This window comes from Okeania sp. SIO2C9 (genome assembly GCF_010672455.1).
GTDB lineage: Bacteria > Cyanobacteriota > Cyanobacteriia > Cyanobacteriales > Microcoleaceae > Okeania.
Map to the genome: position 1 here is coordinate 1 of NZ_JAAHGO010000040.1, position 85,489 is coordinate 85,489.

An 85,489-nucleotide genomic window follows, 5' to 3' on the forward strand; every position below is an offset into this window, starting at 1 on the left:
AACAGGGCGGATGGAATTTCACCACCAAGGTAATAAGAGTTATTCACAAGTCGAGGTGATCCTCCTGTATTGACTTGGAATGGCCATTTATACCCAGTTTCCTGGTTTAGTGGCCAACGAGTCGCACTATTCCCAAGTATCCCAAAAATGTGGGATAATACTAATGAATGCAAGTAGGAACAAGGTTTGTCCCATAGACTCAATGCTTGTAGGGGTGAAACTCCTGTCGGGAAGAAACTAGTAGGATAGTTCTACCAAGACGCTTGGCACAGACAAGCAGGCAGCAAGGATAGGGATTTATAGCTTACTCCTTGAGTAAAACCACTCTGAAAGTGAGACAAAAGTAAGGGCGATGTATGCGACATTCGGAGTCAGCACACTTTGAGTCTGTAGGTGGTTTTTGACTACCACCACTGGAAAAAATTTAATCAAGTCCAGTGACAGCTAGTAGCTTTTCAGAATCGTGTTTTTAAACCGATTCGGATGGGACTACTTAGAATCACCCGTACTTTAGTCGGGTGAGAAGTCAAATTTAGGAATTATCTCAACTATTGATTATTCAAACGACAATTATATTATGGCTAATTTGGCCTTAGTTTGACATTTCTCCTAACGTAATTTATCTTAATGTTGGCTTTTATACCCGCGCTCTCCTGTAAGGGAGCGTCCTATGGGAATGCCAATTAATATTGCGGTTTTACACATAATATGTTAAATATTAAAAGTCTTACAAGCAAGTATTAGATGGTCGAAAAAGCCTACAAATTTAGGTTTTACCCTACTCCGGAGCAGAAAAATTTGCTGCGGAGGACTTGAGGATGTGTACGACTGATATACAACAAAGCTTTAGCGACTAGAACTCAAGCCTGGTATGAACATAAGGAAAGAGTAAGCTACAAGCAAACTTCAGCTATGCTTACTAACTGGAAAAAAGAGGAGGACTTACATTTTCTGGTAGTCCTGCATGGTAATGGTGAAGATATATCTTTATTTAATTTCTCCCGCACTCCCCATCCCCCCATCTCCCCATCTCCCCATCTCCCGCACTCCCTATCTCCCCACAAACTCTCTACCATTACTATGCACCACCACCCATTTTCTTTCTGAAGTAAGGTGAAAAATTATTGAGCGATCGCGACAGACTTCTAGGGAAAGCCTCACACTAATCAGACCAAAAATAACTAGATTTGAACCATTTATGAACCGGATTAATCTGAAATAGTTATCATTGGTAAATTTGCTGGTAGTCCTGCATGGTAATGGTGAAGATATATCTTTTTTAATTTCTCCCGCACTCCCCATCCCCCCATCTCTCAATCTCCCCATCTCCCGCACTTCCAATCTCCCCACACACTCTCTACCATTACTATGCACCACCACCAATTTGCTTATTTTTAATAACAAAGCTTTGTAAATTTTGATTTCAATTGATATAAATATACAGGAAAAATTTGAAATTTCTGTTTTTAATAAAGCCTCCACTCTGAAAATCCAATCCTCCTATAGTTTCTAGGATATATATGGTGTTTGACGAGACTATTTATCAAGTCACCATCAGGGCGAAAAAGATTTACAGCGCTTTTCGCTCTTGATGAACCACATCTTCACAAGCAAAATCCTGTAGGGACGTTCCATGGAACGTCCTTACTGTGGTCTACCCAAATGAAAACCGCTGTAATGTATTAGTGGGAGTTACACAAAATAGGATTATAAAATAGTCTCAAATATATATAGGTAGAGAATTTGACGCAAAAAAGGTATAAATCTTTAACAAGCAAAGGTTACAGCCATTGTTAGGGCATTGACGTAATTCCCTGATCTAGACTGATATCATGTCCGGTAGCATCGTTTGTGTATAAAATCAAGGTGACAATTGTAGAAAAGCTTCTGCCTCCAGCCTCCAGCTCCCGCTGCCTTCCTTCCACCAAAGTCTAATTATTCAACCGGACATGATATGACTCTTCCTGAGGAATGCTAAGCAAACAGGCATTTTTCTACCATAAAATGTGTAAGTACCATTAGCAGCATTAAATGCCATAACTCATGAAGTTATTATAGTAACAAATGATACTTATATCACAGCGACATAAGTATGTGACTTTTTCAAAAAGTTAGCAGAATTGAAATTAAGTATTCCCGTAACTTTAATGTTAGATAATGTTCAATATCAGGCATTGTCAAGTAGTGAAAGAGTTAGCTAAAAATTTAGGTATTGAGTTATTATATCTACCACTGTATTTTCCTAACTTAAATTTAATAGAGAAACTTTGGAAGTGGGTGAAAAAGAAATGTTTATATGGTCAATATCATGAAAGTTTTTCTGATTTTCAAGAGTCTATCTCGACTGCTATATCTCACAAACATCTGAGTTATAAAAAATAAATACAATCCTTACTAACTCTGAAATTTCAGACTTTCAAAAAAACTCAGATTATGACCTTCTAAAGTATAAAATCAAGTAGGTAGACATAAATAAACCTTAAAATGAAGAATCTGAAAATGAAGTCAGAAGGCAGTTTTGAACCTTATTTTCAATATTTTGAATTGCCATCGCTATGTTACGGATAATTAAACCCACCGACTTACGACTTAAAAATTATTTGAGTATATTCCAATCACGAATTTTCCATTTTCCATCTTGACGAACCAAGTCGTAACGAACAAGCAAGTTATCATTTTGAGAATTGGTTAATCTGTCATTATCATAAAACTCTACCTTTTCTCTAACTTGAGCATCCACTTGAGCTTGGTTAGCATTTGTGTTGCTCATATTTAAATTTTTTATTTCTAAACTATGCTCATACTTTCGGTAAGATTTCTCTCGCTTCAAAGCATTAGCTGTAGGTAACCAACGTTCAAGTGCTGGATCTAGGAGAATATTTTGTAATTGCTCAGTTTGATGATTAGGACCTAGAGCTGTAGCCTTAGTATCTAACCAACTTTGAATAGCTATGCGTGCGATTTCTTCTGTAATTGGACCTGATCCTGTGAGACTGTCCTGATTAAGTTCTGGAATTTCCAATGGAGGTCTATCCAGTTGTACAATTGGTTGTTCCCTGCCTAAGCCCAAAGCATTTGCTAACCAGCCAATAGTTTTTATGGCCACAAACCCAATCAATCCTATTGCTAATAATCCCAAAACTGCTATTAATATTAAACGACCAATCTTAACAGGTTCTCTTCTAGTTGATGTTCTGCGTGGACTTTGCTCAGGCATTGATTGGGGTAATTCTTTACTACCCACTGACATATTTTCATTTAACTGAGGCAAACGACTTCTACCCTTTTCTCCAATTCTCCCTGAATAGCGACTATAGCTCAAGGAATTTCCTTGTTTTTGTATATCTATAGAAGATGATTTATATGTTTCTTGAGGTGACTGATAAGAACTAGTTTCTAGTTGATTTGAAGTTCCTGTGCTAGTTGAGGCCATAGTGGCAGTAGCAGCGTTACCCACACTAGAGATACGTTTTTGTTCCAAATCTAAGGCTGAAGATTGGTCTGTTTCTTTTTGATAGAATGTCTCTTCTGTATCACGACTACGACGGGGTTGAACAACTACCCATTGATTAGTTGCTTCTGCTTCGGCAGGCAAAGCTTCTAGATAAGCTTGAACGTGCTGATCGGCAAAATAGTCTTTCAAAGAAGCTGACTTGTCAGATAAGTCGCGGAAATGTGGAAAGACTTCCTCCGTCAACCAATGTTCAGCATAGAGACACAAACCTGGTAGTAAATCTGGAGATTCTTGAGAATTTTCTTTAATAAAGGATAAAGGTTCGTGTTCCTGGCTTAGTTCTAAGGATCTACTAGCCTCTTCAGTTTGTCCTAAAAGTAATGAACAGACAGCTTTCTCTAGATTGACATCTTGACTCCTACCCAATTGTATCAGCATAAACTTAGCTTTACGAATTAAGGCTGGTTGTTTTTGGGCAAACCCTTGAGCTAAAAAAGTATAAACTGCTAAATATGTACCAACGGCAGAAGGACGATGAGCTTCAGACTCAAATAATTTCTTTTGTTCTGCCATGGTTAAATAGTGACGTAGCTGCTGAACAAACTTCAGAAAATCTTCAACCCCTAATCCAGATTGATCATTACCTTGACCATCAATTCCTCCTCTTTCATTCAACATATCTTGAAGAATTTCTAACCCACGGCGACGGTCTAATGCTTTTTCTTCTGGTAGTTCGACTAATTCCATTATTCTATAAGGACGTAGCTTATAGAGGTCAGCTTGTATCTCTCCTCTAATTTGGACAAATAGGTTTTCTCGTAGCAATAATCCCTGACCTGCTTCTAAAGCTGTTGCCGCACTTTCATATTGTCCTTGTTGCCATTGCTCTCTACCTAATTCTAAATTTGCTAAAGCAACCGTTAGGGCAATATCTGGTAGAACTAATACTGGATCTCCAAAACGCCCATCTTTGACAGCAATACTATTATTGATTAGGTAGGGACGAGTCAGCTTTAAGATCAACTCATATTCTCCTAATTCCTGTAAAATTAAGAGAGCACCCACAAACTGTCTATCTTCTATTTCTATACTGGGAGTGTTAGGGTCAAACTCATGGGTAACTGGATTTTCTCTACCGTGAGAGCTTATCCCTCTTGTTAAACGCCTAGGAGCTACTTTTGGAGGGATTTCTTCTGTTTGTTGAAGTTTTGTTTCTTTTTCTTCTTCTTGTTGTACTTTTTCCAGATTTATCTCAGAACCTGGACTTACTTGTTCTAATTCCGGACCGTAGGTTTTACTCAGAAAACTACCATCGTATGTTTGCCGTTGTTCTAGGTCAGACAGAATAGCATAAGCTTCGTCTACAAGTTGTTTGCGGGCAACTATTGTCGCCTCCGAATACTCTCTTCTCGGAAACTGCTGAGTGCGATCACGATGTGCCTGTCGTAACTGTTCGACAGTAGCCTGAATTGGTAAACCCAAAATTCGGTAATAATCTAATGGAATCCGCACAGTGCACTTCCTCAAAGGCGAGTTAATATAATTTACTATAATTAGCTTATTATGTTAGCCGATAATATCCGATATTGCTAACTAAATTTAGAAAGATTTTCGTCACTTTACCAATCTTTTCGACCACCTCTTAGCTAAAGCACGAGGAATAGTTGGAACAATAACCATTTTGAAAATATTCAAACAGAAATATTCACAATTCCTGATTATCTTTATCTGTTTTATCTGTAATAAAGATAAACTATAATAATATGTAGGTTCAAAAACTTAGACCCCAGAGCCACAATCTTACATAAGTTTTGATTGTAATGTTTAAGTACGCCCCGTAGTTTGGAGTCGGCTAGAATACATGAGTTTTTTATAGTATCTTCACTACTTTATTTTTAATTCTAGCATCTTAAATTACTTAAGGAGCCAAATCCTACCCCTATATTTAGGTTTTATCAAGTCTTAATCATATCATATAGCGCTATTGTTAAGACAAACATATTATTTTTTATCTCTTCTTTAAAGCAAAGGGTCTTTCAAACTTTATGGCACTTTATCGGTAAAAAGCTAGTTACATTTGTTTGCTCTAATACGCAATTCTCCTATAAACTACTAAATATAAATTCATTGGAGCCTTTTATTAAACCTTTAACTTGTAATATAAGATTTATTACTAATAATACTAACTTAGGATAGATAAAATGATCCAAGAACGTACATTACCTACTTTTGATACCAATAGTATAAAAATTTCTAAAGAAGAAGGATTAGTACTATACGAAGATATGGTTTTAGGGCGCTTGTTTGAAGATAAGTGTGCTGAAATGTATTATCGAGGTAAAATGTTTGGCTTTGTTCATCTTTATAATGGGCAAGAAGCCGTTTCTTCTGGTGTGATTAAAGCTATGCGCCAAGATGAAGATTTTGTTTGCAGTACTTATAGAGACCATGTTCACGCCTTAAGTGCTGGTGTACCTGCACGGGAAGTTATGGCTGAATTATTTGGTAAAGCTACAGGTTGTTCTAAAGGTCGTGGTGGGTCAATGCATATGTTCTCTGCTGAACATAATTTATTGGGAGGTTATGCTTTTGTTGCTGAAGGCATTCCTGTAGCTACTGGGGCAGCTTTTCAGAGTAAATATCGTCGGGAAACCATGGGGAATGAAGCTGCTGACCAAGTGACGGCCTGTTTCTTTGGAGATGGAGCTTGTAATAATGGCCAGTTTTTTGAATGCCTTAATATGGCCACTTTGTGGAAACTACCAATTATTTATGTAGTGGAGAATAATAAGTGGGCAATTGGTATGGCTCACGAACGGGCTACTTCTGAACCTGAGATTTATAAGAAAGCTCATGCCTTTGGTATGGTAGGTGTGGAGGTTGATGGTATGGATGTATTGGCAGTACATTCTGCAGCTCAAGAGGCTGTTGCCAGAGCTCGTGCTGGTGAAGGACCTACTTTAATTGAAGCTTTGACTTATCGATTCCGAGGACATTCTTTGGCTGACCCTGATGAATTACGGGATAAGGAAGAAAAGGAATATTGGTTTTCTCGTGACCCGATCGAGCAATTTACAGCTTATCTGACAGAACATAATTTGGCGGATGTTGCAGAGTTAAAAGCAATTGATCAAAAGATTGAAAATTTGATTGCTGAAGCAGTTGAGTTTGGTACAGGTAGTCCAGAACCTGGAGCGGATGAACTCTATCGCTACATTTTTGCTGAAGATTAATTAACTGAATTATTGACTTAGTTTATCCTCAAGCTATACTGTCAAATTTTAGTTGTCGGGTTTCTCATAAATTTTGCAAAAAAACACTTGATTTATATGTGGAAACCCGAAATATTTAGATCGATTCAAGGCTTTTTTATTGGTAATTTAAAATTAAATTTATAGCAACTTTATTGTAGTAAACAAGTAGTTATTTTTACAGTTTATTTCTTGAGATTAAAAGGGTTAGATGGACTAATATTACTGTTTCTACAGGAATACTTGATAATCATTCAGATATTTCATAATTCAGAAGTCAGGAAAAAAAATTATTTTGAATAAAACTTTTTTGAATAAAATTTTGGCGTTAAATTTATATCTGGTCATCATTTTTTTTAATTAATAAGCAACCATTAAATAAATCATAGGTGTATGCAAAAATAATATGAAACGGATTTCTATAAAAACAACCGGATATTTTTTTGAGGGATAGTAAATATACGAAAGGTCAATAGAGAGATAATAGTAGATTAATTAATATGTAAATTAGTAAGTAGTCATGGAAAATTACTTGCATATTTAATGAGCGAGTTAAATAAGTAGACAAAATCATTTTGAGATTTTTATATCTATGACTCAAGTATATAACTATGTTGTTCTTACCGAATAATTAAGGTTTAAAGCCTCTCCTTTTAAGGAGAAAAGTGGTCGAGGGATGGCGATGTCTCGGAGCCATATCCAATCGACCAAGAGAAAAGAAAAATTTTTCCTTTTAGTCAATCCTCTTCTTTCCAAGAAGAGGTAATTATTAATTATTAATTGTTGAACTACTCCCTACTAACAAATATTAAATGTAATTTGGCACAAGTACTTGTGATAATTATTTGATAAAAATCGACTAATTGAAAGTTAAACCTTGAATTTTAATAACCTTATTTACGCTAACTTAGTTAGAGTTTAATATGTGTTTTAACTAGCTATCAGCTATTAGATATCAGCCTAAAAGTTTGTGCATGTAATTAGGCATCAGTTTGGGAAGTATTCCGTTATCAAACGTTGTTTTAAGTCTTAAATATAAAATTTTATCCCTCGCAGATATTGTAAGTATTTAACCTTTATTTCTCTTTTTCCTTATGTGTTGCTGAATCAAGCTATGAAATATAAATTTGGCAAAATCTAAAATCCTTTTCAGTTAATAGTTAGGCGTTCTTGATAGCAATGTGGAGCATTATCCCCATTAAAGAAAAATCAGCAAAGCCCTTAATCCAATTCAATCAAACATCTAAAATCATTCGTCACTGTGCAACGTCCAATAGACAGATAGGGTGCGGATATAAACTGATAATGATCCTTAGACAGGGAAATGTTTTTCCCACTGTTCCCTGTTCCATGTTCCTATTCCTATTCCCTATTATAGGTGTGGAATCAGTGACATCTCCCACACTAAGCTGACGCTATAGCGTGAGATTCTCGTTTCGTAGCCCTGCCATTGCATCAGGCTCCACGAGCTTTAAGAACGGAATGCCCTGCCGCCCTATTTTTGATATTTGCAACCCCATTCAAGTCGCGGTCCATTACAATACCGCAATGCGGACAAGAATAAGTTCTTTCTAACCTTAAATAACCGGATGTCATTTTCGATCAATGTTAAATTTAACATATCGCTATCTTATTTAAACATTCAGCAGTAAAAAATAAGTAATAAACCCCAGAGGTATTGTAGGAAAAATTAAAGAAAAATTATTCATCAGGAAGCTAAACCCCGATTATTCATTCTTAACAGACGAACCAATTACAAACATAAACAAATAACAATGAAAAGAACCACAGACAAAGTATTTTGGCAACAACCTTTAACCTATCTATTAATACTGGCAGGAGCTGGAGGAGCATTGTTGGGCCAACGCATCATATTCCCACAGACAACTAGCTCTTCGGAAAATTCAACACAGATCGTTCAATCATCTTCTAATAATTATGGTATTCCTAACTCAGAAAACTCTAATTGGTTACCAGTTAGAGCACCTATTTCCAATGGTAACTTTATTGTAGATGCAGTCCAAAAAGTTGGTCCGGCAGTAGTTAGGATTAATGCTTCTCGAACATTCAGTCAACGACCTAATATGTTTGGTCGAGGAATACCAGAAGATTTCTATGGTTATGAACCTCCCTCACGTTCTGGACCAGTTGAGCGAGGTACTGGTTCTGGTTTTATCATTAGTTCTGATGGTAATATCCTCACTAATGCTCATGTTGTAGAAGGTTCAACGACTGTGGAAGTTGTCCTTAAAGATGGCCGTCGTTTACAAGGTAGAGTTTTGGGCACAGACTCTATAACTGATGTAGCTGTGATTAAAATTGATGCTAATAACCTTCCTAGCGTAACTGTGGGAGATTCAAATAACCTGCAACCTGGAGAATGGGCGATCGCTATTGGCAACCCTCTAGGTCTAGATAATTCTGTAACAGTTGGTATTATTAGTGCTACGGGTCGTTCTAGTAGTGATGTGGGTGTCCCAGATAAGCGAGTAGGATTTATTCAGACAGATGCTGCGATTAATCCTGGTAATTCTGGTGGCCCTCTACTTAATCAAAATGGTGAGGTGGTTGGCATTAATACAGCTATTATTGATGGCGCTCAAGGCTTAGGATTTGCAATTCCTATTAATAATGCTCAACAAATTGCTCAACAATTAATTAAGGGGGGTAAAGCAGAACACGCTTATTTGGGTATTGCGATGCAAACTCTGACACCGGAACTTAGGCAAGAACTCAACCGAAACTTAAATACAAATATTCAGTTATTCAACGACCAAGGGGTATTAATTATGCAAGTTGTACCTGGATCTCCTGCGGATAAAAGTGGTTTACAACCAGGAGATATAATTCAAAGAATTGACAATCAAACTATTACTGAATCTGAAAATGTACAACAAATTGTTCAGAATAAAACGGTGGGTAGTTTGTTGGAATTGGAAGTTAATCGTAATGGTCAGAACTTAAGTTTTCAGTTGCGTACTGGTAACTTACCATCTCGATTAAGAGGATAGTTTAGAGGTTATTTGGGCTTTGTTGCGGTAGTTGTACATTTTAATAGACATCTCCAGAAACTAAATTTTAGTCTAGTAATTGCAAAGGTTTGAGATTGATTTTCCTAGATGTCTAATGTTAGTAGTCCATTGTAATTATTTTGGTAATAGGGCAAGGCAGTGGGAGCATTTTGCTCCCGTTCTAGGAATTGCTAGTTGTCACCCATCTACTAAGTAGAACATGGTAAATTTTGGGCGCTATGTATCAAATTGTAAATTAGCTCAAAAGTTTATATTCAATGGCTTTAGGGGTTTTTGGATTAAATACGCAACGTCTTTATTTTTAGCTTGCTCGACTTAATTATTTGGTAATCTTTACTCACCCAAAAGAAAATTGACACCAGAAATATTTTTGTGAAATGAAAGGAACAAACTTTTGGTAAAGGAGATTTTCGGGGTTTAGCTGCCCCAGAAGCAGCTAATAATGCAGCGGCGGGGGGAGCTTTTGTCCCCATACTGACTTTAGGAATTCCAGGTAGTGGTACTACTGCTATTTTACCGAAAAATTGTGGGTATGCGCCTCCCCTTTTAAGGGGATAATAAGCGGTCGAGGGATGGCGAGGAAACCTGCGCCATATCCAATCGACTCCTGTGAAAAAAAATTTTCATGAATTTGTCAATCCTCTTCAATTCATGGAGAGGTAATTATTCATTATTCATTATTCATTATTAATTGTTGAATGGGTGCATTATTATTCTATAATATTCAGCCCAGTCCAATGTTATTTACCCAACAGCCGGAAATTGCTGGAGGACTAATTGTTTCAATGTATATAGGGAACTTAATGTTGTCGTTCCTAAATCTTTATTTGGTAGGTTTGTTTGCTCGTATTTTGCTCTTGCCTAATTGACTGCTATTCCAGGTACTAGCAGTAATGGCATTTATTCAGGTTTTCTCTATCCACGGTAGTATTCTGTCTATTTTGTTAATGTTAGCCATCGGAGTCTTTGGTTATTTATTGCGCAAATTACAATATTCTTTGACACCTTTTCTCTTAAGTTTTGTCCTAGGTGAATTAATGGAAGAAAATTTGCGTCGGGCACTTGCTATTAGTGGTGGCTAAATCAGCATTATATTTCAGAATCAAATTTATCAAAGTCTTTGGATGCTTACTTTTAGTATGGTAATACTATTGTCAATTGTGAGACTTCTTCTTAAGCGAAGGAAATTATTTTCGGAGACTTCCAAGTAATAAGAGTAATTGCTTAAACAGTAATAATTCAGGTATTAGCTCGTCAGCTTTTCCTACGGAATACTACACAAAAAGCTTTTCGGTTGGTCATTTCAGTTATCAGTTATCAGTTATCAGTTATCAGTGAACCTCCGACTAAAGTCGGAGGCTTGAAATACTGAGTTAAATATTTTTTCATCCCCTTAAAAGGGGAGGCACATACCCTCATTTTTTGGTAAAAAAGCACCAAGTAATTAATCAGGAAGATTAGCTAATTTGCTTTGAAAGTAACTTTTAATTTTCGCTCAATTTTTCAACTCTGATTCTTCCTTCAAAGGTAATTTTTTGGTAGTCCTGCATAGTAATGGTAAATGTGGATGAACGACGCCTAGGAAGGGAGCAAGATGCTTCCATTTCCCTTCCCATTGACCAAAATAATTACAATAGACCATCATTACAATGCCCCACTACCAACTTTTTAATACCTGACGGCTGAATACTTACCTCAAACAGAAAAAGTGGCCTTTGAATTTATTTACCATTTTAACCCTATACCTATAGAAGCTTATATAATAAACATAGACTTGAATAAATTTTAAAACTATAACGTCTCAGATAAGTAGTTTGAAATACTCATAAATCTGTAAGTTGTGAAAAAGTAGGGAGTAGAGGAATCAATAAAAAATATTTATTCCCTTTTTTTTTGATGAAAATTAGTAGAGGAAAAAATTATGGAAGTATTACAAGTAGCTCAGTTAGGCAATGAAATATTACGACGTCAAGCTCAACCTGTTAATAATATTTGGGATAAAAATTTACAGCAAATAATTGATAATTTAATTGCCACAGTAATTGAAACAAATGGTGTGGGAATTGCTGCTCCACAAGTTTCAATTAGCGATCGCTTATTCATTGTTGCATCTCGACCCAATCTCAGATATCCAAATGCACCCAAAATGGAGCCAACAGCTATGATTAACCCTAGATTAATATCTCATTCAGAAGATAGAGTTAAGGGGTGGGAAGGTTGTTTAAGTGTGCCAGGAATTAGGGGTTTAGTACCAAGATATAGAGTCATAAATGTAGAATACACTAATCGAGAGGGAAAACTGCAAAGACAAGAATTAACGGATTTTGTTGCTAGAATTTTTCAACATGAATACGATCATCTAGAAGGTCTAGTATTTTTAGATCGTGTGGAAAGTACTACAGATTTAATGACAGAAGATGAATATCAGAGAAAAATCATTCAATCAAGGAATTAGGAGGTAGGAATTAAGGGGAGATTGGTGGAGTTTTCAGCAAAATATTTATAAGCGAAAAGAAGGAAAATAAATCATTATTTATATGGAATAAACTGTCAAGACCTAACCTATAATAAGAATGACAAAATTTCTATAGCAATCAGAAATCATATCTGATAATTTGACTATTCCTTAACTATCTAGTATTGAGCGCTTTTTCTTTTGATAGGATACAGTTTTTTTCTTTCTTCCCTATTCTCTGTTCTCTGTTCCTTAAAAATCTATAATTGATCACAATTAAAATAAGATTTATATCTATAATCATAGTTGAAAATAAATTATCATTGGTTCAATGTGCAATCCCAATTTTCCTTGATGGTCAAACCAATTTTTCCCTTTATAGCAGGCTTTTACTAGAAAAAATCAATGTAGGAATACTTCTTGAAAATGGTATAATTTATTCTAGGATTTGCTGAAAAAAATGTGAACGATAACTCTTAAAAAATTGACTAAGTGAAACTTGAGGTATTTCATAATCGCAAAACCAAGAAAATTTTTGAAGATCAAACAGTCCAGTAATAGGGTTGAACTAACGATAAAACTTTTCTCTGGTCCCGATCCTAATCAGAGAAATTTTTTGGCAGATACTATTTAGGTTTTCATGTCATTACCAAATAGTAAAGGTTGGTTTGAATCAGACTTTTGTCATAATTAGACATCTTAATTAAAATTTGGTTGTAATCGTTTTCCGTAATCATAGTTGTGCTAGTTGTAGTTAAAAATAGTAAATAAATCGAGGAAATATTTATGAGTATTAATCTTAGTAAAGGTGAAAGAGTTAGTCTGTCTAAAGAAGCACCTGGAATGAAAAAAGCTGCTGCAGGTTTAGGATGGGATGTAAATGTCTCAGATACAGGTTCAGATTTTGACCTTGATGTTTCTGTGTTTATGTTAGGAGCAAGTGGCAAAATTCCTCAAGAGAAATATTTTGTTTTTTATAATAACCTTAAATCTGCTGATGGTTCAGTAGAGTCTATGGGAGATAGTCGGACAGGAAAAGGAGAGGGAGATGATGAGACTGTAACTGTAGATTTATCAATGGTTGATTCGACAATTGAAGAAATTATTTTTGTTGTCACTATATATGAAGCAGACAAAAGAAGACAAAACTTCGGGCAAGTAAGAAATTCTTATATCAGAATTTATGATGGGGACACTCAAGAAGAGATAACTAAGTATGAACTAGAAGAAGATTTTTCTAGGGAAACAGCTATAGAGTTTGGGAAATTGTATAAAAAAAATGGTGAATGGAAATTTCAAGCAGTGGGAGAAGGTTATAACTCTGGTTTAGAAAGTTTTGTACAGAAATATACTTAATTGATTAAGTAACAAACTGTTTAAAAATTAACAATTACCTCTCCTTTCCTTAAAATGAAAAGGATTGATTAAAAAGATTTTTTCTTTTTTTCTCCTTGATAAGGAGAGGCTTTAAAACTGAATTATTCAGTAACAGTAAATGTTGAATTAGTATTTTGGATAAGAGAGTAATTTTGATGTAATCTCAAATATCCAATCTGTAATGAGTCAAAAAATATTCCGCTCCAATAGAAGTCGGTAAAATATGCTCAAAAAATTGAGAGGCAAATCAATAAATATTTCTCTAAGTTAACTCAAAAAATCATCAAATTAAAGACAGATACTAGGAGTCAGCAGTGAGAATAAATAAATGATATATCTTAAGCTTCTGTCACAGAGTTTAGAGCAACTAAATTAATTTATGAATCAAGGTCAGAATATCTTTTTACTATTTTACTATTTGATAATCCTAACGGCTATAAGACACAAACTAACATAAAAAAGGTGTCTTGCTCAAGGATTTAAATTGATTTATTTTGCCTTCCTAATTTTCATGTTATTTTCTCAACTGTACATCCATAAATTATTCCGATACTGAAAAATATCAATTATCACCTTAAAAAATTTTTGAAACTGTTTAGTCATAAAAGAGGGCAATAAATGTCTGTTAAACTTAGCAAAGGTCACAGAATTAATCTTTCTAAAGATGCACCAGGTCTAGCAAAAGTAGGTATTGGTTTAGGTTGGGATGTTAATCCTACTGATACAGGTGTAGAATTTGACTTAGATGCTTCTGTATTTATGTTAGGAGATAATGGTAAAATCCCTGAAGATGAATACTTTATTTTCTACAATAATTTAAAATCACCAGATAGTGCAGTAAAGCATTGGGGAGATAATAGAACTGGCGAAGGAGAAGGAGATGATGAAACAATAGAAGTAGATTTAACTAATGTTAATTTTAGTATTCAAGAACTACTTTTTGTTGTGACTATCCATGATGCAGAAAAAAGAAGACAAAACTTTGGGCAAGTTAAAAATTCGTTTATTAGAGTTTACAATTTGGAGACTCAAGAAGAAATAACTAAGTATGAATTAGAAGAAGACTTTTCGAGAGAAACTGCAATAGAATTTGGTCGTCTCTATAAAAAAAATGATGAATGGAGATTTCAAGCTGTGGGAACAGGATATAACGCAGGTTTACAAACTTTTGTAGAGAAATATGTTTACTAATAACTATAAATAGTACTTTCAATTTTGGTTTTGCTATAGGTAAAACCCAAAACTTGGAAAATTAAAGTTTAAATATTGGTAGTGGTAAACAAGTAATAATTTTTCTCGTCTACCTTCTGATAATTAAAGGGATTTAGCAACTAATATCTTTACATATTTAGGTAGTTATAAATATTTTGTTGTTAGGTGAAAAATAAAAAATAGTGGTTATTAAACTAGAAAAAACTGGAGAATTTCATAATATAAACTTAGGCAAATATGACAGTATTAACCCTGTTATAGTTCATGTTAATTTGAATTGGGAAGCTATTACAAATAATCAAAGTGGTTGGATAGGAGAAATCTATGGTATTGATTGAACTTGGGACAAATTACCTAATGATGTCAGCTGTTATTACCTCAGCTCCAATTAAAAGAAAGCGGTCGATCTTCGGAGCTTCCCGTAGGGTGGGATTACGTTAGCGTTTGCGATAGCATTCCGCTAGGAAAGCGGCTCTGTCAATCTTCGGGTCTCCTCGCCATATCCAATCGACCAAAAGAGAGGATGGATTTCGGTTTCTTTCCTACTCAGAGTTTTTTCCACTAGAAGTCTCCCCCTACCCCCTCTACCATTACTATGCACCACTAGATTATTTTTTTTGTTTCATATATGAAGCTGCTGAAGATTTTAAGTCAGTACGCGGAAGAATGTTCTTGAAAATCAGTAATGATAAAGAAGTCTATCTAGAATTGAATAATCCAAACAATAATTGTAGTTTTTGTGTAGCAGCTTAAACAATTTAATTTAACTATATTATAGTGTTTGAGATACAATAAATCCTCAAATCCAGATAGCAAAATAAACACTAGAAAGCTGACTTTTGACGGTTCATTGCTATAACCGAAAAACCAGATTAACTAAATTGAAAAATTTTAATACTTTATAAAGGGTACTAAATACATGACTATTAAACTCGAAAAAGGACAAAAAATTGTACTTAATAAAAGTGAATACGATCTATCACGACTGACAATGGGTCTAGGATGGGATGTTGCTAAATCTGCAAGTGGTTTAGCTGGTTTATTCGGTAATAGATCGGATTTTGACCTTGATGGTTATGCCATTTTATTAGAAGAAAATGATCAACTCAAAAACTATAAAGAAGATGTAATTTATTATGGTCATTTAGAATCTAAAGATAAGACAGTAATTCATTCAGGAGATAATCTGACTGGAGAAGGAGATGGAGATGACGAACAAATAATTTTGAAACTTAATTCTATTCCTGAAAAATACCAAAAAATCATCCTAGCGGTAAGCATTTATCAAGCTAAAGAAAGGAAGCAACAATTTGGGATGGTAGAAAATGCTTTTGTTAGAGCTGTTGATCATAAAGGAATTGAAATAGCAAAATATACATTATCTGGTAATGGTACTTATCAGGGCAAAATATCAATGTTAATGGGAGCTATTTATCGAGATAACACAGTGTGGAAATTTACTGCTTTGGGCGATCCTTTAGATAGTGATATGAATGGTGTAGTAGGTTCATTTCTGAAATAAGTTTAGTCATATAGCAGAAGGAGGAAGGAAAAATCTTGCGTTGTCTGAGTTTTAAGCTTTTGATCTGTCCTAACCTTTGCTTCGACTGCTATACTTACTCAATTTGACAATAAACTGTAAGCATTCAGCTATTAGCTGTCAGCTATCAGCAATAAGACCCCGCTTTTTTCAACAATTAATAATGAATAATGAATAATGAATAATTACCTCTCCATGAATTGAAGAGGATTGACAAATTCATGAAAAATTTTCTTCACAGGAGTCGATGGTCGGACAGCTCCGATACCTCGCCATCCCATCCTAGGTCATGCTGCGCAAACGACCGCTTATTATCCCCTATCCAAGGGGAGGCGCATACCCACAATTTTTCGGTAATAATTTAATTCTCGCTCAATTAGACTCTGCTCTTACAGAGGTTTTCATTTCGGTAGAACATAGTAGGGGGGAATGGCCATAAATCCCCTACAGGGTTTTGGTGATGACAATGTGGTTCATCAATCAGCAAAAGCACTGTAAGGAATGGATTTTAAATAAAGCTTTTATTTCAACAATTAATAATGAATAATGAATAATGAATAATTACCTCTCCATGAATTGAAGAGGATTGACAAATTCATGAAAATTTTTCTTTACAGGAGTCGATGGTCGGACAGCTCCGAGACCTCGCCATCCCATCCTAGGTCATGCTGCGCAAACGACCGCTTATTATCCCCTATCCAAGGGGAGGCGCATACCCACAATTTTTCGGTAAAACGAAAAGCAATAGCTGATGGCTGATTGCTGCCAGCTGAATGCTTACAATAAACTATTATAAAATTAAAAAAACCAGTATTTGTTAGAAGCTAAAATACTGGTTTTTTTCAATAGGATTTTAATATTCATCGGATTTCCGTAAATTATACTAAATCTGGTTATCAAAAATAAACATCTCCAGAAAAGAGGCAACAGGCAGCAGCGGTGCGACCCCGCGTCGGTGTCAGACACACCTGGTAGCGCACCAAGAGAGGCAACAGGCAACAGGGAGAAATAATTGATAATTTATGGATAAGAATTGATTTTATTTTTGATTTTTACTAGATGTCTAATACTTTATAGGATGTAATTATACCAAATTTAAAAAGCGTTTCGGTCCGGAATGCTCCGCAAACAGCGAGAGAGCGTTTAGCATTCAGCTTTTAAGAAGGGGATTTCAACCCCTCCTAAAATTAAACGACAAGCTAGAAGTCGGGGATTTCAAACCAAGCTTTTAGACGTCTTTTTTATGTGGACTATTCGCGCTGACTGCTAGTAGCTGATAACTGACAGCTAGTTAATGTATTTTGCTACATCTTCTTGGAAGTAGGGAGTAGGTCATTTCAGTTATCAGTTATCAGTTATCAGTTATCAGTGAACCTCCGACTGAAGTCGGAGGCTTGAAATACTGAACTAAATATTTTTTTCATCCCCTTAAAAGGGGAGGCACATACCCTCATTTTTTGGTAAATAACGAATAAGATATCTTTACTTCATATAAATAATTCTAAAAAAATCACTGAACCTGACTTATTACTTAATAACTGAAGTGTTCAATAACTATCACATTATTTTTAGGGATTGGTATTAAATACTCTCCCTATCTCTCTATCTCCCTATCTCCCTATCTCCCTATCTCCCCATCTACCCTACACCGATAAAAGGATACTAATTTAATATTATTTATGAGACTAGGGAATAGAGGACAGAGAATAGAATAGGGGTTTGTAATATAAAATCTAAATCTTTTGAACTGCATATCTGAAAAATTTTCAGATATATAGTCATTTAACTTTAGATTGAGACAAAGCTTTCTTGCTATGAGGGAGTTTCAGAGGAAAAAACGTTTCATTTTTAAGTTAAACTACTATATATTTTAATTAAATAATATTGAGTGGCAAATTAATTTTGGTAAAACTGCATCAAGTTTTAGCGATGGTATTGAAAATATGTTGTGTATTTTTACCAATTATACCAGTTTGAAAAAAGAATGCTTAAAAAGTGCATCTCGATCAGATATGCTTAACAATAGCTTATCCAGTTAATTTTAGATGCTTATCTCTATTGTTTTCCCTTTATTTTCAATATTTATCCCTTCTTCCTTCTTGCTTATTCCTTATTTATTACTTATAATTTTTGTAAAAAACGTTGATCAAATTGGTATTATAGAGCTTCATATTTTACGGAAGTACGCTGTATTTTCTCTATGTTCCTAATTCCAATTTTCTGCTCAAATCGAAATTAAGATGAGGTCAAAAAAAATTGTTTAATCTTTTTGCTCTATTCCATATTCCTTCTCGCAAATATTTTCGATTTAATTTGACTTATATCAAGTCCAGTAACATCATTGTAAGGAAGAAGAAAGAAGGAATAAGGCTTAAAAGCCTGAAAAAAACTTAAATTTCCTGTAGATATTTACCCTTGGGTTTACACAAATGATAAAGTGCGGACATGATATTACTTATTTATCTATATATTTACTATAGACATCCTCAATAGGTTATAAAAAATCAAGGTATATAGAGGAAATTTCGACTAAGTTTTAGACTTACTTTCTCAAATTAATATTTTTTCAAAGACTATTTAGAGTCTTTATATATACAAGATTTGTAAAACTTACTTAATATCAATAAAAAGTCTGAAACTCTTACCCCAGTTAAACTATTCCCTAATTCCCAGATATTTTCTGCATAACTATGTCGAGGACTGCTATATATTTAATTAATCATACTTTTTAGGAGGTACAGTAAATGCCTTATTTCATCTATGCTCCAGATACTGGCAATGAAAAAGTATATGAATTACCCACAGGTGAAATTACTATTGGTAGAGAAAGAGATAATATTATTGCTATTACTCACGAAACAAGTGTTTCCCGTCATCATGCACAAGTTGTAATTTCTCAAGATAGCGTTAATATTGTCGATCAAAATAGTAGTAATGGTACTTTTGTTAATGGAATTAAAATTGATAGTTGCATACTCAAAGAAGGAGATTTAATTCATTGTGGAAATGCAATTTTTAAATTTGTTACTAATTCTAGTCAAGCACAAGATATAGGTCCAACAAATATTGTTAAGCAATACTCACAAGAGTTTATTCCCACTGAGTTAAACGAATTATTAGACCAGCAACAAGATGATTCATTATCAGTGCTTAAACTGAAGGAAAAAGATAGTAATCTCCAAGGAGTAAACAAATTAAAAATTTTGTTGGAAGTAAGCAAACAGCTTTCTTCTCCCACTGAACTAGAAATATTGCTAGAAAAAATTCTTGAACTTCTATTTCAGATCATCAAAGTAGACCGAGCCGTCATTCTTTTAGTGAATGAAACAACTGGAGAACTTGAACAAAAAGCAGTAAAAGGAAAAGAAGGCATTACGACTAAAGGTCGATTTTATAGCAAAAATATTACTAATTTTGCTCTCGAAAAAGGTACAACTTTTTTGACCACAAATGCTTGTCTCGATCAGCGCTTCGATAATCCAGAATCAATTGTTTCTCAATCAATTCATGGAGCAGTTTGTATACCCCTCAAACCTAGAGATAAAATTATCGGAGTATTATATGCCGATAATTTATCATTATCAAATGTTTATTCTGATGAAGATGTCGAATTTCTGACAGGTTTAGCTAATCAAGCAGCGATCGCTATAGAGAATACTCAACTTTATAATAAGATACAAGTAGAAGCAATTATCCGAAATAAATTAGAGCGCTTCTTTCCCATAACTGTAGCTAGAAAACTTAAAGAAACAGAAAAATTAGAAATAATTGATACAGAAGTAACTGCTTTATTTTCTGATATTAGTGGCTTTACAAAAATGTCTTCAACAATGGAGCCACGCCAAATAATATCTATGCTGAATGAATATTTTAAAATTATGGTAGAAGATATTGTTTTTAGGTATGAAGGAACTCTAGAAAAATATATTGGAGATGCTTTATTTGCTATTTGGGGTGCTCCTTATCAAACTGCTAATGATGTAGAAAAAGCGATAAAAGCAGCAATTGATATGCAGTGGGCTGTTCGTAGTTTAAATAAGCAGAGAGAAAAACGTCATCAAGAACCAATTGCTATTCATATAGGAATTAATTCTGGTAAAGTAGCAGCTGGAAATATTGGTTCAGAAAAATTAATTCAATACGCAACTATTGGCGATACTACTAATGTTACTAGCCGAATATGTAGTGAAGCAAAATCTGACGAAATTATGATTAGTCAAACTACTAAAGAAAAACTTACAGAACATAATTTTCCCTTAGAAAAAATTCCACCAGTTATGGTTAAAGGAAAGGAAAAACCCATACAACTATATCGTTTACTTTGGCAACAAGTACCATCAGAACTTGGTTAAAAATAATTACTAAATCAGTTTTATTTTTGAGAATTAAATTTTTAATATCTCTGAAATATTTATGAATATTCTCAATAGTTATTGTAAAAATGAATAGTATAGTATTAATGTAGATAAAGCTTTAAGTATCAAGAAATATTGGCCTTTGTTCATCAGCAAAAAGTTATTCACAGAGATATTAAACCTGCGAACCTAATCAAGCGTAAAAAATACAATAAAATGCTTCTAATTGATTTTGGGGCTGTTAAAGAAGTAACTCAGCAAGGGACAAAAGTTACAGGGGAAGAAACTAGCTTTACGGTTGCCGTTGGATATCCTGGATATATGCCCAACGAACAACAAGCTTTTAAGCCTCGTTATAGTAGTGATGTCTATGGAGTAGGGATAGTTTATTTGCAGGCCTTAACAGGTTTGCCTCCCAATCAGCTACCTCAAGATGAGAGTGGTGAATTTAATTTTCCTTTCATTGCAAGGTAAAACTACATATTGATGTAACCAAGAGTTAACTAAGAATATTGCTAATACCAATTTAAAAAAACAATTGCTCCAACTGGTTTAGCAGCGATCGCTATGAATAAATCACAATATACTCCCATTTGTCCCATGCAAGGATTTGCTAATCTATCCTCTTTAATAGCGGGACTTTAGTGAAAAAATAGTAAAAAAAAGGGTATATATTATACCCGATATGTATTTTACATTAATTACTGGCCTGGGGAAAGTTTGATGAAAGAAACAACTTCAGTGGCCATACCTCCTTGTTTCCATCGATGGTGCGTTCGCGGTAGCGTTGCGTAAGCAAATCGCTTTAACAATGTATTTAAAACAAAAGCCCAAAAAACAGGGTTTAGAGAATATATAGGAGGATTACTCTTGACAAAGCGATCGAAAAAACTTGTCTCAAATTGCCAACAACACTGTAGGTCTGTCATACCAGAAATTACGGCATTTTCTAGTTCGAGCAAATTGGTCTGTAGATGCTGTGAATGAACGTCGTCTTCCAGTGATGTGGGAATGTCGCCAAACAAAACCTTCTCGTTCATTTGCTTTAATTATAGAGGATTCAGGCCACAAAAAAAGCGCACCGCCTGCGCTGAGGTTTCCGAGGGCGTAAAGACGGAGCAAGAAGTGGTAATTTAACTGCAGGAGTAGGGCGACAATATATAGGAGAAATAGGAAAAACAGATAATGGTGTAGTCGTGGTTACAACTCATCTTGATGATGGAGTTAAAAGTCTGCCTTTAGATATAGCTTTGTATCAGAAAGCTGATTCTTTTCTCAAAGGAAAAAAAGACTCAGAATTTGTCAAGAAACCAGACTTAGCAATGTCTCTAGTAGATCAATGTTTGTCCAGAGGACACTAACCAGAAATTGTGTTAATTGATGGGGGGTATGTTCATTAATTGATAATGGATCATGGATAATTGATAATTACCTCGGGTTTTAACCGCTACGGAATTGAATATCAGGAGATATTATTTCTTTTCTTGGTCGATGGTAGCACAGCTCCGAGACCCGCTCTTATCAGAGCCGCTCCGAATTGCGCCATCCCATCCTACGGAATGCTGCGAAGATCGACCGCTGTCTTGGTCGATTGGATATGGCGAGGGGACCTCGTCATCCCTCGACCGCTTTTTTCCCCTATCCAAGGGGAGGCTTCAAGGCGCGAATTATTTAATTATTAATTATTAATTATTAATTATTCTGTAACAATACATCATTCTTAAATCAACTAGAGAAAAGAAGTGTAACTGATATAGGAGGATTAGCTAAAAACCGTTTGCGTAGCATTCCGTAGGAAAAAGTAATCATCAAAAAACAGGATGACATTAAAGAGGAAATTAGATTATACAAGCTGGCAGAAAGTATCCCTCAAAAAGCTTTCAACTTAGTTCAACTAAGCACAAAAAATGAATCACGAAGTTTGGGTAGCTACATTAGAAGTACAAATATCTAGGATGTCAGGTCAAAAAACTATAGCTATCGTGATGAATGCTAAAAGTTTTTCTGATGCCACTGATATTAACTATTATATAACTAATAGAGAAGACAAATATGTAACTCCTGAGTAGATATATTCTACTTATTCTCAAAGAAATTGGATGGAAGTTTTCGTGATTAGAAGCGCTGATGATGGTTAGGACTAAGAGAAGATCAAGTCAGAGATAAAATCAGCCTTAAAAGGGATTTTATTTTAGTCTGATCGTGCTTATACATTTATTATCTGGCATCAGTTAACTGGAGGTATAAGAAGGCGTTGGGCTAACAAACCATTAAATAGCTTTACTGATACTTTAGAAGCCCGATCGTACAGCAATATCTTATGGTTTTGTTGAGTGGTTAGATGAAAACATCGACGTATTTACCGCTCATAAAGAGAGTTTGGGGTTTGTTTGGGCTTGAAATTTGCTAAAGTCCCGATAGTAGTTAGATATGATAGTAAAATCAAAGATATTAAAGACCTGGCAAATCAAGTTATTACTTTAGGACAACCAGGCTCTGCTACAAGATATTATATTCCTTTATAGGATATTTATGGCTTGACTTTTACAGAAGTGCGCTTTGCTCCGACACCGAAAACAATTTTAGAATGCTCATCTCAAAATTAGATAGCAGGTGGTACTTGATATGAAGAATAATTTCAAAAATATAGAAATTAATTTAGCCAAAATGATTTTAAAATTATTCACAAAAGCAGATTAATTCCCCCAAGTTTGGTTTTATTAGAATCCCAAATAAACTGTAATTTAGAGCAACAAATTATTGATGTAATGAAGAAAGCACCACCAAGTATTATTGGAAATGCTAATTATATTCCTCATGCTAAAATTCCAGACTATACACAGTTTATTAAGTTTGTTGAAAAAGTTAGACTTTTAGAAAAGAACATTAAACAAAAACCTGCTGTGTTAGTGATGGAAAAAGAAACAAACTGAATATTGAGTAAATTTTTCCCTTGCATACCGATTTGAACTTTTGACTTTTTTTTTGGGTCTTTTGGTTTTATGAAGGATTATTGCTTTGTTTATGAGAAATGAGACTCAGGTAATGGCCATCAATTATTCTGTAAAATGATTTAATATGTGACCATAAGTATCAATGTACAGGCCATTCTTAGAACATTTAGAAAAAGAGCTATTCAGTAGATTTGACTTAAGCAGTAGACCAATTCCTGCTGGTTTAGAAGCAAACGTTAGTAATCGAGGGAAGAATCAAGCCACTATCCAAAGTTGGTGTTATGAGTGTCCTCAGCTAAGAAAAATACGTTATACCTATATTGATGCAGGAGCTTCAGCTCAGGTATTTAATAGTGTGATTTATCCCAGTTACTACTATGACATACCACTTTTAGGAATTGACTTATTATCTTTTGGTAAAAGTAAAATCTTAATAGTATTAGATTTTCAACCTTTATTTCAAGAAGAATCTTATTTAGAAAAATATATAGAACCAATGCGATCGCTGCGCGAAAAATATAATGACTTGGCTCAAAAATTAGAAATGAAATTTTATGATGCCAACCAATATTTTTCCAAGTATTTACTGTTTGCTAAAACAGATGCAGAGACAGTGAAAACTACATTTTTCAAAGCTTATGAAGAATACATTAACTTGTATTGGGAAATGTTAGATAAAGCAGAAATTCTTGATCGAACAGAAGATATTCAAAAGATAATTAAAGCCCAAAAAGATTACGATCAATATAGTGCAGACCGCGACCCAGCGTCAGGATTATTTAGTAGTTATTTTGGCCATGAGTGGTCAGAAAAATTTCTCTACGAATTCTTGTTTGAAGATGCTGTACCATTAGCTGTTCCTAATGCAACCCGATAATTCCAATAATTTTTTAACTATTCAGTTAAAATTTGATACTCACTTGCACCCTTATAAGATATACAGTGGGGGTAAATACAGAAAGCACTTCTCTAAAGTTCATCAAACTTACTCATAACTATAGTTATCAAATTAAAATGGGTAAGTTTGCTCAGTTGTCTATCCATTGAGTCGTTATCAGCTACAATTAAGGGATGAAGCTAGTTAAACGTCATGTGATCAGCAAATCACATTATTTGTGGTCAGAAATTGACCACTATGCTTTTTTGTCTAAAAATCTGTTTAATTTAGGTAACTATTACTATCGTCAATATTTCTTTTCCTATCAAAAGAAATTAAATTTTAATGAACTTAATCAAAAGGTGTCTAACAGTGACGATTATCAAGTTTTACCTACCAAGGTAAGTAAGCAAATTATTAGGAGATTAGATAAAAGTTGGAGTAGTTATTTTTCATATTTAAGAGAGTGGAAAAAACAGCAAAATAAATTTTTAGGAAAACCAAAAATTCCCAAATATAAACATAAGACAAAAAGCCGAAATATTCTGCCCTATCCAGATGAATCAATTTCTAAAAAAAACTTAAAAAAAGGAATTTGTCATCTGTCGATGAGTGAAATAAAAATCCCCACTTCACAGACAGAAATAATAGAGGCAAGAATTATGCCAAAAAGTAGCTGTTATATAATAAAATAGTCTATGAAAAATCGGAGAAAACAACAGAAAATAGACAAATAGTAGGAGTGGATTTAGGAGTAAATAATTTAATGGCTGTAACGAAAAATCAAACATTAATATTACCTCTTTTGATTAAAGGCAGACCATTAAAAGCCATTAACACCTTGTTATAATAAACAACGCTCTTATTTACAATCTTAATTACAAATAAACCACAATAAAAGTAATTATCATCGGTAAAAAAATTAACTCACAAACGAAATTGCCTAAGAGTAGAAAACTATCTCCATACAGCAAGTAAAAAAGTAATAGATTGGTGTCTCAACAATTAATTATTACCTCTCCTTGAAAAGAAGAGGATTGACTAATAATGAAAATTTTTTCTTCTCTTGGTCGATTGGATATGGCGCAGGTTTCGGAGCCATCCCTAGACCACTGTTTATCCTTTAAAAGAGAGGTTTTAAACCTTAATTATTCGGTAAACCATGAAATAGGAATTTTAATCATTGGGCAGAATCAGAATTGGAAACAAGAAATTAAAGTTAGGGAAAAAGAATAATCAACAATTTGTGAATATCCCTTACTATAGGTTAATAGAGATGTTAAGATATAAAGCCCAACTAAGAGGAATAAAAGTAATAATTACAGAAGAATCTTATACATCTCAATCAAGCTGCTTAGATGGGGATAATTTACCAAAATATGGAGTTAAAAAACCGAAATTTAGTGGAAAAATAGTAACAAGAGGGTTGTATAAAACCAGGGAAAATCAATTATTAAATGCAGATGTAAATGCGTCATTGAATATAATTAAAAAAGTAATTCCTGATGTCTTAGACTAAGGCATAAAGGGTTTGCCGTTTAACCCTGTGGTGGTTGAACCACTTGCGTTCAACTAAGCTTTCAGATTTTTGAGTAAGTTTGAGTAAGTTTGAGTTGAGCGGTGTGAGCTAAGTTTTTGTAGATAAATTGCTGAAATACTAAGGCAGTCAACAACCCAGGGCTAATTCGCGTCGAATATAGCGTGGACTTGAAAAAGCTCTATTTGACCAGACTACAGAAGTTAACTATCCTACGTTTTGATCGTGACACCAACTGAAAATATAGTGAATTTATATCAACCTTTTCTAGACTATGCTCTAAATGAGCTCAAGCAAGAACTAGAACTAAAACCTTACCCTATACCCTCTGGATTTGAGCATAAAGTTGCTATAACTGGCAAGGGCAAAAAGGAACAAGAAGTAGACACAACCAGTTATGCCTATTGTAGTCCCAAGCTCCGACAAATTAGAGCAGCTCATGTTCAAGGTGGCGCTGCCCTGCAAGTGTTAAATTTTGTAATATTTCCCCACCTTAATTATGATTTGCCATTTTTTGGGGCAGACCTAGTTACCCTACCAGGTGGACATCTAATTGCTCTAGATATGCAGCCCTTATTTAGGGATGACCCTAAGTATCAAGAAAAGTATACTCAGCCAATATGGGATACCTTCCAAACACATCAGCAGCATTTACCTTGGGGAGGAGATTTTCCTGAAGAAGCAATCCCCTTCTTTTCTCCAGCTTTTCTGTGGACTCGTCCTCAAAAAACTGAATTAGTCGAGACAAAAGTGTTTGAAGCCTTCAAAGATTACCTGCAAGCTTATTTAATTTTTGTAAAGCAAGCACAACCTATTACTGATATAGAGAAATTAGCAGAAATCAAGCAGGCACAATTGCGTTATCTCAGATATCGAGCCGAAAAAGATCCAGCTAGGGGAATGTTTACCAGATTTTATGGCCCTGAATGGACAGAAGAATATATTCATGGCTTTCTATTTGATCTAGAAAGACAGTTAGCCTTGAATCCTGTTTAACTTTCCATCTGTAAAGAATTTTGTTAATAATTTGTAATAAATAAAAATACAACAGCATAGTATAAAGAATATCTGAAGGGTTATAAAGATAAAAGAAAATCAACAAAAACATTGATTGATAAGGTTGAAAAGCTTCTCATAAACAGTGTAAGATTTTCTCAGGATTCTCAAACAGTCCAATTTTACTTTTCCAGCCATGGGCAGCTAGCCTGAAAAAACTAAAAAAATACCCATAGCATCGAAAAGCAATTAAAAAAAATCAAATTAGGAGAATTAATCGATGTTTGATGCTTTTACAAAAGTAGTTTCCCAGGCAGATGCCAGGGGTGAATTTGTTTCTACTGGCCAAATCGACGCTCTGGCAGCAATGGTTGCAGAGAGCAACAAGCGTATAGATGCAGTTAACCGTATTACAGGTAACGCTTCTACTATCGTTGCTAATGCAGCTCGTTCTTTATTCGCGGATCAGCCTCAGTTGATTGCTCCTGGTGGAAATGCTTATACAAGTCGTCGTATGGCAGCTTGTTTACGTGACATGGAAATCATCCTACGTTATGTAACTTATGCTACTTTTGCCGGTGATGCAAGTGTACTAGATGATCGTTGTCTCAATGGATTGCGTGAAACTTACTTAGCTCTAGGAACTCCTGGTGCTTCTGTAGCAGTAGGTGTGCAAAAAATGAAAGATGCAGCTATTGCAATTGCTAACGATCCTAATGGCATTACTCCAGGAGATTGCTCCTCTCTAATGTCTGAGATTGGTGGCTACTTCGACCGCGCTGCAGCAGCAGTTAGTTAATAAGACTGTAAAAAATCTTTTTTTGTAAAGATGCTGCATTTAGGCATCTCTAAAAACTTTAAATTTGTAGCAAAATTCGTACTCACAAGATTTAGGAAAGTATCTCAACAATGAAAACTCCTCTTACTGAAGCAGTAACAGCGGCAGATTCTCAAGGTCGCTTTCTGACTAGCACAGAATTATTCTCAGCACTTGGTCGTTTTAAATATGCTCCAGCAAGTTTAGAAGCTGCTAAAAAGCTAACTGAGAAATCCCAAACTTTGATTGATGGAGCTGCTCAAGCAGTATACAACAAGTTCCCTTATACTACTACAACCCAGGGACCTAACTTTGCTTCTACTCCAGTAGGAAAAGCAAAGTGTGCTCGTGACATTGGTTACTATCTCCGGATGGTAACATACTGTCTGATTGCAGGTGGTACAGGTCCTATGGATGAGATACTCATTGCAGGAATTGATGAAATTAACAAAACCTTCGAGTTATCTCCTAGCTGGTACATCGAAGCGCTGAAGTATATCAAGGCTAACCACGGTATCACTGGCGATCCTGCAACTGAAGCTAACAACTATCTTGACTATGCTATTAATGCTCTTAGCTAGTAGTTGTCATAGTAACTAACTGATGAAAGTGAAATTAATATTCACTTAATTAATAGCTTTGAGCTAATATTCAACGTAGCCTGGAGAGGTATACAGGTGCTGGCCTGTAGTTAGTATCTGTTTATCTTTCCAGGCATCGTTATTTCAGTTATCAGTTATCAGTTATCAGTATTTCTTGGGAAGAAAAAAGAAGGAAAGCTTATATATTTAAAGATGGAGCATTGACTTAATCAAAGAATGCGGTCACGTCCAAGATATGCCCTTAAATATTAGGAATTACGATTGCCCTGAGTGTGGGTTGTCAATGGATAGAGATTTGAATGCAAGTATAAATTTAACAAAAAATAGCGAGAAGTCCCGCGTTCTCCTCGTCGGGAACGTCGTATGGGAAAGCGACTATGTTATAATATAAGAACACAGGGGGAGGGCATCACCTCTGTCAAAACTGCAACTCCTTTGCGGGTTGAAGAATCCCGCGTTGTCGCTCAAGCACAACGTCGGGAGTATGTCAATAAAATAGGATTGTTATCAACACAGGGGGAGGACATCACCTCTGTCAAAACTGCGGTTAGGTTTTCTCTAACTGAAGAATCCCGCGTTCGTCTCGTCATCGTCATGTCGCGTAAGCGCAACGTCGGGAGTATGTCAAGAAAGCAAGTGCGTAATTCTGAGGAAACTTCAGAATGTAAGACGCACTCAAGACATGCGGTCGGCTTGACCGTGGATGCCTGTGGACGGAGTGCTGCCGACAGTTCCGGTGGTTTGCGTAGCATTCCGTAGGAAAGCAGGAAGAAACAGTAAAATGTTTCTATATGACGTTTTATATCGGTTTTATGAAGCAGCAGCAATATTTAGAATTACCATCAGAGCAAGTATCAGAAAATGACGAGTCTCTAACGGTAGAAGAAGCGATCGCCAATCTACGGCATGAAGAATTAGGTAAAAGATATTATGCTGCTTGGTGGTTGGGAAGATTTCGAGTAAATATACCTGCTGCGGTAGAAGGCTTAATTGCAGCACTAGAAGATGAATCTGACCGAACAGAGGATGGTGGGTATCCTCTCAGACGCAACGCAGCTAGAGCTTTGGGCAAGTTAGAAGACAAAAAAGCTGTACCAGCTTTGATTAAATGCTTGGAAAGTTCAGACTACTATGTGCGAGAAGCAGCAGCAGAAGCATTAGAAATGTTGGGAGACCATAGCTGTATTTCCGCATTAATCAAACTTTTAGATGGAGGGGTCGAAGCTGCAGTATTAGTTCCAGGTAAGCCTCATCTTGTTCAACCCTACGAAGACATTATTGAAGCTTTAGGAACACTTCAAGCTCGATCGGCAATTCCTTTAATTAAACCTTTTATCGAACATCCTGTAGAGAAAGTACAATATGCTGCTGCTCGCGCTCTATATCAACTGACCGGAGAAGCAGTTTATGGAGAATATCTGACTCAAGCATTAGATGGTGATAATTTACAATTACGACGCTCTGCACTGATGGATTTAGGAGCGATCGGCTATTTACCCGCAGCTAAGGCCATATCAGAAACTTTAGCCGAAAATAGTATGAAATTAATTGCTCTCAAAGGACTTTTGGAACATCATCTCACAATAAATTCAAAAGTTAAAAGCGGTGCGACCCCGCGTCGGCGTCAGACGCAAGGGAATGCGCACCAAGAGAGTCAAAAGTCAAAGGTAGAATCTCAATTATTATTATCAGATGAGGCTATTGAGGTAATGACTCTAATGGACTCACTTTTATAAAAAAATTCAAAAGTTAAAAGCGGTGCGACCCCGCGTCGGCGTCAGACGCAAGGGAATGCGCACCAAGAGAGTCAAAAGTCAAAAGTAGAATCTCAAGTATTACGATTGGGTGAGGCTATTACAATAGATTCAAAAGTTAAAAGCGGTGCGACCCCGCGTCGGCGTCAGACGCAAGGGAATGCGCACCAAGAGAGTCAAAAGTCAAAGGTAGAATCTCAATTATTATTATCAGATGAGGCTATTGAGGTAATGACTCTAATGGACTCACTTTTATAAAATCAGGTTCACGGGATGACAATAGATATAGGGTCTTGGTGTGTTACGCTAGCGCGCTTCACACCCTACCAATAGCTCAGAATTTCCTACGGAATACTCCGCAAACAGGAGGGGAGAAAGAAGAAAAGAAGAAGAAAGTTTTTTGGTCGCGTAAGCGGAAGGCAGTTCTATAGCTAATTATCCGGACATGATATAATAAAGAAAAATTTTCCTTTGAGTCAATTTTATCCGTTTTAAAGCAGAGGTAATTATTAATTATTAATTATTAATTATTAATTATTAAAATTCTCCTACTCCCTAAGAATGAATAATCAACCCTCAACAATAAATAATCAACTCATCCGGGCAGTTGAAGAAGCAGATTCTTCTCAAGGCTTAATTGATGCAGTTAAAGATTTAGCAGCAGCTCAGATAGAAGATGCTATCCCGATATTAATTACAGTTTTAGGGTACAACAATCCTGGCGCAGCAGTAGCAGCAGTTGATGGGTTAGTTTTACTTCGAGAAACGGCAGTACTTCCACTACTAGAAAAACTTGATGGTTATAACTATGGTGCTAGAGCTTGGGCAATTAGAGCATTGGCAGGTATTGGCGATCCGCGTGGGTTAGATTTATTGTTAGATAGTGCAGTAAATGACTTTTCTTTTAGTGTACGACGAGGTGCAGCTAGAGGTTTAGGTTTTATTGATTGGGAAAAGTTATCACAAACAGAAGTTTCCGATGCTCAACAGCGTGTTTTTCAAACCCTGCTGCAAGTCTCTCAAGACCCAGAATGGGTAGTGCGTTATGCTGCTGTAGTCGGTTTGCATGGCTTGGCCAAAGCTGTAGAAGTTAGTGCTCCAAAATGGCTTGAGGATGTTTTGACCAGGTTTGAGGAGATTGTTGAGACAGATACAACTTTAGCGGTTAGTGCTAGGGCACAAATGGCTATTGCAGATTTGGAAAAGTAAGTCAAAAGTCAAAAGTCAAAAATCAAAAGTTAGATTTTATTTAGAAGGTAAAGGGAAGTATCAAACAAAATAAATATTAGGCGATCGCCCTTCAACCATTACCAAATGTCCTCCCATCACCCCATCACCCTACTCTCTTTATCTAAATTAGGGCTTGTGCTCATAAAGCTAAAAAGTAAGGATAGCTTACGGTAATGGAGCTTTTTATATTCAATTTATACTCATTCTGAATAAGACTGGAACACTTTTTCAGCTGAAACTCTTTCAAGGTAAGAAACCCTTGTCTCAATCTTAACTGGAATGACTATATCTCTAAGTTATATCAAATCCGTTTAATTCGGCACGTAAAAAATGTTCTATCTTCAAGCATTACCAAATATTTCTCTCACTCCCCATCTCCCCATCTCCCCATCTCCCCATCTCCCCATCTAATTACACCGATGCTACCGGATTTGATATTATTGGCTCTTATTGGCATCAATTTACTGAAATTTTCTGCTGAAATTCAAGAAAATTTCTTCACATAAAATGGCCGAAACCATTGCTTGTTAAACCATCTCCGCGTCCCTGCGTCTCTGGCTCCCTGCGTCCTACTCCCACCAAGCAATTTTTTCAGCCCACATTCCGCACTTCAATTTGTAACATAAAAATTAGTATAAAATTCTTAGGTTGCTTAGGTATTTATACTATGTAAATTATCTTCATCTACCTCGATCAAGAGTTAAATTCTCAGTTAAATATTAAGCATAAATACTTACTGAATTGTTAACTCCTATTGACCACTTTACTTTTATTTCTGATATTTCTTACTTTTGACTTTTGAATTTTGACTTTTGACTGTCTTGAGTGTGTCTTACATTCTGGAGGTGCTATGTGCGGAACTATTTCCGCACTTTAAAAGCGCCGTAGGAAACCTCGCCAATTAGCACTCGCTTTTGACTTAGATTTTTATGCTACATTTTGTGGTGCGGAATGTGGGTTTCAGCAAACTCTAATTACACCGATGCTACCGGATTAGATAATACCCATTGTGGTATGATAAATTTGAAAATGATAATCATTCCCAAAAATAACCTGTATACTAAATGCTTAAGATAATTAGACGAATTCACTGTTTATTATTAGGAACAGCAGCACTGGCCACGGCTGTTTCTCTCGGAAGTGCTAGTAGTGTGGCCCAGAATCAAAATGAAACGAAAATAGTAGCAACTTTCTTGCCTATTTATATGTTTACCAAAGGAGTTACCGGAGAAAGTGGAAAAGTAGAACTCTTAATTCCTGCGGGAGCAGACCCCCACGATTATCAGGCAACGCCAGAGAATGCACGGAGTATTGCAGAGGCAGATGTATTAGTAAAAAATGGGTTGGGGTTGGAAGAATTTTTAGAGAAATTAGTTGATGCTACGGCTAACTCTCAACTTCAAGAAATTGATGCTAGTCAAAATATAGAACCCCTAGAAGAAGAAGATAAGGACCACCACGACCACCACGACCACCACGACCACCACGACCACGATCATGACCACCACCACGGTCATCACCATGAAGAAGGAAACCCTCATGTTTGGTTAGATCCTGTTTTAGCGCAACAACAAGTTAAGAATATTCGGGATGGTTTAATTCAAGCTGACTCTAATAATGAAGCTACTTATAGAGCTAATGCTGATATTTATATTCGTAAATTACAGGAGCTTCACCAAGAATTTCAAACTCGTTTATCACCTTTTCAAGGATGTAAATTTATTGCTTTTCACGATGCCTATCCTTACTTAGCTCAACGGTACAATTTACAACAAATGGCAGTGGTGGAATTGCCAGAAGATAATATCACGCCTAGAGATGTTCAAAGAGTAATAAAAGCAGCCCAAGAATATCAAGTTAAAGGTTTACTTGCTGAAGTTGGATTTAATGATAATCGGATGCAACAAATTGCTAAAGATATTAAATTACCAGTCAAAAAATTAGACCCAATAAACAGCGGTTCGTTAGACCCAGAATATTATTTTACTGCTATGAGAAATAATATAAAAACTTTAGAGGAAGTTTGCCAGTGAAGTTAGCAGAAATTGACAAAAATCTGCCAGTAGTAGAAGTACAAAATTTAACAGTAATTAGAGGAAAATATCAAGCAGTAGAATCTGTGTCATTTCAAATATTTCCTGGTAGTAATACTGCAATTATTGGTCCTAATGGTGCAGGAAAAAGTACATTAATTCAGGCAATATTAGGTTTAATTCCTTATGAATCAGGCTATATAGAAATTCTAGGTAAACAAATAAAAGATTTAGGAAAACATTGGCAAAAAATTGCTTATATTCCCCAAAAATTACCTTTTGACCGGAGTTTCCCTTTAACTGTCGCTGAATTAATCAGTTTAGGTTACCCGCAACAAGGTTTGATGAAATCATGGGAAAAGCATATAGCAATAGAAAAAGCTTTGGTACAAGTCAAGTTAGAAAATCAGGCAAAACAGCGAATAGGAAGTTTAAGTGGTGGGGAGTTAAAACGGGTTTTATTGGGATACTGTTTGGTGCAAAATAGACAATTATTAATCTTAGATGAAGTCATGGCTGGTATAGACCCAACTGGAGAAATTAAATTTACTGAATTACTGGCAAATTTACATCAAGAAGAGGGTTTTTCTATTCTACAAGTTTCCCATGATTTAGATATGGTGAGTCGTTATTGTGACCAAGTTATTTGTATGAATCGTCGTTTATGTTGTAAGGGTAAACCTAGTGTTGCTTTGAATGAAAATAACTTGAGTGAAGTTTATGGGGATAATTTAACTAGATATGTTCATCAGCGTTAAATAGGGAATAGTTAAATAATGAATAATGAATAATTAATAATTAATAATTAATAATTAATAATTACCTCTCCTTGAAAAGAAGAGGATTAACTCAAAGGAAAATTTTGTCTTGTTTCTCCTTTAAAGGAGAGGCTTTAAGCTTTAATTATTCCGTAATAGGGAATAGGGAATAGTTCAATAATTGATAATTGATAATTACCTCTCCTTAAAAGGAAGAGGATTGAATAAAAGGAAAAAATTTATTTTTTTTCCCTTCAAAGGGGAGGCTTTAAACCTAAATTATTGAATTATTTAATTATTGAATTATTCGGTAATAGGTAATAGGTAATAGGGAATGGGGAACCGAAGCAATAAAATTCTCATCGCGGGCAAGATGCCCGCACTACACACATTTAATTATTAATATCTGTACTTCATATATTTGGAATATGCTGTATATATTTTATTGTGTATTTATAATTATTAACCTTAGCTTCTCTATAAATAAATTTACTTGACTTATATTGAACAAATATGGATTTTTCAGAATGGATTAATTTATTTAGTCTACCATTTATGCAGCGAGCAATTATAGGGGGTATTCTATTAGGAATTTTAGGAGGAATTATTGGTGGATTCGTGATTTTACGCCAATTATCTTTATTTGGAGAGTCCTTGGGTCATACAGCTTTTTTAGCTGTAGTATTAGCTGCTTTATTACAGTTACCACTTACGATCACTTTGATTATTTTTTTGGTATTCTTTGGATTAGGAATAAATTATTTAATTGAAAAGACTAATTTAGGTGGAGATACAATTTTAAGTATTGTAATTGCTAGTTCGGTTGCATTGGGTACTATTGGATTTAATTTTATACCTGGGTATCGAGGAAATTTATTATCTATATTATTTGGTGATATTTTAGCAATTAGTAATCTAGATTTACTTTTTTTAGTTATTTTGTTAATCGTAACATTGGTTTGGTTAGGGCTGACTTTACAACAACAAATATTATTAACTTTAAATTCGGATTTGGCACAAATTCAGGGGATACCAGTAGAAAAATATAAATACATATTTATAATTATTTTATCCTTGGCGATCGCTCTGACTATGAGAGCAGTTGGTATTTTATTGGTGAATGCTTTTTTGGTAATTCCAGCAGCAACAGCTAAGTTGATTTGTCATCAATTTGTACCGTTTTTAGGAGTTTCTGCGACAATTGGTGCTATGAGTGGGGTGTTAGGAATGATAGTCTCTGGTAGTTTCAATTTACCTTCTGGTCCTAGTATTGTTTTAGTACAATTAGTGACATTTTTGATAGTAGTATTTTCTGGTCGAGGAAAGTTTTGAATTTATAGCAGAAGGAAGAACGAAGAAGGAAGAACGAAGAAGGAAAAATCTTCGGTTGTCTGAGTCTTAATATTTTGATATTTCCTAACGTTTCTTTAGACTGCTATAAAATTGGAGAAAATTTAGGGGTTTTGTTGCCTTAGCGGAGTCTAGTGCCGCTACGCGGAAGTTAAAAGCGAGTGCGTAATTCTGAGGTTTCCTCAGAATGTAAGACGCACTCAAGACAGTCAAAAGTTAAAAGTCATATCATGTCCGGTAGCATCGTTTGTGTATAAAATAAAGGTAAAAATGGCAGAAAAGCTTCTGCCTTCTACCTTCTGCCTTCTGCCTTCCTTCCTCCAAAATGTAACTATTCAACCGGACATGATATCAATCATTTTTGATTTGTAATTGTTTTAGGATTTTGTAATACCATTTTCAAAAAAGAATGTTACGAATAATTTGAGTAATTAAAAGACTTTTTTGGAGATGTCTTTTTGACTAATATCATGTCTGGTAGCATCGGTCTTATATAGAGAAGGTCATTTCAGTTATCAGTTATCAGTTATCAGTTATCAGTGAACCTCCGACTGAAGTCGGAGGCTTGAAATACTGAACTAAATATTTTTTTCATCCCCTTAAAAGGGGAGGCACATACCCTCATTTTTTGGTAAGGAAGAAGGAAGAATTCAACAATTAATAATGAATAATGAATAATGAATAATGAATAATTACCTCTCCATGAATTGAAGAGGATTGACAAATTCATGAAAATTTTTTTTCTCTTGGTCGATTGGATATGGCGCAGGTTTCCTCGCCATCCCTCGACCGCTTATTATCCCCTTAAAAGGGGAGGCGCATACCCACAATTTTTCGGTAAGAAGGAAGAAGCTTTAAGAGAAAGAAAAATTTTACTTATATGGCGGTAGATATTTCCCCAACTTTTACACGGGACTATACTAACGGACATGATATAAAAAGATAATTTCCAAGCTAAAAAATGATATCAAAGCCATTTATTCTGACTCCTGAGGACTGACTCCTGAATCCTAAGAAATAGCCTAACTATTTGTAGCAAACAGTTATCAAATTGGTATAAAACCTCTCCTTTAAAGTAGCGGTACTTTGGCAAAAAATATGTTAATAACAGCATCAAACCCTTATATAGTCTAGGTTTTACATTTAACCAACCTTTTTCCTGATATATCTAGGTTTGAGCCATTTTTAGCCAGAGCAACGTATTTCCCTTGCCCCTACTAGCTTTAAAGGCATTTTCGCTGTAAAAAATATCAAAGTACCGGTAGAAAAAATTTTTTTTCACGCTCCGCGTCAATCCTCTCCTTGAAAAGGAGAGGTAATTGTTAATAATTAATAATTAATTATTAATTATTAATTATTGAACCCCTAATCTAGTTACTTGCAAATAAATCCGCTTCAGAGTATTAATATCCCTAGCTGAAATAGGAGGAGGTTCTGCCACCTGAGAATAATACATAACATCAGTTTTTTCAGGACTATGACCCCAAATACCTAAAGCATGACCGAATTCATGACGAGCAGCAGCAGGAAGATATTTACCTACTTGCATCGGACTCAACCAAATTATAAAACTCTGGGATAAAGTTCCGTTCTCATCTTGATGTAGCTGATAGCGAGTCTCCGCAGAACGCGCTCTTAAATTTCCGGGGGTTAAAGGAGGTCGCTTGTTAAAAATTTTGATATCGGCAATTTCTGGGTTATCTACTATTTGCAAAGGTAAATAAGTATTCCATTCCCAGATAGCATCTATTACAATATTAGCCCATTGACGAGACCGAGACTGATCATTACCAGAAGATTCAACATAAACCTTAATAGGAAACTGTGACCAAATTAGATAACCTACATCCTGAATTTCAATTTGATCGAAATAATCACCACTATTACTGGAATCTTGCCATTGTGCCAAAGTAGGTGGTAGAGGATGAACTTTCAGAGGAGGTAAATTTTGATAATTAACTCCCATAGTAGGAGTCGAAATTAAAAAAGAGAAAGCCAGCATCCAAACAGCAAAACCTAGAAAAAAGAAGCGCAAATAAACCCATACTATTCTGTTAATAAACATTATCCCGAATTCAGATTCCCCACTCCCTAAGCTGTTCAGCATTTAAACCATATATCCAATTTTTGTCAAAGGCAACAGCTCATCTGGGAATATAAAATCTAAATGATTTTTATAGCACTACGCAAATAGGGCGTGGACATTGATAAATCCTCAAACTCATACCAAATCCGGGTATAAAAAAAGGCTTATCTTATTTCTCAATCCTATGTATGGTATAAAACTACTATTTTTTTGGCGTTGCTGAATCAAGGGATGAATCTTTTTGGAACAGGTACATTTGATCTTTAATACTTCTAACTTCTTTTTTCTCCAAGACTACAATTCATCCCACAAATATGCAACGCCATTTTTTTAAACACCCTCTTATACCATTTCTCAAAAACTTTTCTACATTTTGTTGAGCAGGAGACCCACCCCTCGCCCCTCCCCCTCCCAGGAGTGGAAGTGGGGGAGTGGGGGAGTCGGGGAGAAGCAAACACAAGAATAATTAACATGAAATTAGGTGAAATTAGTAAAAAAGTGATTTTACTTATGCTAATAAGAACTGAAGTATTGTCCAAGTATAGCAATAATGCATGGGAATTGGTATTACTAAGGCAGATTTGGTATCAGTCAGGGATGACTTCTGACTTCTGACTTCTGAGTTCTGACTTGCGCGTAGCGTTATAGCTTACTGCTCTATAAAACTGATACAAAGCGTCACATAACGTGACAATCTGATGTGTACGGACGTTGCATGCAACGTCCCTACCTGCTTCTTGTGAGGCCGTCGGCGGTTACTCATCCACAGGCATTCACGGTCGAGCCGACCGCATCTCTCAAATTTATACTGGCGTTTAAATCTCAATAAGATTGACAAGCCACATTCAGGACAATCATAAGTCCTTACATTTAATGGCATATCCTGAACATGACCACAGTTAGAACAAGTCTTTGATGATGGAAAAAACCTGTCAACTAATACTAACTCAGAACCATACCATTGACACAGAGCATGCAAGTTGTCTCCTAAACTCATAAAATCACTATCTGCTAACTGATTTTAGCTAGCTTATGGTTAGCTAACATACCACTAACATTTAAATCTTCTATGACAACTCTGCCGTGGTTCTTGGCTAGATATGTTGTCAATTTATGAAGTGTGTCTTTACGGATGTTAGCTATCTTTCTATGTAGCTTGGCAATTTTCAGTTGTATTTTTCGCCAATTAGCTGAACCAATTTCTTTATTCCGGTTTAGATATTGTAGTTGAGAAAGCTTGGCTTCAAACTGGCGATATGACTTGACACTTTCAAAGACTTTCCCATCACTTAAAGTTGCTAATGTCTTAATGCCTAAATCTACACCTACAACTTCAGTAGTTTTTGGTGTTGGATGAGGAGTAAATTCATAACCCAAACTTAAGTACCAATCACCTGCGTGTCTACTAATAGTTATTTTTTGAGTAGTTGCTTCACTCTTGTTCATAAGTTTTGACAATACCAATAAAAGGTAATTTATGATTCCATCCATTTAATTCTATTGGTTTTCCAGAATTATCAATTCTGAATGAATCAGACCTACCTTTCTTCTTAAACTTTGGGTATTTTCCTAATCCTTTAAAGAACATGAGTGAACGCTTCACCTAAGTTGAGCAAAGCATACTGGTAAACCTTAGATGACAGGTTTTTCATCCAAGGATATAAAGGCTTTGTGTGGTTAGTAAAAACTTCTCTGAGCTTACGTTTGCGCAGCATTCCGCAGGAAATATTTGGCTTGTAACCATCTTTATAAACAGCATTCCATAAACTTAAGCCCCAGTTATAAACCCATCTTGAATAACCTGCGTGTTGAGCCAAGAGGGTTTTCTGCTGGTTATTTAGTTTGAGCTTTGTACGAATTGACTTGTACATATTTCTAGCTATTTTTTGAGTTGACTACTGTATTTTTTCAACCCAGAGATAACTAGCTGATTATACTGCGTTATAACGTAAATTGTCAACTAAGTCAAAACTCCCCACAACTGAAAGATAAATAAAGGTTGGTAGTTTTAATCAAAATTCTAACTACCAACCTTTTCAATTTTTTCTTGATTATTCTTGGGAGATTAATTTAACTTTCAGACAAAGTTTCCGCTTCCGCATCCTGAGACTGCTGCATCGCTGCAGTAGTTTTTTCTCGGTCTAACTTCAAGACTAAAACACCCAAAGGAGGCAAACATAAATCCAAAGACTGTTGGTGGTTATGGAAGTACCATTCATCAGTCCACTTACCACCTAAATTACCCATATTGCTACCACCATAATTACCAGCATCACTATTAAATATTTCAGTATAAAATCCTGGTTCAGGTACACCAATACGATAGTGACTATGGGGTTGAGGAGTAAAATTGCAAACCGTTACCACAAACTCTTGAGTATCTTTAGCGCGACGAATAAACGACACCACACTATGATTATTATCACTACAATCTATCCACTGGAATCCTTCCTCATTACAATCCTGTTCATACAAAGCAGGTTGAGAACGATAGAGGTGATTCACATCCCGGAAAAATCGCTTCATTCCTTGGTGAGCATCAAATTGGAGCAAATGCCATTCTAAATCACCCCAAACATCCCATTCACCCCATTGAGGAAACTCCATCCCCATAAACATAGTTTTCTTACCAGGGTGAGTAAACATATAAGCAAACAATGCCCGAACATTAGCAAACTTCTGCCAATCATCCCCAGGCATCTTACCCAACATATTACTCTTGCAATGTACCACCTCATCGTGAGACAGAGCTAACATATAGTTTTCACTGTGGTGATACCAAATACTGAAAGTAACGTTATTCTGGTGGAACTGTCGGAACCAAGGGTCCATTTCAAAATAGTCAAGCATATCGTGCATCCAACCCATGTTCCACTTAAGGTTGAAGCCCAAACCACCAACATAAGTAGGCCAAGTTACCATTGGCCAGGCAGTAGATTCTTCTGCAATGCAAAGAGTACCAGGATAGTAACCAAAAATCAAATGATTAACCTGACGGAGGAAATCAGCAGCTTCGATATATTCTACACCTCCGTGTTGGTTAGCAACCCATTCACCATCAGGTCTCAGATAGTTGAGATAGACCATAGAAGCAACTGCATCTACTCTAAAACCATCAATATGATACTTTTCAAACCAGAAAAGGGCATTTGAAACTAAAAAGTTACGGACTTCATTACGACCATAGTCAAATACTAAAGTACCCCATTGCTTATGTTCACCTTTGCGGGGGTCTGGATGTTCATAGAGATGAGTACCATCAAAGAAAGCCAAACCATGTCCATCTTTGGGAAAATGTCCTGGTACCCAGTCTACAATTACACCAATACCATTTTCATGACATTTATCCACAAAATACATGAAGTCTTCAGCATTACCGTAGCGAGAGGTAGGAGCAAAAAATCCTGTAACCTGATAACCCCAAGAACCATCAAAAGGATGTTCTGCTACAGGCAACATTTCAATATGGGTATAGCCTAAATCTTTAACGTAGGAAACCAGACGGTCTGCTAATTCTCGGTAGGTAAGAAAACGAGCATCTGTTCTGAGTTCCGAGACTTGAACTACAGGCTCAGTTTCCCCATTTGGTAGTTTAGCAGGTTCAGCAGCAGAGGCATGAATCCAAGAACCCAGGTGGCATTCATAGACAGAAATAGGCTGAGTGAGAGGGTCGGTATGGCGACGTTTCTCCATCCATTCTTGGTCGTTCCAAGTATATGAGTCTAAGTCAACAACAATGGAAGCTGTTTTGGGCCTTACTTCCTGTTGATATCCATAAGGGTCACTTTTTTCATAGATGTGTCCTTCCCAGTTTTTAACCTCATATTTATAATGTTCTCCAGGGCCAATATCAGGAATGAATAATTCCCAGATACCTGTGTGGCCTTTCCGCATTTGGTGTTTACGACCATCCCAATAGTTGAAGTCTCCTAAAATTGAAACGTTACGAGCATTGGGTGCCCAAACAGCAAAATAGACTCCTTTGACTCCGTTAATTTCGGTTAGATGTGCCCCTAGTTTTTCGTAGATACGATGATGATTTCCTTCTCCAAATAGTTGAAGGTCAAATTCTGTGAGTTTTGGAGAACGAAAGGCGTAGGGGTCGTTGATGACTCGTTCGTGTTCTCCTTCTTTGATTTTGAGTTGATAGTTGGCCAGTTCTGGAACATCTACTATGCATTCAAAGAAATGTGGATTATGGACTGACTGCATTGGGTATTCTTTCCGATCTACCGGTGAAATGACTGAAACAGCTTCAGCACTTGGTTGGTAGGCTCGTATTACTGTCACAGTTTCGCCATCTTGTTCTGTTTGATGGACACCAAGGACTTGAAAAGGGTCGTGGTGATGGTTCCAAACTATTTGGTTAACTTGGTCTGCAGAAATCGTCATGTTTGTCAATATAATTTTGTTAACAATTAATTAGGAAGGCTCCAGAATGGGAAAAGAGATGCTAGTCGATGCTTGATTAGCACAGATTCTCCAAATATTGGGCATACACAGCTAATGTCTAAGGGTTAAACAATTATTCAACTTTCACCTTTTTACCATGACAAGTGCTTCTGACACGTTCAATAGTTATAAAAGGATTTTTTGTTTTACACAATTAATATTAAGTATACAAATTATGAATACAAATTCGTTATTTAGTTAATCAGTACTGACTTTGTATGCAACGTCCCTACTACTCTCAATGAAGATGTAGCATAAATGTGTGAGATTTTATCTAAGAGCCAGCATTTCCAAAGGGGTAGCTTTGTGTCAGCAAAACGTACCTAATGGTGCAGGTTTTATATCAAAATCAAGGAGAAAATAATGCCTAAAAGGAGCTTATATAATTCTATTTTCTATATACTTCATACCTCTATGTGTTTTGTCTTTATTTATCTATTCTTCTTCCTTTAAATAAATTTTTTTTCCATTTAATCCGTAACTATTGGCAGATTTAAAAGGATTTTATGACAAATGCGACCGACTATTAAAAAATTAAACTTGATCGGAAATTGTATCTAAATCAGCATAGATACTTTGCAGTTTAATTACAATTGGGAAAATCTTAACTAAGATTAAGATTAATTTGTACTACTAAATGTTGTATGTTAATCCAAAATAAATTACGATCAATTAAAAAATGACTAAACTGTTATATTAACATAGTTATTTAGGAGTTTTAGCTTCAAAATTTTTCATAAATAATTAAAGTAATCTGATATAGTAGATAAGTTTATACAACAATTGTCAAGGTAGGAAATACAACTAAAACTATTAATCAAATAACTTAGAAGCTGATAGATATAAAAATTCAAATTTTAATTTGAATGGGAAATTCAAACATATACTCAAAATTCGATACTGTTATATTTTGTATGCTTATAAATTAGATGTCAGTATAGGTAAATTATATGGTTGCAGTTAGAAGTACATTTTTGGCCTCAAACAATAAGTCCCCAAAGACAAATTTGTCTGTAGTCTCAAAAAAATCAGCTCGCCGACAAAAACTAACGTATGAAGAAAATTTATCTTATAGTAGCTATGCTTCAGAAAATAGTAGGGACTCACAAACAATTCAAGAACAGAATTTAGCCCAAGTTATATCCTTACCTAAGTCCAAACCACTCTGGTTAAAATCTTTGATGGCGACACAACTAACTTCATCCATGGTAACAGTATTATTAGCAAGTACCAGTGTAGCAATTTATGGTTGGACAATTTATGGTCAGTCAAAATGGACAACAGAATATCAACAATTACAAAAACTTAGGCAAAAAGAACAACAGATAAGTGTAGCTAATGAGTTATTGAAAAATCAAATAGCTGAACAAGCTTCAACTTCTGATACTGGTTTAGTTTCACCAAATTCTGTAAAGCGGATATTTTTAGACCCAGCACCTCCACGTCCTGCTCCTAATCCTCCTAAACCTTATCTAGAATCTACTTCCGGTCATAAATATCTCCTCAAAACACCAGTGGGATATTGAATATAGGAGGGATATAGTTCATTAATGGATAATGGATAATGGATAATTGATAATTACCTCTGGTTAAAACCGCTACGGAATTGAATATCAGGAGATATTATTTCTTCACAGGAGTCGATTGGATATGGCGAGGAGACCTCGCCATCCCTCGACCGCTTTTTTTCCCTATCCAAGGGGAGGCTTCAAGGCGCGAATTATTTAATTATTAATTATTAATTATTAATTATTTGGTAATAGGGAATAGGGAACAGAGATTTAGAAAAAACCGATATTCTCACTATTAAGGCCAAATCTTTCGTAACCATTCAGCCGTCAGCTATTAGCTATCAGCTATTAATTTTGGAGAAGGTAAAAAAAACCTTTGAAATTGAGAAAGAATAAAAATTTACTGCTAAAGTCTCATTTCTAAACCTGAGAAGTAATTATTCATTACTAATTGCTGTTAACGTAGTTCCTCCGGAAGAGGCTAGCTGACTGCTAATAGCTGAATGCTTACAATCTTTCTATTTTTCCTGTTACCTACTCACTTAATTTATCTCAGATTCTGCACGTCAATTTATCACATCAAAAGTAACACAAACATCAGTGGGTGGCGAAGTATTTATAGTCTATAAATCATCATAATTTATAGCGCTACGCAAATAGGGCGCAGACATTCCTCTATTTCCTACTTCCTAATCCCTGAAAATTAACTAATATTTAACTCAAAGGAAGAAAATTAAAGAAGGCAAGGGTTTAAATCTCCCACTTCTTAAAGAAGCTTACATTAAATTAGAGATTTAACCACAACTTAATACTTCTTTGTTTATGCTTACAATAAGTAATACCATTTATCCATGAAGTTGCACTTAATATAAAGATGAGAATAGTCAGTTTAATAAGGTCTGAGCAATAATTATTAAGGGCATTGTTACAGAGAAATGGTATAAGAATTCAGCCATCAGCCATCAGCTATTAGGTATTGCTTTTAGTTGACGATAAAAGCTTGATTAATTGTCTTACTATAAAAGTTGTCTCCCTTGCCCTTAAAGTCTATATTAATTTAAACACTCTCCTCTCCTATATGAGAGAGTCTTGTTGCTGAAGTCCGCAGTTCCTCCGGAGGAGGCTAGCTGATAGCTAATAGCTGTTTGCGCAGCATTCCGCAGAAAATGCTTACTAATTATTATTAATAAATAACTTAAATGCCTGCTTATAAATATACTTCAAATACTCAACTTCGTCGTCAGTATTTAAAAAACAAACAAACAGAACCACCTAGTTCTAGACTCAAAACTAAAAAGCCAGAAAGCGAAAAATCTTCTGTCAAAAATACCGATCGAGAACTATTATTAACGCCCTCTAATAAAAAAACAGCAAAATGTCAAAAATCTAGACTTTTCCTAGTTTGGATACTTTTAATGCTTGGCTTATTAGGATTAACAATTAACCTATTCTATATACAGATTTTGCGAGGCAAAGCATTACAACAACAAGCAAAACTCCAACAAACTGAAGAATCAATTCCTTTCGTTCCCAGACGCCCAATAGTTGATAGAAATGGCAATACTTTAGCAATTGATAAAATAGCCTATACCCTCTATGCTCATCCCAAAATTTTTAATCGTTCAAAACAAGAAGTTGCTTATCAATTATCAACTATTTTAGAAGGAGCAAATTTGGAGAAAACCCTAACTTCAAATGACCTACTCCAAATGTTCAATGAAAGAGAGACAGGTATAAAAGTTGCCGACTTCATACCTCAAGAAACTACAGATAAAATTACTAATTTATTTGTTGATGGCTTAGAATTAATTCAACATCCACAACGTGTTTATCCTCAAAAAGAACTAGCTGCTGAAGTAGTAGGATATGTAGATGGAGAAAGTATAGGTCAAGCTGGGATTGAATATAGCCAACAAAATCTCTTAGAGCGCTCTGTACCAAAAATCCAATTCCGGCGCTTAATCAAAGGTGTTCTTGTTCCAGACAGACTAACAACAGGTTTTCTACAATTAGATGACCTTTCTTTGCATCTAACTATTGACTCTCGCTTGCAACGAGCAACACGAACTATCCTAAAAGAACAATTAGAAGAGTATGAGGCCAAACGAGGTACTGTCATAGTGATGGACGCTAATGATGGTTCTATACTCTCTCTAGTATCAGAACCTTCTTATGACCCCAATCAATACTATAACTATGACGTAACACTATTCAAAAATTGGGCTGTAACAGATGTTTATGAGCCAGGTTCTACTTTTAAACCAGTAAATGTGGCCTTAGCTTTAGAAGTAGGAGCAATTGAGGGAGATAGTGTATTTTACGATACAGGTAGAATAGTTATCGGAAATTGGCCTATATTTAACTCTGATGGTAGCGGTGGGGCACGCACTGTGACTGAGATTATTCAACACTCCAGTAATGTAGGTATGGTGAAAATTGTTGAACAAATGCCTCGAGCTGTTTTCTATGATGGCCTTAAACGCTTGGGATTAGGAGATACTACTGGTGCAGACCTTCCCTTTGAAGCACCGAGTATTTTAAAGGGCCGCAACCAGTTTTTAATGGTACCAGTGGAAGCTGCTACTACTGCTTTTGGTCAGGGATTTTCTCTTACTCCTCTACAACTAGCACAGCTTAATGCAGCTTTAGCAAATGGGGGTAAGTTAGTGACGCCTCATGTGATGCGTGGTTTGTTTGATAGTAAAGGACAACCATATTGGCAGTTGTCTTTGCCAAGTCCTAGACAGGTGTTTTCTTCTGACACTACGACAAAAGTATTGGCAATGATGGAAAGGGTGGTTGAAAGTGGTACTGGTAAAAGAGCCAAAATTCGTGGATATCGAATTGCGGGTAAAACTGGTACGGCTCAAAAAGCTTCTGAAGCTGGGGGTTATTCTAAGAAGGCTAAAATTACAAGTTTTGTTGGTATTTTACCAATGGAGTCTCCCCGTTATGTGGTTTTGGCGGTTATTGATGAACCTATTAAGGGTAGTGGTGGAAGGGTGGCAGCTCCTATTGTTAAGTCGGTCATTAAGTCTTTGATTGATATTGAGCAAATTCCTCCTTCTGATATCAGGTCTGGTAACAATTAATAATTAATAATTAATAATTAATAATTAACAATTTAGGGTTTGCTGAAAAAGTCTTTTTGCAGTGGGAGGAGTCAGGAGTCAGGAGACAGGAGACAGGAGACAGGAGATAGGAGACAGGATATCAGGAGAAATGGAAATTATAGAGGAGGTAGTCGGGTATATTTGTCCAAAGATTGTTCTGCCATAATCACCTCAAAATACTAGCTTTATGCAGCTCTTTAGACTGAAAAGCTGGCACGAATTTTCGACCAAAAAAGGCCAATACCAATATCAGTCAATGCTTTGATATTTAATTAGCAAGCCCGAATTATACCAATTCTCATGCATTAGTGCTATGCTTGGGCAATACTTCAGTTGTCAACTGATCGGTACAAGCCAAATCACTTTTTTGCTGATTTTAGCTTGCGTTAATGTTAATTAGGGTTTGCGCTCAAAAGTCTTTTTGCGCTTGGCAGGGAGTAGGGAGTAGGGAGTAGTGAAGAGTTAGGAGAAATCAGGAGTTGTAGAGGACGTACAAAGGAAAAATTATCCCAAGATTTTTCTGTATCTATCTTACCCCAATACTCACTTTTTGAGCTTCCTTAGGCAAAACAGGGCTACTTTTTCACTACCTCAACAGGCCAAAATCTTTATATATCAAGACTTTTATATTTAATCAGCAAGCTCTAATTATTCTTATGTTTGCTTCTCCTGGTACGAACGTTGCATGGAACATCCCTAACCATTGCTCTACTCCCCTGCTCAACAAAATGTAGAAAAGTTTTTGAGACATGGTATAGCACCTTACCTTTTAAAGCTAAATGTTTTTGGAGGCTTGCTCAAATCTTTGTGACAAAAACAACTTCTAACTTTTGACTTCTGTAAGCTCCCCACTCTCTAGGCTAAAGTTGAATCTTTGTAATCGCAATATTACCAGCAAAGCAAACATCTACATCAGTACCAGGAGTGCGGTCGCGTTCTCCATATTTTCCGGTATAATAAAAATTTTCTCCTTCTATTCGATAAGCTACTGGTAATGGTTGGGTTGATGGTGTGCAAAATACCATTTTTGGATCTGGTGCTTCGGGTTCTAAATAAGGAAAGTTTACATTCCAAAAAGCTCCTGGTTCAAGGGGGCGGTTGAGTAAATCTGCTAATACTATTTCTGCTAAACGAGTTACTCTTTCCCAATTCACAGGTTTTTTTGCTTGACGATATTGAGAAAGGGCGATTCCTGGAATTCTGTGAAATGCTGCTTCCCTTACTGCTGCTACTGTACCAGATATGTAGACATCTACACCCATATTACCCCCTGAGTTAATACCTGAAAGTACCCATTTTACGTTCTTGTTGATGTGTGTTATGGCAATTCTAGTACAATCTGCTGGTGTACCGGCGATCGCATACTCAACCTCAGACAGAGTTTGGATATTAATTGGTTCTTGAGTCGTAACTTGATGTCCACAACCAGATAATTGTTCTTGAGGAGCGACAATAATACTTTTTTTAGAAGATGCTAAAGGTAAATTGACATTCTTGACAGCTTCCCCAAGTGCTTTAATACCAGGAGCATTAATTCCATCATCATTAGTGAGAATAAAGGTCATACTTTTTCAGAATTTGAGTTTAGCTAGTTGATAATTTTAACATTGGTTTTAGGGAACAGGGAACAGGGAACAGGGAATAGGGAACAGGGAATAGAAGATAAATCAAAGATAGGTGTACCTCATTAGACTGAGAAACGCTATATATTAGACTTGTCGCTTTATAACTTAAAAAATCCCCAAAAACCTTGTTCTGTAAGGATTCTAGATATTATAAATTCAAAATGGTTAGAATTATTGCTCTGTCTAGGTTCGAGCGATTTTTTCCTCTATTTAGCGACAACTCTATTAAACCTAAGTTTTGAGTGTTTAACATAGAAATATATATATTACTGTACTATGTAATACATTTATCTAATAGTCAAAAGTAATATTTATTGAGTAATATTATATTGTCTGAAAACTTGAGCTGACAATAACTTCAGATTATTTTTTTTGTTTAGTGTTAAATTCTTTGTGAGATTATTAGACATCTCCAATAATAAAAAATAAAATCAATTATCTCGTAGAAATTATTAATTATTCCCCCCTACTGCCTCTTTTTCAGGGAGGTCTATTGAGTCGCTCGGTATAAGATTAGATTTTCACTCTTCTCAGCTCAGTAGAACATGAACAAATAGAGTAAGTAATTTATCTTTAGTAGATTACATGAGAAATAGTATTGTGTTAAACTCTTTATTATAAATATCGAAGAGTAATAAAGTCAATGTATGTTACTGCCTGCTGTTTTACATCCTGATATAGTTGAATTTCTCCGAAAAGATGCGGAAAGTAATTTACAAAAAAAAGTATGGGAATGTATTAAAAAACTGAAGCAGCAAAAATTTGATAGTGGGTTACGAGTTAAAAAGCTGAAGGGAATAAATAAAAGAGTATGGGAAGCTAGAATTAACAGTGCTAGTCGCTTAATTTTTACTTACAATAAGTCATCGCAACCAGAAACAGGAAAAACGCAAGTTTATCTGGCAATTCAAGATATTTGTGTAGACCATGATGATGTATCACGACGTGCTAAAGCGAGGAAGAAAAGTCCTGATTCAGAATGGTTAGAAACAGAAGAAGTAGAGGTGGTTTTAGAAACTAGCGACTTTAAACATCCAGATAATTACGCAGATAAAAATAATCAATATTCAGCAGTAGAAAAAACAAATATTGAAGTAGTAGAAGCTCTAGAGTTAGAACTAAATTCGGATTTGACAGACGATGAATTATTAGGAAATATTCAGTGGCGAGTATTAGAGTCAGAAACGGAATGGCAAAAAGCAATTATTGAGCAAAATACAGATTTACCTTTGAAGCTGACAGCGGAAGAATATGAACTTGCTAGACTTTCAGGAAATCTTTTATTAAATGGTAGTGCTGGTACGGGTAAAACCACAGTAGCATTATATAGAATGCTGCAAAAAAGACAGTATGAAAATTCAGGGAAACGTTTATATATTGCTTATAATTATTTGCTAGTTAATAATGCAGAAGAACAATTTTATAAAATAGTCGCAGATAGTGAATTAGAAAAAGCAGAAAAAAAATCAATTAATCAAATAATTTTTGAGTTTAAAAGTCTTGAGAAACTATGTTTAGAAATTCTGAGTAGCCATTATCAAGAATATTATGAACAAAATGAAGTAAACTATCAAGTTTTCTCGGAAATGTACAAGGCACATCCTCGAAGAAAACAATATCCAACCTCTTTAGTGTGGGAAGAAATTAGAAGTGCGATTAAAGGAAAACAACTATCTATAACAGAAGATATTTTACCTGAAAAAGCTTACGAAGAAATCAGTAAAAATAGTATGAATTGTCTGAATGAAAGACATCGCAGAGAAATATATAAAATTGCAATATGGTATCAAAAAAAACTTCAAAAAGAAAAATTATATGATGAAATAGATTTAGTCAGAAAAGTGTTGAAATTGATTGAAAATAATTATAGTGAAAAATACGATCTGATTGTTTGTGATGAAGTGCAAGATTTAACAGAAATACAATTAGAGTTATTATTTAAGTTAGTTAATCCCAATGGAAATTTATTTTTTGCTGGAGACTCTTATCAGATGATTAGTCCTAGTGGTTTTCAATGGGAAAAACTAAAAGATAAATTTTATCCTCACAGAAAAGTAGATAGACAAACCTTAAAGTTTAATTTTCGTAGTGTAGGAAGTTTAGTTAATTTAGCGAATCAACTACTAAAATTACGTTCTCGATACTTGGCAGAACCAACAGAAAGTTACTCTACTACAAACAGTAGTAAGGGTCAATTAGCTAGGATAATTTCAGCAGACGATCAAACATTAATCAAAACATTAAAAGAAACATCTTTATATCCTGGTGATGCTATTTTAGTCAGACAAGAATCAGAAAAAGAAAAAATTAGAGCCGAACTAAATTCTAGTTTTGTTTTTACAATTGAAGAAATCAAAGGATTAGAATTTGATACAGTTTTTATCGTAGAATTTTTTCAACCCACAAAAAAACTTTGGGGTAAAGTCATACGAGGTGGCTTACTAAAAGAAAAAGAAAAACCAGCATTTAAACTAGAATTAAACTTACTTTATGTAGCAATTACCCGTGCTAGTAGAATATTAAATATTTGGGAATCACAGCTTAGTTCCCTCTGGCAAGAACCAGAATTTCAAGGCTTATTTCAGTCAATAATTCCCGAATTGGTAAGAAGCGACCGGGTAAATCCTAATTCAGAAACATGGCGTAAACAAGGGGAATATTATTTGAAAGCAGGATTCTATCAACAAGCAAAAGAATGCTTTACTAAATCCGGCGATCTAATTTTAGAAAAACAAGCTCAAGCCAAATTATTAACTCAAAAACAAGCTTATGAAGAAGCCGCAAAAATATTTTTTGAACTAAAAGAATGGCAAGAAGCTGCACTACTATTTGAGAAATTAAAAAAATGGCAATCAGCAGCAATATGTTGGAGAAAAATTGGAGAAAACCAGAAGCAAAAAATTTGTGAAGCTTACAACTTAGAAGTAAATTTAGAATGGTTAGCAGCAGCAAAAAAATGGGAAGAACTAGAAAATTTTGCTGATGCTAAACGCTGCAAAATGAATATTCCCGAAAAAAAAGCAGAATACCAAGCTATTGAATTTGAAGAGAAAAAACAATGGCTTAAAGCTGCTTATGAGTATGACTTAGCCAAAATACCTCAGAAAGCAGCATTGTGTAGAGCTAAAGAATTTGAAAAGAAAAAACAATGGGAAAAAGCTATTACTCAATATCAAATAGCAGGAATGAAAGAAAAAGCCAAAAAATGTTGCCAGAAAGGAGCAGATGAACTCCATAAACAAGGATTGATAAAACTACAAAAAAGAGATAATACTGGCGCTCTAGAAAACTATAACCGAGCCATAATACTAGACCCAAATAATCATCAATTTTACAATAATAAAGGTATTGCAATTGCTCAATTAGGAAACTTAAAAGCAGCAATAGCAAATTTTCACAAAGCATTAAAACTTGAACCAAAAGACCTTCAAAGTTATCATAATTTAGGAGCAGCTTATGCAGAATTAGGCAAGTTAAATCAAGCCATAGAGTTTTTTTCTCAAGCTCTGAAATTTAATCCTCAAGACTCTCAAATTTACCATAACTTAGGAGTAGTTCGTTTTAAAGCAGGAGACCCACAAGGAGCTATCGCAGATTATGATCGAGCAATAAAATTTAATCCCACAAAAATAGAAGCTTACTATAATCGAGGTATTGCCCGTCGTTCCCTTGGAGAGCAGCAAGGTGCAATTAATGATTTTACCACATTATTAGAACTCAATCCTAAAATTGTAGATGCTTATACCCAACGAGGTACAGTTAGGTTTGACATGAAAGATACAAAAGGAGCGATCGCCGACTTCAACGAAGCAATTAAACTTAATCCTAAACATCCTGAAGCCATTTACAACCGAGCTATAGTCCGTCGTGTGATGCGAGATAACAATGGTTCCCTAGAAGATTTTAACCAGGTTATACAAATTAATCCTAACTATGTGGATGCTTATATCAAACGAGGTATAGTTCGTTTCGATCTTGGAGAGCATCGCGGTGCTCTAGAAGACTTAAACCGTGCAATACAACTTCAACCCAAAAATGCAGAAGCTTTTTATCATCGAGGTAACACTAAGCGAAGTCTGGGAAATTTTCCCGGAGCGGTCGCTGATTTTCAGACTGCCATACATCTCAATTCCCAATATCATCAAGCTTATAACGACCTTGGCATTGTACGTCTGAAAATGGGAGATATAAAAGGGGCAATGAAAGACTTTGAAGCAGCTATACAAATTAATCCTAACTATGCCGAAGGTCATAATAACCGAGGCTTTACCAAATTTAGGCTAGGAGATATAGAAGGGGCAATGAAAGACTTTGAAATAGCTCTACAAATTAATCCTAACTATGCCGAAGCACATAATAATCTAGGAAATGCTCGCTTTCAAGCAGGAGATTTTCAGGGAGCTATTGATGACTTTGGCGAAACTCTACGCATTCATCCCAACTATGTTCCTGCCTATAATAATCGAGGTTTAGCTCGTTTGAAACTAGGAGGCTTTTCTGAGGCGATCGCTGATTGTCAAGCAGCGCTAAAAATCAACCCCAACTATGGTTTAGCCTACTATAATTTGGGCTTAATTCACTGTGAGATGGGAGATCTGCAGCAAGCGATCGTAGACTATAACGAAGTATTAAAATTGTATCCGAGAAAAATAGACGCTTATATTAACCGAGGGCTAATTTATATGAAGTTAAAAAACTATGCTCAAGCTGTTAAGGATCAAAGCAGTGCTTTAGATATTAATCCTAATCTAGGTCATGCTTATTCTTTTCGTAGTGAAGGATATATGAAATTAGGAAACATTCAAGCTGCTCTTGATGATTTACACAAAGCAGCAGAAATTTATCAACAACAAGGAAAGCGACAAGAATACGAAAAGATCATCAAAACTATTGATAGTATGAAAGATGAGTATGATTGATAGACATAGCCGTGGAAACTAAGTTTTTGCCTAGGCATTATAGAACCCCTGATCGTATCTTTGTCGGCGATTGAGTTTTTTTGTCAGGAGTCAGAAGGTAGAGGGAAGGCATGAGGGAGTGCGATTCGTTATAAGTTTTTTCCAGATCGCTCTTATCCGGACATGATATTAGGGGTTGGTCCCCATCTATTTTTACAGCGCTTTTCAAGTTGATGAACCACATCTTCACAAACAAAAACCTTGTAGGGACGTTCCATGGAACGTCCCTACAGTTGTGGTCTACCCAAATGAAAACCGCTGTAAATAGATCTCAAATGGGTTCTATAAAGTACAAAAAAAGTATTTGTGCTTCGGAACAAGAGAGAGAAGATATTGAGCAAAAACGTGCTTGTGTATCGAAAATGGCTGGATGCTTGTAGACATAAATAATTTGGTTTTTGTTGACTCTTCAGGAGTAAATTTAGGAATGACTCGTCTTTATGGTCGAGGAAAAGATAGGACAGAGATTAGTCAGCAATGCTCCTAGAAATATAGCACTACGCATTCAGGTAGGACATAGAATTAGAATGGTGATCGCTAAATGGGAAAGGCGATCGCTAAACTGGAAGGGGGATCATTATTAAGGCGTTGCACAGTGACGAATGATTTGAGATTTTTGATTGAATTGGATTGTGGATTTGAGAATTGCTAGAATGATTAATATTAGGTTTTTTTAGTCAAAATCTCAACCAATTTTTGGCAGTATCATTCCATAATGTGCAACCCCATTATTAAAATAGCCAAAATCCTTCAATGCTCCAACTATCTACTATGCCTGAACTTCCCCCTAAGAAAAATAACACAATGCCCAAGTCAAAGTAGTTGAGCGCGATTTTTCAACTACCCGTTACCAAAAAATGAGGTCCAAAGCCTCCCCTTTTAAGGGGATGAAAAAATATTCAGTTCAGTATTTCAAGCCTCCAGCTTTAGTCGGAGGTACTGATAACTGATAACTGATAACTGATAACTGAAATGACTGGGTACAATAGATGGGCTTTCAAGGCCAATATAGTAGTACATTTGTATGGGGGGAAGTTCAGCTATGAAAAGACCTTGAGACAATTTTTGAATGCTGCATCAACGCAATCTCTAATATTTTCAAATTCGTTTTTTCTTTGTTTCATTCATGTCTTCAATACTGCCCACCAATTTTCTCTGCATCTGCATGTTTAAATCGGGTGAATAGGTTGGCAAGTACCATATTTCACATCTGGCACTTTCCACTATCTCTCTAATATTTTCACCTTTATGAAAACTAGCATTATCTATTATTACATCTCCTTTTTCTAACTGTGGTATTAAGCATTTTTATAACCATTTTTCAAATAATATCATGTCCGGTAGCATCGGTCTTGTATAGTAAATAGGCAACAGCTCCGGAAGGCAACAGCTCCGGAAGGCAAGAAAAAAACTTAAATTTCCTGTAGATATCCACGCTAACTTTTACACAAACGATTGCCTTCGGACATGATTTTATATCATGTCTGGTTGAACAGTTATAAATAAACTACTCAGAATTCAGAATTTCCTTCGGAATACTCCGCAAACAGAATTCAGGAGGGAATAAAGAAGAAAATAAGGAGAAGGTTTTTTTATCACTAATTATCCGGACATGATATAAGTATCGATTACATCCACCTTCAAAAGTTAACAAAACCAAGATTTTTTTCTCTCGTAAAGCACTAATCCAACTGACTCTCTCTGCTCTTTTTCCTGATTTTAATCCATAGAATCTTTCCCCTTTTAGGCTATAACCATAACCATAATCATCTCGATTATCAAAACCTGCTTCATCTACATAAACCAGTTTATTTTGATCTACTTTTCATAGTTTTTCCATTAATTTTTGTCTTTCATCTTAATTTCTTTCTTCATCACCGTAAGTTTTTTTTTCTAGTTATACCCAATTTTTGACAAGCTTTTGATACATTTTGTTGTGTCAAATTATCTCCCCATAACTCTGCTATTTGAATTTGAATTTTGTGATTATGCCTCAAAACAAATTGTTCAAATTTATCCCAATCATTAATTTTCGGTTGTTTGCCCCCCTGATTCGTTATTGATTGCCGCAAAATATCCAGTTTCCTTTTTCATTTTGGTGGTGGTGCATAGTAATGGTAAAGGAAGTGTGGGGAGATGGGGACCCACCCGCGCACCCCTCCGGTGGAGGGGAATGTGGGGATATGGGGAGTGTGGGAAAAATTAAAAAATATATATCCTCACCATTACCATGCAGGACTACCTTCATTTTTAACCATAAATCAAGGGTATTTCTGCTAATATAGTTGAAAATCCGACAAATAATAGTTTTTTTCTCTCCTCTTTCTACAGAAGTGATTGCCTTCTATCGCAATTAATAACTATATGGTGCAGGCATGAAACAATCTGAAAATAAATTGGCTCATACCATTTTAACTTGTCCTAACCTGAATGCGTAGTGCTATAACTGATAACTGAAATTACTCCTTATCTAATTATATCAATGCTACCAAATTTGATATTCTCTCTGCATTGAATGGAAGTAGATCGGCAAAACAGAAATCACATTGCCATCAATTCATTTTATTAAGCTTCTAGGCAAAGCCAAATTCTTAATTCCAAAATACACTAAATTTTACTTTTGAGCAATCAAGGCTGTATTATTTATCTATCAAGATTTTCAGCTTTTTCTAGAGGGGTAGGAAACAGAAGTGCGATCGCATCTTTTTTCACCCTAAATTGCACCTTAAAAAGGGATGTTGAACTAATTTTGCTAATTTTATTTTAAATAACTAATACTTAGTTTGATTTTTGATAATTTATAATTATTCTAGTATTTGTACCTACTTGTCCAAGACATAGACAAGTTTAAATAAGTCAAAATGATAACAATTATAAATAATGCTGATACTTGTATCTGAATTTTTCTTGATTGACAAAGAAGTTAGTGGGACTTAGACAAAAATCCGGCAAAAAAGTCCTCAAATCTATACAGGGAGAGTTTTTTAGGTCAAAAAGGTATAAATTCAGTAGCGATCGGGGTTTTATACCAAGCGTGATAAACGTTTGCTACAAATAGCTAGGCTATTTATTAGAAGTCAACCCACCCCTAACCCCTCCCAGGAGGGGAAGTTAGGAGTTACCGAGTCAGAATGAATTGCTTTGATACTATTTTTTAGATTGAAAATTATCTTTTTAGTCACAGGGACATCTCCTTTCAACAATGAATAATGAATAATGAATAATGAATAATTACCTCTCCTTGAAAAGAAGAGGATTGACAAAGAGATGAAAATTTTTTTTTATTATCCCCTTAAAAGGGGAGGCTTTAAACCACAATTTTTCGGTAAAATCTTTTAGTCATTCCAATTATTGATAAGATTCTTTTTTAAAATTGGTATTAGCCATAAAAATGGCTTTGACCCCAAATTCTGCATTTCAAACATAAGGCAGCTATGCTATTTGCGCAGCATGACCTAGGAAAGGCATAAGGAAAAATCTGGTGTTGTCTTAGTTTTCAGCTTTTGATCTGTCCTCACCTTTGCTTCGACTGCTATATAAAATCCCTGTATTGACAAGTATTTATACTGTTTCAACAATTAATAATTAATAATTAATAATTAATAATTACCTCTCCTTAAAAAGAAGAGGATTGACGCGGTAGGGAAATTTTTTTCTTGTTTCTCCTTGAAAGGAGAGGCTTTAAACCTTAATTATTCGGTAAATTATAGCAATGTGCGCTGGCATGTTTACAAATTACAAGAACTGTCCAATAGCTAAAAGCTTTATATTATCGGTTTTTTATTCCCCCTTCCGCAGCTGTTGCTTTCCGGAGCTGTTGCCTGCGCACAGCGCTATATCTGCATTGAATAATGGGACTTACACAAAATCAAGCCAGAAAATAGGCTCAAATATAGATGGACAGAAGCTTTCACGTCAAAAAGGCATAAATCCTGAATTACCAAGAGTTTTAGCCATTTTTTAAGACATCGATGTAATTCCCTGCTCTAGACTGACTTTGATGCATTTTTCTTAATACCATGAGTATGACTTTGGCATAATACCAAATTCACCCAAAGGTAGTTACAGTATTTATATCTAGATTTCCATCAGGAAACCGAACCGCCGTAGCAATATTCTATGAAACCGGGATAAGTTAAACATTAAAGCTAGTTCCCTAAATCTAGCTTGGCAAAAAACAGGAAATTTTCTCGAAAATAGAAAATGCTAAAAACTTTAACCAGCAAAGATTTTAGTATATTTCCAGGAATTAATTTGATAAGTTGTATGCGCCCTGCTGGAATCGAACCAGCCTTAAAGCGAATTATGAGCTCGCTGCCTCCCCAATCGGCCAAAGGCGCTTATCTCTAAGTTTACCTTATATAATTATATAAAGTTACCTTGAAGTTTTCTCAGATTAGTGAACTTATTATAACATAGTTTCTTGACTTAAGTTAAATTTTTGGACATAAATATCTCTAAACTTGTACTAGAGTATAGTATATCATAACAGAAAACAATATTATGCCTAAGAAATAAAAAAACTATGAATTCTAGTATTGTGCTAACTCTAAGCTTACTAAGCCTAATGTTTGGAGCAGGTTTGGGTAGTGCCTCTTGGGGGTTTAAGCTAGGAAGGGAAGCTTTAAAAGGAATTACTCAACCAGATACTCGTCCCACTAATAATTTAGCAGGTGCTAGAAACAATTCAAATCGCCAAGAAGGATTGGTCTTTTTAGAAGAGGAAAAAGTTATTGCCAGTGTTAAAAATATTATCAGAAATGGTGGAGTAATTGAAGAGAAAACTACTAAAAAAGACTCCCAGAACAAACAAGCCAAGGTACAGTCTTCTCAAGAAAATCAATCCCAGCAAAGTTTTCCAATTGTGAGTAGTGATGCTGGAGTAGCTCTAGAAGTTAATGATGTTCGTCGATGGGGTAATTCTCTAGTTTTAGATGTCAATTTAAAAAATGAAGGAGACCGAGCTGTAAGATTTCTGTACAGTTTTTTGAATGTTACAGATGACGAGGGAAGGTCTCTCAGCGCCAGTACAGAAGATTTACCAGGAGAATTACCACCAAATGGTAGAAGATATTATGGTATTATTACGATTCCAGTTGCATTATTAGATAATGCCAAAGAACTTTCCTTGGAACTGACAGATTATCCCGATCAAAAGTTAGATTTGAAGATGTCTAAAATCAAAATAGATTAAGTGGATTAGATATTTTTTTGAGTAGGTTGTTAGTTAGATAAAAAAAGTTATCTATGACATAAGTTAATTCATTTATCACTTATCGATCCTCAGAGAAAGCAAAATTAAGTTTTAACTTTGAATAGCAAAGAGATCTAATGAAGTTGCCCAAGATTTAATGGTATAAATTGTTAAATATTAAACATGAAAATGTTCAGAGGTCTGAGGCAGAATCAATGGCAATAAGTTTGGGAGAGATGCCAAGCTTAGAAATCCTGACATCGACAGAGATAATGTCGCGACTTTTGTCAGTATTTCTGCTAATTACCATCAATGCCTTTTTTGTGGTGGCAGAATTTTCTATAGTTTCTGTGCGTAGATCCCGCATTAATCAATTAGTGGATGCAGGTGATGCTCAAGCAAAAATTGTTCAACAACTTCAAAAAAATATAGACAGACTACTCTCAACCACTCAGTTAGGTATAACTTTGTCTAGTTTAGCTCTGGGTTGGATTGCTGAAGGAACTATGGCCGTAATTGTTAGAACTGCAATAGTTGAACTACCCCTACCTATTCATATTAGTCAAGCGATCGCTCACTCCCTAGCTATCCCAATTGTCACCTTTTTTATTTTGGCTTACCTGCAAATTGTACTAGGAGAACTATGCCCAAAATCAGTAGCACTATTATATTCAGAAAAATTATCGAGATTATTTGGTCCTTTGAGTCTAGCTATCTCTCGCTTCTTTAATCCATTTATTTGGGTATTAAATCAATCTACTCGTTGGTTATTACGACTGATAGGAATTAAATACACTGGCAGTGTCTGGAAAACACCTGTTACCCCTGAAGAATTACAATTAATTATCTCTACTTCTACTGAATCAACTGGTTTAGAAGCAGAAGAACGACAATTACTTAGTAATGTCTTTGAATTTGGGGAAGTATCAGCTTTAGAAGTCATGGTTCAACGCACTAATATAGATGCTATCTCTAGTACGGCTACTTTTAAAAATTTGTTAGATGAAATTAAGGTATCTGGTCATTCTCGTTATCCTGTCATTGGTGAGTCCATAGATGACATTCAGGGTATTATAGATTTCAAAGAATTGGCTCAACCTTTAGCAAAAGGTTTATTATGCTCACAAACTTTAATTATACCTTGGATTCGTCCTGTAAGGTTTGTATCTGGACAAATGTATTTAAGTGAGTTATTATCATTGATGCAAAGAATGCGTCAAATCCCAAATAGTCGTCAGCACCCAGAAATGGTAATAGTAGTAGATGAATTTGGTGGTACTGCTGGATTAATTACGCGAGAGGATTTGATTGCTGAAATTATCGGTGGTAATAGTTATGAAGTAACTGGTACTGAAGAATTTACTCTACAAATGTTGGATGATCGGACTTTTATTGTGCAAGCACAGTTAAGTGTAGAAGAAGTTAATGAACTATTGAATTTAGATTTACCTCTAACTGAGGATTATCAAACTTTGGGAGGATTTTTGATTTATCAGTTACAAAAAATACCTACTGCTGGAGAAAAGTTATGCTATGAAAATCTTGAATTTACTATTATTTCTGCCGAAGGTCCACGTCTCGATCAAATTCAAATTAGTCAATTAGAAGAGTTAGAAAATGATCAAATTGTTAATGCGTTTTTAGAAGATGAAGCAGGAGAAAAACTCAATCAAAGTACATCAGATGAACTAATTGATAGCTCAGTTTTTCAGGCTGAAATTGACCCTCAAGATATGAACTAAAAGCTTTACATAAGCATTCAGCGTTCAGCCATCAGCTATCAGCCATTAATTCATTAACTTTATAGCAAGAAGTAGTATTGAAAGATTTAAAAAGAGTTCAAAGTATTGAAAAAAATTAACCTTGACCTTAGCAGTGTATATTCATTATTTGTGAAATAGATAAAAGCTAACTAAAAGCTAGCTGTTTGCGCAGCATTCCGCAGGAAATACTTGCCTTATCTTATATCAATTTTCTTTATAATGTTCGACTTCAATAGTAGTATGAACATTTCCTCGTGGATAAAAATTAGCTTTAATTTTTACTTCTAAAGGGTCGCAAGCTGCTACAAAATCATCTAAAATTTGATTCGCTGATTCTTCATGGGAAATATAGCGGTCGCGATAACTGTTAATATACAATTTCAGTGCTTTCAATTCTACTACTCGTTCATTTGGAACGTATTTTACGTCAATTGTGGCAAAATCTGGATAACCAGAAAAAGGACATTTACAAGTAAATTCTGGTAAAGTAATATTAATCTCATAACGTCTTCCAATACGAGGATTAGGAAAAGTAATTAACTCTCCTTCTGATATGTTTCGTTCTCCATATTTAGGTTCTTGTATACTAAACTCTTGAGAAAATTCATGGTTAGTTTCAGAATAATTCATAGATATTAATTAAATAATCAATAATTTGGAGATTCAATTTGTATAAGCATTCAGCGGTCAGCATTCAGCTATGAGTTATTAACTTATTATAATGCTGAAGTAGGGATTAGTCTCCAAGGAGAATTAAAAGTTATAAATGAAATTGGTCATCAGCTAACCTTAGTAATTGCTCTTATCTTTCAAAAGCTGTTTGCGCAGCATTCCGCAAGAAATGCTTACCAATTTGTATAAGTAAATATTTTTCTTTGATAGTGACTTGACGAATTTCTATTTTATTGCTCTAATTTCACTAACTATCCGCCATAATGATTGAAAAATATCATCATAGTTAAAGTAATGCAAAATATTAGCGCATCTAGTCAGATGGGACATAATTCCGAAAATAACTATTCTCCATCTGTACCTATTTCTGTATATAGAGAAGCTACTGCTGAACTACAAGCAGCTCAAATTAAGCTAGAATCACTCAAAGTTCATAATGAGCAGTTAATCCAGCAAAATCAAAAACTCAGAAGAGAATTTGAAAAAGTTATTCAGTCTGCGACACAGCTACAAGAAACTCTGAATTCTTCCCTGCTTGTAACTCAAGTAAATCAACCTCAAGCGCCTTCTTTTCCCAACTCTCAGCTTAGGGTAGATACTTTTAGAGATAACTCTTTTAATTCTGATTTTGAGGTAGATTCTCCTGAAACATCATCTGCTTCGCCTTCTCTACCATTTAGCGAGTCTAAAAAAATAGATCCAGATTCTCCAGAGTATCTATTTACAGAAGAGACAGATAGAAGTCGCTACAGTAGAACTTCTAATTCTACACAAGTATCTGAACTGAATGGAATTTGGTTAGTAGTTGCTATTTGTTTGATTGTAATTGCTGCATTTGGTGCTGGGTATTGGGTTGTACGCCCAATTTTAAATCAGCGATAATGCTCTGCTTTCCTCATTCAATAACAAATCTTCATCCATCTCAGAAATTACAAAAAAAACGTGCAGTTGAAAGCCAAGTGGCTTTAGCCCTTGGATGAAAACAAGTTGTGGCAATTTATTCCCAAGTATCCCAAAACATGGGATAATACTAATGAATGCGAGTAGTAACAAGGTTTGTCCCATAGACTCAATGCTAGTAGGGGTGAAACTCCTGTCGGGAATAAACTAGTAGCATGATTCTACCAAGAAACTCGGCACAGACAAACACCTCAGCAAGGATAGGGATAGCTCAAACTTGAGTAAAACCACTCTGAAAGCAAGACAAAAGTAAGGGCGATATATGTGGCATTTTTGTCAGCATATTTGAGTCTGTAGGTGGTATATGAGCTACCACCACTGGAAAAAATTAATCAAGTCCAGTGACAGCTAGTGGCCTTTCAGAATAGTGTTTTTAAACCGATTCGGAACAACTACTTAGAATCACCCATACTTTAGTCGGGTGAGAAGTCAAAGACTCAAACAAATTACAATCATCTATATACCCCACGGCTTTAGTCGTGGGACTATTAACTCAAACCAAGCATATATGTACTACCTTAGTTACAATTAATTTAGATGGATTGTTCATCCGATACTATTTTGTGAGCCATTTGCTAACAATGCACAGCAGCTTCAACCTGCTCAGAGGGTATCTCCCAATGCCTACAAGAAAACCTGTAGAAACTTTTAAACACTTACGTCGCCTTGATTATCAGCTAAACAGAAGTTTTAATTACCTAACTACAGAGCGCGGTTACTTAGTAGCTTAGTGAGCGCACCACAAACATAGTAGTTTGTGAGATTTTAGCATAATCTATACAACTAGATAAGTATAACTATATCAATATACATGAACTTATGTTAATAAATATTAGTAAATCAATAATAGTTATTTAACTTCTTGCTAAACTCGTTTGCGTCAAATTGTTAACATTACAATTTTTTGTAGAAGTATCTTGGACTCCCATCTCAGGGTCAAAACCACGCTTTATCTGAGTCAACTTGATTTGTTTAGCTTGGAGAGCAGTTTCTAGAATCTCTACAGCTTTATGGGGGTTTCCATGACCACAAAAGAATAAGTCAGCAGCAAAGTAACCTAACTCAGGCCATGTATGAATGGCAATATGAGACTCTGCCAGTGTTGCCGTCGCAGTTACTCCATGAGGGCTAAACTGATGAACACATAAGTCTATGAGAGTTGCTCCTCCTGCTGTAATTGCATCAATTAAAGAGCAACGGATACGTTCAGCATCGTTGAGCAGCTCTGCAGGGGACTGCCAGGCATCAACGACTAGATGGGTTCCCAATTGTTTCATTCTGCGCGGTTATACCTCCACCCGATTAAGGTCTGCAATTTTTTATTTTATCACAAAATTTTTGTTTTGAATTTTTGAATTATGAGTGATTAATGTAACCACTTTTGGAGAATTAGCTATTGAGCCAGACTTGCTCCATATATCTATTTTAACTCTCTCTATCTGTGAGTTGAACCATTCGGCATAATTGCTTCTTTTAAGCAAACATCCTCAAGAGCAGAAAGATTTAAACTAGACCCAATCAAGTTAGCATGACACAAACAAGCTTCTTTTAAGTCAGCACCTTTAAGAGATACTAGCAATAAGCCAGCACCATAAAGATTAGCTTTCTGTAAGTTAGCGCCTCGTAAATCAGCTTCCAATAAATTGGCCCCTGAGAGATTGGCAGCTTTCAAGTTAGCACCTCTTAAGTTAGCTTTGCTCAAGTCCACAGCTCGCAGGTCTGCTTGTTGAAGATTAACACCATTAAGATTAGCATTGCTAAGATTTGCTCCTTGTAAATTAACTCCACTCAAATTTGCTCCACTTAGATTAGCATTGCTCAGATTTGCCCCTTGTAGGTCTGCCTCAGTTAAGTCAGCAGCACAAAGGTTGGCCTCTGCCAAAGTTGCTTCTGTTAAATCTGTCTTGATTAATTTTGCACCACTGAGATTTCCTCGTTGTAGATAAGCTCGAATTAGACTTGCCTGATTTAATAAAGTGCCACTTAAATCTACCTCACTCATAATTGCCCGATTCAAAGTGGCCTTAGTTAAGTCTGCGCCACTGAGAATAGCACGGCTGAGAGTAGCTCCTGTGAGGTTGGCTTGAGTCAGTTTTGAGCCATTCAGCAAACAAGTTCCCACCATGCTGGTGCCAATTAGAATAGCTTCTGTTAAATCTGCTTCTGAAAAAATAGCCCCACTCAAAATTACTCCAGTTAAGTCGGCTTTAATAAGAGTAGTTTTAGTAAAGCTCGTAGCGCTCAAATTAGCTTCAATTAACTTAGCTTCAGAAAGATTAGCATTACTAAAATCTGCACCAACTAGATTAGCTCCAATTAGTTTAGTTTTAGCTAGGTAAGAATCTTTGAAACTAGCATTACTTAAATTACTTCGATTAAGGTTAGCTGCACCTAAATTCACTGCAACTAGGTTAGCTCCTGGAAAATTTCTTTCTCCTTTGGAGTGTCTAATTAATAATTCATTTGCGCTTAAAAGCTCGCTGACATTCATAAAATAAATCTGTTAATTTATCTAGATTTGTGTTGATTTGCTTGATTTCCTCTGAATTGCCAATTAATTGCCAAATATTAAGTTTAAAGAATTCTATATTTGGTTAAATTTTCAACAGAAATTATTTTTTGTTAATGCTAAACAAAGTTTGTCGGCGCAGCCCTCATCTGGGATGTCCTAGTTTAAATAGGTTCATAAGTCTTGGATAATAGAACTTTACTCCATGACTAATTACTATTTGTTGTATCGATCAAATTACAGGAGTTGTTTACTGGCATCCTTGCAGTCTAGAGACCCTTGTGTGGCTGCGGGTCTGTTCAGCTAGTGTCACCCCCCTGATAGTTCGTGGGACAACTAGATTGCAAGTTGTTATTAAGCTGCACAATAATTAAGCTACCAGGTTCGTCTGAAGCTGAACCTTGAGTATCTGATGTTCTTATAATGCATTTATTGCTTATATCTATTTGCTCCATCAGTGCCTAATTTTTTTGAAATTGGCTGCTTCGCTAGTAAAAATGATAGCTGACAATTGACGATTAGACAAATTTTTGTTAGGTCAGTCTGAAATCTCTATGATTAAAAGAATTGAATTGACAAAAAGTTTTTTTTATGATATTAGAGTCTTTTGACCGTTAAAAGTATGGCTCATATCAAGTCTGATTGAATAAGCATTATAAAGCTTGCTTCTGCGAAGATCAAGAAAATTTGTTAAAAAACAACAAGAAGTGTTATTATAAAAGTTTTGCAGAATATCGTAGACGTGACTGCAAAAGTTGAGTTAGGGCTAACTACTGAAGCCGAATAATTGGACAAAGTTAGACAAATATTAAGAAATATTAAAAAACTCCTAATTATCTGCTATCATACACTCATTCATCTTATAATTATCAAAGACTTTTTTTTCATGGTGTGCGTGTTCAAATGCAATCAATCAAGACCAAATTAAAAGTTAACAATTACCAAAAAACAATACTTGCCAAACACGCAGGTGTAGCCCGTCATGCTTATAACTGGGGATTAGCAACTTGCATTACTGAATATGAATCAAACAAGAAACGACTGAGTGCTATCACTTTACATAAGCGTTTGGTGAGGGAAGTAAAAAGCGAAAATCCCTGGTACTATGAAGTATCAAAGTGTGCCCCTCAAGAAGCTTTAAGAGATTTAGAAAGGGCATTTAAGAACTTTTTAACTATTCCTAAATTTGGGTTTCCGGTCTTTAAGAAAAAAGGGAAAAAAGACAGTTTCTATTTAGAAGGAAGTATCAAAATCCTGAGAGGAAACTACATCAAACTACCAAGAATAGGAATAGTAAAAACTTATGAAATCTTACCATCTGTACCAGTCAAAAATGTGAGAATATCCAAGCGGGCAGGTGAGTGGTACATTAGTTTTAAGTATGATGAATGTAAGCCCAAACCTCTGAGTAAAAAACGGGCTATTATCGGTGTAGATGTAGGTATAAATGCCCTAGCAACTTGTAGCGATCGAACAACCTACGCTAACGTCAAAGCCTATAAACAAGCCAAAAAACGACTAACTCGTTATCAACGGCGTGTCCAGAAAAAAGAGCCTGGTAGCAAAAACAGAGCCAAAGCAGTAAAAAAACTAGCCAAGACTCACAAAAAAGTAGCTGATATCAGAGCAGATGCACTACATAAACTGACAACATGGTTAGCTAAAAACCACAGCACCATAGTGATAGAAGATTTGAATGTAAGTGGAATGCTAAAAAATCATAAATTAGCAAGTGCGATAGCAGACTGCGGTTTTTATGAGTTCAAGCGTCAGCTCATATACAAGTGCGAGTGGTATGGAAGCCAGCTAGTGATAGCAGATAGATTTTATCCAAGTTCTCAGATATGTTCTCACTGTGGACATCAACAGAAAATGCCTTTACATGAGAGAACTTATAATTGTGCTAACTGTGGATTTCAAGCTGATAGAGACTTTAATGCTGCTGTCAACCTAGAAAACTATGTGAATAAGTAGCTTGAGTTTCAAGCGATTTTAAGCCTGTGGAGAAGATAAGTTACAGACTGCGGTCAGTGGTCTTCTGTGAGACAGGAAGCTAGCTCCAAAGCTCATGCAATCATTCATGGGTAAGTTTGGGTAAGTTTAGTAGAACGGTTTCAATTAACTATGACAACACAAACATTGCCGAAAATAAATAGTCTTGGAGACTGGGCATCCTTAGCTTTTGAAAAGCATTTTCAGAAAACCCTTAGACATGAACCAGAGGTACTCAAAGATCGAGACCCAGAGGAACTACATCAAATGCGTGTGGGTATGCGTCGCTTGCGCTCTGCTGTTCAGGGGTTCAGGCCAGTTGTCACTTTGCCGAAAGCAGCTCAAGATCGAAAGATTGGTAAAATTGCTCGTTGTTTAGGGGGTTTAAGAGATTTAGATGTTCTTTTAGAAGCGCTTCAAAATCGCTATCAACCAAATTTACCTCCTCAAGAACAGGCAGAGTTAGAGAAGGTTATGCAGCAATTACGAAAACAACGTCGTCAAGCTTTTAAAAAAGTACGAGGAATACTGGGAAATAAGAGTTATTTAATGTTGAAGCAGAAATTGCAGGAATGGTTGGATAACCCAATTTATACAAGTATTTCTCGCCTACCTATTCAAGAGGTATTACCAGATTTATTATTACCTGAAGTTAGTAAGTTACTTCTTCATCCTGGCTGGTTGGTAGGTATTGAAACAGAGGATTTAGAAACAAGTGATAATCAGGATTTTTTACTCAAAAAAACTAATTCTAAGCATCAAGTAGTCAAAATTAATAATGATGTTTCTTCGATAAACATTAGCGATCAAGATGAGGAAAATCTACATAGTCTGCGTAAGGAAGTAAAGCGGGTTCGTTACCAAATGAGTTTGTTTACAGAATTTTATGGTCCGACTTATGAAGCTTATTTAAAAGATATGAAAGAAATTCAGGAATATCTCGGCGATATTCAAGATTCTGCTGTGTTAAGAGAATTTCTGGAAAAAGTTTTACGATCTAAAATTGACAAAGTTCTTCCTACCTTAGAGAAGCAACTGCAACAAAATTGGCATCAAGCATGGCGAAAATGGCAGGTTTTGCAAAGACGATATCTTAATATTCAAGTTCGACAAAATTTCCGTTCTGAATTCTTGCGACCTGTGGCATAAGTTTGGGAGTGTGGGAAGTGTGGGAAGTGTGGGAAGAAATTTAAAAATATATATCTTCACCATTACAACCCACATTCCGCACTTCAACTTGTAACATGAAAATTAGTATAAAATCCTGAGGTTGCTTAGGTATTTATACTATATAAATTATCTTCATTTACCTCGATCAGGAGTCAAATTCTCAGTTAGATATTAAGCATAAATACTTTCTGAATCCTTGATTCCTATTAACCACTATAATTTATAATTTTCTTCTTACTTTTGACTTTTGAATGCATGACTGTCAGATGTGCGTCTTACATTCTGAGGAAACCTCGCCAATTAGCACTCGATGCATGACTTATATTTTTATGCTACATTTTGTGGTGCCGAATGTGGGTTACAATGCAGGACAACCCAAAATACTAACTTTTTTTACTCCAAAAAGGCTCTTGCCTTTATTTTTAAATCCTTTGAGACTTGATCAGCAAGCCCTAAATTATAATGCGATCGCCATCATAGAGCAATATGACTAACAACTTAAGAGAATCAAGCAGCAGCCAATGCAGGACTAGAGATAAAGTTGAGTGCAATAACAAAGCCAACAAAAGCAATAAGGATGTTCTGGAATATTCTGTTCAATTTCATAGTAAATTTTCCTAGAAAGCTATAGACAAGTTGAGTCTCATATTAGGAGCACTAATACTCTAGCAAATATCCTCTTTAGCGGTCTATTAAGAAATTTTACAATTTACATAGCTGCATTAATGTAGGCTAATTCCTACAAAGCTCTCTATCTCAAACCACTATGTTTAGGCTCAAAGTTTGATTTGGGGGGAAACTGCGAAGACGATTGTTTGAAAACCAAGCAGTGGGTTTGTTCATTCAATACGCTATACTTAACCGCATGATACAGAATAGTAAACCTGTAAAGTTATCAAATAGACATTTAGTCTCTCCCTCTTGTGGAAGTAATCTGCGATCGCCCACTTCATGCAACAAAGCCCTTCTGACTTCAAAAAGCTTAACCTATTACTAATCTTTTAATTACCTAATCTTTACTTTATTAGGATAACCTCAGTACTATGTATATAAAACCAGTATATGTAAACTGGAATGTATAAATATGGCTCAAACTTCTAGAGCAATCATAGAGAATGATCAGTATAATACAAGTTCAGAACGTCATCTACACTTTTTTAATAAAGGAGAAACAATACCTTTAATGCCACAAGGTATTTGGCAAATTTGTCAAGGTTTAGTGCGACTCAGTACTCTTTATTCAGTAGGCGAAGAAGGTCTACTAGGATGGGGTGGCCCTTCTATGTGCTTTGGCAGTTGTTTTTCCCACTTACAGACTTATCGAGCAAATGCTTTGTCAGATGTTTGTCTAATGTGGTACACAATGATCGAGATAGAGGCTTCCCCAAAATTAGCCCAAGAATTGTTACCTCAATTAGGAAGACGATTTCGACAAACAGAGGCCTTGTTAGCGATTGTTGGACAACGACGAGTAGAAGACCGTCTCCATCAGTTATTATTATTGTTGAAGCAAGAATTTGGTCAACCCGTGACTGATGGTACTCGGTTGAGTATTCGCTTGACTCATCAAGATATTGCTGGTGCAATTTGTACAACGCGAGTAACTGTCACGAGAATTCTGGGAAAATTACAACAGCAAGGATGGCTTAGTAGAGATAAAGATCGTCATCTGATATTAAAAAATGAAGCTTTTGCATACTCATCAGATTTGTTTGGATTTGTCAGTAACAATAATCACTAAACTTACTCAAATAAATTATAGCGCTAGGGAATAGGGAATAGGCAACAGGGAACAGGGAACAGGGAACAGGGAACAGAGAATAGCAAAATGTAAAAGGGTTTTAACATTGAAAAATGTCCTAACCAGTTCTTGTAGTGCTATATTAGGAATCTCCACAAATCAAAAATAAAATCAATTATCATATCATGTCCGAAGGCAATCGTTTGTGTAAACCCAAGCATGAATATATGAGTAAATTTAAGTTTTTTCTTGCTCTTAACTTTAGCCTTCCTGCCTCTTCCCTCTTCCCTCTTCCCTCTTCCTTCTTTCTTCTTCCTTACTCGGAGGCAAATTTACGGAATTATTAATAATTAAATAATTCGCGCCTTGAAGCCTCCCCTTTTAAGGGGAAAAAAAGCGGTCGATCTTCGCAGCTTCCCCGTTGGGTGGGATGGCGAGGTCTCGGAGCCATATCCATGAGACCAAGAAAAGAAATAATATCTCCTTATATTCAATCCTCTCAGTTTTAACCAGAGGTAATTATCCATTATCAATTAATGAACTTAGCTATACAATACCGATGCTACCGGGCATGATATCACACAGAAATTATCAATTATTTCCCCTCCTGGGAGGGGGAGGGGCGAGGGGTGGGTTCTCTACTGCTTACTGCCTCTTTTCTGGAGATGTCTATTGCACATAGCGCTGTCTTCGTAAGCGACGTTCTTTCAAGATTAAAACATCTGCTTGATTTTCTTCTCTAGCTACTCTAACTAATAATCCAGCTAGCAATAAACTACCAATCATTGAACTACCGCCATAACTAAACATTGGCAATGGTAAACCTGTAGTTGGCAGTATCCCAGTCGCAACACCTATATTGAGGAAAGACTGACCGACTAAAGCTATCATTACTCCGATGGCTACAAGTTGATGTTCCATTCTAGTAGCTTTTAAGGCAACTCTCAAAGCAATAACACTGTATATAGCTAATAACAGTAACAGTAATAAGGCTCCCACAAAACCAAACTCTTCAGCATAAACAGAAAATATAAAGTCACTATATGGAATAGGAAGAAAATGTAGCTTTTGCTGAGATAAACCGAAACCGCTGCCCCAAATATCTCCAGAAGCGACTGCTAGTAAACTTTGAATTAACTGATAGCCATCCCCCATTGAATCTGCCCAAGGATTTGTAAAAGAAAGAACTCGCCTCCTCTGATAATCATTAATGCTGACGCTAATGGTCGCTAAAAGAAATCCAGCTAAAGCAATACCTCCAAGATAAAAATAAGGTAGTCCTGCTGCAAAGGCAATAAACCATAAAATCATACCACATAAGGCGGTGGTGCTTAAGTTTGGTTGTAGTAAGATAGATGCTAGTATTAAAGAAAAAGTACATAACCAAACTATCCTCACTAACCAACTCAAGCGACTCCATCTGCTATACAAATTAGCTGCTTGCAGAACCAAAAAAGGTTTCATTAGTTCAGATGGTTGAATAACTACTGGGCCTAAAGATATCCAGCGAGTTGCACCATTAATTGTAGTTCCTATTCCTGGTACCAGGGTGAGAAATAGTAGAGTGAGTATTAAAATTATGCCTATTTTGGCAGTTTGCAGCATAGTAGATAAGCGGGTATAAACAATTATATTAAATCCCATAGTTCCTACTAAAGCCCATATTAACTGCCTTTTAAAAAAGTATAGACCGTCTCCATATTCTATTGCACCACTGGAATAGGAGGCGGAAAACAATACGACTAAACCGATAAATAACCAGAGGAATGTTAACCACCGCAATAGTCTAGCTTCTATCGCCCATGTTTGGACTTTGGGGTCGAAAAAGGGAATGAGATAACGTAAATCCATATTATTAGTGCCGCTACGCGGAAGTTAAAAGTTAAAAGTTAAAAGTATTGGTTGGTAAGGCTTTTAGGATTTTGTAACTGGTTAGTTATTTCTGCCATCCTGCATTAGGTATAGGTAGCAGGTGTTAGGTGTTAAGTGGTAGGTGCTAGGTAAATTTTTTTCATCTAAGGCTATAATCTTAATTAATTTACCGAAAATTTGGGTCTATAGCAAAAAATGGGTTGCTTAGGACATAGACTGATAATAAAATTTAGACAGGGAAACTTTTTTCCCACTGTTGCCTGTTGCCTATTCCCTATTCCCTACTATAGAATTTTTTGATAAATGCGATCGCAGCGTTTTGTTTCTACGCCAGTTGTTAAGTGATAACCGCTACTTTCATATAATTTAACAGCTTCTTGCAATACTGTTGCTGTTTCTATCCAAATTTCTTGAAATTTAGATTCTATAATTCTGTTTTCTAATTCTTTTAATAAAAATTTTCCTAAACCTTGGTTTCTGACTTCTGGCAATAAGTACATCTTTCTAATTTCGGCTGCTTTATTACCTCGTTGAATTGGATAATATGCGGCAGTGCCTAATATTTTTTCTTGTTTTTCTACTACCCAAAATTCTCCTCCTACATTTTGATAAAATTTTTCTACTTGTAAGACATCTTGATCTGCATCTTTGGGTTCCCAGTTTAAACCGTATTCTGCCAGAACAGAACTGATAATATTTGCTACTATTTGACGGTCATCTGGTTGCCAATTTCTAATTACAAAATCACGATAATATTTTTTCATAATTTAAGCAGGTTTTAGGTGGTAGATTAAAGCTTTTATCTTTATCAGAAAAAGGTTATGTAGCAATCTTATTTGAGTTGTGAGATATTGTAGATTTTAGGGAACAGGGAACACCGAAGCAAATTATCACAAATGATTTAGAATTGCTATATAGAAATCCCAAATAATTTGTAAAAAATCAAAGGATATATATAGACTCTGAAACTTTTACCGAATAATTAAGGTTGAAAGCCTCTCCTTTAAAGTAGAAAAAAGCGGTCGTTTGCGGAGCATGAGCTTAGGATGGGATGGCTATATTTCCTCGCTGTCCGACCATCGACCAAGATAAGAAAAATTTTTCCTTTTAGTCAATCCTCTTCTTTTCAAGGAGGGGTAATAATTAATTATTAATTATTAATTATTAATTATTAATTGTTGAACTCCTCAACCATTTGTTTACCCAGAGCTATAAAATCTGATAACTTATAGCTGATATAGAATCCGGTTATATATATGTTCATAATTCTATCTAGACTTCAATATCAAATCTCCCCATCTCCCTATCTTCCCATCCCCCTCAAATATACAATTAAGTGTTTAGCCTGATTTTATATGAGGGTTTGGAGACCAAATGAGGGGTCAGACCCTGAACTGCAACGTTGTAGTTATGATGAGGGGTCAGACCCTGAACTGCAACGTTATAGTTATGGAAATTTTTGGATGATATAGAATCTGGTGATAGAGACCAAATGAGGGGTCAAACCCTGAACTGCAACGTTGTAGTTATGATGAGGGGTCAGAACCTAAACTGCAACGTTATAGTTATGGAAATTTTTGGATGATATAGAATCTGGTGATAGAGACCAAGTGAGGGGTCTGACCCTGAACTGCAACGTTGTAGTTATGATGAGGGGTCAGACTCTAAACTGCAACGTTATAGTTATGGAAATTTTTGGATGATATAGAATCTGGTGATATAATATCTGTTCATAATTCTATCTAGACTTCAAGCCTTCAATCTCCCCTACTCCCCCACTCCCCTACTCCCCAAACTATATAATAAGTAGTATTCAACCGGATTTGATATGATAGCTAGTTATTGCTCTACCGATTAAATCTCAAAGCATTGACTGATATTAGCCAAAGCCTTTTTTTGGTTGAAAAAAGTGCCAGATTTTCAGCCCAAAATCCTCAAAAAGTTAGCATAAAAGGCAGAAATTTTTGCAGAAAAATCACTCTGACAAATATATCCGACTAGCTCCTAATTAAATTCTATTCTCTCTTCCTCCTAACTACTCTCCACTCCGCCACTCCCTTACTTCCATACTCCCCTACTCGTTAAAAAAGACTTTTTCAGCAAACCCTAGTTAACTATGGATGCGTGGTTCTGGATGTAAATTGCTCAGAATTTCACTTTCAAATATTGCTAATTCTTCTAATCTTTTTTCTACTTTTTCTTGTTCAAAATAAGTTGTAGCTAAAACCCAATATATTCCATAATGTCTGGCTTCAGATGCCATTAAACTACGATAAAATTTTGCTAATTCTGGTTCTGGACAGTAATCTGCAAGTAAGCCTAAACGTTCGTGACTTCGAGCTTCGATTAAACAGTAAACTAATAATAAATCTAACATTCTTTCTGGTTCATTGCGCCGAACTTTACTATTTAAAGCTGCTCCATAAGGAGGAGAATTTAGAGGAGCTAATGGAATATTACGACGTTCTAACCATTGGTTGACTTGTTCAAAATGTTCTAATTCTTCTTTGGCAATTGCTGTTAATTTTTTGATAAGTTTCGTACTTGAAGGATAGCGAAACATTAAATTTAAAGCTACTCCTGCTGCTTTTCTTTCACAGTGAGAATGGTCTAATAATATAGTATCTAGATTAGCGATCGCTTGTTCTATCCAAGCTTGTGAAGTTGGTTGTTTAATATATTTAATGGTTGGTTTTTTTGTTAGTTGCATATTTATTCCTTGTGTTCATTTTCATAACGTTCTTTTGCTGTTTTTTTTACATTAGCTGCAAAGTCTGGATAATTTTCTAACACTTTTTTCAAGTCATCTTTTTCTAAAATAAATAATTCACAGTAAGTCAATGTGATGATTGATGCAGTAGGTCGTTTTTCATATACTAGAGCAATTTCTCCAAAAAATTTACCTGCACCCATATTCCTGTATACATTACCAAAAAATGAGGGTATGTGCCTCCCCTTTTAAGGGGATGAAAAAAATATTTAGTTCAGTATTTCAAGCCTCCGACTTCAGTCGGAGGTTCACTGATAACTGATAACTGATAACTGATAACTGAAATGACCAGTTTTTTCTGAGAAGGCTTGTACTAAACCACGTTTAATAAAGTACATTTCATGACCCCAATGTCCTTCCCGAATTATGTATTCATTAGGTGGTAATATTTCGGGGGTTAATGCCATTACTATTTCTTCGACAAATTCTGTCGTTGCTCCTTGAAAAATTGGCACTTTTTCAATTACTTCTTTGTGTAATTGTAGTGCTAATTTCATTTTGAGAGAATAAGGCAATTCTTCGAGTATGTGATAATCCCTAATATCTTGATTTTCAATCCATCTATATTGATAGTAATCTCTAATTTTTTGTTGTAAATCAGATGAGATTTTGTTTTCCCGCATATATGTTTGAATTTGTCCCAATTTTTGTCTATATCTGGCTTTTGTGGCATCTAGGTTAGAAATTAATGAAGATACATTGCCAATAATATAGGCATACATAGATATTCCTAAGAACATGACTACCAAAGTAAACATTATTTCAATTTCAGTAGTGGGAGTAATATCTCCATATCCGACAGTAGTAAGAGTTGTAATTGCCCAATAAAGGGAATTAATATATTGAGTTGTTATACTTGCTGATTGTAGGGAATTACTAATTAACCAAGAATTTTCAGTATTAGATTCCCAACGGCCGATCATAAACCAGATACAAGCTACCCAATGAGTAATTAAAATTATTATTATGACTAATTTACTCATTCTAATTAAGGTAGGGTTAAAATTTATGTTAGTTTCCCACCTGTTAAAAATTCGATAAAATTGGGGTAGTCTTAATAAACGAGGGAATCTCAATAAAGCAATAATAAATAGTGAGTTTGGTGCAATTATTCTGGCAATTAAATCTCCGGGAATACTAGCTACTAAATGTCTTGAAAAGAGTCGAGTTTGATAACGTTGAGCAATATTTTTTTTGTCTTGAATATATTCTCCGTACTCAAAGTAGCCAATATGAAATCGAATAAATATATCAATAATTAAAATTACATCTCCTATAATGTCTAATATAATCCAGATACCATAAAATCTATTTTTAAAAGCAATTCTAAATGGGATTATGAAAGCATTATAAATAGTAATGGATACAATTAATACTTGCCAGAATCTAATAAATTTACTATCGAGATGAAGTGTGGGAATTTTCACTTTATTTTTCTTGAGTAATTATGGTTTGCGCTTCACTAGTCTTATGGGTGAGGGTAGGAGACAGGAGACAACCCACCCCTAACCCCTCCCAGGAGGGAGAGACAGGAGGAACGGAGTACTTAGAGGAGGTAGGAGTAAGAATTGTAAGAATAATTTTTCTGCCCAACTATGCGCCTAAAATACTAACTTTTTGAGGGTTTTAGACTGAAACAGGCGCACTGCAATTCGACCCCAAAAAGGCTCAAACCTTTATCTGTAAATACTTTTATATTTAATCAGCAAGCCCTAATTATAGCAGGTAACAGGTCATTTCAGTTATCAGTTATCAGTACCTCTACAATAAAGAGGTTTGAAATAAGGAATATGCTCTTTTCTCGCCATCCCATCCTAAGGTCATGCTCCGCAAACGACCGCTTTTTTTACCCTTAAAAGGGGAGGCTTCAAGGCGCGAATTATTTAATTATTAATAATTAATAATTAATAATTCGGTAATTCTAAATTATTAATTCTAAATTCTTGAACAGCTACCAAATTTTCATTTTGCTGGGGATATTAATTAGCTAGAATAAAATATTTTTTTATCTTTTTATTTTGGGTTTAATACCCTACCGTATACAGGGTTTTGACAATTGGTTGGGGTTTGAGTCCCCATCCACTTTTTGCTTCTTCCTTCTTCCTTTTTAAACTATTTTTATTGACTTTTTTTATATCGAACAAATGGAATAAGTATCATAATGTTCCGATTGTATTATACATATCTTGAGCAAATTTTTTCGGGTTCCATAATGGTGCTAAATTTTCTGGCTCTTTAGATTTAACTAATTTATCGACAAATTCCTGACGTAAATGAGGATTTTGAGCTAATTTTACACCCCAATCAATATATTCATTCCATGACCATGCCACGCCGAATTTAATATCTAAATTTTGTAAAAAAGAATAGCCCATCCTAGATAAAAATTGTTCTCCGGCAAGGGTGACAACTGGTAAATTAAACCATAAAGCTTCTAAGGTATGAGTACCACCATTATAAGGATAAGAATCAAGCATAATATCTGCTAAAGAATAGATACTTCTATGTTCCTCTTCTGTAGGAAATCTTTCCATAAATTTAATCCGATGAATACTTACATCCTCAGCTTTACAAGCTTGATGATAAGCAGCTTGAAATACTTCTATATCTCCTAATGCTTTATGAATTAATATACTATTAGGAACTTGCTTCAAGATAGCAATTTGTGCTTTGACTAAATCTCGGTTAAATTTTCTCCCTGGTGCTAAACAAAGATAAACTATTTGGTCTAAACCTATCCTTTGAGACTTTCTTAAATTAGCTCTATTTGTTTCTATTCTTTGAAAACCAGAAGTTGCTACAAATGAATTTGGCATCCTAACTAATTTTTCCATATAGTATTTATCTCGGTCTTGGGGGTGGGTATATAAATCGCATAGAAAATAATTATTCTCAGATATGTAAGGGGCATCAAATCCTAACCAAGACATACAAATAGGTGCAGGTTTATGATGTAAAATCTCACTATTAATTGGTACACTCAAAGAATCTAAATCTATCAATACATCTATTTTATCTTGCTGAATTTCAGTAATAATTTCTCGGATATCAATGCTTCCGTGGGGATATTTTTTCGGTACATATAGTTTAGTAACAGCTTGGCTAAATTTCTGAGTTTGGTCATCTGCTTTGAGATGTTCTGTTGGATATAAATATATTTCTGTATTTAATTTTCCTAACTCTCGAATAATATCAAGGCTACACCAACCGACGGAATGTCTATTGAAATGGTTAGATATGAAGCCAATTTTTAATGGATATTTATTGTCAAAATTAACAGGAGTAGAAAAATTATTATTTTGAGGTTTGAGGACAAATTGTCTATAAACTTTAGATACCGATCTGTAGAGATTCGAGTTAGCTTGAATATCATCTCTTAAGTAAGGAACACTGAAAAGAAAATTTCCATATAAAGCTTTTAGATCGACTACCTTTTTGACAATAGTCATATCCTCTTTCAATTTAGCTTCAAGGTCAAAAAATCTATCTTTAGCAATTTCATTTAAGCCAGATATTTGATAAGTGCTAATCAAATAAATCCCAGTCATAATCGGATCTATTTCCCCAGATTCCTGATAATAATTAGCCACCGCTTCCCTAGCAACTACATAATTATTACCATCCCGAAGAATGCCACAGAAATGTTGATGTGCTGTAGCATAATTAGGCTGAACTTCAATCGCTTTTTTCAGATATTTAATAGCCTCAGAAAACTTACCTTTACTTCTCAAAATTATGCCAATTTGACTATAAGCTTCCGCTAAATTTGGGTTAAGTGTAATTGCCTTTTGCCAACTATCAATAGCTTCATCTAACTTTCCCTCTTCAGCTAACTTATATCCCTGACTTAAATTAACCTCAACCCCACCCAAATTAGGATTTAATTTTAAAGCTTTTTCTTCTGAGGCGATCGCTTCATCTAACTTACCCGCTTGCTCCCAAACTTTGGCCAAATTCCAATAAGCGACGGCCATATCTGGTCGTAGTTGAATCGCCTTCCTGTAACAAGCGATCGCCTCATCCAGCTTTCCCTGACGAAAAAACATACTGCCCAAGTTAATATGAGCCTGGCATAACTCAGGATTAAGTTCTATGGCTCGATAGTATAAATTAATTGCTTCCGAAATTTTACCTTGGGCCTGGATAATATTTGCGAGGGTGACATAAGTAGAGGCCCAATTTGGTTGTAGATTTAAAGATTGACGACAACAAGCGATCGCCTCTGATAACTGCCCCTGAGCATAATAAAGTTCTGCTTGTGCTGTTAATGCCTCAAAATTTGGAGTTTGTGAATGGGGAGGACTCGAAGAAATATTCATTGGAAAAAAAAGTCTATGTTATGTAATTAAAGGTTAAAATCTACCATATTTTGTACCTCAGTAGGACGATCTGATATAGGTCTTTCCTCTAAGGTGCAATATTTGAGTTATCCTGTGTTTAGTTTTGGGTAAAAATATTTGATATAGCTATAAGCATTTCCTACGGAATGCTCGGCAAGCAGCTATCAGCTAGAATTAAAACTTTTAACTGTAATGTTTTGAAGTTTCTTAGCTTTCCTAATCTGAATGCGTAGTACTATAACTAATATGAAATAGGTTAATGTTTGCTACAGATAATTGATCAAGAGATAGAGATATGGGGAGATATGGAAAGTCATAAATAGCAGAATTACTTGTATTTCATATCAACTTGCTCTTTTACTATTTCCCTCAACTTTCAGTCCTAAAGCTGATAATAAATGTAGTATTGATTTTGGTATTTAATATTAAATAAGGACTCTTTCAATGATTGACAAAAATTTGCATCAACTTCAACCAAAAATTAAACTTAAACCTCAAATAATTCCCAGAATTATTTCATTAGTTTTGATATAGCCATAAGTATTCAGCTATAAGTATTCAGCATTCAGCTAGAATCAAAACTTTTAACTGTAATGTTTTGAAATTTCTTAGCTTTCCTAATCTGAATGCGTAGTACTATAACTAATATGAAATAGGTTAATGTTTGCTACAGATAATTGATCAAGAGATAGAGATATGGGGAGATATGGAAAGTCATAAATAGCAGAATTACTTGTATTTCATATCAACTTGCTCTTTTACTATTTCCCTCAACTTTCAGTCCTAAAGCTGATAATAAATGTAGTATTGATTTTGGTATTTAATATTAAATAAGGACTCTTTCAATGATTGACAAAAATTTGCATCAACTTCAACCAAAAATTAAACTTAAACCTCAAATAATTCTGGGAATTATTTCATGAATTTTGATATAACTATAAGCATTCAGCATTCAGTATTCAGTATTCAGCTATAATTAAAACTTTTAACTGTAATGTTTTGAAGTTTCTTAGCTTTCCTAATCTGAATGGGTAGTGCTATAACTAATATGAATTAGGTCATCGATCAAGAGATAGAGAGATGGGGAAATATGGAAAGTCATAAATAGCAGAATTACTTGTATTTCATATCAACTTGCTCTTTTACTATATCCCTCAATTTTCAGCCCCAAAGCTGATAATAAATCTAGTATTAATTTTGGTATTTAATATTAACAGGACTTACGCACGGACACGCTTATCGAGTAAGGGCGTTTTCCTATCGCATAACTCCGTTAACGCTCCGCGACATATAAAGCAGAGCTTTGCGGAGCGCAAATGCCATTTGCTTGGCATAACTATCGTTAACGCCCCTACATATGCCGTTTTCAAGGTGAATTTGCGTAAGTCCTGATTAAATAAGGAAGATTTCAATGATTGGAAAAAAATCACATCAACTTCAACCAAAAATTAAATTTAAACCTCAAATGATTCCCAGAATTATTTCATTAGTTTTGATATAGCCATAAGTATTCAGCTATAAGTATTCAGCATTCAGCTAGAATCAAAACTTTTAACTGTAATGTTTTGAAATTTCTTAGCTTTCCTAATCTGAATGCGTAGTACTATAACTAATATGAAATAGGTTAATGTTTGCTACAGATAATTGATCAAGAGATAGAGATATGGGGAGATATGGAAAGTCATAAATAGCAGAAATACTTGTATTTCATATCAACTTGTTCTTTTACTATTCCCCTCAACTTTCAGCCCCAAAGCTGATAATGAATCTAGTATTACTTTGTAAGCATTTCCTGCGGAATGCTGCGCAAACAACTATTAGCTGTCAGCTTAATGCAACAAGACTCTCTCCTTAAGAACAGTGTTTATAATTAATATCGACTTTAAAGGCAAGGAAGCCTAATTTTCTAGTAAGATAATTAATAAAGCTTTTATCGTAAACTAAAAGCAATAGCTGAAGTTCGCAGTTCCTCCGGAGGAGGCTAGCTGATGGCTGACCGCTGAGTGCTTACATGAATTTTGGTATTTAATATTAAATAAGGAAGATTTCAATGATTGGAAAAAAATCACATCAACTTCAACCAAAAATTAAATTTCAATCTCAAATAATTCTGGGAATTATTTCATTAATATTGACAGTGGGAATCCCAATTTTTATCGATCATAAAATTCCTGTTCAAGCACAAACAGAACAAAAATACGAAGAAAAATTATTTGAAACAGCTCTAGCTTTTACTCTATATTTTGAAGGTGGATTTAGTAATCATCCAGCAGATAAAGGTGGTCGAACTTATAAAGGAATTTTGCAAACTGAATATAATGCTTATAGACGAAGACGTGGTTTACCAACCTTAGATGTTACACAAATGTCTGATACTGAACTAATGGAAATTTATCAAAGTTATTGGGATAATAGTAAGTCAGCTACAATGCACCCTGCTCTAGCTGTAGTTATGTTTGATACTGCAGTTAATTTTGGTATTAATAACTCAGTAACCTTTCTTCAGCAAGCTTTAGGATTACCACAAACAGGTATATTTGATGCTGATACTAGGTCAGCATTAACAGAAGGTAATAATCGAAATACAGCTCTTCAAATGATTAATGAAAGAATTATTTATCGTTATAAAAGAGTGCAGGAAGATGCGAGTCAAATGGCTTTTTTTCATGGTTGGTTAGCTCGTGATTATAGTTTGTGGGGTTATGTAGAAAAGCTCAAAGATCGTTGAAGAAGGAAGAATGGAAAAGGAAGAGGGAAGAAGGAAGAAGTAAGAAGGCAGAAAACAGAAGAAAGCAATATTGACCTGCCGAATCTAAGATATATAGCGCTGTGCGCAGGCAACAGGCAACAGGCAACAGGGGGAATAAATTGCCCATGATATAAGACTTTTAGCTTTTTGTCCTCTCCTGCAATTTGTAAATATACCAGCGCTCATTGCTATAAAACCAAGGAAAACTTACAAATAATACCAATTTGAAAAAAGAATGTTACGAATAATAAGTGCAATAAAAAGATTTTGCAGGAAATATCCCTTTGACAAAAAAGAGAATTTACGAACTGAAAACTGGTATTAAATCTATTAATTCTGGCTCCTGAATTCTGGATTCTGTTTGCGGAGCATTCCGTAGGAAATTCTAAGAAATACCCTAGCTATTTGTAGCAAACATTTATCAAATTGGTATAAAGCAGTCTAAGCAAAGCTTAGAACAGATCGAAAGATTCAAACTCAGACAACATAATTTTTTCCTTCTCTCTTAGATAACTAAAGTATTCTTCCTATCATTTTTCCATTTTTTTCAATAGAGTTGTCGCTAAATAGAGGCAAAAAATCGCTCAAACCTAGACAGGACAATAATTACCAGCATTTTTAGTTACTAATAGCTATAATCCTTACAGAACAAGGATTTTGGGGATTTTTTAAGTTATAAAGCGACAAGTCTAATATTTATCCCTTCTTCCTTCTTCCTTCTTCCTTCTTCCTTCTTCAAGAATTTAAGGACACAGGAAGATTATGATGAGTAGTATTATTACCATTACCACTATTATTATTATTTAATTTGACATAATGACTAATAAGCTGAGTCAGATGAATGAAAGTCTGAATATCAATTTGACGTGATAATAACATTTCTCGATACTTCCCTTCTAAATTTTCCAGCTTATCCTTAACTTCTTCTGGGCATACCTCCGACATAGATTGCCATTCATCAATTAATGCTATGGTATTTTGAATATCTTTCTGATTTTGTTTTTCTTGCAAAATTCGGCATTCTTCTACAAGCATCTTTGTCATTTCTTCTAACTTTTCATAAGCTTCTTTAGGTAAGTCTCCCTCAATCAACATTGACCTATGTTGCTGCCTTAATTCTTCTACTTCTTTAAGAGCTTGAATTGGATTTTCTTCTAAATTTAAACTAATGTTACTGAGAGCTAAACGGCTATTTTTAATCATATTGAGACACTGTTTATGACGCCACATTCGCAACAAAAATCCGATGATACCTGTAGATATAACAATAATTATACCTGCCTGTAAATCTTGGTTTTCCTCTAAATAGCGCATCCAAACTTGTCTGGGGTCGCCTTGCTCAAATGCTTGCTGAGAACCAGGATGAAGATATACCAATCCACTCTGTAATAAAGAGCGAGCATTTCCGTTAGCAAGTTCTGGGTAAAATAATGAGTATTGTCGAGAAGATGAGATAATTGACCAAGTTAAAAGAGCAATTTTTTCTTTGCTGACATCAGGACGAGTTACTAAAGCAGCAGCAGTAGAAATAGTAGGCAAATCTTCTTGAGGTATTGGTGGTAGAGGAATATAACTACCTTTTGGTATGGTTCCACTTTGATATGATTCTGGAAATTGAATAGTTAAGTAGTTAATAAAGGCAGTTGATATCGGAACTAACCTGAGCAAGGGAGGTGTTGCTAACTCTGCTTGAATTTTTTTACTGCTTCCCACCGGACCAACATAGACGAAAGCATCTATTTCTTTCTGTTTCAGTTTATCTAATCCTTCTCTGATATCAATATCCGCTTCAATAATGTTTAGATTTGTGGCACTAAATAGTCGTCTAGCAGTGAAGTAAATACCGCTTTGCGGAGCGCCAAAAACGACTCGCTTTCCGTCAAGGTCAGTAAAAGTCTCGATCTCTGAGTCAGATTGTGTAATTAGGTGTAAATATTCATGGGCAAGAACAGCTATTGCTTGGACTTTGCCCATTTTCATTGCTTCGCTGGCGACATCTAGTTGAACTAGGGCAAGGTCTGTTTCTCCATTGAGTAAACGTTTGAGGTTTTGTTGCGAACCGTAGGAATCATAATTATCACGGACTTTTATTTTCCCTACTTCACGAGCTGAAGTTACTATTTGCCTGCCTATGTTTTCATAAGCACCTCCATTAGCACCAGTAGAAAGGGTGAGACTGTGGCGTTGAGTAGTGCAACTCGTTAATGCGATCGCCCATAAAAATATACCTCCTATTCCGATTAATTTACTAGGTAGTTTGCGATGAGGATATATAGCAGTTGATAATTTTGTAAATATATGCAATTTCTTATCTCCTTAAAAGGAAAAATTTTATGCTGAGAATAATGCGATTATTTATACTTAACTATGAATATGAACGACTATTAATTCTTTGATCAAAATGTAATTATATCATGCCCACTTAAATTATCGGCCTAAAAATATCTTGTTTTTGGCTCAATAGAAGGAAAAAGGAAAAAGGAAAAAGGAAGAACCAAAAAATCTTGCGTTGTCTGAGTTTTAAGCTTTTAATATATCCTAACCTTTCCTTCGACTGGTATCATATAAGACGATCCATAGAACCTACCCACAAAAATTTGTTGAATTTTGCTAGATAGACGAAAAAAAAGTAGGATGTAAAGTCCTACTTTAAAAATAGCCCTGCTGATGCGTGGGTATGACTTGACACTTATCCAAATTATTTAAGCTTCAACAACTGCGACATTAGCTTCTGGAGTCACTGGATAAACGCTCACTTTTTTCCGACTTTTACCTTTTCTTTCAAAAGTCACCACACCCTCAACTAAAGCAAATAAAGTATAGTCAGTACCGACACCAACATTATTGCCTGCATGGAATTTGGTACCACGTTGCCTGACAAGAATATTACCTGCTTTAACAACTTGACCACCAAAACGTTTCACACCTAATCTCTGGGAATTAGAGTCGCGACCGTTACGAGTACTACCAGTACCTTTCTTATGAGCCATGATTTCCTCCAAATTTTATTATTTGACATCCTCCCCGACCTATAAGGCACAAGGATTCCTACCGAGCTGTAGCTCCTCAGCGAGTTGACATCTCACAGGCTGCTGCTACCTTGACGGTAGTCTTACACTTGCCTCCACGTCCGTTTAGAGTCTCGAAATGCCCTCCCGCGACTTATCAAGAATTCTTATGGATGCTTATCTGTGCCTTCAAGTTTAAGCTGCTCATTGACCTGAAAGCTTCCCTTGTTCTGCTCTCAACTGAAGGAATTTCGACCTAATCTTCTTTTCTACAGTATTTACGAGACAAGGTGAGTATATAACCAATTTCATTATAGCATAGTATAGAAAGTCGCCCCAGAAGGGCGAGGCTTTAAACCCAATTTTTCGGTCAATAACTTCTGTAATTATTCTGCCTGATTTTCTGATTTTTCTTCAGATACAGTTTCAACTTCTGCCGTAGTCTCGGAAACTTCCTCACTAACAGTTTCTACTGATTCTTGAATTTCTGTAGCTTCAGTTGCTGTTTCTGTAACACTTTCACTAGCTTCCGGAGTTACTGTTGTAGCTGAAGTTTGAGATTCTCCTACTGCTAATATTTTGCCATTAATACTTATGGAGTCAATCATTAGACGAGTAAGTTCTTGGCGATGTCCCCTTTTTTTCCGAGTTTTCTTTTTAGGGCGCATTTTGTAGACAATAATTTTTTTGCCCCGCAAGTGCCTCATCACAGTGCCTTCCACAAGAGCTCCTTCTACAAGGGGTTGACCAATATGAACATCTCCCTCATGTTGAACTAGAAGCACATTATCCAGAGAAACTTGATCCCCCTCCGCTGCTTGTAGAAGGTCAATATCGTAAAAGCGACCTGCTTCTACCCTCAGTTGTTTTCCACCTGTTTCAATAATTGCGTAACTCATTAATTTGTGTTGATAGGTTTGCCGTACAGGTAGCTGGTTCTAACACTAATACCTTGAGTGGTATTTTTAGTTAGTTAAAATAGGCAAATGCCTTGATTTCTTTACCAGCTTTTATTATGTCTGAACCTGGTCCGAGCAGGATTTAGACACACAATCTCCAATTATCTCTGACAAACATAATTTTTGTCAAGTAGGGGCTGATAGCCATTCGCCCTTATATCATGTCTGGTTGAATACTTATAAATAACTTAGCGAGGAGTCAGGTAGGGGAGCCGTCGGATTGGCGACCTACAGGAGTCATAAGTCAGGAGGGAAGAAAGAAGGAAGGAACAAAAGTAAAGATAATTTCAGTATTTCTGCAGTACTGTCAGTTCTTAAATTTTATTTATAACTAACCGTACGAAAAAAACTGTAGAAAATTGTAACAGCTTTTATCTTGATATTGGATTAACCAATACTGGCTGTACGGCACAGCTCACTATTCCCTCGGCAGTAAATGCCTCTGGGAATTTCTTTCTGAT

General features: G+C 35.4%; 60 protein-coding genes, 1 tRNA gene and 6 pseudogenes. 41 read left to right on the forward strand and 26 right to left on the reverse strand.

Annotation, left to right across the window (positions count from 1 at the left end; genetic code table 11):
- On the reverse strand, nucleotides 1–203 hold a 203-nt coding region (locus F6K23_RS25300; RefSeq protein ID WP_293160958.1), incomplete at its 3' end, for a hypothetical protein.
- Nucleotides 204–744: 541 nt separating this feature from the next.
- On the opposite strand from F6K23_RS25300, the pseudogene F6K23_RS25305 reads away from it, so the two are divergent.
- Nucleotides 745–954: pseudogene (locus F6K23_RS25305) on the forward strand (helix-turn-helix domain-containing protein); the annotation flags it as partial.
- On the opposite strand, the gene F6K23_RS25310 reads toward F6K23_RS25305, so the two are convergent.
- Entirely contained in the window at nucleotides 894–1,076 is a 183-nt protein-coding gene (locus tag F6K23_RS25310) for a hypothetical protein (RefSeq protein ID WP_293161054.1), read from the reverse strand. The pseudogene F6K23_RS25305 and the gene F6K23_RS25310 sit on opposite strands and share 61 nt — an antisense overlap.
- The gene (locus F6K23_RS25315) at nucleotides 1,051–1,383 is read right to left on the reverse strand and encodes a hypothetical protein (protein WP_293160960.1); all 333 of its coding nucleotides are present in this window, start codon (nucleotides 1,381–1,383) and stop codon (nucleotides 1,051–1,053) included. Before F6K23_RS25315 ends, F6K23_RS25310 begins: the two co-directional genes overlap by 26 nt.
- 635 nt (nucleotides 1,384–2,018) lie before the next feature.
- On the opposite strand from F6K23_RS25315, the pseudogene F6K23_RS42925 reads away from it, so the two are divergent.
- Nucleotides 2,019–2,379: pseudogene (locus F6K23_RS42925) on the forward strand (transposase); the annotation flags it as partial.
- A gap of 217 nt (nucleotides 2,380–2,596) precedes the next feature.
- On the opposite strand, the gene F6K23_RS25325 reads toward F6K23_RS42925, so the two are convergent.
- Nucleotides 2,597–4,966: an IMS domain-containing protein gene (locus F6K23_RS25325; protein WP_293160962.1), complete on the reverse strand. Its 2,370-nt coding sequence runs from the start codon at nucleotides 4,964–4,966 to the stop codon at nucleotides 2,597–2,599.
- Nucleotides 4,967–5,655: 689 nt separating this feature from the next.
- Here F6K23_RS25325 and pdhA point away from each other — a divergent pair.
- Nucleotides 5,656–6,687, forward strand: a complete 1,032-nt coding sequence (gene pdhA / locus F6K23_RS25330) for a pyruvate dehydrogenase (acetyl-transferring) E1 component subunit alpha (protein ID WP_293160964.1) — start codon at nucleotides 5,656–5,658, stop codon at nucleotides 6,685–6,687.
- Nucleotides 6,688–8,160: 1,473 nt separating this feature from the next.
- Here the strand turns inward: pdhA and F6K23_RS25335 are convergent.
- Complete coding sequence (locus F6K23_RS25335) at nucleotides 8,161–8,301, reverse strand: zinc ribbon domain-containing protein (protein WP_293160966.1); 141 nt, start codon at nucleotides 8,299–8,301, stop codon at nucleotides 8,161–8,163.
- A 179-nt stretch (nucleotides 8,302–8,480) separates the two neighbouring features.
- On the opposite strand from F6K23_RS25335, the gene F6K23_RS25340 reads away from it, so the two are divergent.
- From F6K23_RS25340 to F6K23_RS25380, 11 genes and pseudogenes are all read left to right on the forward strand, one after another.
- The gene (locus F6K23_RS25340; RefSeq protein WP_293160968.1) at nucleotides 8,481–9,716 is read left to right on the forward strand and encodes an HhoA/HhoB/HtrA family serine endopeptidase; all 1,236 of its coding nucleotides are present in this window, start codon (nucleotides 8,481–8,483) and stop codon (nucleotides 9,714–9,716) included.
- Nucleotides 9,717–10,133: 417 nt separating this feature from the next.
- Nucleotides 10,134–10,295 (forward strand): annotated as a pseudogene (locus tag F6K23_RS42130) (tripartite tricarboxylate transporter permease); the annotation flags it as partial.
- A 140-nt stretch (nucleotides 10,296–10,435) separates the two neighbouring features.
- Nucleotides 10,436–10,606 (forward strand): tripartite tricarboxylate transporter permease, encoded by a 171-nt coding sequence (locus F6K23_RS42135; RefSeq protein WP_367267814.1) that lies wholly within the window; start codon nucleotides 10,436–10,438, stop codon nucleotides 10,604–10,606.
- A gap of 24 nt (nucleotides 10,607–10,630) precedes the next feature.
- Nucleotides 10,631–10,819: a hypothetical protein gene (locus F6K23_RS25345; RefSeq protein WP_293160970.1), complete on the forward strand. Its 189-nt coding sequence runs from the start codon at nucleotides 10,631–10,633 to the stop codon at nucleotides 10,817–10,819.
- Nucleotides 10,820–11,658: 839 nt separating this feature from the next.
- Nucleotides 11,659–12,192, forward strand: coding sequence for a peptide deformylase (def, locus tag F6K23_RS25350; RefSeq protein WP_375340781.1), 534 nt, complete (start codon nucleotides 11,659–11,661; stop codon nucleotides 12,190–12,192).
- A 786-nt stretch (nucleotides 12,193–12,978) separates the two neighbouring features.
- Nucleotides 12,979–13,548 carry a TerD family protein gene (locus F6K23_RS25355; protein WP_287325423.1) on the forward strand — a complete coding sequence of 190 codons (570 nt, stop codon included), beginning with the start codon at nucleotides 12,979–12,981 and terminating at the stop codon, nucleotides 13,546–13,548.
- Nucleotides 13,549–14,187: 639 nt separating this feature from the next.
- A complete protein-coding gene (locus F6K23_RS25360; RefSeq protein WP_124154805.1) occupies nucleotides 14,188–14,760 on the forward strand; it encodes a TerD family protein in 573 nt (190 codons plus the stop codon).
- Between the two features lie 203 nt (nucleotides 14,761–14,963).
- A complete protein-coding gene (locus F6K23_RS25365; protein ID WP_293160975.1) occupies nucleotides 14,964–15,119 on the forward strand; it encodes a hypothetical protein in 156 nt (51 codons plus the stop codon).
- A 581-nt stretch (nucleotides 15,120–15,700) separates the two neighbouring features.
- Entirely contained in the window at nucleotides 15,701–16,303 is a 603-nt protein-coding gene (locus tag F6K23_RS25370) for a TerD family protein (protein WP_287325419.1), read from the forward strand.
- 2,762 nt (nucleotides 16,304–19,065) lie between these two features.
- Nucleotides 19,066–20,673 (forward strand): adenylate/guanylate cyclase domain-containing protein, encoded by a 1,608-nt coding sequence (locus F6K23_RS25375; RefSeq protein WP_293160977.1) that lies wholly within the window; start codon nucleotides 19,066–19,068, stop codon nucleotides 20,671–20,673.
- 138 nt (nucleotides 20,674–20,811) lie between these two features.
- On the forward strand, nucleotides 20,812–21,150 hold the full coding sequence (locus tag F6K23_RS25380) for a protein kinase (protein ID WP_293160979.1): 339 nt from the start codon (nucleotides 20,812–20,814) through the stop codon (nucleotides 21,148–21,150).
- A gap of 227 nt (nucleotides 21,151–21,377) precedes the next feature.
- On the opposite strand, the gene F6K23_RS42930 is transcribed toward F6K23_RS25380, so the two are convergent.
- Complete coding sequence (locus F6K23_RS42930; protein ID WP_375340782.1) at nucleotides 21,378–21,716, reverse strand: hypothetical protein; 339 nt, start codon at nucleotides 21,714–21,716, stop codon at nucleotides 21,378–21,380.
- Nucleotides 21,717–21,845: 129 nt separating this feature from the next.
- Between F6K23_RS42930 and F6K23_RS42935 the strand changes: the two genes are divergently transcribed.
- The 16 genes from F6K23_RS42935 to F6K23_RS25460 all read left to right on the forward strand — a co-directional run bounded on the left by F6K23_RS42935 (nucleotide 21,846) and on the right by F6K23_RS25460 (nucleotide 35,566).
- The gene (locus F6K23_RS42935) at nucleotides 21,846–22,037 is read left to right on the forward strand and encodes a hypothetical protein (protein WP_375340783.1); all 192 of its coding nucleotides are present in this window, start codon (nucleotides 21,846–21,848) and stop codon (nucleotides 22,035–22,037) included.
- A 546-nt stretch (nucleotides 22,038–22,583) separates the two neighbouring features.
- The gene (locus F6K23_RS25390) at nucleotides 22,584–22,745 is read left to right on the forward strand and encodes a hypothetical protein (RefSeq protein WP_293160981.1); all 162 of its coding nucleotides are present in this window, start codon (nucleotides 22,584–22,586) and stop codon (nucleotides 22,743–22,745) included.
- A 327-nt stretch (nucleotides 22,746–23,072) separates the two neighbouring features.
- Nucleotides 23,073–23,201: a hypothetical protein gene (locus tag F6K23_RS25395; RefSeq protein ID WP_293160983.1), complete on the forward strand. Its 129-nt coding sequence runs from the start codon at nucleotides 23,073–23,075 to the stop codon at nucleotides 23,199–23,201.
- Nucleotides 23,202–23,387: 186 nt separating this feature from the next.
- Nucleotides 23,388–23,609 (forward strand): hypothetical protein, encoded by a 222-nt coding sequence (locus F6K23_RS25400; protein WP_293160985.1) that lies wholly within the window; start codon nucleotides 23,388–23,390, stop codon nucleotides 23,607–23,609.
- Nucleotides 23,610–23,772: 163 nt separating this feature from the next.
- The gene (locus tag F6K23_RS25405; protein ID WP_293160987.1) at nucleotides 23,773–24,507 is read left to right on the forward strand and encodes a 15,16-dihydrobiliverdin:ferredoxin oxidoreductase; all 735 of its coding nucleotides are present in this window, start codon (nucleotides 23,773–23,775) and stop codon (nucleotides 24,505–24,507) included.
- Between the two features lie 194 nt (nucleotides 24,508–24,701).
- Nucleotides 24,702–25,202: a hypothetical protein gene (locus tag F6K23_RS25410; protein WP_293160989.1), complete on the forward strand. Its 501-nt coding sequence runs from the start codon at nucleotides 24,702–24,704 to the stop codon at nucleotides 25,200–25,202.
- Nucleotides 25,203–25,753: 551 nt separating this feature from the next.
- The gene (locus F6K23_RS25415; protein WP_375340784.1) at nucleotides 25,754–26,026 is read left to right on the forward strand and encodes a zinc ribbon domain-containing protein; all 273 of its coding nucleotides are present in this window, start codon (nucleotides 25,754–25,756) and stop codon (nucleotides 26,024–26,026) included.
- A 264-nt stretch (nucleotides 26,027–26,290) separates the two neighbouring features.
- Complete coding sequence (locus F6K23_RS25420; RefSeq protein WP_293160993.1) at nucleotides 26,291–27,040, forward strand: phycoerythrobilin:ferredoxin oxidoreductase; 750 nt, start codon at nucleotides 26,291–26,293, stop codon at nucleotides 27,038–27,040.
- A gap of 280 nt (nucleotides 27,041–27,320) precedes the next feature.
- The gene (locus F6K23_RS25425) at nucleotides 27,321–27,839 is read left to right on the forward strand and encodes a phycocyanin subunit beta (RefSeq protein WP_293160995.1); all 519 of its coding nucleotides are present in this window, start codon (nucleotides 27,321–27,323) and stop codon (nucleotides 27,837–27,839) included.
- Between the two features lie 110 nt (nucleotides 27,840–27,949).
- The gene (cpcA, locus tag F6K23_RS25430) at nucleotides 27,950–28,438 is read left to right on the forward strand and encodes a phycocyanin subunit alpha (RefSeq protein ID WP_293160997.1); all 489 of its coding nucleotides are present in this window, start codon (nucleotides 27,950–27,952) and stop codon (nucleotides 28,436–28,438) included.
- Nucleotides 28,439–28,667: 229 nt separating this feature from the next.
- The gene (locus F6K23_RS25435; protein WP_375340785.1) at nucleotides 28,668–28,850 is read left to right on the forward strand and encodes a zinc ribbon domain-containing protein; all 183 of its coding nucleotides are present in this window, start codon (nucleotides 28,668–28,670) and stop codon (nucleotides 28,848–28,850) included.
- Between the two features lie 421 nt (nucleotides 28,851–29,271).
- A complete protein-coding gene (locus F6K23_RS25440) occupies nucleotides 29,272–30,195 on the forward strand; it encodes a HEAT repeat domain-containing protein (RefSeq protein WP_293161052.1) in 924 nt (307 codons plus the stop codon).
- A 579-nt stretch (nucleotides 30,196–30,774) separates the two neighbouring features.
- Nucleotides 30,775–31,422: a HEAT repeat domain-containing protein gene (locus tag F6K23_RS25445; protein WP_293160999.1), complete on the forward strand. Its 648-nt coding sequence runs from the start codon at nucleotides 30,775–30,777 to the stop codon at nucleotides 31,420–31,422.
- A 1,085-nt stretch (nucleotides 31,423–32,507) separates the two neighbouring features.
- A complete protein-coding gene (locus tag F6K23_RS25450; protein ID WP_293161001.1) occupies nucleotides 32,508–33,476 on the forward strand; it encodes a metal ABC transporter solute-binding protein, Zn/Mn family in 969 nt (322 codons plus the stop codon).
- On the forward strand, nucleotides 33,473–34,234 hold the full coding sequence (locus F6K23_RS25455; RefSeq protein WP_293161003.1) for a metal ABC transporter ATP-binding protein: 762 nt from the start codon (nucleotides 33,473–33,475) through the stop codon (nucleotides 34,232–34,234). The genes F6K23_RS25450 and F6K23_RS25455 overlap by 4 nt, the downstream gene beginning before the upstream one ends.
- Nucleotides 34,235–34,747: 513 nt before the next feature.
- Entirely contained in the window at nucleotides 34,748–35,566 is an 819-nt protein-coding gene (locus F6K23_RS25460; RefSeq protein WP_293161005.1) for a metal ABC transporter permease, read from the forward strand.
- Nucleotides 35,567–36,938: 1,372 nt separating this feature from the next.
- Here F6K23_RS25460 and F6K23_RS25465 read toward each other — a convergent pair.
- The 3 genes and pseudogenes from F6K23_RS25465 to glgB all read right to left on the reverse strand — a co-directional run bounded on the left by F6K23_RS25465 (nucleotide 36,939) and on the right by glgB (nucleotide 42,062).
- Nucleotides 36,939–37,649: a matrixin family metalloprotease gene (locus F6K23_RS25465; RefSeq protein ID WP_293161007.1), complete on the reverse strand. Its 711-nt coding sequence runs from the start codon at nucleotides 37,647–37,649 to the stop codon at nucleotides 36,939–36,941.
- 780 nt (nucleotides 37,650–38,429) lie between these two features.
- Nucleotides 38,430–39,541, reverse strand: a pseudogene (locus F6K23_RS25470) (RNA-guided endonuclease InsQ/TnpB family protein).
- A gap of 199 nt (nucleotides 39,542–39,740) precedes the next feature.
- Nucleotides 39,741–42,062: a 1,4-alpha-glucan branching enzyme gene (glgB, locus tag F6K23_RS25475; protein ID WP_293161009.1), complete on the reverse strand. Its 2,322-nt coding sequence runs from the start codon at nucleotides 42,060–42,062 to the stop codon at nucleotides 39,741–39,743.
- A gap of 1,010 nt (nucleotides 42,063–43,072) precedes the next feature.
- On the opposite strand from glgB, the gene F6K23_RS25480 reads away from it, so the two are divergent.
- Nucleotides 43,073–43,648, forward strand: a complete 576-nt coding sequence (locus tag F6K23_RS25480) for a hypothetical protein (RefSeq protein ID WP_293161011.1) — start codon at nucleotides 43,073–43,075, stop codon at nucleotides 43,646–43,648.
- Nucleotides 43,649–44,832: 1,184 nt separating this feature from the next.
- Nucleotides 44,833–46,725, forward strand: a complete 1,893-nt coding sequence (locus F6K23_RS25485) for a penicillin-binding protein 2 (protein ID WP_293161013.1) — start codon at nucleotides 44,833–44,835, stop codon at nucleotides 46,723–46,725.
- A gap of 881 nt (nucleotides 46,726–47,606) precedes the next feature.
- Here the strand turns inward: F6K23_RS25485 and surE are convergent.
- Entirely contained in the window at nucleotides 47,607–48,311 is a 705-nt protein-coding gene (gene surE / locus F6K23_RS25490; RefSeq protein WP_293161015.1) for a 5'/3'-nucleotidase SurE, read from the reverse strand.
- A gap of 707 nt (nucleotides 48,312–49,018) precedes the next feature.
- Between surE and F6K23_RS25495 the strand changes: the two genes are divergently transcribed.
- Entirely contained in the window at nucleotides 49,019–53,290 is a 4,272-nt protein-coding gene (locus F6K23_RS25495) for a tetratricopeptide repeat protein (RefSeq protein WP_293161017.1), read from the forward strand.
- A 1,206-nt stretch (nucleotides 53,291–54,496) separates the two neighbouring features.
- Here F6K23_RS25495 and F6K23_RS42940 read toward each other — a convergent pair.
- From F6K23_RS42940 to F6K23_RS25505, 3 genes and pseudogenes are all read right to left on the reverse strand, one after another.
- Nucleotides 54,497–54,655 (reverse strand): annotated as a pseudogene (locus tag F6K23_RS42940) (transposase); the annotation flags it as partial.
- Between the two features lie 181 nt (nucleotides 54,656–54,836).
- A complete protein-coding gene (locus F6K23_RS42140) occupies nucleotides 54,837–55,136 on the reverse strand; it encodes a transposase (RefSeq protein WP_367267815.1) in 300 nt (99 codons plus the stop codon).
- Between the two features lie 67 nt (nucleotides 55,137–55,203).
- Nucleotides 55,204–55,401, reverse strand: a complete 198-nt coding sequence (locus F6K23_RS25505; RefSeq protein ID WP_293161019.1) for a hypothetical protein — start codon at nucleotides 55,399–55,401, stop codon at nucleotides 55,204–55,206.
- Nucleotides 55,402–55,443: 42 nt separating this feature from the next.
- Between F6K23_RS25505 and F6K23_RS25510 the strand changes: the two genes are divergently transcribed.
- Nucleotides 55,444–55,614 carry a hypothetical protein gene (locus F6K23_RS25510; RefSeq protein WP_293161020.1) on the forward strand — a complete coding sequence of 57 codons (171 nt, stop codon included), beginning with the start codon at nucleotides 55,444–55,446 and terminating at the stop codon, nucleotides 55,612–55,614.
- 1,982 nt (nucleotides 55,615–57,596) lie between these two features.
- On the opposite strand, the gene F6K23_RS25515 is transcribed toward F6K23_RS25510, so the two are convergent.
- A tRNA-Ile gene (locus F6K23_RS25515) sits at nucleotides 57,597–57,669 on the reverse strand.
- Between the two features lie 185 nt (nucleotides 57,670–57,854).
- Between F6K23_RS25515 and F6K23_RS25520 the strand changes: the two genes are divergently transcribed.
- A complete protein-coding gene (locus tag F6K23_RS25520; protein WP_293161021.1) occupies nucleotides 57,855–58,523 on the forward strand; it encodes a hypothetical protein in 669 nt (222 codons plus the stop codon).
- A 215-nt stretch (nucleotides 58,524–58,738) separates the two neighbouring features.
- A complete protein-coding gene (locus F6K23_RS25525) occupies nucleotides 58,739–60,265 on the forward strand; it encodes a hemolysin family protein (RefSeq protein WP_293161053.1) in 1,527 nt (508 codons plus the stop codon).
- A 225-nt stretch (nucleotides 60,266–60,490) separates the two neighbouring features.
- On the opposite strand, the gene queF is transcribed toward F6K23_RS25525, so the two are convergent.
- Complete coding sequence (gene queF / locus F6K23_RS25530; RefSeq protein WP_293161022.1) at nucleotides 60,491–60,916, reverse strand: preQ(1) synthase; 426 nt, start codon at nucleotides 60,914–60,916, stop codon at nucleotides 60,491–60,493.
- A gap of 336 nt (nucleotides 60,917–61,252) precedes the next feature.
- Between queF and F6K23_RS25535 the strand changes: the two genes are divergently transcribed.
- Nucleotides 61,253–61,840, forward strand: a complete 588-nt coding sequence (locus tag F6K23_RS25535; protein ID WP_293161023.1) for a hypothetical protein — start codon at nucleotides 61,253–61,255, stop codon at nucleotides 61,838–61,840.
- A gap of 932 nt (nucleotides 61,841–62,772) precedes the next feature.
- On the opposite strand, the gene speD is transcribed toward F6K23_RS25535, so the two are convergent.
- Nucleotides 62,773–63,195, reverse strand: coding sequence for an adenosylmethionine decarboxylase (gene speD / locus F6K23_RS25540; RefSeq protein ID WP_293161024.1), 423 nt, complete (start codon nucleotides 63,193–63,195; stop codon nucleotides 62,773–62,775).
- A 158-nt stretch (nucleotides 63,196–63,353) separates the two neighbouring features.
- A complete protein-coding gene (locus tag F6K23_RS25545; RefSeq protein WP_293161026.1) occupies nucleotides 63,354–64,409 on the reverse strand; it encodes a pentapeptide repeat-containing protein in 1,056 nt (351 codons plus the stop codon).
- Between the two features lie 921 nt (nucleotides 64,410–65,330).
- Between F6K23_RS25545 and F6K23_RS25550 the strand changes: the two genes are divergently transcribed.
- The 3 genes from F6K23_RS25550 (at nucleotide 65,331) to F6K23_RS25560 (ending at nucleotide 69,330) form a co-directional block, all read left to right on the forward strand.
- Entirely contained in the window at nucleotides 65,331–66,401 is a 1,071-nt protein-coding gene (locus F6K23_RS25550; protein WP_293161028.1) for an RNA-guided endonuclease TnpB family protein, read from the forward strand.
- Between the two features lie 150 nt (nucleotides 66,402–66,551).
- Nucleotides 66,552–67,568 (forward strand): CHAD domain-containing protein, encoded by a 1,017-nt coding sequence (locus tag F6K23_RS25555; RefSeq protein WP_293161030.1) that lies wholly within the window; start codon nucleotides 66,552–66,554, stop codon nucleotides 67,566–67,568.
- 1,105 nt (nucleotides 67,569–68,673) lie between these two features.
- Nucleotides 68,674–69,330, forward strand: a complete 657-nt coding sequence (locus tag F6K23_RS25560) for a Crp/Fnr family transcriptional regulator (RefSeq protein WP_293161032.1) — start codon at nucleotides 68,674–68,676, stop codon at nucleotides 69,328–69,330.
- A 669-nt stretch (nucleotides 69,331–69,999) separates the two neighbouring features.
- On the opposite strand, the gene F6K23_RS25565 is transcribed toward F6K23_RS25560, so the two are convergent.
- The 6 genes from F6K23_RS25565 to F6K23_RS25590 all read right to left on the reverse strand — a co-directional run bounded on the left by F6K23_RS25565 (nucleotide 70,000) and on the right by F6K23_RS25590 (nucleotide 78,291).
- A complete protein-coding gene (locus tag F6K23_RS25565; RefSeq protein ID WP_293161034.1) occupies nucleotides 70,000–71,181 on the reverse strand; it encodes an FtsW/RodA/SpoVE family cell cycle protein in 1,182 nt (393 codons plus the stop codon).
- 305 nt (nucleotides 71,182–71,486) lie between these two features.
- Nucleotides 71,487–71,966: a GNAT family N-acetyltransferase gene (locus F6K23_RS25570; RefSeq protein WP_293161036.1), complete on the reverse strand. Its 480-nt coding sequence runs from the start codon at nucleotides 71,964–71,966 to the stop codon at nucleotides 71,487–71,489.
- Nucleotides 71,967–73,312: 1,346 nt separating this feature from the next.
- Complete coding sequence (locus F6K23_RS25575; RefSeq protein WP_293161038.1) at nucleotides 73,313–73,912, reverse strand: tRNA-(ms[2]io[6]A)-hydroxylase; 600 nt, start codon at nucleotides 73,910–73,912, stop codon at nucleotides 73,313–73,315.
- Nucleotides 73,913–73,914: 2 nt separating this feature from the next.
- Entirely contained in the window at nucleotides 73,915–74,115 is a 201-nt protein-coding gene (locus F6K23_RS25580) for a cyclic nucleotide-binding domain-containing protein (protein ID WP_293161040.1), read from the reverse strand.
- Nucleotides 74,116–74,220: 105 nt separating this feature from the next.
- On the reverse strand, nucleotides 74,221–75,399 hold the full coding sequence (locus F6K23_RS25585) for an ion transporter (protein ID WP_293161042.1): 1,179 nt from the start codon (nucleotides 75,397–75,399) through the stop codon (nucleotides 74,221–74,223).
- A 729-nt stretch (nucleotides 75,400–76,128) separates the two neighbouring features.
- Nucleotides 76,129–78,291: a glycosyltransferase family 41 protein gene (locus tag F6K23_RS25590; protein ID WP_293161044.1), complete on the reverse strand. Its 2,163-nt coding sequence runs from the start codon at nucleotides 78,289–78,291 to the stop codon at nucleotides 76,129–76,131.
- Nucleotides 78,292–80,362: 2,071 nt separating this feature from the next.
- Here F6K23_RS25590 and F6K23_RS25595 point away from each other — a divergent pair.
- Complete coding sequence (locus tag F6K23_RS25595; protein ID WP_293161046.1) at nucleotides 80,363–81,040, forward strand: glycoside hydrolase family 108 protein; 678 nt, start codon at nucleotides 80,363–80,365, stop codon at nucleotides 81,038–81,040.
- A 756-nt stretch (nucleotides 81,041–81,796) separates the two neighbouring features.
- Here F6K23_RS25595 and F6K23_RS25600 read toward each other — a convergent pair.
- From F6K23_RS25600 to rplU, 3 genes and pseudogenes are all read right to left on the reverse strand, one after another.
- Nucleotides 81,797–83,365 (reverse strand): TAXI family TRAP transporter solute-binding subunit, encoded by a 1,569-nt coding sequence (locus tag F6K23_RS25600; protein WP_293161048.1) that lies wholly within the window; start codon nucleotides 83,363–83,365, stop codon nucleotides 81,797–81,799.
- A 398-nt stretch (nucleotides 83,366–83,763) separates the two neighbouring features.
- Nucleotides 83,764–84,051 (reverse strand): 50S ribosomal protein L27, encoded by a 288-nt coding sequence (rpmA, locus tag F6K23_RS25605; protein WP_293161050.1) that lies wholly within the window; start codon nucleotides 84,049–84,051, stop codon nucleotides 83,764–83,766.
- A gap of 527 nt (nucleotides 84,052–84,578) precedes the next feature.
- Nucleotides 84,579–84,968: pseudogene (gene rplU / locus F6K23_RS25610) on the reverse strand (50S ribosomal protein L21); the annotation flags it as partial.
- Nucleotides 84,969–85,489: the final 521 nt, after the last annotated feature.

Bases quoted from the DNA above. Each gene is read 5' to 3' on its own strand.
- F6K23_RS25425 (WP_293160995.1), top strand. From the start codon at position 27,321: ATGTTTGATGCTTTTACAAAAGTAGTTTCCCAGGCAGATGCCAGGGGT.
- F6K23_RS25410 (WP_293160989.1), top strand. From the start codon at position 24,702: ATGAAGCTAGTTAAACGTCATGTGATCAGCAAATCACATTATTTGTGG.
- queF (WP_293161022.1), bottom strand. From the start codon at position 60,916: ATGAATTATTCTGAAACTAACCATGAATTTTCTCAAGAGTTTAGTATA.
- F6K23_RS25590 (WP_293161044.1), bottom strand. From the start codon at position 78,291: ATGAATATTTCTTCGAGTCCTCCCCATTCACAAACTCCAAATTTTGAG.
- F6K23_RS25310 (WP_293161054.1), bottom strand. From the start codon at position 1,076: ATGGTAGAGAGTTTGTGGGGAGATAGGGAGTGCGGGAGATGGGGAGAT.
- F6K23_RS25340 (WP_293160968.1), top strand. From the start codon at position 8,481: ATGAAAAGAACCACAGACAAAGTATTTTGGCAACAACCTTTAACCTAT.
- F6K23_RS25565 (WP_293161034.1), bottom strand. From the start codon at position 71,181: ATGGATTTACGTTATCTCATTCCCTTTTTCGACCCCAAAGTCCAAACA.
- F6K23_RS25390 (WP_293160981.1), top strand. From the start codon at position 22,584: ATGAATCACGAAGTTTGGGTAGCTACATTAGAAGTACAAATATCTAGG.
- F6K23_RS25570 (WP_293161036.1), bottom strand. From the start codon at position 71,966: ATGAAAAAATATTATCGTGATTTTGTAATTAGAAATTGGCAACCAGAT.
- F6K23_RS25370 (WP_287325419.1), top strand. From the start codon at position 15,701: ATGACTATTAAACTCGAAAAAGGACAAAAAATTGTACTTAATAAAAGT.
- F6K23_RS25440 (WP_293161052.1), top strand. From the start codon at position 29,272: ATGAAGCAGCAGCAATATTTAGAATTACCATCAGAGCAAGTATCAGAA.
- F6K23_RS25360 (WP_124154805.1), top strand. From the start codon at position 14,188: ATGTCTGTTAAACTTAGCAAAGGTCACAGAATTAATCTTTCTAAAGAT.
- F6K23_RS25510 (WP_293161020.1), top strand. From the start codon at position 55,444: ATGGTAAAGGAAGTGTGGGGAGATGGGGACCCACCCGCGCACCCCTCC.
- F6K23_RS25575 (WP_293161038.1), bottom strand. From the start codon at position 73,912: ATGCAACTAACAAAAAAACCAACCATTAAATATATTAAACAACCAACT.
- F6K23_RS25560 (WP_293161032.1), top strand. From the start codon at position 68,674: ATGGCTCAAACTTCTAGAGCAATCATAGAGAATGATCAGTATAATACA.
- F6K23_RS25405 (WP_293160987.1), top strand. From the start codon at position 23,773: ATGTACAGGCCATTCTTAGAACATTTAGAAAAAGAGCTATTCAGTAGA.
- F6K23_RS25595 (WP_293161046.1), top strand. From the start codon at position 80,363: ATGATTGGAAAAAAATCACATCAACTTCAACCAAAAATTAAATTTCAA.
- def (WP_375340781.1), top strand. From the start codon at position 11,659: ATGGAAGTATTACAAGTAGCTCAGTTAGGCAATGAAATATTACGACGT.
- F6K23_RS42135 (WP_367267814.1), top strand. From the start codon at position 10,436: ATGGGTGCATTATTATTCTATAATATTCAGCCCAGTCCAATGTTATTT.
- surE (WP_293161015.1), bottom strand. From the start codon at position 48,311: ATGACCTTTATTCTCACTAATGATGATGGAATTAATGCTCCTGGTATT.
- F6K23_RS25495 (WP_293161017.1), top strand. From the start codon at position 49,019: ATGTTACTGCCTGCTGTTTTACATCCTGATATAGTTGAATTTCTCCGA.
- F6K23_RS25450 (WP_293161001.1), top strand. From the start codon at position 32,508: ATGCTTAAGATAATTAGACGAATTCACTGTTTATTATTAGGAACAGCA.
- F6K23_RS25465 (WP_293161007.1), bottom strand. From the start codon at position 37,649: ATGTTTATTAACAGAATAGTATGGGTTTATTTGCGCTTCTTTTTTCTA.
- F6K23_RS25375 (WP_293160977.1), top strand. From the start codon at position 19,066: ATGCCTTATTTCATCTATGCTCCAGATACTGGCAATGAAAAAGTATAT.
- F6K23_RS25355 (WP_287325423.1), top strand. From the start codon at position 12,979: ATGAGTATTAATCTTAGTAAAGGTGAAAGAGTTAGTCTGTCTAAAGAA.
- F6K23_RS42930 (WP_375340782.1), bottom strand. From the start codon at position 21,716: ATGAACGAGAAGGTTTTGTTTGGCGACATTCCCACATCACTGGAAGAC.
- F6K23_RS25580 (WP_293161040.1), bottom strand. From the start codon at position 74,115: ATGGGTGCAGGTAAATTTTTTGGAGAAATTGCTCTAGTATATGAAAAA.
- speD (WP_293161024.1), bottom strand. From the start codon at position 63,195: ATGAAACAATTGGGAACCCATCTAGTCGTTGATGCCTGGCAGTCCCCT.
- F6K23_RS25520 (WP_293161021.1), top strand. From the start codon at position 57,855: ATGAATTCTAGTATTGTGCTAACTCTAAGCTTACTAAGCCTAATGTTT.
- F6K23_RS25335 (WP_293160966.1), bottom strand. From the start codon at position 8,301: ATGACATCCGGTTATTTAAGGTTAGAAAGAACTTATTCTTGTCCGCAT.
- F6K23_RS25480 (WP_293161011.1), top strand. From the start codon at position 43,073: ATGGTTGCAGTTAGAAGTACATTTTTGGCCTCAAACAATAAGTCCCCA.
- F6K23_RS25555 (WP_293161030.1), top strand. From the start codon at position 66,552: ATGACAACACAAACATTGCCGAAAATAAATAGTCTTGGAGACTGGGCA.
- F6K23_RS25445 (WP_293160999.1), top strand. From the start codon at position 30,775: ATGAATAATCAACCCTCAACAATAAATAATCAACTCATCCGGGCAGTT.
- pdhA (WP_293160964.1), top strand. From the start codon at position 5,656: ATGATCCAAGAACGTACATTACCTACTTTTGATACCAATAGTATAAAA.
- F6K23_RS25545 (WP_293161026.1), bottom strand. From the start codon at position 64,409: ATGAATGTCAGCGAGCTTTTAAGCGCAAATGAATTATTAATTAGACAC.
- F6K23_RS25535 (WP_293161023.1), top strand. From the start codon at position 61,253: ATGCAAAATATTAGCGCATCTAGTCAGATGGGACATAATTCCGAAAAT.
- F6K23_RS25345 (WP_293160970.1), top strand. From the start codon at position 10,631: ATGGCATTTATTCAGGTTTTCTCTATCCACGGTAGTATTCTGTCTATT.
- rpmA (WP_293161050.1), bottom strand. From the start codon at position 84,051: ATGGCTCATAAGAAAGGTACTGGTAGTACTCGTAACGGTCGCGACTCT.
- glgB (WP_293161009.1), bottom strand. From the start codon at position 42,062: ATGACGATTTCTGCAGACCAAGTTAACCAAATAGTTTGGAACCATCAC.
- F6K23_RS25485 (WP_293161013.1), top strand. From the start codon at position 44,833: ATGCCTGCTTATAAATATACTTCAAATACTCAACTTCGTCGTCAGTAT.
- F6K23_RS25525 (WP_293161053.1), top strand. From the start codon at position 58,739: ATGGCAATAAGTTTGGGAGAGATGCCAAGCTTAGAAATCCTGACATCG.
- F6K23_RS25460 (WP_293161005.1), top strand. From the start codon at position 34,748: ATGGATTTTTCAGAATGGATTAATTTATTTAGTCTACCATTTATGCAG.
- cpcA (WP_293160997.1), top strand. From the start codon at position 27,950: ATGAAAACTCCTCTTACTGAAGCAGTAACAGCGGCAGATTCTCAAGGT.
- F6K23_RS25550 (WP_293161028.1), top strand. From the start codon at position 65,331: ATGCAATCAATCAAGACCAAATTAAAAGTTAACAATTACCAAAAAACA.